The following is a 115343-nucleotide window of genomic DNA, read 5'->3' on the forward strand; positions in this document are numbered from 1 at the left end:
ACCGCATAAACCAATCCAAAGAATGCCCCTCCCAAATGGGCAGCATGTCCAATATTATCGTGAGCTCTTGGATTCAGCATCATATAAACAGAATATCCAAAGTACAAGGCTCCAAATAAGAATCCCGGCATAAACCAAATTTTAATTTCATTAGGAGCCAAGGCAACAGCCGCAAACAGAATCCCTGAAACTCCCCCACTTGCACCAATTGCTGAATAAAATGGGACATTCTTATATACATAAAGACAAAAAAGATTACCTAAAACAATAGATCCCAAATAAATAGCCAGAAATCCACCAACTCCGAATCCTATAAATGCAATTGATGAAAAAACATACAGAGTGTACATATTGAAAAGCAAGTGCATAAAATCTGCATGAAGGAATCCTGCGGACAACAGTCTTATATATTCCTTTTTTCTTTGTATAGCGCCAACTTCAAATTTATATTTCTGAAATAATTCGGGATTTTGAAATCCAATGTAACTTGTGACGCAAGTAATTACGATTATGATCAATAAAACGATGTTCATTCTTTTAAAAATTGATTGTATTTTTTAATTTTCTTCTTCCTCAAAAAGATTTCCGATAGTTCCGCCCTCATCATCCTGATCCGGATCAGGTTTTTCTTCGATTTCCGGTTCCTCTTCGACAACATCCAGTGGCTCAGGAATTGTAATATTGATGGATTTCACTTTATCTTTTGTCAACTGATTACCAATTGCTTTTATCCCTTTCACAGTTATAAATTCGTCCAGCTCAACCGTTTCGGGATCTTTTTGTTTGTCCTTGATTTTAGGGAAAACTATTTCCGCAATAGCTCCAGCTTCTGTTGTCACAAACTCGATGAAAGATTTCGGATTTTCGTTCGCAAAGAATGACTGGACATTTGGAGTGGCTTCTAAAAGAAAACGCTTTACAAAATACTTGTCCTTTTCGCCATCAAAATAGATACAGGTAATAGGTTGCTCGGGCTTCCATTTCTCCAGGATCAAATAATCATCATCAAAACGATTCATCAGATCAAAAGAAATCAACTTGGCTTCTCCCTGAGAGTTGATCGTAAGAATCTTATTATCACCTTTGAAATTCCCTAGTAGAGTTCCTCTTCCATCCGCATTCAAACGTCTTACCGAATCATCAAACCATATTTTTCTCGGAGCCAGAGTGGAAACGCCTTCTTCTTTAAGGTCAACTTTTTTGACCGCATATTTGGTCACAAGGTTTCCTTTCGAATCTCTACCTTTAATTGCCAGTTCTGAAAAATCGATATCGATCTTATTTTTTCTAACCCTTGCATTTGGTTTCAATAAAACAGAAACAACCTCTGCCTCACCATTTGGATTAGCTGAAAAATAAAGCATCTCCGAGTATTTTTTATCCGATGCTAATTTATAATCAGTATTTCTCGTAACGCCAGTCACAGAAAATCTTTTCATGTAGAAAGGACCTTCACGGCCTTCACGATAGATCATGTTATAAACCGTACGCTTATCATTCTTTTTCCAAACGGCAACGTGCTGTATGTTTTTTCCAATAAAAGTTTTTGCTTCCACTTTTACAACCTTCATGGTTCCGTCTTTTTGGAAAGTAATAATATCATCAATATCAGAGCAATCGAAAAGATATTCGTCTTTTTTAAGAGACGTTCCGATAAACCCTTCTTCCCTATTGACATAGAATTTCTCATTGGCGACAGCGACTTTGGAAGCATCAATTGTATCAAAAATTCTAAGCTCGGTTTTACGTTCTTTACCCTTTCCGTATTTTTTTTGGATATTGGTGTAATAATCTATTGCATAAGTAATAAGATTTGCTAAATGATGTTTCACTTGCTCGATCTTACCTTCCAAAGCCAGGATATTCTCTTTAAATTTATCCAGGTCAAAACGAGAAATCCTCTTGATTCTAATCTCAGTTAATTTAACAATATCCTCCTCTGTAACTGCCCTTAACAAATGTTTTGTGTGAGGTTTCAGACCTTCATCAATTGTTGTAATTACATCTTCCCAAGACTTGACTTCTTCGATATCATGATAGATCCTGTTCTCGATAAAAATTCTTTCCAATGAAGAAAAATGCCAACTTTCCTGCAATTCGTGAAGCTCGATTTCAAGTTCTTTTTTAAGTAGAGAAACCGTGTGGTCCGTATTATGTTTCAGAATATCAGAAACCGACAAGAACATCGGTTTGTCTCCAACAATCACGCAGGCATTTGGTGAAATTGGAACTTCACAATCCGTGAATGCATAAAGCGCATCAATGGTTTTATCGGGCGAAACATCCGGATGCAGATGAATATTGATCTCTACATTATCAGATGTGTTGTCCTCTATTTTCTTGATCTTGATCTTTCCTCTTTCGTTAGCCTTTAAAATACTATCGATAAGATCACTCGTATTTTTTGAAAAAGGAAGTTCAGTAATAGTAAGAGTATGCTTGTCTTTCTGTGAGATCCTTGCTCTCGCTCTTATTTTACCGCCTCTTTTCCCATCATTATAATTGGATATATCCAACATTCCTGCTGTAAGAAAATCAGGAAATATTTCAAATCTTTTCCCTTTAAGATAAAGAATAGAAGCATTGATCAGCTCATTGAAGTTATGAGGCATAATTTTGGTGGAAAGCCCGACACCAATCCCCTCAACACCTTGTGCCAAAAGTAATGGAAACTTTACAGGAAGATCGACCGGTTCATTATTTCTGCCATCATAAGATTTTGACCAAACGGTTGTTTTCGGATTGAAGACAATTTCCAAAGCCAGTGGCGTCAACCTGGCTTCGATATATCTTGCAGCAGCAGCAGAATCACCTGTATAGATATTTCCCCAGTTTCCCTGAGTATCGATCAGCAATTCTTTTTGCCCGATCTGAACCATCGCATCTGTAATAGAGGCATCTCCGTGTGGATGATATTTCATCGTATTACCTACGATATTGGCGACTTTGTTGTAACGACCATCTTCCAGCTCGCGCATAGAATGCATAATTCTACGCTGAACAGGCTTGAACCCATCAAAAATAGAAGGAATCGCTCTATCTAAAATTACATAAGATGCATAATCTAAAAACCAATCTTTATACAGACCCGAAACTTTTTTCAGGCTTTCTTCGTGATGTGTACTTTCTTCCATTAATCTTTTACCCTATTATCTTTTTGGCTGGTTTCCTGGTTGGCTTTCACCACTTTGTTCAAAGAAAACTTCAAATCCTTTATTTCTTTTCTACTTAGATAGGAAAGGTCATATTTTAATATGACTACATTACTTTTTTTGCTAGAAATATAAATATATAATTTTCTAAATATCAATAAATTGACAATATTGAACTTCAACAATTTATATTTCGGAAATTCATCTTTTGCGTTTTTTTTAGCTAATATGTATAGAATATGATTGTTTCTAAAATTAAGTGCCTCACCATCACTATCATATTCGAATATGGGCCTTCCCAACATATAAAGGAAAACAAATAACAAAAACGGCATCAACAATAGCACCCAAGCTTTATCCCCAAAAACATCGAACTTATTGATTTCCAAAATATAGGCAATAATTCCTAAAATAAAAATAATGCCGACAACTGAATATATAAAACTGTAGAATGGCGTTCTATTTCTGTTACTTAATCTCATTTGTATTTTTATGTGTTTTTTATTTTTTGTTGGTAAAGCTTTTAAACTTCCAATTCTCTGATTACTTCTTTTTTGTCAATATTCGTATCATCTTCAATTACAAGATTATCTAAAATGAACAATTGTCTGTCCGGTGTATTTTTTCCCATATAGAACTCCAACAACTGGTCAATCGTTTGGTCTTTTCCAACCACAACAGGTTCCAATCTGATATCTTTTCCTATAAAATGTTTGAACTCATCAGGAGAAATTTCACCTAATCCTTTGAATCGCGTGATTTCAGGATTTTTCCCAAGCTCATTCAAGGCCTTCAATCTTTCAGCATCGGAATAGCAATATCTTGTTTCTTTCTTATTTCTTACACGGAAAAGTGGCGTTTGCAAAATATACAAATGTCCATTCTTTATCAGATCAGGAAAAAACTGAAGGAAGAATGTAATCATCAACAACCTGATGTGCATCCCGTCTACATCGGCATCTGTAGCAATAATGACTTGATTATAACGCAGATCTTCAAGGCTTTCTTCGATATTAAGTGCAGCCTGCAAAAGATTGAATTCCTCATTCTCATAAACCACTTTTTTTGTCAATCCATAACAGTTGAGCGGTTTTCCCTTCAATGAAAAAACGGCTTGCGTTTCCACATCTCTGGATTTGGTGATAGAACCGGATGCAGAATCTCCCTCGGTTATGAAGATCATAGTTTCAGATTTTCTTGCCGCTTTTTGGTCATTATAATGATGCCTGCAATCTCTCAGTTTTTTATTATGAAGCGATACTTTTTTCGCTCTTTCTCTTGCTAGTTTTTGGATTCCGGAAAGCTCTTTTCTTTCTCTTTCTGAAATCAAAATCTTTTTCTGAATAGCTTCCGCAATTTCAGGATTTTTGTGGAGAAAATTATCCAGTTTACTTTTTAAGTAATTGATAACAAAAGTCTTGATCGTCTCCAGCTCTTTTCCATCCTTATCTTGCCCCATTGTTGTAGACCCCAACTTGGTCTTGGTCTGGGATTCGAAAACAGGATTACCAACATTGATGTAAACCGCACCAATAATAGCTTTTCTAATATCGGTGGCTTCAAAGTTTTTATTGAAAAATTCTCGGATAGTTTTCACATAAGCTTCTTTGAAAGCGTTAAGATGTGTCCCACCTTGCGAAGTATATTGTCCGTTAACAAAAGAAAAATACGTCTCAGACTGAGATTTGTCGGAATGCGTGATTGCCAATTCCATATCCTCGTCTTTTATATGAATGATCGGATAAACGATTTCGCCATCGATTTCTTCTTCCAGTAAGTCTTTTAAACCATTTTGAGATTCGAAAACTTCTCCGTTAAAATAGATTTTTAAACTTAGATTGAGATAAGTGTAATTACGAAGCATTTTTGCCACATACTCATTTCTGAATTTGAAATTGATAAAAATGCTGTCATCAGGAATAAAAGTAATTTCCGTCCCATTTCTTTCAGAAGTTTCGGTCTCATCGTGCAAAATATCCAATCTTCCCTCACGGAATTCGGCAATTCTCACTCTGCCTTCACGAACAGATTTCACTCTAAAATAAGTCGATAAAAAGTTAACTGCTTTTGTACCAACACCATTTAAACCGATTGATTTTTTGAAAGCGCCATCGTCATATTTCCCACCCGTATTCATTATGGAAACGACGTCCACAATTTTCCCCAAAGGAATTCCTCGACCGTAATCACGAACAGTTACAGTTCCGTCTTTGATTTTCACATCAATTCTTTTCCCGGCTTTCATCCTGAATTCGTCGATGGAATTATCCAGAACTTCCTTCAATAAAATATAGATCCCATCATCCACAGATGAACCGTCTCCCAATTTCCCGATATACATACCGGGCCGTAATCGTACGTGTTCTCTAGGTTCGAGCGTTCGTATGTTATCTTCGGAGTAATTCGGCTGTAAATCTTGTGACATAGTAAAAATCAGTAAACACACAAAAATAGGAAATTGAAGCCACAAATCCGAATTTTTTATTTTAAATATCTAAAGACTATTTTAATTATCATTTAGATTTTCACAAAAGAAAAAGATGACTTAAAAAGCCATCTTTTATTTTAATTTAAAACTTGATTTTAGAAAAACATTCCGCCGGAAACTTCAATCCTTTGTGCTGTAATCCACCTTGCTTCTTCCGTACAAAGGAAAGCCACAACACCTCCAATATCATCCGGCAAACCAGCTCTTCCCAATGCTGTATTTGAGGCAATCAAAGCATTCACATTTTTATCATCTCTAGTTCTTCCGCCACCAAAATCCGTTTCAATAGCACCTGGCGCAACCGCATTCACTTTTATGCCTCTTGCCCCCAATTCTTTTGCCATATATTTGCTCAACTGGTCAATCGCTGCTTTCATAGAACCATAAACCGATGAACCTGGCAACGCAAATCTTGCTAGCCCCGAAGATAAATTTACGATTCCGCCATTGTCATTAATGAAAGGTAAAAACTTCTGTGTCAGGAAAAACACACCTTTGAAGTGAATATCTACCATATCGTCCAATTGCTCTTCAGTAACTTGTGTAATAGGCTGGTATAAAGCTGTTCCGGCATTATTGATTAAGAAGTCAATATTTCTGCTTCCTATATTTTCCTCCAAATGGTCACCAACTGTTTTTACAAAAGCATCAAAACTTTTCACATCTTTTGTATTCAGCTGATAAGCAATTGCTTTTCTTCCCAAAGCCACAATTTCTGCAACAGTTTTATCCGCTTCTTCTTTGTTGGTATTATAAGTGATGATTACATCAAGTCCTTTTTCTGCAATTTTGATAGCTGCATTTTTTCCTAAACCACGGCTTCCGCCGGTTACTAATGCAATTTTCGTTCTTGTACTCATTTTTTTTACTTGTTTTTTGATGGGACAAAGTTCAGACAAATTGGTTCAAATCTTTTTGCTCGAATCAAACTAAAATTTGCAAAATTCAAATCAGGCACGAAATTCCAAAGGAGCCAACGACGTTTTCTTTTTGAAAAAATTAGAAAAATGCGCAATTTCCTCAAATCCTAAAGCATAAGAAATCTCAGAGACATTCCATTGCGTTTGTTTTAATAGAATTTTAGCTTCTTGAATGATTCTGTCCGCAATGATTTCTGTAGTTGTTTTTCCTGTATTTTCCTTAAGTTTTTTATTAAGATAATTAACGTGAATCGCCAATCTGTCTGCAAAATCTTTCGCTGTTTTCAACTGCAGTCTCTGTTCCGAAGTTTCAATCGGAAATTGCCTTTCCAACAACTCAACAAACAAAGAAACAACACGCATTGATGCATCATTGGAAGTGGAAAGTTTAGAAGCTGGTTGTAATTTTTGTCCGTAATGAATCAATTCCAAAACATAATTACGAATCAAATCATATTTGAAAATATAATCCGAATCTATTTCTTTTTTGATTTTTTTATAAAGCTGTTCTATCTCATCAGCCAACTCATCATCAATCTCAAAAATCGGAACATTGCCCGGTTGAAAAATCGGTAAATCTTCTAATATATTATGAGACTTATCTTTAATGAAAAAATCTTCAGTAAAAACACAAAAACTTCCTGCCTGACTTTCATCTTCCGGAATCCAATTGTAAGGAACTTTCGGAGTTGCAAAAAGAAGCGCATTGGTTTTGATCTCAATAGTTTTATCTGCATATTCCGCTCTATTTTTCCCTCTTATCAAGCTTATTTTATAATATTTCCTTCTGTTATAAGGCATTTCAAAACTAAGTCTTAACCTTTGGATTGTTTGAGCAATATCGAACACATTAAAATGTCCGATATCTTTCTGTAAACCTTTTGGCAAGATACTTTCTACATCTTTTCCCATTTTCTGGGCAATCTCCTGATAGAAATCCTCCAAAGAAGCATGAGCTATTTTTTCCATAAGCTTAATTTGTAAAATTCAAATTTAAGAATAAAAAAAGCTTTCAACAATGAAAGCTTTTTTCTTTTTTTGAATTAAAAATTACTGAATTAATATCTTTCCTTTCCAAGATTTACCCTGACTTGTTATTGTATAGAAAAGGATTTTGTTTTTGACCATATTTTTCAGATAAAAACTTTGTTTTCCTTTTGTATTGATTTCTTCTGATAATCGACCTGTAGCCTCGTAAAAGCTCACTTTGTAGTCTTGTGATGGATTTCCTAAAATTTTGAAATCTCGATTTTCTTTAGAATAATATAAGCTTAAGTTTTTCTCCGTAGAATTTTCTGAAGTTCCCAATACGACAAATTGACTGACACAAGATTTTCCCGAAGTATCTTCGAAACAATCGAGCCAAAAAGCACCTAATTCAAATGGTTGCTCCGCAGGTCTGGAAAACAAACCTGACTGCGAACCAATCCCTTCATAAATTTTATAATTAAAGCCTGTAATAAATGTTTTTACATTTTCTTTCCCAAATACAGAACCATATGAAATATTATCAATAGTCAATGGCCAGTTGTTGTATGAACCCAACCTCCAATTATCCTCAATAACATCTCCTATTTGTGCAGAAAAATCATATAACAACTTTTCCGTATTGGTATTAACATCTAAGAAATACACTTTTTTTGCAGCCGTATCTTCTCGCATTAAACATTCTAACACATCGGGATTATTCGTATTAGGAACATCTGTCCCAAAAGGACCATAAGGATTAATATAGTATAGATTAGAATAAATTTTCTTATAAACGACACCATCGATAGTTGTTTCACCATTTATAAAGATATAAGATGCTTTATATTGAGCATTACAAAAATCGCAATATCCCTCACGATAATAAACCCACCATTTATTTCCTTCTTTTAAAAGTGGTGTATAAGATTGCGAAAACACATTAAAGAATGTGAATAATAATAAAATTAATAGATTTTTTTTCATAGTTAATAGTTTTACAGTTATTATTCAGTAAATATAACACCTTTCATTAAAAATAAATATTAAATCAACATAAACTTTTTAACTAATAAAAAAACGCTCTCATTTCTGAAAGCGTTCTTAAAATTTATTTCTTGATTATTTTCTTGGAAATAATTTGCGAATCTGTATGGACATTCAGAATATATTGTCCAACAGGAAGCTTTCTGATATCCGTCTCAGAAGCTTGATTTTCAAGAACCATTTTTCCATTCATATCAAAAATCCTGATTTTTTGGATATTATCAACACCTTTTATTTTTATAAAATCTGATGTTGGATTTGGATAAACCTGAGCATCGATTTTATTAACATCAGAAACCGCTAATCCCGGAGTTTCCACAACCTCAATATCATCAATTGCAATAAAAGCAATATCTGTACAGTTGTAATGTCTAAAAACAACTTTGACATCTTGTCCTCCAAATGAAGTAATATTGATGTTGATATTTTTTGCAGTTTCTGTATATCCAGCATCCAAAGTTTCTTCAAAAACAGGCGTTTCATTACCTGTAAAAGTAGAATTGGCAGGAATTATGTAAACTGCATAATGCTCTTGATACAATTCTTCATCAAATGCGCCAACTTTGAATTTCAACCAAAGTAAATCTTGACTTGGCGGCAAAGTAATCGCTGGACTCGTTAAAGTATTATCAGGAGTGAAAGCTTCAAGAAACCAAGACCAGGAAGTTGCATACCAACCTGTAAAAGCAGGCATCTCATCATCATAAAATTCCCATTTTTGTTCATCACCATCTCTATCAACATTTTCCCAAGAGTTCCTTCCAGATTCTGTTTCAAAATCTTCTTTATAAATAACATGTTGTGAAAATCCCGCAAAACCTACTACTAACAAAGAAACAAAAAGTAATTTTCTAATCATAAATTCTATTTTTAATTCTTGCTAAAGTACAAATAAAAAACTCCCGATAATTCGGGAGTTTATATTTTATAATGATCAAAATCTACTTATACATTGAATCTGAAATGCATCACATCGCCATCCTTCACGATGTATTCTTTTCCTTCCACTCTCATTTTTCCAGCTTCTTTTACTTTGGCCTCTGAACCATAATTTACAAAATCATCGTAACCAATCACTTCCGCACGGATAAATCCTTTCTCAAAATCTGTATGGATCACTCCCGCAGCTTGTGGCGCAGTTGCACCTTGGTCGATTGTCCAAGCTCTAACTTCCTTAACACCAGCAGTGAAATAAGTTTGCAACTTCAACAGATCATAAGCTTTTCTGATCAATCGGTTGACACCCGGCTCTTCCAGACCAAGCTCATCCAGAAACATTTCTCTTTCTTCAAAAGTCTCTAGTTCATTGATATCAGCCTCGATTTGAGCGGCAAGAACAACAATTTCTGCGCCTTCACTTTTTGCCATTTCATCTATTTTAGCAATCCAGTCGTTTCCGTTTTTGATAGAATTTTCATCTACGTTACAAACATACAGAACCGGCTTATTTGTCAACAGTTGAACTTCACCAATAATTGATTTTGTAAAATCATCCGTTGGAAATTTTCTTGCGTTTTTCCCATCTTCAACAAATTTTTGAAGATTCTGTAAAGTTTCGTAGGTCAGAATATCTTCTTTCTTCCCAGATTTGATGAATTTTTTTGCCTTTTCAACAGCTTTTCCAATCGTTTCCAGATCCTTCAGCTGAAGTTCTATATCAATGATTTCTTTATCTCTAAGCGGATCAACAGAACCCTCTACGTGAACAATATTCCCGTTATCGAAACATCTCAAAACATGAATAATTGCTTCACACTCACGGATATTAGCAAGAAACTGATTCCCAAGACCTTCTCCTTTACTTGCTCCTTTAACAAGCCCAGCAATGTCTACGATCTCTACAACAGCAGGAAGAACCCTTTCCGGATTAACAATTTTTTCAAGCTCGAAAAGTCTTTTATCCGGAACAGAAACCGTTCCCAAATTGGGCTCGATCGTACAAAACGGATAGTTTGCAGATTGTGCTTTGGCATTGCTAAGACAATTAAAAAGAGTTGATTTCCCTACATTCGGAAGACCTACGATTCCACATTTCATAACGAAATTTTTATTTTTATTTATTAGTGCTATGTAACCATTCCGGTTTCATAATATAAAGTCAATATTTGAAGTTAATGTTTTGATGTTCACTTTAAACTTTGAACTTTCAGCGTGCAAATATACTATTTTTGAATTTGAATTTTCTACTTTTACAATCTTAATTAAAATGGGAAAATGAGCCGGAAAAAACGCGAATTCCAATCTTCGGAATTACTGAATTCTTTCGCAAGAATCTATGGTTTTGAAGATAAATTGAAAGCTTTCGAAATCAAGGATTTTTTGCAAAATTATCTTTCGGATACGCTTTTTTCTGAAATCGAAACTGTTAATCTAAAAGAAAAAGTTTTGGTTCTGAGAATCAAATCGCCTTTGCTTAAAAACGATTTCCGAATGAGGAAATCATTCTTTCTGAAAAAATTCCAGGAAGTTTTGAAAGACGAATCCCTGATCAATGACCTTCTGATCCTGTAGAAATATCCTGGATCATCTGCTTGCTTCTCTCATCAAGCAAAGACCTTAATGGAAAGAAAAACCTGAATGGATTTCTGATAAAATATCGAAAAATCTCTCCAAAAATTTCTCTTGCTTCACTCAACTCCACTTTTCTGGAACGGAATGCCAGTAACATCGATAATCCGAAACTTACAATAAAGTTAAAGAATCCAATAACAAAAACCGTTACAAACGAAATCCAAAACGTGTAAGATGTCACGACAAAATCTTTACCGTAAAGTCCTAAAGCAAAATTTCCCGCAGCAAACGTAATGTGACGAATATCGAGGTCCAAACCAAGGAAAAGCCCAATCGGAGCGGTTGCACCAAGAAAAACACCGAACCAGAAATTAGAGATAATCCCAGCCCAATTCTTGGAATAATAGACTGATAATCGTTTTGCAATCTTTTGCCCAAAGAAATAATTGATGAAAGGATTTTTAGCAATTCTCTTAGGAATCTGGAAAAAGACGGAATTATTACTGATATTTCCAGAAATCACACCAGAAATAAAGAGGAAAACTCCAGCAATAGAAGCATGCAAAATCGCTTTGGACTGAAATGGGTCTAAGTCATATAGCAATTTCGTCGATTTATCGAAAGCAAAATTCTGTTTGAAAAGTATTTCTAAACCATAAATAATAATCAAAGAAACTGGAAAAGACAACAGAACATTCCCAACAAATGCAATAAATTGCGATCTGAACAATTGGGAAACAACGTGAGCAAATTCCATATAAGTACTCCTGCTACTTCCTTCTGACAGAACTTTTGCCATTGTAGCGGCAGTCATTGCAGGTTGTTTTGTCGCCAAGGTAAAACGCATCAGATAGATCATTACAAATCCCATCGCATAATTCATAGAAAATAAAAATGCATGAGCAAAATCACTTGTATCAATATAGCTGTAAAGCATTTTCAAAACACAAAGCGCTCCAACGATCACACCTCCTCCAGATGCTTTCCAAAACATCTTCATATAAGATTTGACAGTGGAAGTAATGTAGTGCGTTCCCATTTCCGCCGTATGATTGGTAATAAGATGAGACATCAATCTTGTACTGTCAGAAACCAGATCCTGAAGATTGTTCTTATGTGATTTATACTTTAAAATATTAAAGACCAACTGCTTGGAATTGATCAGATAATCTTTTTCTTCATCGATTACGAAGAGCTTAATAATATCAGACATTCTTTGCAATTGCTGCCTGATTTTCAGCAATGATTGATTGGTTTTACTAGAAATCCCGTATTTTGAAGAGTTCTTGAAGGCAATATTCACAAATTCCAAGCATTGGTCGAGATAAACTTTTGTTTGTTTGTAAACCTCATCATTAGATGTAAATTTGAAGTCTGGATTTTCTTTGAAATCAGCATTCAGAATATCAAGTTCGTTTTGCAAAGCCAAAAATGGATTATCAAAATTCCTGTATTCCGGAGCCATTTTTACAACCTCTACATCTAATGCATTTCCAATAACCCGCCACGCCAGGATATTAAGAGAAAAGAGCATTTCATTTTTAACATGTTGGTTATTAATAAATTTATCAATTCTCAACAGCATGAAAAGCTCATCCATTTTATCTTCTGGTGAATTCTGGAAAAACTCAAGGTCTTTTTTAGGTGTCACCAAAACATTATCCACCAAATACCAAATTGTATTTTCGTTTTCAATCGGTGGAAGGATTTTATTAAGTATCCGTTTTTTGAACTCCGGATAAAAAGCATTTTCTGAAAGAATATCTGCTTCGGTAAGTGATAGATTGAATGGCTTTTCTCTGAAGATATTATGAATATAATAAATCAGATTTTCTTTTATCCTCTCATTATCTTTGAGATAAGCTGTAAAAACGCCTAAATCATCTTTCTTCAGGCTTGTAATGATCTCCGACAAGGGCTCCAGGGACAAAGTTTCATTCTGTTCAGAAAAATAGTTTTTCAGAATCGTGCTGAAGTTGTCTTTTTTGGTTAATCTAATCGCCATATCATTACAAAAGTAATCATTTCAGAACAATATTGTTCATCTGTCTTATAATCCAGCTATGCTTTTTTCTTAGATACGGCGTAGGATTTTTAGGATCATATTTTTTAGGATTTGGCAAAACTGCAGCGATCCATGCGGCCTCACTCTTTGTGAGGTCTTTTGCCGGTTTATTGTAATAATATTGAGAAGCTGCCTCTATTCCAAAGACTCCCTGTCCCATTTCTATAGAATTAAGATATCTTTCAAGAATAATATCCTTACCCCAAATTTTCTCTATAATAAATGTATAGATCACCTCCAGCCCTTTTCTGATCCAGCTTCTGCCTTGCCAAAGAAAAATATTTTTAGCAGTCTGCTGAGAGATCGTGCTGCCTCCTCTCACTACTTTACCTTTCTTATCGTTCTTCTTCATCGCCTTTTCGATAGCCTTATAATCAAAGCCATTGTGCGTGAAAAACAATTGGTCTTCTGAGGCGATCACCGCTTTTTTGATATTATTTCCCATGTCATCATAGGAAACATAATCACGTTGTAATTTCCCGTATTTTACCAGACCTCCAATCTGAGTAAACGTAATTGGTGGATTAAAGAATATCCCAAAAATAATGAAAAATATATTCGCCAGGATTACAAACAAAAACAGTTTCTTGATGAACTTCCACATTGTTAAAAGAAATTTTAAGCGAAATTAAAACAATTTTCTTGTCCTGTCAAAATCTACCAATCAACAAATTTTTGAATATTATTAAAAATTAATTAACAAATAATTATTCGAAAACAGGAAATAGAAATTTAGCTTTGTGACATAAAAAAACTCACAACCAAAACTGATCGTGAGCTTTCGTGAGCGCGAAAGGATTCGAACCTTTGACCGTCTGCTTAGAAGGCAGATGCTCTATCCAGCTGAGCTACGCACCCATTTGTAATTTTTAAAGAAATTACTAAAACTTGTCGGGGCGGCAGGATTCGAACCTGCGACCTCCTGGTCCCAAACCAGGCGCGATGACCGGACTACGCTACGCCCCGTAGATTTTTTTTGCGGAGGGTAAGGGATTCGAACCCTTGCGACCCTTTCGGGTCGACAGTTTAGCAAACTGCTCCATTAACCACTCTGGCAACCCTCCTTGCAATATTTTAAAGACCGCTTGTTCCTCAATTGCGAGTGCAAATATAGAACAGTTTTGTATATCTACCAAACTTTTTTTCTGTTTTTTTTTCATATTTTTGAATCATAAATACTTCGTAAAACACTTACAGATGCGTAATACACTATATCTCACAACCTTAGGAATGATAATTATTTCCTGCGGTTCTCAGCAAAAAAATTTAAAAAGTAAAACTCCAACTCTTCCGAATGTTCCAAAACCCTTCATCACAGAAAAAAAACCGGAGATAAAGGAAGATGAAGGAGAATATTATAAAGTCAACATCGCAGACATTACTAAGAATGACAATACTATAAGTTATGGTTCTATTGTAAGTGCCAATCCTGTTGGATATAAAGTCACAAAAAACTATTTCCCGTCTATTGGTCAAAATTTCAGACAGCGGTATTTGATTTTACATTATACGGTTCTGAATGATGAAAAATCCATAAGTACACTCACTCAACAATCTGTTAGCGCCCACTATTTGGTCAGCACGCTTCCTGATAAAGAAATCTATCAGATCGTGGATGAAAATAAAAGAGCCTATCACGCGGGAATCAGTTTTTGGAGAAAAGACCAGCAACTGAATGACACATCCATCGGAATTGAGATCGTCAATCTTGGTTATACGACAGATTCTCTAAATAATCGGGTGTTCTATCCTTATCCGGAAGAACAGTTCAGAAAAGTGGCCGCTTTAGCCAAAGATATTGTGACGAGATATAATATCCCGCCAACTAACATCTTAGCCCACTCTGACATTGCGCCAACAAGAAAACAAGATCCAGGCCCGCTTTTTCCCTGGAAAAGACTTTACGATGAATATCAAATCGGGATGTGGTATGACGAAACGGCGAAACAGACTTTCCTCAATCAAATATTAACAACCAACGATATTGCATTACAATACAATAATCCTGAATTTGTTTCCAAAATCCAACAGCAATTGGTTCAGTTTGGCTATGCTTTAACAGTAAATGGTGTTTGGGATAAACCAACGAAACAAACGATCGAGGCGTTTCAATTTCATTTTCGACCGAATAATTACAGTGGTATTATGGATGCCGAAACCTGGGCGACCTTGCAGGCTTTGGTCCAGAAATATCCGCAGAAGTAATTTTTGAAATATTTATTAATGAAAATTTTCCTTTACATTTCATTAATTACAATTAGTTGTTCAAACACAACTTCTGCTCAAAAGAATAACATCAAATATTTTGAAACAGTTAATTTTAAAAATTTAAAAGAGGAATATATTACTAAAACTGTCACAATTAATAAAGACAAAGTCAATATTGATTTAAATTTTGACAATAAAAACCCGTCAGAAAATGAGTTAAAGACCTTAAACAGTTTTTTTTCCAATTTGGAAAATATCATCCAACAGAACAAAAGTAGAATTGATAATGATTTTAAAAGTTCTGAAGAAAACACTGTTCGAGAATACATTTCTCATCATTTGAGTGAAATTCCTGAAAATGAATTGAATCAATTAATTGATAGGAATGACAAAATTAAAAGTGACGAGCAAAAATTATTTGAAAAAATAAAACTTAAACGAATTGGAATTTATCCCAAAGACAATATAAATTATGGCACTTTCGACTATACAATTGGAGAAACCTACACTCAGTATTTAATTGTAATAAAAATTAATGAAAAAGGAAAAATAATAGACGTTACAATAGAAAGCTGATTACAACAAAAAGCCTCGAAATTTAGTTCTTGAGGCTTTTTTATACTTAACAAAATCCTATTTACTCAACAACAAAGAAACCCATTCTTCTCTCTGTATCTTCTTTTCTAATTTCAAATTTTGCTCGGTGCAAACTTCCAGAATATCGTCCACATCAAAGAAACAAAGTCCGGATAGCAACAATTTTCCACCATCTTCCAAAACGGAAACGTAAGTCGGAATGTCAGAAATCAAAATATTTCGGTTGATGTTGGCTAAGATGATTTCGAATTTTTCTTTGCCGAGATTATCAGCAGTTCCCAGTTCGATGTCCAATTCTACATTGTTACGCTCTGCATTTTCTTTGGAGTTTTCTACAGACCATTCATCAATATCAATAGCAACAGTTCTTCCCGCACCTTTCTGCTTGGCGAAAATCGCTAAAACCGAAGTTCCGCAACCCATATCCAACACTTTTTTGTTCTCCAAATCCATATCCAACATCTGTTGAATCATCAAGTGTGTTGTTGGATGATGACCCGTTCCAAATGACATTTTTGGCTGAATCACAATCTCGTGCATTTGTGGATTTGGTTCGTGGAATTCTGCTCGGATAAGGACTTTATCTTCAACATTGATTGGCGAAAAATTCTTTTCCCACTCCTCGTTCCAGTTAATGTTTGGCATTTCCTCGTAGGTGTAAGAAATCTCCACTTCCTCATTTTGTAGAAGGTAGATATTTTTCAATTCTTCTTCTTTAAAAAGGTCTTTTTGGATATAACCCAAGATACCGTCATATTCTTCTGTGAAGCTGTCAAAACCGATTTCTATCAGTTCTGCCATCAATATTTCGTTCCAAGGTTGTAGAGGTTTTATTTTAAAATTGAATTCTAAGTAAGCTGCCATTGTATAATTTTTCGCAAATTTAATTGATTTAAAATCTATTTAAACTTATTTTGGGGAAATTAACCACATAGACACATAGTTTATCTAAAAATAAACAGACCAAGTAGTTTTTGTTGAAATTTTAATTCATCTTAATCTGATAAGTAAATCCAAGATGAAACCATCTTCCCGGCATTGGAACCAGATTGGTTTCTACATATTTCGCATTCGTCAGATTGTTGATGAGCACATAGAAATTCAAGTCTTTGTATCGGAAATTAAGTTGCTCATCCAAAGTATTATAACTACCGAGATTCACACGTTCCATATATCGGTAAATTAATTGATTGCTGAAAAACTTCAAAAACTTCACATCGATTTGACCCACGAATTGATGTCTCAGATTGGTCAAAGCATATCTGGAAAGCTCCGTATTTTTATATTGATTATCAAGATAAGTATAATTCAATCTGTAATTTAAAAAGTCAAATAATTGATGTTTAAATTCAGTTTCAAAACCTTTCAGATTGATTTTCCCAAAATTCTCTGCCGTCCAGATACTTTCCGGAGTTGGCTTCAGCCAGTCGATACCGTTGTTTGTATTTCGGATAAAACCACTTGCTTTCGCCAATATTTTCTGATTCTGGAAACGATAACCTATTTCCGAAGACACCGCAGATTCCGGAATCAAATTAGGATTTCCCTTTTCAGTCGGACTTACATAATACAAATCCGTAAAAGTCGGGATTCTGAAACCTTTGGAAATGGCTCCGAAAATTTTATGATTTGTATTAAAAATATAACCCACATCCACGCCAGGATAAAAGAAATTATCGCCAGAATAATTCGCCCAACTTGCGCCAGGATTCACTTCCAGTTTTTGATTGAAGAATCTGAATTGATGGTCAAAGAAGACCTGCGTCACATCTCTTTTTCGTTCTCCAAGATTGTTGCTGGACAAAAATTCCCTTCGGAAATCCACCCCAATATTAGTTGTTCCGAGCGATGATTCATAACTCGCATTGACTGTTCCGCCGACGTTATTTCCTATGTGCATATTTCTGTAACCAGCCGGATTTGAGCGTGTAAAAAGATACATATCCTGTCCTCTTCTCCAATAAACACTGGAATTAACCGACAATTGATTGAACTTTTGCTGATACTGCAAACTCACCACCGAAGCCTGAGTTTCTTCATATTGATTAATGGCTGAAGGCGATGCATAGAAACCATTCGCCCCAAATTTCTTCTCAGAAAAACCAGCCTGCAAACTCACACTTCCCTCGTTCAGTTTCAATTTATTCTGATAAAAGAAATTGCGAATATTATAATCGGTGTTGAATCTATAACCGTCCGAAGCACCATTGCTCAGCGTCAAAAGATTGGTAAATTTCTCCGAGCCAAAAGTTGCAGAAGCCGATAAATCATAAGTTTTGAAATCGCCACCTTGCGCTTTGATGGTTACCTTTTCGTCCGCAGAAGATTTGGTAACAATGTTAATGACACCCGAAAAAACATTCTGTCCATAGAGTTTTGCCGATGAACCTTTCATAATCTCAATCCGCTCCACCACTGAAATATCAAACGGAATATTGAACGTGTTATGACCCGTCTGGGAATCATTCATCCTGATGCCATTAATCAAAATCAAAACCTGCTCAAACGAACTTCCCCGAATGGAAATGTCGCTCTGCACCCCATTGGAACCTCGTCTTCTAATGTCCAATCCGGAATGAAACTGCAACAATTCATCGATGCTCGTTGCCGGACTATTCTCAATTTGCTGTTTGGTAATAACCGTCACATTTTCATTCACATCATTATAAGGAATCGATAAAAATCTACCTTGTAAATTGACCTCATCGATTTCATTTTCTTTATTCTGTGCAAAGCCGTTGCTTGACAAAACGACAGCTGACAAAGCCACAATTATTTTCTTCATAGTTTAATTTCCTTTCAGATAATCGGGCGCAAATATAGAGATTCACCTGAGTTAAGTTACTAAATTTATTAAGAAAATCTTAATAGTTTAAATCCAAAAACTTACCTGAAAACGATTAAATTTTGCGTAATTTTGTGGGTCTTATTTTTACTATGGCTACAACAACCGACATCGATATCAAGAAATTTCTTTTCGTTAAAAACGCACACCTTAACAACCTGAAAAACATAGATGTTCTGATTCCAAAGAACAAACTGATTGTTATCACAGGTGTCTCCGGAAGTGGTAAATCGTCTCTCGCTTTTGACACGATTTATGCCGAAGGACAAAGGCGTTATGTAGAAAGTTTGAGTTCCTATGCGCGTCAGTTTTTGGGTAAATTAGAAAAACCGAAAATCGATGATATCAAAGGTTTGGCACCATCGATTGCGATTCAGCAAAAAGTGATTTCGTCCAATCCACGTTCTACGGTCGGAACTTCTACAGAGATTTACGATTATATGAAATTGTTGTTCGCCAGAGTTGGAAGAACTTACTCGCCAGTTTCGGGAGAAGAAGTAAAAAAAGACAGCGTGACGGATGTGATTGATTTCATCAAAGCTTCCAAAAAAGATTCTACATTTTTACTTTTGACGCCTTTGACATTTGAAAAAGAAACATTTGCTGAATTGCTCAAAACCCTTAAAGTTTCAGGATTTACAAGATTGGAAGTGAATGGAAATCTTGCTGGAATCGAGGATTTGGAAAGTTTCGGATTCACGCCGGAAAAGGATATGACGATCAATCTCGTGATTGATAGATTCAGTTATGAGGAAGATGAGAATTTCCTGCAACGTTTGGCAGATTCTATCCAAATGGCTTTCTACGAAGGTCACGGCTACTGCTCGCTTAAAAATACAGACACAGGAAAAATCCGTGAATTTTCTAATAAATTTGAATTAGACGGCATTGTTTTCAACGAACCGAATGTTCATTATTTCAGCTTCAACAATCCTTACGGCGCTTGTCCGACTTGCGAAGGTTATGGAAAAGTGATTGGAATTGATGAAGATTTGGTAATTCCTAACAAAAACCTGTCCCTTCACGAGGATGCAGTTGCTTCCTGGAAAGGCGAAAGTATGAGTGAATGGAAAAAGGATTTTATCAAAAAAGCGAAGGACTTCCCTATTCATAAGCCTTATCATCAATTGACCAAAGAGCAGAAACAATATCTTTGGAAAGGCGATAAAACGAAAACATTCCCAAGCATTGATAATTTCTTCAAAATGCTGGAGGAAAATCTTTATAAAATCCAGTACAGAGTGATGCTTTCTCGTTACCGTGGAAAAACACTTTGCCACGAGTGCGAGGGTCTTAGATTACGAGAAGAAACAAGCTGGGTAAAAATTGACGGGCACAATATCCAATCGTTGATTGAATTGCCTTTAGACGAATTGCTTCCATTGATAAAAAGCTTAAAACTCAACGACCACGACAGAGAAATCGCCAAACGCCTGACTTACGAAATCGAAACAAGACTGGAGTTTTTAACGAAAGTTGGTTTGGGTTATTTGACTTTAAACAGAACCTCGAACACACTTTCCGGAGGAGAAAGTCAGAGAATCAATCTGGCGACAAGTTTAGGAAGTTCTTTGGTTGGTTCTATTTATATTTTGGATGAGCCAAGTATCGGTCTGCATTCCCGAGATACAGAAAATCTGATTGGTGTTTTGAAACAACTTCGTGATTTAGGAAATACAGTAATCGTTGTAGAACACGACGAAGATGTGATGCGAGAAGCCGATTACATCATCGACATTGGTCCGGAAGCTGGATATCTAGGTGGAGATTTGGTTTTCAGTGGTGATTATAAAGAGATGATGAAAGCGGATACTTTGACCGCAAAATACCTGAATGGCGAATTGGAAATCGAAGTTCCTGCAAAACGAAGAAAAACAAAAGAATTTATAGCAATAAAAGGCGCTCGTCAAAATAACCTGAAGAATGTAAACGTGAATGTTCCTTTGGAATGCCTTACCGTGATCACAGGTGTTTCCGGAAGTGGAAAATCGACATTGATGAAAGAAGTGATGACGAATGCGATTCAGATTCAGTTGGGAATGGGTGGAAAAAAAGCGGATTATGATTCGGTGGAATTTCCTTCAAGATTGATTCAGAATATCGAATTGATTGACCAAAACCCGATTGGAAAATCGTCCCGTTCAAACCCTGTAACTTACTTGAAAGCTTACGATGATATTCGTGACCTTTTTGCAAAACAAAAATCAGCAAAAGTTCAAGGCTTAAAACCAAAGCATTTTTCTTTCAACGTAGATGGCGGAAGATGTGACGAATGTAAAGGCGACGGTGTCATTACAGTTTCGATGCAGTTTATGGCAGACATCGAGCTGGAGTGCGAACATTGCCACGGAACACGTTTCAAAAAAGAAATCCTTGAAATCAAATACGACGAGAAAAATATTTCCGACATCCTTCATATGACGGTTGACGAAGCTTTGGAATTTTTCAAAGAAAACCACGAAGAAAAAATCGCAACCAAACTGAAACCTTTGCAAGATGTTGGTTTGGGCTATCTTCAGCTTGGTCAGTCCTCTTCTACTCTTTCTGGTGGAGAAGCTCAGAGAGTGAAATTGGCGTCTTTCCTTGTAAAAGGTGTGACGACGGATAAAACGCTATTTGTATTTGATGAACCATCAACTGGTTTGCATTTCCACGATATCAAGAAATTATTGAAATCGCTTCAGGCATTGATAGAATTAGGACATTCGGTGGTTGTGATTGAACATCAGCCTGATATTATCAAATGTGCCGACCATATCATCGACGTTGGTCCAAACGCAGGTAAATACGGTGGAGAGATTGTTTTCACCGGAACACCGGAAGATTTGATTAAAGAGAAAAAGTCTTTTACCGCGAAGTATATTGCGGAGAAATTAAAATAAAAAAGAGAGTCAAATGACTCTCTTTCTTTTATAAGTTATACAAAAACGGGCTTTTCCTAAAATAAGTTTCGTCATCAATCTGTGAAATCAAAAACTCAGACAAATCATTGGCGCTGATCTTTTCACCAATACAATCATACAAATTGGCTTCAGTTTCAAAACTTTCATCAGTCTGAATTATCACAGGTAATCTTACTAAGGTCCAACCCAGATTACTTTCTGTCAGAAGTTCATATTCTTTTTGTTTATCCAAAGTTGTTTCAGGATAATTCTGATACATCCATTCGGTTGCCATTTTCACTTTTTCATTCTTGTTGTCAAACAGCGTATTGACATTAAGACCTGTTATCACAATATATCTTTTGATTCCGTTAGAATTCATGGATTGAATGATATTCTTCGTTGAGTCAGAAAATATCGATTTTTCTCCTTTTGGCTGACCAATTGTACTGATCACAACATCGCAAGTTTTTATTAATTCGTTAATTGAATCATAATCTCTCGCATCGCCTTTTACAATTTCGATTAAAGGATTTTGGTTAGAAAAATTTTCAGGATTTCTTAATAGTAATTGGATTTGAAAACCTTTTTCAAGAAGTTTCTTTACAAGAAAACTACCCGCTTTTCCTGTTCCGCCAATCACGGCAATTTTATGTAGTTTCATTATGTTCTCTTTATATTATTGTTGGAAAATAGAATTTTTAAGAATCAATGAAAATCGATTCTTAATATCTCAAGCCTTCATAGAATCGAGCCTGATAAAACTTAATATTATAAAGAGATTGTAATGAAACAAAGATATCAAATTATTTTATATTCTCACAAAAAAGAGTCTAATCATGAGTTATCCACAAAAAAATGTGGATAAGTATGAAATTTTAACATTAAGTTTACATTTCGTATTGTTTTTCTTTCTAAATTTACAATAGAGATTTAGGAAATGAACACAAAATTTGCTTTTGACCCAATCGGAATTACTCAAATTAAATTTGATATAAAAATTTAAAGGATAGCATTGTCGGCTGTCCTTTTTTGTTGTTGTCTAACTAAAAAAATGAGATGTTTTATCTACTGAACCGGCTTCTAAAGAGTCGGTTCTTTTATTCTTAAAAATAAAAAAGACCACTTCTTTCGAAGCAGTCTTTCTTTTCATTTTCAGATTTTATTATTTAGCAGCATTCACATTGATACCAATTTCAATGTCTTTACTGATCATCCATTCAGCTGGGTCAGTTTCATCAGTCCCGAATTTGATTCCCCAATCTGCTCTGTTCACAGTAAATTTAGCTTCAACACTAGCTTTACCCTCAGCAACAGTTACTTTCGCAGGGAAAGAAACGTTAAGCGTTTTTCCTAATAATGTCAAGTTTCCGCTCACAGTTTTGTTAGCTCCAGCAACGGCATCTTTTGGAAGTTCTCCAGCCAAATCAGCCACAGAAGTAATTTTGAAATCAGAAGTTGGTTGTTTCTCAACATCAAAGAAGTCAGCATTTTTAAGGTGTGCTTCCAAATCAGCTGGTTTTTTATCAGCCTCAGTTACAGACGCAGGGTCAACTTTCAAAGTGGTCATATCAATTACGAAATCTCCAGAAGTTACCGCATCATTTTCAACAGTGATTTCTCCAGATTTCAAGTTAAGAGTTCCCCAACGTGGCGCAAAACCACCTTTGTGGAAGGCTTTCCAATCTACTTTTGATGTTGCCAAATCTACTTTGTACGCTTCACCTGTTTTTGCTGCAACTTCCTGTGCATCTTTTACTGTCTCTTTTTTGTCGTTACAAGCTGTAAACATCAAAGCAGCGCCTGCTAATGCTAATACTGTTAATTTTTTCATAGATAATATTTTAAATAATATTGTTTTTCTTGCAGCAAAAATAAGACCTTAAATCTTGACATCACCTTGATGTACATCAATAAAATCTATAGTTGTAATTATTTGACTTCGTCGAATCTTTAAATTTAGGCAGCTTTATTCGCCTTCCCACTCCCGATATTTTTTGCCAATGCTAAATTCCAGCACAAAAAAATGAGCTCCGTTCAAGTCGGGCTACATAAGATTCTATATTTAAAAAACGCTAAAATTTAACATAATAAATTTCAAAATAACACAACATCAAAATTAAACCATAAACGACTGATTATCAATATTAAAATATTTTATAAAAAATTCAATAATATCAAAATTAGGCATTAAATTTGTTTCTTAATTTTAACATAATTAACATTTTTTAACAATTTAAAAATCTTATTTCCAATGAAAAAAACTTTTGCTGAAAAATCAAATTATTTGGTTTTTCTTGGGACTGCTGCTTTAATCGTTAACGCAGTATTTTTTTTGAATTCCTGTAACAAAAAATCAGAGCAGGTGGTAGATTCAAAAACAAATTCAGAAAAAACCGTTCCCAAACCAGCAAAAGTGATTTCCACAAAACCAGAGATTTCCGACGACCCGAATAAACGTTATATCTATCTAACCTTTGACGATGGTCCAAATAACGGAACCGAAAACCTTCTGAAAATCATCAACAAATATCAGATTCCTGTAACATCTTTTATCGTAGGAAAACACGCTTATGATAGCAAAACGCAAGCAAAAAATCTGAAAGAATTAGAAAATCACGATTTGGTAGAATTAGCCAACCACAGCTATGCTCACGCAGAAAACAAATACTCTGAATTTTATAAAAATCCGGAAAAAGTAGTCCACGATTTTGACCGAGCCAAAGACAGTTTAAAATTCAAGAACAAATACGCCAGAACCCCTGGAAGAAATATCTGGAGAACTTCTGACATCGACAATACCGACATCAAAAGTTCTAAAATTGCAGCAGACGAATTGCAAAGAGCGGGTTATGTTTTGGTTGGCTGGGATTTGGAATGGAAACCTGACAACAAAATGAAACTGAAAGGTTCACATCAACAAATGGCAAAACGTGTGGACAGTATCTTTTTCAACGATTTGGAAAAAACTTCCCGCCATTTGGTTTTTCTGACACACGACCAATATCTTCAGGATGATGATTCGGTTAAGGAATTGGATTTGTTTATTTTCGGCTTGCAGAACAGCAATCGTTTTGAATTCAGAAAAATATCGGATTATCCTAAGATTAATGATATTTTGAAGTAAGAAAATCCTCTTTTTTTCATCTCGCTGATTTAGTCAATTTCGCAGACTCATTATAAAAAAGTCAGCTTAATCTGCCAAATCAGCGAGATTTTAGTTTCATTCAAATTCTTTGGAAACACCTAATCCAAACAAAGCAAAATCGTAAACCGCCGGGTCAACAGCATTATATTTCCTGAGAATGAAGTCCAATTCTTCAACTGCTTTCCAATCGTTTTGTTTTCTGGTAAGAATTCCTAGTTTTCTGGAAATATTTGCAGTATGAACATCCAGCGGAACAGAAAGAAACTTCGGATCAATCTTTTCCCAAATCCCGAAATCAACGCCTTTTTTATCTTTCCGAACCATCCAGCGCAAAAACATTATCAATCGTTTGGAAGCAGAATTTTTGTAAGGTGAACTCACGTGTTTTTGTCCACGATGGATTTCCGAAATAAAATGATTTCTGAAACGCTCGATAGAATGAGAGAAATTGCTTTCATTTTCATTGATTAGAAACACATCTTCCAGACTTTCAAACTGCTTATAAATTCGTCTGAAATTCTTTAGAAAAAAAATAAAATCTTCGTGGTTGAAAGTCCTGTGAATCACTTTTTGAGGAATTCTATCTAAATCAGAATCTGTAAAATTCATTACAAAATCATACGGTGAATTTTCCATCAATTCCATCATCTTATTTGCATCATTGATAATCGATTTTCTATTTCCCCAAGCGATACTTGCAGACAAAAATCCGGCAATTTCGACATCCTGCTTCAAAGAAAAACGATGCGGAATCTGAATCGGGTCATCGGTAATAAAATCCGGAGAATTGTAGAGTTCTGCTTTTTCATTCAGCAAATCGAAGATGTCTTTTTCTTTCAAATTCATTGTTCAAAAATACGAATTGTTTTTATCGCAAATCGAAGATTCGACGAAGTCAAATGCTCGATAGAATTAATTCTGGAAATAAAAAGTCGCAAAGTTCTCATATTGAAAACATTTGCGACTTAATAAATTAATGATTTAAAATCTAATATCCAGACTGTATCTAACTTCTATTTGTTTATCTTCCAATCACTTCTGTAATTGGTTTTCCGATGGCACCGCTTGGAAATTCGATGTGAAGTAATGCTGAGATTGTTGGTGCAATATCCGTCATATTATAATCGCCGTTGCTCTCGCCGTGCTTGATTCCCCAACCCATAAAAATCAATGGAATGTGAGAATCGTAGGAATTCCAGACGCTGTGAGTCGTTCCTTTTTTAGCATAAGTTGGCAACATCCCATCGTGCGAAATGATTTGAATATCACCACTTCTCTGCCAGTTGTAGCCATTGATAGCTCTTGATTTTATCGGCTCCGGAATAGCGGATGAAGCAATCTTTTTCAAATCTACGGCGTACAAAACTCTTGGGTCTTTGTTCAGATTATCGATGATTGTTGTTTTTATGGCTTCCTCATCCAAGTTTTTTTCTTTGATCAAATTTTGATTCAAATAGATCTGATAATTATCTATTCCGAGAATCAGTTTAGAATTAGCATATTTTTGCTCCAATTCTGCACCCAGATTTTTTTCCATTCCTTCATCAAAGAAACCGCCTAAGATCTTGTTGGCTTTTAAAAATCCTTCAGCATTCGCTCCACCGTGGTCAGCAGACAAGAAAACCAAATAATTATTCTTTCCTACTTTCTCATCCAACATTTTGAAAAATGTCGCCAAATCTCTGTCTAATCTGATGTAAGTATCCTCAACCTCGATGGAATTTGGCCCGTAAGAATGTCCAACATAATCCGTCGAAGCCAGGTTGATCGCCAGGAAATCGGTTTCAGTTCCTTTTCCTAAGGCATAATTATCCAAAGCCGCTTCTGCAAATTTCAGAGTCAAAGTATTTCCGAAAGGTGTCGTTCTGATAACGCCTTTTTGCTTTGAATAGTCAGATAATAGATTTTTGTAAGGAAAAACTGGCTCTTTTGCGCTCCCAACAGGCTTTTCCCATTCTACATTATCTGCCGTACTTTCTGTGTAATCTGCAATCGGCAAAGCTGTTTCCCAACCGTTGGCCAAGAGTTTTTCAGGAACTTTCTGGTCGTTGAAATCTTTTACCCATTTCGGCAACTCATTCATATAATAAGAACTTGTGATGAAATTCCCGGCAGAATCATCAAACCAAAAAGCGCCCGTTGGATTGTGACCTGCAGGCAAAATAGAAGCACGGTCTTTCAAAGAAACTCCAACGACCTTCGATATGAAATTACTTGCGATTCTCAATTGGTCCGTAACAGTTGTTGACCAAAGGTTTTTGGGAGAATGGCTCCCGTTCTTTTTGTTATCAGAACCTATAGGGTTCACGTTGTCATCTGTTGTACAATAGACATTTTTTCCGGTTTCTTTATCTGTCCAGTCGTTCCCGGCGATCCCATGAATGGAAGGAACCGAACCTGTGTAAATGGAAGTATGACCAATCGCAGTAACCGTCGGAATATAAGGAATATGAACATTGTTAAGAGAATAACCTTCTCCCAAAAGTCTCTGAAAACCGCCTTTCCCGAATTTTTTCTCAAAACGGTAAAGATAATCCCAACGCATTTGGTCAACCACCAATCCTACAACTAATTTTGGTCTTTCTCCTGAATTTAATTTTGTTTTCTGTGCATTTACATTTCCAAATGTAGCAACTGCTAAAACGAAAATCTGAATTTTCCTGAACATTGATTTACTTTTTATTGAAGCCAAATTTACGGCTTTCAAAAGTTTTAGGATGTGAAATTTCATTAAACTTATTTGAATATTTAACTCAAATAGAAAGGCCTTATTAATTTACCTTGATAAATTAATCAAATTACCTTGATGAATTGATAAAGTTATCTTGATGAATTAATATAATCATCCATGCAGTTGTAAAGTACCATTATAATAAACAAAAAGAACGAGCAATAGCCCGTTCCTTTCAATATAAAATTTAACAATTCTATTTTCCTCCGCCGGAGTTTTTCTCGACATCGGTTTTAGTATTTTCTTTTACTTTCTGGTTTCCGAAACGTTTAACAAAAGTGAGCGAGAATCCGTACCAATCCCATTTGTTATAATTTCGAATCATCCCAGTCGAGCTATAAGTTGTATTGTCTACACTTGGTCTTTTGAAGATGTTCATCAGCTGTAAGCTTGTTTCGATTTGAGAATTTGGAAAAATCTTGGTTACAGAGATGTTATGAAAAAAATTGTATTTATTCGCAACAGAGTTTCCGTAATTCTGATTATCAACACTGAACCAACCACTGATATTGATGTTCTTATTGAATAAATTGGTATAAGAAAGATTGGTAGAACCACCGATATAACTGATATAGTTATTTGCCTGGTCCAGCCCGTTTTTCCTGTTGAAATCACTGTTATCTATATAATACCAACCGACTCCGAAGTTGACATTCAGTTTATTTTTGAATAGATTCTGATTGGTGTTGGCAAAAAGATAAAACTTTTCAACTTTTCCCTTGAAATTATCCGACACAGAAATTGTTTTTCCGTCTTCCTCTACGAACTTGTTCCAGTAATCCTGGTCTGTAAACATATATCTGGCTGATAAAAAATACTTTTTGAATAAACCGAATTTCATTACGATTCTATCACTTGGATTAGGAAGCAAGTCCATATTTCCACGATAGTACATCCCATTATTTCCGGGCAAAACAAACGGATTGAATTCCGAATACCAAGGCCTCCAAAGGCTATGATTGTATGTCAGACTCAAATCATAATCTGGTGAAAAAGCATATTTCAGCAAAAGATTGGGCATAAAAGTTCCGTAAGAATCTTTTCTTTCATTAGCATTTTCCGTGATTTTGTAATCAATATGCTCATATCGCAAACCTACTCTTGTCTCAAGTTTTTCAAAAAATGTTTTGCTGTAAGTGAAATAAAGCGAGTTGATATTGTCTGTATATCGGAAATCACTCGTTGCATTATTAGCATTATTCAGAAAATCAAAATAATTGTTTGGAATAACATTATTATTAAAATCAACTTTGCCACCAACTTCCAGACTTCCTCCATTTTTTCCTAAAGGTGTTGTATAATCAACTTTTACGTAATAATTCCTGGTCTGAGTGTAAGAATCTATCCTATAAAAATTAGGTATCAAAGCTGTTTCATTGAAAATGGTATTTCCATTATCAGAATCATAATTGATTCCTAAGTTGACATCCAGAATTTTATTTTTCTCCTTGTCATAATACTTATAGAAGAGATTGCTACCAAGTGTTTTTGCAACCGAAGACCTTGTCATATCCTGAACAAAAGTATCCTGCAAAACATCATCTACATAGGTCGTACCGCCGGAATTGGAAGTAGAGTTTCTTTTGCCCTGATAATATTCCAGGACAAGCCCTACATTATTTTTATCATTGAGCTCAAATTCCGAAGTTGATGATACCGAAGGATTTTTATTTTTGAATATACTTTCCGCATTGATATTTTTGACTTTTTTATCTTCATATGTGGTAACTATTGAAGAGTTTTTTGTTATGAAAATATTGTCACCATAACTTCCGGCAAACGTCTGCGTGAAGTTCTTTTTATGATAATTCAGATTCAGACTTCCATATTGATTATTCTTCGTATTCTGAGTATTGGTAAGGGAAATACTTCCTTTCAGACCTTCGTCATCTCGTTTTTTCAGAACAATATTAATGACCGCTCCAGTAGCTTCATAACGTGAAGACGGACTTGTAATGACTTCAATCTTCATCAGGTTATCTGCAGGAATCGTCTTGAGATATTCTTTAAGTTCCTTTCCTGTAAAAACCGACTTTCTGTCATTGATATAAACTGTCACAGATTCTCCTTCAGCTCTCACATTATCATTGTTATCGATGCTGACCAAAGGTGTCATTCTAACAATATCCCAAGTCGTATTTCCTGCTAGAATAGAACTGTTTTCCACATTGAAAACTGTTCTGTCGGCTTTACTTTGAACAGTCGGTTTTTTTGCGATAACTGTTACTGCTTCTATTTCTTTGGATTTGAGAGTATCATTGGTTTGTGCGAGAGAAATTGTAATTGATAATAATCCCAGTAAGGATAAAACTTGCTTCATTGTTATAGTTTATTATAATGATAAGACAATACAAACAGGATAAATGTTACATCGAAAATCAATTAAATTTCTATTAATTCGAATTTTAATTAAATTTGAGGAAAACATAATCTTTAAAATGAATTCAAAAGTTGACGAACACATCAATCAGTCCAAACTGTGGAAAGATGAGATGAACGCATTGAGAACCATTATTCTGGATTGTCAATTGGAAGAGGATTTCAACCTTGTTATTCTTTTCAAGGAAAGAATATTGTGATTATCCAAGGTTTTAAAGACTATTTTGCACTTCTTTTTTTCAAAGGTGGAATTATGAAAGACCCTCAACATCTTCTTGTGAAAATGGGCGAAAATACTCAGGCAGGAAGACAGATGAGATTTGAAAACGTTCAGGATATTTTGGATAAAAAGTCAATTATCAAAGATTATATTTTTGAAGCTGTTGAAATCGAAGAACGTGGAGAAAAAATGGAAATCAAAAGAGAAGCCACACCAATTCCTAAAGAATTTCAAACCAAATTAGATGAAAATCCCGAATTAAAATCAGCTTTCGAATCTTTGACTCCGGGAAGACAACGGGCTTATCTCATTCATTTTTCAGCACCAAAACAAGCCAAAATCAGAGAATCCAGAATCGAAAAAGCAATCCAGAATATCCTTGACGGAAAAGGAATAAATGAGTAAATTTAACAATTATGAAAAATAAACCTCAGCTTTCAGCAGAACAACAGGAAGAATTAATCAAAATCTTGAAAACTCGTTTTGAAAAAAATCCAAAACGCCACGAAAATTTCCAATGGGAAGATGTTCAGAAAAAACTGGAATCAAATTCTGAAAAACTTTGGTCAATCAACGAAATGGAAAGAACTGAAGGCGAACCAGATGTTTTGGGTTATGATAATAGAACCAACGAATATATTTTCATTGATTGTTCCGCAGAAAGTCCCAAAGGCAGACGAAGTCTTTGCTACGACCGAGACGCGCTGAATTCCAGAAAAGAACATAAACCTGTCAATAGCGCTTTAGATTTGGCTAATGAAATGGGAATCGAAATTTTGGATGAAGAACAATATCGTGAATTGCAAACGCTTGGTAATTTTGATTTGAAGACATCGAGTTGGATAAAAACGCCAGACAATATCCGAAAACTAGGTGGCGCACTCTTCTGCGACAAACGTTACAATACAGTTTTTCTTTATCATAATGGTGCGGAATCTTACTATGCGGCGAGAGGGTTTCGTGGAATTTTGAAAATTTGATAATAAACTAGAGATGAAAACAAAATTTTTGATTCTTAATTTGATTGTATTAGTCTTAATTATTTTGGCTAATATTTTTCAGTTTTATTTCATCAATTACCCGATGAAATTTAATTTTGAATTTGCGATAGAAGATGCTAGTTGGATAATGTTGTTAATCATGATTTTAATTTTAGCCATTTTTTCGTTGGTTTTAGGATTTTTAAAAGTTAAGCAATTAGATTTTCAACGAATTTTTTTATGTTTCAATGTTTTGCTTTTAATTTTTATAATTTATTATTCCGCAGATGCTTTTATAAAGACAAAAAAAGAAATTTCAAAAAGAGAAAAGGAATATATTTCACAAGCTAAAGAGGACATTAAAAATGATAATGTTACTTTTGAATATTCGGGCGGATTAGAAATGATCTCAGATAATCAAAAAATCATAAACAAAACAGACAGTATCCAAAAAAAGTACGGCATCAATTATAAAAATCTAGGTTGCGTTATTGTTCCTAGTGAGGATGAAGCTCGCCAAAAATATTATGAAACTGTTAAACCATATTTAGAAAAAAGAAATGGGAAAAATTGGGAATCAAAAATGAATGCCGAAATTGAAAAAATGAGAAAAGAAAACATTGATCTTTAACTCAAAGTTTTAAACACAATCTTTAGGAACGAATGTCAAGAACAATTAATGAGTTCAACAGCATCGTCTCAATTATGGATAATGTCCCAATAACAAAAAACCACATCTTGCGATGTGGTTTGATTTTTTTAATCTTAGAAATTAAAACTTAAGATCACCATTCACCTCTCTTACAGCTTTTGCAGCTTCAGCAAATTTTGCTTTTTCTTCGTCAGTCAAAGAAATATCTACAATTTTCTCGACACCATTTTTCCCGATAATTGCAGGAACTCCAAGACAAATATCACTTTCTCCGTATTCTCCGTCTAACATCAAAGAGCAGGGAATCATTTTTTTCTGGTCACAAGCAATCGCCTGAACCATCACAGAAACCGCTGCGCCTGGTGCATACCAAGCAGAAGTTCCTAATAATTTGGTCAATGTTGCCCCGCCAACTTTAGTTTCCTCGATAACATAAGCCTTTTTTTCATCGCTTAAAAATTCTGAAACTGGAACTCCGTTTCTTGTAGCTTTACTGAATAATGGTAGCATTCCTGTGTCAGAGTGCGCAGCGATCACCATTCCGTCAACATCAGAGATTGGAGATTCCAATGCCTCAGCCAATCTGTATTTGAATCTTGCAGAATCCAACGCACCTCCCATTCCAATAATTCTTTCTTTTGGAAGGCCAGAAGTCTTATGAACCAAATAGGCCATTGTATCCATCGGATTAGAAACTACGATGATGATCACATTTGGAGAATTTTTAACAAGATTTGCGGTCACGTCTTTTACTATTCCTGCATTGATACCAATCAGTTCTTCCCTTGTCATCCCAGGCTTTCTAGGGATTCCGGAAGTAATGACCGCAACATGAGAACCTGCTGTTTTACTGTAATCTCCTGTTGTCCCGGTAATCTTTGTATCAAAACCATTAAGAGAAGCTGTCTGCATCAGATCCATTGCCTTACCTTCAGCAAAACCTTCCTTGATGTCCACTAAAACTACTTCAGATGCGAAATTTTTCATCGCAATATATTCAGCACAAGAAGCTCCAACAGCTCCAGCTCCTACCACAGTTACTTTCATAATATATTTATCAGTTAAAATTTATATTGTATTGTTTGTAAATATAATAAATCTTGCAAAATCCGAAAAAAAATTAAATCAAACATTTGTCATATTTGCAAATGACTCTTCTCTATTACCATATGATATAATTTATCCCTTAATCCTAAAACAAGGCCTAAAATGTGGTTGATATTTCGTAAATTTGCTTAGAAAAAAATTAAAAATATGTCAGAAAACAACATTAAATCTATTGCGGTTCTGACTTCCGGAGGCGATGCGCCTGGAATGAACGCCGCACTTAGAGCAGTTGTAAGAACAGCAAATCACTACAATATAGAGTGCTATGGGATCAGAGAAGGATACAATGGGCTTATTGCTGGTGATGTGATAAAAATGGGACCTCGTTCCGTGAAAAATATAATTAATCAAGGCGGAACCATTCTGAAGTCTGCCAGATCCAAAGAATTCATGACTCCGGAAGGGAGAAAAAAAGCTTTCGAGCAATGCCAGAAATTAGGTGTTGATGCTTTGGTGTGTATTGGTGGGGACGGAAGTTTTACCGGTGCAAAAGTCTTCAATGAAGAGTTCGGGATTAAAGTTATTGGTGTTCCGGGAACGATCGACAACGATATCTTCGGGACCGATAAGACCATTGGTTACGATACCGCTCTTAACACAGCAATGGACGCCATCGACAAGATCCGTGATACGGCAACTTCCCACAACCGTGTATTCTTTGTAGAAGTGATGGGAAGAGATGCTGGATTCATAGCCCTCAATAGTGGGATAGCAACGGGCGCTCTTGACATCTTGATCCCGGAAAGAAAAGACAGCCTTGATGATCTTTTCGACACTTTCACTACAGCAGAAAAAGTGGGCAAGTCATCCAGCATTGTTGTAGTGGCCGAAGGCGAAGAGCTGGGAAACATCTATGACCTTGCAAAAGCGACAAAGGAAAAGTTCCCTAATTACGATATCAGAGTAACTATTCTTGGACACATCCAAAGAGGCGGTTCTCCAAGTTGCGCTGACCGCGTTCTGGCAAGCCACTTAGGATATGGGGCTGTTATCGGTCTTATGGAAGGCAAGAACAAAGTGATGGTCGGGATGCAATCTAACAAGATCACTTATACTGCTATCGAAGAGGCTATCAAAAAACATAACGAAATAGACAAAGACCTGCTTCAGATCGCTGAGATCTTGGCAATGTAATTCTTAATAAAATAAATATCAAAACAAAACCTTAATTTTTTTAATATGTCAACAATTAAAGTAGGAATCAACGGATTCGGGAGAATCGGACGTTTAGTGTTCAGAGCAATGACTGAAAGATCAAACATCGAAGTTGTAGGTATCAATGACCTTATCGATGCTGAATACATGGCTTATATGCTAAAATACGACTCAGTTCACGGACCGTTCAAAGGAGAAGTATCAGTACAAGGAAACAACCTTGTTGTAAACGGAAAAACAATCCGTGTAACTGCTGAGAAAGACCCTAACAACCTAAAATGGAATGAAGTTGGTGCAGAATATATCGTAGAATCTACAGGTTTATTCCTTTCAAAAGATTCAGCACAAGCCCACATCAACGCTGGTGCTAAGAAAGTGATCCTTTCTGCGCCTTCAAAAGATGATACGCCAATGTTCGTGATGGGTGTAAACCACAAAGAACTGACTGACGATATCAAGATCTTCTCAAACGCATCTTGTACAACCAACTGTCTTGCGCCATTGGCAAAAGTGATCCACGATAACTTCGGTATCGCAGAAGGTCTTATGACAACTGTGCACGCAACTACTGCGACTCAGAAAACCGTGGACGGACCGTCTGCAAAAGACTGGAGAGGTGGTAGATCGGCTCTTAACAACATCATCCCTTCTTCTACAGGTGCTGCAAAAGCGGTAGGAAAAGTGATTCCTTCTCTTAACGGGAAACTGACCGGTATGTCTTTCAGAGTTCCAACTGCTGACGTTTCTGTAGTAGACTTGACTGTAAAATTAGACAAACCAACTTCTTATGAAGAAATCTGTGCTGCTATCAAAGCGGCATCTGAAGGTGAATTGAAAGGAATTCTTGGTTATACAGAAGATGCTGTAGTTTCTCAGGATTTCGTAAGCGATGCAAGAACTTCTATCTTCGATAAAGAAGCTGGAATTATGCTGAATCCAACTTTCGTTAAATTGGTATCCTGGTACGATAACGAGTGGGGTTATTCTAACAAATTGGCAGATATGCTTGTTCATTCAGCTTCTTTGTAATCTAGAGCTTTTTAATAAAATTAAAACCTTTCAATTTATGTTGAAAGGTTTTTTTTATATTTAAAAATGATAAAACTCACAACCGTTTTATGGAGCAATAGTTGTAACTTTATATGAGATGGAAAAATCAATTTTACATCCTAGATTTAAAGATTCACCTCATTTCAAAAATTTCTGGGAAAGAGGAAATGGAAAACAACTTATAGAGTTTTCCGATGCAAAAGTTAGCTTTAAAGATTTTGATAAATTCTCTCATTTCTTCTATGATGTTGATGAAATTGGAGATGGAGTTGTAAAAGAAGTTTACTTTACACAATCATTTCCCGAAGCTTCAAAACAAATTGAATCATATATCAGAAATGGTATTTCTGAAAACGATAAAATCCCTGAAAGTGTAAAAGTACTTTTCGGACAAACTCAATCAATTCCAGATTGGGTAGATTTTGATTTGATAAAATATGGTGCGGAACTTTGCATGCGTTGCAATGTAGATTCTTTGATTTCCTTAAGAGATTATTGTTTAATTGGCGGTTACGACTATGCTTATCTAAACAAACCATTGATCATAACAGAAGCTCTGAAAAAGGGCGCAGTAAAACGCCTGTCGGAAACACTGGATTTTTGGGTCAATGTTACAAGGGCAGACGCTCTTCAGATTCATAAAAAAGGTTATGAATTTGCTATCAAAACAAGATTGATACACTCCTACGCAAGACTTTCGATAAAGAAACATTACAAAAATTGGGATACAGAAAACTGGGGAGAACCTATCAATTCCTGGGATATTATGGCGACTTACATCGGTTTTAGTTTGGTATTTCTATTCAGTTTACACAAATTAGGTAATACATTTTCGGAGCAAGAGGAAAAAGGACTTTTTCACCTTTGGAAATATGTAGGTTATTTATTAGGAATTCCGGAAGATCTTTTACCTGATGACAAAAAACAAGCGACAGAATATTTCTATCATTGGACTTCTGTGCAACCGCCGTCTGATAAAGATTCTATCTTATTAGCTCATTCTCTATTGAATGAATCATTGGAAAATCCTATCCTCAAGTTTAATTTCCAAAGAAAAAATTTACGCTATCTGCACATCTGCTGTACTTGGTTTCTATTGGATGATGAAGTCTGCGAAAGACTGGAAATCCCAAAAGTAAAATACAAAAATCTATTTCCAAAGTCAAAGCAACTATTTAATAAGATCTATGAAAAAATAATAAGTAGAGACGCACGAATAAAAAAGGGAAATAAAGATCAAATGAAAGTACTGGAGGATTATCTAAACATAACAAAAAATTCAAATTTCTATTAAATCTAATTGGTAAATTAAAAACCTCCAATCAAAATAATATTGGAATTTGATTTTAAAATTCCGTATTTTTGAGAATAATTTTTTTGAAATAATGAGTACGAACGACGATAAGAAAAAAGCACTGCAACTGGTGCTTGAAAAACTAGATAAAACCTACGGAAAGGGAACTGTAATGACCTTAGGAGAGGATTCTGTAGACACTACCATAGAAGTTATCCCTTCCGGATCTTTGGGGATAGACCTTGCTTTGGGTGTTGGTGGATATCCAAGAGGAAGAATCATTGAGATCTATGGCCCTGAATCTTCCGGTAAAACAACACTTACACTCCACGCAATTGCTGAAGCACAAAAAGCAGGCGGTATCGCGGCTTTCATAGATGCTGAGCATGCATTTGACAGAAACTATGCCGCAAAATTAGGAATTGACCTGGAGAACCTGATTATCTCTCAGCCAGACAACGGAGAGCAAGCTTTGGAAATTGCGGACAATCTGATTAGATCAGGAGCTATTGACATTGTAGTAATTGACTCTGTTGCAGCATTGACACCAAAAGCTGAGATTGAAGGAGAAATGGGAGATTCCAAAATGGGACTTCATGCAAGATTGATGTCTCAGGCTTTAAGGAAACTTACAGCAACAATCAACAGAACAAAATGTACAGTGATTTTCATTAATCAGCTTCGTGAAAAGATCGGAGTAATGTTCGGTAATCCTGAAACTACAACTGGTGGAAATGCACTTAAATTCTATGCTTCCGTAAGAATCGACATTAGAAAGGCAAGTGCGCCTATCAAAAATGGCGATGAAGCTGTAGGAAGCCGTGTAAAAGTAAAAATTGTAAAAAACAAAGTTGCACCACCTTTCAAAATGGCAGAATTTGATATTATGTACGGAGAAGGTGTTTCTAAAGTTGGAGAAATCTTGGATACCGCTGTAGATATGGCTGTAGTTAAGAAAAGTGGTTCTTGGTTCAGCTATGAAGACACTAAACTGGGGCAAGGACGTGATGCCGTAAAAGAGGTACTAAGAGATAACCCGGAATTGGCAGAAGAAATCGAAGGCAAGATCAAAGAACTGATCAAACAAAAATAAAACAGTAGAAAAGGCGGTTAACTAACCGCCTTTTTTATTTGAAGAAATATGTTAATCCCAAACTTAATACCTGTTCTGATTTCTTCTTAGCAATACCTGCATAACCAATTTCTGAAGGACTATTCTTAAGATCTGGATATGTATTTGATAATCCTACGTCATATTTCAAAGCTATTTCTAACTGCCTTTTATAACTGTAACCAATACCAGCTCCTATCCCCAAATTAAATGAATTAGCTTTTCCATAGCTATCTTTTTCATATTGTGGTTTATTTGTATTTTTAACCGTCTGATTGATCAAGAAATTAAATCTTGGACCTATTAATCCAAAAAATTCAGATTCAGCCTCAGAAAAATAACCTTTGAAGTTGAGCGGTACACTTAAATAATTATTAGCATAGACCGCATCATAGCCAGGTCTTCCTTTAGCATCTTTGGACTTTCCTGATTCACCTGCTCCAAAATAAAGAGCTTCCGCCTGAATATAGAACTGTTCGTCGATACCAATCGGAACTTGTGCTGTTACACCTCCTAAAACAGAAAATCTAGCTCCTGAAGGATTATGGGCATTTCTTACTCTGGAATAAGTTCCTCCTGCAACAAGACCAAATTCAGTTGATCGAAAGTCTATTTGTGCTTGAGAAAACAATGATATTAATAAGAAAGACCCGAAAAGGATTTTTTTCATACTAGTGTTTTATAAATTTTTATGCTCCAAATTTAAATAAAAAAAATGAGAAGCCCAGATAGAGCTTCTCAAAATATATTTAAGAACGTATTCTTTTGTTTATTATGCTAAAACAGAAGCAACAGTTTTCCCAATCTCAGCAGGAGAATCTACCACGTGGATTCCGTTTTCTCTCATAATCGCCATTTTTGCCTGTGCAGTGTCATCATCTCCACCAACAATTGCTCCAGCGTGCCCCATAGTTCTACCTTTTGGTGCAGTTTGTCCAGCGATGAAACCTACAACTGGTTTTGTAGAACCACTCGCTTTGTACCATCTTGCAGCTTCCGCTTCTAAAGAACCTCCGATTTCTCCAATCATTACAACAGCTTCCGTCTCTGGGTCGTTGATAAACAATTCCAAAGCTTCTTTTGTAGTAGTTCCAATGATTGGATCTCCTCCAATTCCGATAGCTGTAGAAACTCCGAAACCAGCTTTCACTACTTGGTCAGCAGCTTCGTAAGTTAAAGTTCCAGATTTTGAAACGATACCCACTTTTCCTTTTTTGAAAACAAAACCTGGCATGATACCAATCTTAGCTTCGTCAGAAGTGATGATACCCGGACAGTTTGGACCAATCAAACGAACATCTCTATCTTGGATATAATCTTTTACTTTCACCATATCAGCAACAGGAATACCTTCTGTAATACAAACGATCACTTTGATACCAGCTTCAGCAGCTTCCATCACAGCATCTGCAGCAAATGCCGGCGGTACGAAGATAATACTCACATTAGCTCCCGCTTTTTCTACAGCTTCTGAAACTGAATTGAAAACCGGCTTACCAAGATGCTCTGTTCCTCCTTTTCCCGGAGTTACACCTCCAACAACGTTGGTTCCGTAATCGATCATCTGACCTGCGTGGAAAGTACCCTCGTTACCTGTAAATCCTTGTACGATAACTTTAGAATCTTTGTTTACTAATATTGACATTTTTTATTATAATTTATTGATTTTATAAACTTTTGTTATTCGCAAAAATAACGATAATAATTCAAAGATTTCTTGGAATTAGATATTTTTTGAAGTTTTAAAATATGATTTACTTCAGATTTTTGATTCTGACCTCTTTTCTGAGATAATCACGGAACTCTTCCGCAATGGGACCAAAATATGTTCCTTTTTTCAGATCTCTGTTAACACCAACCTTAGCTAGGAGAACTGTTCCTTTTTCAATTCTTATACCAGAAGCCATACCAACTTGTCCCCAAATGGTGACTTCATCTTCGATGATACAGCATCCTGCAATTCCGGTTTGGGAAGCTATCAGACATTTTTTACCAATAACTGTATCGTGACCAATCTGTATCTGATTATCAAGAATGCTTCCTTCACCAATGATTGTGGAAGCTGTCACACCTCTGTCAATCGTACACCCATTTCCAATTTCCACATTGTTTTCTATCACTACATTTCCCACAGAGATCAGCCTGTCGAAATTTCCGTTTAATTTCCTATAATAAAATGCGTCGCCGCCTAAAACTGTATTAGATTGAATAATGACATTATCACCAATGACTGTTCTATCACCAATAACAACATTAGGGAAAATATGGCAATTTTTTCCAATCTTCACATCATTTCCAATAACAGCCGATGGGTGAATAGTAGTTCCGTCTCCTACTTCCAAATCATGAAGTTCTTCTTTAAAATTTGAAATTCTTGTGAAGTGGGTATTGATTTTATTGAAATCCCTAAAAGGATCATCTGAGACTAAAAGGGCTTTCCCTTCCGGACAATCTACTTCTTTATCGATCAAGATGATCGTAGCTGCGGAATTAAGTGCTTTATCGTAATATTTCGGATGATTGACGAAAACGATATCTCCCGGACGCACCATATGAATCTCATTAGTTCCGAAAACCTGGAAATCGTCTGCACCAATATATTTTGCATTGATGATCTCAGCAATGGTTTTTAAATTTTGTGGCTGATTGAATGTCATAGTTATATGTTAAATTTTAGACATTGGATTTTGGGATTGCAACTCATTTATCTTTAAACTACGAATTGCATGCAGCCCGCCCTCCGTTCCCGCTTTTTCTTTTTTGACAAAAAAGAAAAAGCGGGAACGGAGGGCGGAAAAGCTGCCCAAATAAAAAATGGAAGTGTGAAGATCAACTCCAGACTTCCATTTTATATGTTTTGTTTTATTTTACTCTTTCAATATAAGAACCGTCTTCCGTACTGATCTTGATCTTATCGCCCGGCTCAATGAACAAAGGTACCATAACTCTTGCTCCGGTTTCTACGATCGCATTTTTCAAAGCATTGGTTGCCGTATTCCCTTTAACTCCCGGATCTGCTTCCACGACTTCTAAGTAAACCGATTGAGGAAGTTCTGCAGAAAGCGGGGTTTCATCCACTTCTTTCAAAATGATCGTCACTTCTTCACCGGCTTTCATCAGGTTTGAGTTCTCGATCATTTCCTTATTAAGATAAAGTTGGGAGAAATCTTCGTTATTCATGAAATGGAATCCGTTCTCATCATCATAAAGGTATTGGAATTTTCTTGTGATCACCTTCACTTCGTCGATTTTGTGGCCTGCGGAGAAAGTGTTATCGATAACTTTCCCATTGGTCACAGACTTTAATTTCGTTCTTACAAAAGCAGGTCCTTTTCCTGGTTTTACGTGAAGAAATTCAATCACTTTGTAAATGTCATTGCTATACTCTATACAAAGACCTTTTCTTATATCGTTGCTTGTTGCCATTAGTGGTTTATAAACTTTATTTTTATTTTAATTAATTATTCTTTGGAAGAACCATATCCTTTTACAATACCTCTCGGTGAGTTTTGGATAAAAGTGATGATCTCATCTCTCTCTACAGTTGGAAGCATTTCTTTTTCAATAAATTCGATAGCTTGAGTTGTATTCATTTTCATTTGGAAGATAGCTCTGTAAATTTTCTGGATCTCAAAGATCTTATCGTTGCTAAAACCTCTTCTTCTCAGTCCAACAGAATTGATACCTGCGTAGGAAATAGGTTCCCTTGCAACTTTCACATAAGGTGGAATGTCTTTTCTGATCAAAGAACCTCCCGAAACCATCACGTGTTTGCCAATTTTTCCAAATTGCTGAACTGCAGAAAGTCCACCCATTACAACAAAATCTCCAATCTCTACGTGACCTGCAATACCACATCCATTGGCAATGATCACATTATCACCAACAATACAGTCATGCGCAATGTGAGAAGTTGCCATGATCAGGCAATTGTTACCTACCTTTGTATAACCAAGAGCTTTGGTTCCTCGATTGATTGTGACACATTCCCTAAGTGTAGTTCCATCGCCGATAATCACCTGAGTATCTTCTCCATCAAACTTTAGATCCTGAGGAATTGCTCCAATAACTGTTCCTGGGAAAATTTTACAATTCTTACCAATCCTGACATTTTCCATTATAGTAACATTGGGACCAATCCAAGTATCAGCTCCGACGACTACATTTGCTCCAATAGTTGTAAATGGTTCGATGGTCACATTTTTGCCAATCTTGGCACGAGGATCTACTGCTGTAAGCTGGTGAATCATAAATTAAATTTTAGTTTTTGCTACTTGAGCCATCAGCTCTGCTTCCACGACTACACTATCTCCAACATAACCGTAACCTTGCATATGCACAATTCCTCTTCTGATAGGTTCAATCAACTCTATTTTGAAAATAACCTGATCTCCTGGAACTACTTTTTTCTTGAATTTCACATTATCCATCTTCACAAAATAAGTAGAATAATTTTCTGGATCTGGGACATTTGCCAATACCAATATACCACCAACTTGTGCCATTGCTTCAATCTGTAAAACACCAGGCATTACAGGTTCTTTTGGGAAATGCCCTACAAAGAAAGGCTCATTCATAGAAACATTTTTAAGTCCAACAACATGAGTATCGGATAATTCCAAAATCTTGTCTACCAACAAAAACGGAGGTCTGTGTGGCAATAATCTCATGATTCCATTGATATCGAAAACAGGCTCAGCCTTCAAATCAAAATCTGGAACATTTTTTCTTTTTTGCAATTTGTATTGTCTGTTTAGTTTCTTTGCGAATTGAGTATTCACAAAGTGTCCTGGTTTATTGGCAATAACTCTACCTTTGATTCTTACTCCAACTAAAGCCAAATCACCAATTACGTCTAGTAGCTTGTGACGTGCAGCCTCATTTGTATAATTAAGTGTCAGGTTATCAAGGATACCGTTTGGACGGATAGAAACTTCGTCTTTACCAAAAGCAACCTTAAGTTTTTCCAAAGTTTCAGGAGTCAGTTCTTTATCAACATAAACGATAGCATTACTAATGTCTCCGCCTTTGATAAGATTAGCATCCAAAAGTTGCTCTAATTCATGTAAAAAGCTGAAAGTTCTTGCTGAAGCAATTTCGTCTTTAAACTCAGACAAATTTTTCATACTGGCATTCTGAGTACCCAAAACCTTAGTTCCAAAATCTACCATTGTTGTAATCTCATAATCGTCAGCAGGAATCACAGTAAGCTCTGAACCTGTAGAAGGGTCGATGTAATTCATCACTTCTTTGATGACAAGATATTCTCTAGGAAGTTCTTGTTCATGAACACCAACTTTCTCTATCGCTTCTACAAAATATTTGGAAGATCCATCCAAGATTGGCGGTTCTGCACTATTCATTTCTAGAATTGCATTATCAACATCCATCCCAACCAAAGCAGCCAAAAGGTGTTCGCAAGTATGGATTTTAACACCCAATTTTTCAAGGGTAGTTCCTCTCTCCGTGGTGGTTACGTAATTAACATCAGCCTCTACCTGAGGATGACCTTCGAGGTCTGTTCTTACAAATACAAATCCGGTGTTTTCTTTTGCCGGCTTGATTGTCAAATTAACCTCTTTTCCTGTGTGAAGACCTATTCCAGATAACTGGATTTCTTCTTTGATTGTTTTTTGTTTATCGCTCATTGTATTAGTTTTGAGGAGGAAGAATGACTTCTTTGCCTGATACCTTTACTCTGATTTTTTATTTTCTAAATCGTTTATTCTCTTGACTATATCCGTAAAATTACGGAAATGAACATAGTTCCTTCTATAATCACTATAATTGATCGCAGGCGAACCATAAAGCGTTTCACCATCTTTTGCAGAAGAGTTAACCCCACTCTGAGCTTGGATCTTAACCTGATTTCCTATTTTGATATGGCCGACAATTCCTACTTGTCCACCGATCTGATTCCAATCTCCAATAATAGTTGAGCCGGCAATTCCTGCTTGCGAAGCAATCACATTATTCTGACCGATCTTCACATTGTGAGCAATCTGAATCAAATTATCAATCTTAGTTCCTTTACCGATAATCGTAGAGCCAATTGTCGCACGATCGATACTACAGTTGGAACCAATCTCTACATCGTCTTCTATGATAACATTTCCTAACTGAGGAATTTTCTTGAACCCTTCTGCAGTTGGCTGAAAACCAAATCCGTCTCCACCAACAACTGTATTAGAATGGATTACGCAATTATCACCTACAATACAGTGATCATATATCCTTGCGCCACTGTCAATTTTGCAATTTTTCCCGATCTTCACACCTTTTCCGATATAAACATGTGGAAAAATCTGTGTTCCATCTCCTATAGCAGCTTTTTCAGAAACATAAGTGAATGCGCCGATATAAACATCCTTGCCCACTTTTGCAGTCTCGTGGAAAAATGAACCGGCTTCTATTCCGGTTCTTCTGCCTTGCATCTCCTGATAAAGATTCATCAAGACCTGAAAAGACAGATAAGCATCTTCCACAGCAATGATCACAGGTTTATAATTTCTGTCTTCTAAAAGACTTTCAGAAACTATCAAAACTGCACATTCTGTTGTATCGATATGATTGGAAAAACGGCTCTGACCAACGAAAGACAAGTGTCCTTGTTCCCCATTCTCTATCGGTGAGACCCCTGTAATAACAGTCTTTCCGTCTCCGATTATTTTGCCGTTTATTAATTCTGCAATTTGTTCTGCGCTAAATTCCATAGTTTGCAAAGATAAATATTTTATTAATTATCTTTTAATTTTTTATAACGAATCAAGGTTACTTTTACTTTAGTTATATTATTTCCCGAGGAAAATAAATGATATATTTTTTCGTCGCATTCTCCATGCATCCAAATAATATCTGATTTTCAGATTCTTCTAACTTGATTGTCTGCCCTGTCTTATCCATCAAATAAATTGGCTGTTTCTCAGTATCATAAGGCAATAATGAACGCGAGATCTGCCCAACCAATTCTTCTCCATCTTCGATCTTAAAGTATTGGTTGACTTTTTCTACCTTTTGTTTCAAAAAATCTTCGGAAAATGGTTTTGACGAAATAATACTTTTCGGAAACTCTCTGTAAATAACCGTTCTGCAAAGCTTCGACAAGACAAAATCATCATTTTCCGTCCAAACTTTGATAGCCTGGAAAACATCCATATCATCCAGCATTGTGAATCTTCTGATATCTTCTTCCGTGGCTTCGTCAAATTTATTTTTAACTAAGAAATATTTCAAATTAGAAGGCGCTTCCAAATCCACATTTTGAGAAACCAAATATTTGGCTCTATTAAGAATCTGAACCAAAATATGCTCAGCCAAAGCCGCCGTTTTATGATAGTAAACCTGCCAATACATAAACATTCTGGCAGTCAGATAATTTTCTATAGAATAAATTCCTTTTGCGTCAATGACAAGTTTTTCATCACTTACATTCATCATTGAAATAATTCTTTCAACATTGACACTGCCTTCTGAAACGCCCGTGTAAAAACTGTCTCGTTTCAAATAATCCATTCTGTCAACATCCAATTGTGAAGAAATCAATTGATTGAAAAACGGTCTGCGATATTTCCCTTGAAACATTTCGATTGCCAGATTCAATTTCCCTTTGAACTCCTTATTCAATCGGTTCATCAACAAAATCGAAATTTTCTCATGATGCCAATCGTCCATCAGCATATTTTCCAAAGCGTGCGAAAACGGACCGTGACCAATATCGTGAAGCAAAATCGCCAACATTGCTGCCTTTTCTTCTTCTTTTGAAACTTTTACGCCTTTTAGCTTGAGAGTTTCCAAAGCTTTGAACATCAGATTCATTGCTCCAAGAGCATGATGAAATCTCGTATGTTTTGCGCCAGGAAATATGAGTGATAAAAGTCCGGTTTGGGAAATCCTTCTGAGTCTTTGGAAATAAGGATGTTCTATGATATCGAACAAAATCTCGTGAGGAATTTTGATAAAACCGTGAACCGGGTCGTTGATGATTTTCAGTTTGTTCTGCACAATCTATAAATGATGATTGATACAAAAATAGGGAAATTAAAATGGTTTTATGTAATAAATAATACAATGGAAAATAAATATTCATTTGTATATTATCCCAATAACTAAAGCCATAAAAGGAATGAAATCAATTTTTCACTTAACAATAACACTCTTGTTTTTAATAGCTTGTGAAAAAGCTCCAAATCCGTTAAATAATTCTAAAACTGAGGTAAAAGAAAAAACATTTGTTCCGGTTTATGGTCAAAAATATTTTAAATATGACCAAATTGATTTCTATCACATCGATTTTGAAGAAAGTAATATTATAGAATTAGATAAAAATAAAAACAACTCAAAACTTGATAAATTAAAAAACGATATAATCATTGGTAATTTTCCTCAAAACATTAATGAAACCGATTTCTTGAAATCAATGGATAAAATTGGTTATAACAAAAAAGAAATTCCAAAAAGTAAATTCTCTGAAATAGATAAAGTATTTATTGATAAAACTGTCGATGCAAGCTCTACTTGCGTTTGTATTGCTTTTTATAGAGACATTTTAGTATTTAAAAACAAAGGAAAAATAATCGGAATTGCTAAAATTTGTTTCAGCTGTCATCAACATATCATCATTGGAACAAAAATCAATGATGAAAATTTTGGACAAAATGGAGATTACAAAAAACTTGAAATTTTGTTAAATCAATAACTTTTAAACCAAAATCCTCAAACTTTTCGGGAGCACTTTGATTTTGATCGGCGATTTGATTTTCTTGAATTCTCCATCAATGTGCCAGGTTTTTGTATTGACTTTGAACTCGATCTCTGAAACCGGAAGATAGGTTACGTAATCATCGTCTTTCAAACGCTTTGTAAACATCCTGAAAGCAAAAAAAGGCGAATAGGTCAAGGGAAATTTCTTCACCAAAACCAAATCTACCAAACCATCACTTTTACTTGCCATCGGTGCAATATAAGCATTGTTCCCGAATTGGCGCGTGTTGGCGATATTCAGCATCAGATATTTGCCGTTGTATTGTTTGTAATTTTCTTCTAAGAATTTGATTTTAATTGGCTTGTAATTGAAAAAAGTCTTAATAGAAACCTTGATGTAATTTTTGAAACCTCGGCTTGTTTTTTCAAATTCCTTTACTACTTTCCCGTCAAATCCCGTTCCCGAGACATTAATGGAAAAATTATCATTGATCATAAACGTATCAATACTTCGGAATTTCTTCTGTTCTAATTTTTCTAAAAGAACCGAAATATTTTTGTTGAAATTGGTCTCATTAGAAAATCCATTTCCAGAACCTGCAGGAAAAACAGCGAGAATTTTTTGTGTATTAATTAGCTTTTGTGCCACAACAGAAATAGTTCCATCACCGCCAACAGCCACAAAAACATCCACATCATTCCAATGTTTTTCGATGAAATCATCTGTATCTTCCAAAGATTTGGAAACGATATAGAGCGGATTTTCAACTTTCTTAGAAAGTCTTTCCAAAAAAAGCTGATAGTTTTTCTTTGCAGAATAAGGATTGATGATGAAAGCAAACTTCATTTTCCAAAAATAAAAATACTCTGAGGATTTCAGAGTATTTTTTTAATTTATTTGTGAAGCTTCGAGAGCCTCAGCTGACATCGCTCCCATTAGAAATTCGCAAATTAATTGTCATCCTTATGCTCTCGGAGGATTTTAAAATTCTAAATTCTTTTATCATCCGCCTTCCAGTTTTTGATATTCTGTTTGATTTTTGATGATGACCAATCGTTTTGAGCAGTTTGATGCATCAATTCCATTAAATCTTCATCTTCTGCAAACCTCAATGCAAAAATCTGAGCGTCGGAAAATTGATAAGTGGAATTTTCCAATCTATTTCCAGTCAAAGCAAAATATCGGAATTTGAATTCATTAATAATCAACCTATCCTGAAGTCCCAAAGCATAATGTTGACGAAGCATCAATGACAAAACAATCATCAAAACTATAACTGCTGAAATTGCACTCCAAATCATCACAAGAGAACTGTTATGATTGATATTTTTGAAAACTTGAAACAAAGAAACTATCAGCAGAACCAATGAAACAGGATAGAAAATAAAATGATGCAAAGGATAATATTTTCTATGATTTTTCAAGTCTTGTGAACTCATTTTATTTCACATTAAATCGGTTTAAGAATTCTGGTTTCAACTGGTCTTTGATGTCTTTGAAGTTTAAAGTGATATAAACCACACCAGCAGCATAAGCCGTGATCTCATATTGATTGTAAACAAACGTGATCTTATTCTGGTCAAAATAGAAATTGTCATTCAGTTCGATTTTATCTACCAAAAGCATTTCTTTTTGCTCTTGTTCATCGAAATGATTTTTTAGAATCTTATCCCAACTCGCATCTGTTGGATTTTTAAAAATATCAGTTTGAGAAACCACTTTATTATTTTCCAAATCGAAAGTTTTATAATTTTCAAAATAATAACCGTGTGCTCCACCAGAATAACCACTTCCGGAATATTGTAAAGTCAGGACGTCATTCTGATGCGAAATCAATTTCATCCCGGATACTTCATCCCAAGTCTGTTTGAACTCAGGCAGATAATCATTCGAATCATCTATTTTCAAAGATTCTTTTTTCAATTTCTCAAGAACTTCGGTCAAAGATTTTTTAGAATAATCACTTGCGCTTATACCAGCAGGTTTATATATACTATCCAATACCGTTTTGTTGGTGATACTGGGGAATACCAAAGTTTGCTTTTCGAAGGATAAAGTCAAAGTTTTGGCGACCTGTAAGGAATCCTGAACTCTTACAGAATCTATAACGAATTCTTTTTTGGTTTCCGTACTGTCCGATCTCGAGGTTGAAGTTTGCTGAGTTTCCTTCTTATTGCAAGAGAAAAGCAGAATCCCGAAAGATAGAATTGTGATTAGGTTTTTCATAGGTTTATTTTTAAATGGTGATTATAAATACAATTCCTAATTTAACAAAAAACCTTCCAAAAGTTGGAAGGTTTGATTTTATAAAAATATTTTAAGCATCGATTCTTGCGTAAACCGCATTTTTCTCGATAAATTCTCTTCTCGGTGGAACTTCATCGCCCATCAACATAGAGAATGTAGAATCTGCTTCTACTGCGTTGTCAATCGTTACCTGCTTCAAGATTCTGTTTTCAGGATTTAGAGTCGTTTCCCAAAGCTGTTCAGGATTCATCTCTCCAAGACCTTTGTAACGCTGTACCTCTACTCCTTTTCCGTCCGGAGCCATTTCCAATGTAAATTGTTCACGTTCTTTTTCGTTGTAAGCGTAAACTTTTTTATTTCCTTTTTTCAATAAGTATAAAGGCGGTTGAGCGATATAAATATATCCGTTCTCAATCAGTTCTTTCATATATCTGAAGAAGAAAGTCAGAATCAAAGTCGAAATGTGAGAACCATCGATATCCGCATCGGTCATAATTACGATTTTGTGATATCTTAGTTTTGCTAAATTCAAAGCTTTAGAATCTTCTTCTGTTCCTACAGAAACACCAAGTGCCGTGTAGATATTCTTGATTTCCTCGTTGTCATAAACTTTATGAACCATAGATTTTTCCACGTTCAAAATCTTACCTCTCAAAGGCAGAATCGCTTGGAAATGACGGTCACGACCTTGCTTAGCTGTTCCACCTGCAGAATCTCCCTCCACCAAGAACAATTCTGATTCAGCTGGGTCTTTGGAAGAACAGTCGGACAATTTTCCTGGCAATCCGGAACCTCCCATTGGAGATTTTCTCTGAACCATTTCACGTGCTTTTTTAGCTGCCTGTCTAGCTTTCGCTGCCAAAACAACTTTCTGAACGATGATTTTAGCTTCAGCAGGATTTTCTTCCAAGAAATTGGTCAACATTTCTCCAACGATTTTATCCACCGCTCCGGAAACTTCTGAGTTACCCAACTTCGTTTTAGTCTGACCTTCGAACTGAGGTTCCATTACTTTAACTGAAATAACAGCCGTCAAACCTTCACGGAAATCATCTCCTGTAACTTCAACTTTTTCTTTTGCAGGAAGGCCTAACTCATCAGCATATTTCTTCAAAGTTCTTGTTAAAGCTCTTCTGAAACCTGCTAAGTGCGTTCCACCTTCGTGTGTGTTGATATTATTAACATATGAGTGAAGATTCTCGTTGAAAGAAGTGTTGTAACGCATCGCCACCTCAACCGGAATATCATCACGCTCGCCTTCCATAAAAATCACATGCTCCATGATAGACTCGCGGTTTCCATCGATATATTCAACAAACTCTTTCAAACCACCTTCTGAGTGGAAAACTTCTGTCCTAAAAGTTCCATCTTCCAATTTTTCTCTTTCGTCCGTCAACGTAATTGTAATTCCTCTATTAAGGTAAGACAACTCTCTAAGACGGTTCGCCAAAGTATCGTAGTTGTAAACTAATTCTGTAAAAATAGTATCGTCCGGCTGAAAAAACTGCTTGGTTCCTCTGTAATCGCTATTCCCGATTTCCTCAACTTCTGTCTGTGCCTTTCCTCTGGAATAGATTTGCTGATAGATATTCCCGTCTCTGTAAACGGTAGTTATCATTTGGTTTGAAAGCGCATTAACACAAGAAACCCCAACGCCGTGGAGACCTCCTGAAACTTTGTAAGAATCTTTATCGAACTTACCTCCGGCTCCAATTTTGGTCATTACAACCTCCAGCGCAGATTTCTGTTCTTTCTCATGAAAATCGACAGGAATACCACGACCGTTGTCCATAACCTCGACAGCGTTTCCTTCTTTTATCGCGACAGTGATCGTATCACAATATCCAGCCAAAGCCTCATCGATAGAGTTATCTACTACTTCATAAACCAAATGGTGGAGACCTCTGACTCCCACATCACCAATGTACATCGAAGGACGCATACGAACGTGCTCCATTCCTTCCAATGCCTGAATACTACTTGCTGTATATTGTTTTTGACTCATATTGTAAAAGATTCAAGACATAAGACCCAAGATTTCAAATAGTTAGCTTGAGAATTTTTCTTGTTATTTTTCTGTTAATTATTTTGTTAAAGCTTACAAATGTCGTTAAAAAAATCGAGATATGAAAGCCTTAAAATCAGTCAAAAATGATAAGTTTTTAACAGGGATGTTTGAGGATTTTGAATAAAAAAAATCGAACTACAAAAGCTCGATTTCCAAAATTTAATATTAATAAAAGTTTTAACTTTTCAAAAACTCATCCACTTTTTTTGCACAATCTCTTCCTTCTGCAATCGCCCAAACAACTAAGCTTTGACCTTTTCTAGCATCGCCACAAGAGAAATACTTAGTTTGGTTGGTTCGGAATTCTTTATTATTACCAATCAGATTTCCTTTTGGGTCAAGATTGATATCCAAAGCTTCCACCAAACCTTTCTGCTCCACGTGTGTGTAACCCAAAGCAATGAAAGCATAATCACATTCGATAACAAATTCTGAGTTCGGTTTTTCTGTGTAGAGATTCCATTTTCCGTCCGCATCTTTTGTCCATTCTGCTTCCACAAGACGAAGACCTTTAAGATTTCCGTTTTCATCCTTCACAAATTCTTTGGAATTAACAGACCATTTCCTTTCGCAACCTTCCTCGTGAGAAGATGTTATCTGCAAAGTCATTGGCATTGTTGGCCAAGGCATTGTTTCGTCTCGTTTTGTAGGCTGAATTGGTTTATAATAAATTTGATAAACGACTTCTGCACCTTGACGATTGGATGTTCCGATACAATCCGAACCAGTGTCTCCTCCTCCAATTACAACTACCTTTTTCCCTTTAACATTGAGTTCTTCTTCAGAAAAATCAATTCCGCTTACTTTTTTATTATTCTGAACCAGAAAATCCATTGCGTAATGAACGCCTTTTGCATCACGATTCGGGAGCATCAAATCTCGTGGAACCGTACTTCCCAAAGCCAAAACAACCGCATCAAAATTCCGGTTCAATTCCTCGACGGAATAATTAACACCAACATTGACATTGGTTTTAAATTCAATACCTTCTTGTTCCATCCAGTGAACCCGGCGTTCAACAATATTTTTATCTAATTTAAAATCGGGAATTCCAAACCTCAGCAAACCACCAATTTCAGAATCCTTTTCAAAAACCGTCACCTGATGACCAGCCTGATTCAATTGATAAGCCGAAGCCAGACCAGCAGGACCAGAACCAATAACCGCCACTTTTTTATCCGTCCTGAATTGAGGAACTTTTGGTTTTGCAAAACCTTGCTCAAAAGCTATTTCAATAATATTTTTTTCAATTTCCTCAATGGCAACGGGAAGATTATTAATCCCTAAAACGCAGGCTCCTTCGCAAGGCGCTGGGCAAATCCGGCCTGTGAACTCAGGGAAATTATTAGTTGAAGTTAAAATATGATAAGCCTTTTCCCATTGCTTTTTATAAACCGCATCATTGAACTCAGGAATAACATTTCCCAGCGGACAACCACTCTGACAAAACGGAACACCGCAATCCATACATCTTGCAGACTGCTCATTCAGCAACTTTTCAGAAGCTGGCTCATAAAATTCTTTATAATTCTTAAGCCTTTCCGAAACCGGAAATTTCGCAGGCAAATTTCTCTCATATATCAAAAAACCATCTGTCTTTCCCATTATTTCATTGCATTTATTTGATTCTCCATTACTCTTTTATATTCACGAGGATAGACTTTTACAAAGTGTTTCAGATTATTTTCAAAATCACTCAAAAGATATTCTGCCAAATAACTTCCCGTGATTTCAAAATGTTCTTGGATTAAATCCAGAACCAACTTAACATCTTTCTCTGTCAAATGTTCCAAATCTGCCATATCAGGATTGAAATTCTTTTCCAAATCTTTTCCAACATCCCAAACATAAGCGATTCCACCACTCATCCCCGCTCCGAAATTCCGACCAACCTCACCCAGAATCACAACTGTTCCACCTGTCATATATTCGCAACCGTGGTCACCAATTCCTTCCACAACAGCAGTCGCCCCAGAATTACGAACACAGAATCTTTCGCCCGCCATTCCGTTAATAAAAACCTTTCCGGAAGTTGCTCCGTACAAAGCCACATTTCCGATAATGCTATTTTCATTAGCTTTAATCACTGCTTCTTCATCCGGAAAAACAGCGATTTTTGCACCCGACAAACCTTTTCCAAAATAATCATTAGCATCACCTTCCAAAATCATCGTAATTCCTTTATTACAAAAAGCACCAAAACTTTGTCCAGCCGTTCCTTTGAAATTGAATTTCAACGAATCTTCCTGCATTCCATTCGAATGATAGATTTTCGTCAATTCGTGCGAGAGAATCGTTCCAACTGTTCTGTCTGTATTTTTAATCGAGAAAAAAGCTTCTACTTTTCCATTATTTTCTAAAGCCAATTTTGAAGCTTCCAACATTTTCCAAGACAAAGATTCACCCAAACCACTATCTTGTTCTTCCGCTTTTACAATTGGTAAATCAGTGTTCATTTTGTAAAGCAATCCGCTCAAATCAATATTTTGATGTTTCCAGAATTTGATTTCTTTTTTCTTTTCCAGACATTGAGATTGCCCAACCATTTCATCAATCGTTCTAAAACCAAGGCTTGCCATTATCTCACGAACTTCCATCGCTAAAAAGGTAAAATAACTCACCAAATGTTCCGGTTTCCCTGTGAATTTTTTTCGCAACTCTTCATTTTGAGTCGCAATCCCAACAGGGCAAGTATTAAGATGACATTTTCTCATCAGAATACAGCCTTCCACAATCAAGGCAGAAGTTGCAATTCCCCATTCTTCTGCTCCAAGCAAAGTTGCCATTATCAAATCACGTCCGGTCTTCATTTGCCCGTCAACCTGAACCGTCACTCTTTGTCTTAATTTATTTTTGATTAAAGTCTGATGCGTTTCTGCCAATCCCAATTCCCAAGGCAAACCTGTATGACGAACAGAACTCAAAGGCGAAGCGCCTGTTCCACCATCATAACCGGAAATCAAAATATGGTCAGCCTTCGCTTTCGCTACGCCGGAAGCAATTGTTCCAACTCCAGCTTTTGAAACCAGTTTAACCGAAATCCTTGCGTGTCGATTGGCATTTTTCAAGTCAAAAATTAACTGCGCCAAATCTTCTATGGAATAAATATCGTGATGCGGAGGCGGAGAAATCAAACCAACTCCCGGCGTAGAATGTCGGGTTTTTCCAATCCAAGAATCCACTTTTTCGCCAGACAATTGCCCGCCTTCTCCCGGTTTTGCACCTTGCGCCATTTTGATTTGAAGTTCTTCTGCCTCTGCCAAATATCTCGCCGTTACACCGAATCTACCCGAAGCAACCTGCTTGATAGACGAACGCAAGCTGTCGCCGTTTTCATTAATGATATATCTGTTTTCATCTTCACCACCTTCTCCTGTATTACTTTTCGCACCAATTCTATTCATTGCAATCGCTAACGTCGTATGAGCTTCCCAAGAAATTGAACCAAACGACATTGCTCCGGTCGCAAAACGTTTTAGGATATTTTCGATTGGTTCAACCTCTAATAACGGAATCGATTGACGGTCATTTTTGAACTCCAACAAACCTCTTAATAAAGAAGCATTTTCAGTTTGACGATTGACCGCACGGGAATATTTTTTGAACGTTTCGTAATTATCATTCCAAGTTGCCTGTTGCAAAAGATGAATGGATTGAGGATTGAATTGATGATATTCACTATCTTTTCTCCATTGATAAATTCCGCCAGAATCCAGAATTCCAAACGCTGAATCTTTCTCGAAAGCCTTATAATGTTTCGCTAAAGCTTCCTTCGCAATTTCATCAAAACCAATTCCGTTGATTCTGGAAATCGCTCCGGTAAAGCAGGTATTGACCAAAGGTTTATTGAGACCGATGATTTCGAAAATCTGCGCACCGTGATAGGATTGCAAAGTTGAAATTCCCATTTTTGAAAAAATCTTTAACAATCCATCGCCAACTGCTTTTTTATAATTGTATTTAAGCTGTTCTAAATCCGCATCCTGCTTGAATTCGCCATCATAAAACATTTGTCTGATACTCGCCAAAGCCAAATAAGGATTAATTGCAGTCGCTCCAAAACCAAGCAGACTTGCAAAATGATGAACTTCCCAAACATCGCCCGCCTCAACCACCAGACCAACTCTTCTGCGGACACCTTTTCTTATCAAATGATGATGAACAGCCGAGCAAGCCAGCAAAGACGGAATCGATGCGTGTTGAGAATCCAACGAACGGTCAGACAAAATAATCACTTCAAAACCATCTTCGACAGCATCTATCGCATAACGACAAATTCTATCCAAAGCTTTCTTCAAGCTTCCTTCTTTTTCGTCAGCTTTGAAATAAGTATAAATTGTTTTCGATTGGAATTTCCCTGTATCAACACTTCTCAATTTCTCCAATTGTTCGTTGTTGAGAATCGGAGTTTCGAGTTTTATGGAATGTGCGAAGTTTTTATCATCTTCTAAAAGATTTCCATTTCCGCCAATAATTGTAGTCAAGGACATTACCAATTTTTCACGAATCGGGTCGATTGGAGGATTAGTTACCTGCGCAAATAATTGCTTGAAATAAGAACTGAAATGCTGTGGCTTTTCACTTAAAACAGCCAAAGGTGCATCAAATCCCATCGAACCAATTGGCTCTTTGCCGTGAACAGCCATTTCTTTGATAACTTTATCCAAATCTTCTCTGGAATAACCAAACGCTTTCTGATATTTAAAAATATCTTCGAATTGAAGTTTATTAAATCTGATTTTCGGACTTGGCAATTCCTTCAGATTAATATTCATTTTATCCAGCCAATCACGATAAGGTTGTGATGTACAAATCTCTTTTTTCAGTTCATCATCGCTCACGATAACGCCCTTTTTCATATCAACCAAGAACATTTTCCCCGACTGAAGACGACCTCTTTTGATGACATTTTTTGGATTGACAGGTAAAGCTCCCGATTCTGAAGCCATAATCACCAAATCGTCAGAAGTCACACAATATCTCGAAGGTCGAAGTCCATTTCTGTCCAAAGTTGCACCAATCATTTCACCATCCGTAAAAGAAATTGAAGCAGGACCATCCCAAGGCTCCATCATACAAGCGTGGAATTCGTAGAAATCTTTTTTGTAATCTTCCATTTGTTTGTTGCCATCCCAAGCTTCGGGAATCAGCATCATCATTGTATGAGGCAACGAGCGACCTGAATGATAAAGCAACTCCACCATATTATCCAGATAAGAAGAATCGGATTGGTTAGGTTTTGTCAAAGGCAAAATCATATCCATTTCCTGAGGTGTGAAATTCGGATTTGAAAATGTTTTTTCAGAAGATTTCAGCCAATTGAGATTTCCTCCAATTGTATTGATTTCGCCATTATGCGCCAGAAATCGAAATGGTTGCGCTAAACTCCAAGTCGGAGATGTATTTGTCGCAAAACGGGAATGAATCATCCCAAACGCAGAACGTATTTTAGGATTTGTAAGGTCTTTGAAATAATTACGAATCTGAACACTCCTCAATTGTCCTTTGTAAATCAACTTCTTACAAGAAAACGAAGCGACATAAAAACCAATCGGGTCATTGTTCGTCACACTTGTAATCTGATGCGAAATATAATTACGGAAAACAAATAACTTTCGTTCAAAATCTTTATCCGTTTCCACATCAAAAGGACGTTCTACAAAAAGCATTTCCATCACCGGCTCTACACTTTTTGCCAAATCTCCCAAGTCAATATTACTTACAGGAACGGGACGATAACCCAAAATCTTGAGCCCGAGTTTATCCGCAGACTGTTCAATAATCTCTTTACATTCTTCTCGGATGAAATTATTTTGAGGAAAGAACAACATTCCGACTCCATAATAATCTGGTTCAGGTAAATCAAAACCGAAATTGAGCGCTTCATCGTACAACAGCTCGTGCGGAATCTGAATCTGCAAACCTGCGCCGTCGCCAGTATTACTTTCGTAACCAGTTGCGCCACGATGCTCCATATTTTCGAGCATCGTAATGGCATCGCTGACAATTTTGAAACTTTTGATTCCTTTTATATTAGCCACAAAGCCGACTCCACAGGAGTCGAATTCTGTTTCGGGTAAATAAAGTCCTTGATTTTCGGGAATGGATTTTTGGGAAATTTTCCTTGCTCTTTTCATCTACATCAATTTTGGATACTAACAAACTTAATGAAAAAAGAGTCAAAAACGATTTTAAATTACCGAATCAGCAATTATAAAAACCACAAATAAGATTTAAAACAAATAAAACATCTTTTATTTACCGATAATTTACATTAATTTAATATTGAATAATTATTCGTTAAAATTAAATTAATATTAAAAATACTTAAAATATTTATAATCAGATAATTAATTAAAATCAATATTTCACTTAGGTTCAAAAAAGACTGAAGTCAAATCTCATTTTTCTAAAAATCTATAACAAAGACGAAAAATCAATCAATAAAACAAAAACACCCCTAAAAAATTTAGGGGGTGTAATATTTTAAAATATAATTTCAAATTAAAATGACATTATATTTTCACACAATCATCTGTTTAAAACAATTTTTAACTAATTAGAAAATAAAATAGAAAAGCAAAATTTAATTTTAATAATTTAATAACAATAATTAAAATTATTTAAACAATTAATAAACTAAGTTAAATTTAAAATAGTTTTTGACAACAATTTAAAGAAAACCTTAAATCAATTTCATTAATAAAACCTCATCAATTTTCTCAACTTTCACCAAATTATTTTTAGTTAAAGTTTTAGAAGCCTTGTCCCATTTTTTACCTGAAAGCTGAGAACGATTTTTCACTTCATTCAGCTCCAATGCATCTTCTTGAGAATTAAGGATTTCAAGAATCACTTTTTCATCTTCTCCTAATTCAACCGTTGGTGCTTTTTTCTCAGGTCTCATTTGAGGGAAGAAAAGAACTTCCTGGATTGACGGGTTATTAGTTAAGAACATAATTAATCTGTCCATTCCTACCCCTAAGCCAGAAGTTGGAGGCATTCCATATTCTAGCGCTCTAAGGAAATCTTCATCAATAAATTGTCCAGCTTCATCGTCTCCTTTTTCAGATAACAATAATTGATGTTCAAAACGTTGTCTTTGGTCAATTGGGTCATTCAACTCCGAATAAGCATTTGCGATTTCTTTTCCGCAAACCATTAATTCGAAACGTTCTGTCAAACCTTCCTGACTTCTATGTTTTTTGGTCAAAGGCGACATCTCAACAGGATAATCTGTGATGAAAGTCGGCTGAATGAAGTTTCCTTCACACTTTTCCCCGAAAATCTCATCAATCAATTTTCCTTTACCCATCGTTTCATCTACCTCGATTCCGATAGATTTTGCGAAGTCGAATAGCTCCTGCTCAGATTTTCCAGTGATGTCAAAACCTGTATATTTTAAAATCGCTTCTGTCATAGAAACCCTTGGATAAGGTGCTTTCCAGTTGATTGTATGTTCCCCGAAAACAGATTCCGAAGTTCCGTTAACCGAAGTTGCACAGAATTCCAACAATTTCTCCGTGAAATCCATCATCCAATTGTAATCTTTGTAAGCTACATAGATTTCCATTGCCGTGAATTCCGGATTGTGAGTTCTGTCCATTCCTTCATTTCTGAAGTTTTTTGAGAATTCATACACTCCATCAAAACCACCAACAATCAATCTTTTCAGATATAATTCGTTAGCAATTCTAAGATATAAAGGAATATCTAAAGCGTTGTGATGCGTAATAAAAGGCCTCGCTGCCGCTCCACCAGGAATCGATTGCAAGATTGGAGTTTCAACTTCAAAATATCCAGCATCATTAAAGAAAGTCCTCATAGCACTGAACAATTTTGTTCTTTTTACGAAGATTTCTTTCACGTGAGGATTCACAACCAAATCTGCATAACGCTGTCTGTAACGTAATTCCGCATCTGTAAAACCATCAAAAATATTTCCTTCAGCATCTACTTTTGGAAGCGGAAGCGGACGAAGAGATTTTGTCAATAAAGTGAAATTCTTCACCATTACTGTCATCTCTCCAACTTGAGTTTTGAATAATTCACCTTCGATTCCGATGATGTCACCGATATCTAAAAGATGCTTGTAAACCTCGTTGTATAAAGTCTTGTCTTCACCAGTACAAATCTCGTCACGGTTAAAATAAACCTGAATTCTACCTTCGGAATCCTGTAATTCTGCAAAACTTGCCTTCCCCTGAATTCTTCTGGACATCAATCTTCCAGCAATCACCACCTTCTTCCCTTCTTCGAAATCCTGTTTTATAGATTTTGTGGAATCAGTGATTTTGTATTCAGCGGCTGGGAATGCATCGATTCCCAAATCGGTCAATTTCTGTAGTTTTTCGCGACGGATAATTTCCTGTTCTGATAATGACATTTTAATTCAATTTTTTGGAACTGCAAAAATAGTGATTTTTAAATGGTTGTGGAAGTTAAATTTTAATGGGTCTTTTAAACGCAAAGAGCGCAAAGTTTTTTGAAATTATTGAAAATATTTTGAGGTTCGCAAGGCACTTCGACAAGCTCAGTATAAACTTTAAACTCATCAAAGATTTTTTTACTGAATATTGTCATTCCGAAGGAATCTCAGCAGTTTAGATTCCTTCGGAATGACAATATTGGGTTTTTATTCAAACTGATGATTTGTACTGAAAGTCGCAGCCCGACTTGAGCGGAAATCCTTTTTTGCTGGTAATCAATTTCTATTGAATGTGAAATCGTCTTGCAAAAAAGATTGAGAGCGGAAGGCGGAAAAGCTGCCCAAACCTAATAAAGTGGTTCGACGTAGTCAAATAATTATCATCTTAAAACCAATCTTTCCTATCTTCTTTCGGAACAAACGTCCAAGCCAAAATCCTGCTGATTTTCTGACCTTGCGCCATATTAATGATTTTGAATTCGGGTACTTTGAGATTCTTAAGAAGTGTTATCAACTGATGCAAATTGTCTTTTTTGGAAACCAGACTTGTGAACCAGAGAACGTTTGAGGAAAATTCAACACTTTGATGAATCATTTTTTTGATGAATGCCATTTCTCCACCTTCACACCATAATTCGGATGAATTACCACTGAAATTGAGTTTTGGATTTTGAATTTTCTTTTTTCTGAGATTGTTATTTTTTCTTCGATTTCCCAGCATCGCATCTACTTCAGATTCGTGGAAAGGTGGATTGCACATCGAAAATGTGAATTTGTCTTCTTTTGAAATAATATTTTTGAAAATAAATTCTGATTCTGGTTGATGTTTCAAATGAATAACTGAGCACAAATTGGGATTTTGATTCAGAATATTTTGAGCATTTTCCAGAGAATTTGGATTGATATCTGTTCCCAACATTTCCCAGCCATAAGAATGATTAGCTATCAAAGGATAAACGAGATTAGCTCCTACTCCAATATCCAAACCTTTGACCGAAGTTTTGGTTGGAATTTTCCCATTGTCGCCCGCCAACAAGTCAGCTAAATAATGAACGTAATCCGCACGGCCAGGAATCGGTGGACAAAGATTGCCTTCCGGAATATCCCATTCTTTGACATTATAATATTTCAAAAGCAAAGCTTTATTAAGCAACCTAACCGCTTTCGGAATACTAAAATTAATCGTCAAAGTATCGTAATCATTTTTGAAAACATAATGTTTTAACTCTGGAACGACAGAAATTAACTCTTCAAAATCGTAAGAATTACGATGGAGATTTTTTGGATGAAGACTGGATTTTTCAGACATTATTTTTCCTTATTCAATTTTTCGATTCCGGCTTTCACATCAGGATGACTCATAAAAAGATTCCAGATTAAACCAGTTCTGTGATTTTCCATCATTACGGTCATTGGTGCTTGGTTCAGTCCCATAAAAATTGGAGAACACCAGTTATTATTCAAATCAAATGAATCTCGGAAACCATATTCTCCCCAAAGAAAATCGCCGTAATTGAGATAGAAGTTTTTCAAAACCGCCATAGATTCCGTTGGAGTATAAGGAAAAGAAGCAATCGCTCCGGTTGGCGTTAATTTCCCTGTATCTTCTCTTTCTACAGGCTCATCCGGATTGTAACCATTTGGTCCGTCAGAAGCTGTCAATCCCCAACCGTCTTTGCCATAACCTTTTTGTTTTTTCGGATTTTCCACACAATACAGATAATTGATTTTGGCAATATTCTGATTGTTTTTGAAATAGTTGGTATATCTGTCTGTCAATCCGTGAGGGTTGTAACCCATAAAGGAATAATGAGCGAAAAACAATGGTCCTCCTTTGTTGACGCCAACATCCAGTTTGATTCCGTAATAAGTATTTCCGTTGGTGTACATTGCACCTTCGTCAGACTTTCCCCAATCTTTACGATAATCCTGCGCTCGTTTTTCCCGACTCGCCCAACCTGAATAATACATACTCGCAGGAACAGAATGCGTTGGCGAAGCAATCGCCATCAGATAAGTAACCATCGTCTCGTTCCATCCAATCAAATTATGGTTAATCACCCAACCTTGGTCAGGCGACCAATGCCAATAAAGGTATTTACTATCCGGAGTTTGCTTAAACCAATCCCATTCTATTTCTTTCCAGAACTTGTCAATTTTTTGTCTGATATTTTTTTCTTCCGCATTGTCTTTGTTGAAATACTGATGTGCCGCCAACAATCCCTGAACGAAAAACGATGTTTCTACCAAATCCGCACCGTTATCTTTTGTACCGAAAAAAGGTTCGGTTTTTCCTGTTGTTCCATCTATGAAATGGGCAACTGCGCCGTGGTATTTGTCTGCTTTTTCTATGAAATTAACAATCTTGGTAAATCTATCGACCGCTTCTTTCCTTGAGATAAAACCTCTTTCTGTTCCTGCAATAAGAGCCATAATCCCGAAGCCTGAAGCACCTGTGGCAATCATATTCTGTCTTCCGTTGGTATTTTCTTTTGACAAACCACTTTCCGGTTCTGCTCCGTCCCAATAATAGTTGAAAGAAGCTTCCTGAACCATTGTCATCAATTCTTCATCTGACATATTTTTGGTTTCAGCGGAAACGATTTCGGATAATTTTGATTCGTTAAAAATCTTATCCAAGAAACTGATTTTATAGGAATATTTCTTTCCGGTTTCGTTAGTGAAATCTGCAAATCTGTCAATATAAGCATCTTGAATTCCTACAGGTTTGAAGTCTTTTCCGTTTTCGGAACGGTAGATTTTCACATATCTGATATTATTATCTGTGATTAGATTCCATTTCAAATCCACGTGTTTCATATAACCTTTGGCCAATGAAATTTTTGGAATGGATGAAATCGTTTTTTTGTCTTTTGAATCGATAAAAGCAATATCGTCTAACCAAATTTTATTATTTGAATCAGAATTTTCCGGTTGAGAGAAAACAATCGCTTTAACTGATTTTGGATTGTCTTTAACCGAAGCATCCAAACTTGAAATATCAATCAAAATATTTTCCCATTGATTCTTTTTTGCCAACTCAAATGTTATTGGTTTTGAAAAGCTTCCATCTGTTTTCTGAAGTTTTACAGTTGGTAGAATATTAGAATCATTTTTTTCAGATTTAATCCAAAAACTTAAGAAATTAGATTTAGTAAAGAAATCTTTTCCTCTTACATCTTCATATTCTATTGATGCTTCCCATTTTCCGTCTTTTGCATTTTTATAATCCAGCAAAAGAGAATTTCCAGGCGAGTGAAATTCATTTTTATCAACCAATAATTTATTATTCTGATTTTTCACAGAAGCTGAACCTGACGATTTTACATTTCCATAAAAGAAATTATCTTTCATCAAACTGTTCGTGAAAAAAGTATAATCGTATTGATGCTCCTGTGCACCCAACGATGCGGAAAGAAATAAAGCTGAATAGAATATAGACTTCATAGATTTTGTTTTTGAAAAGATAATCATTTTCTCCAAAAGAAGCAGAAACGAAAAAAGACAGTTCAAAACTGCCTTTCATTCATATTTCAAAAATGTTTATTTTATTTTGACGATAAAATATATTGCGCCATAAATTTCGCATTTTTTTTACTGAAGCCGTGCGCCGGCATTGGAACATCGCCCCAAACTCCGGAACTTCCTTTAAGGATTTTCTCTGCCAGCATTTCTACATTTTCCGGTGTATTCCCATATTTTTCTGCAACTTCTTTGTAAGATGGACCAATCATTTTTTCATCCAATTTGTGACAACCTAAACAATCTGAACCTTCAATTAAAGATTTCCCCTCTGCGATTGGGTCAGTTACAACTTTTGGTGCTGGTTCTGATTCGGAAGCAATTACATCTTTATTACCAGAATTTTCATTTTTGGAACAGGAAAATATTACCGCTAATACGGCTGTTAGAAATACTCTTTTCATATCGATTATTATATCACAAATTTATTAAATAAGGAATTAAGACTGATTTTAAATTAGTCCGAACAGGAATCATTATCTTTGCAGAATGGTAAAAATTGGCAACATAGAACTTCCTGACTTTCCGCTTTTGCTGGCACCGATGGAAGATGTAAGTGACCCACCGTTCAGAAAATTATGCAAGATGCACGGCGCAGACCTGATGTATTCGGAGTTTATTTCTTCGGAAGGATTGATTCGTGACGCTATCAAGAGCCGTAAAAAGCTTGATATTTTCGATTATGAAAGACCTGTCGGAATCCAGATTTTTGGTGGTGATGAAGAAGCAATGGCAATGTCAGCCAGAATTGTGGAGACTGTTGAACCAGATTTGGTGGATATTAATTTTGGATGTCCAGTTAAAAAAGTCGTTTGTAAAGGTGCAGGAGCTGGTGTTTTGAAAGATATTGATTTGATGGTCAGATTAACGAAAGCTGTCGTGAGTTCTACACATTTGCCAGTTACTGTAAAAACAAGATTAGGCTGGGACAATGAGTCTATTAATATTGATGAAGTTGCTGAAAGATTACAAGATGTTGGAATCAAAGCCTTAACCATCCACGCCAGAACGCGTGCCCAAATGTATAAAGGCGAAGCGGATTGGGAACATATCTCAAGAATTAAAAATAATCCCAATATCGAAATTCCGATTTTTGGAAACGGTGATGTTGATTCTCCGGAAAAAGCTTTGGAATATAAAAATAAATACAACTGCGACGGAATAATGATTGGTCGTGGTGCGATTGGTTACCCTTGGATTTTCAATGAAATCAAACATTTTTTTGAGACCGGAGAAATTCTTCCCGAACCAACTATTGCACAAAGATTGGAAGCTGTAAAAAATCACGCACTTTGGTCTGTAGAATGGAAAGGCGAACGCCCTGGAATCGTGGAAATGAGGCAGCATTACAGCAATTATTTCCGTGGAATTCCGCATTTTAAAGAGTTTAAGACTAAGTTTCTTCAGGCTTTGACGCTTGAGGAAATTGATGAAATCATCGAAGAGACGAAGCATTTTTATCAGGAAAATGTGATTTAATCAAATATAAAAAAATACACTAACCCTTTCAGAGTTTGAAATTGGCCAAGCCGAATCTTCGATTTCTGAAAGGGTTTTATTTTATAATAAAATCTAAATACTGATGAAAAAAGTTGATTGACTTACAAAACCAATAGCCCCGATAGAAACGGCATCCTTTTTTGTCATTGCGGTGAAAAGTTCTGAAGATTGCTTCACTTCGCTCGCAATGACAAAAAAGATATAGTGGATAGCGGGATTAAGCTCCTAATAATGATTTTGTAAAATACTTTTATTTAATTTTGTAACGTTTTGTTTCCAATATGAAACTAATCCTAAAGAAGAAAATAAAAATGAAAAAAATCTTACTGTTCGCTATATTAATCTCCGGAGTTTCGCAAGCTCAATTTTTCGAGGACGCAAAACCTACAAAAATAGACACGCTGAAAGGTTCTAATACAGAATTCAGAAACTTTTGGGATATCAAGAAATATGATATTGTCCTGGAACCGAACTTCGAAGCTAAAAGTATCAAAGGAAGTAATAAAATCAGTTTGACGATTGAGAAAGATGTTAAAAATCCGACGTTTCAAATCGATTTGCAGAAACCGATGAAAGCAGACAAAATCACGGCAAGTTTTCCTATTACCGATAAAAAAAATGACGGAGACTTTATTTTCCTTACAACGAAAAAGAATTTCAAAAAAGGAGAAAAATATACGATTGATATTGATTATTCCGGAAATCCCACAATTGCAAAACACGCCCCTTGGGACGGCGGCTGGATTTTCACTAAAGATAAAAACGGAAATCCGTGGATGACCGCTGCAGATGAAGGAATTGGCGCGAGCATTTGGCTTCCTGTAAAAGATATTTGGAGTGATGAGCCTGATAACGGCATCACTTTCAAAATCATCACGCCAAAAGATTTGGTTGGTGTAGGCAACGGAAAATTAATCAAAGAAGAAAATCTGGGCGATAAAAAGTCCTGGCTTTGGGAAGTGAAAAATCCGATTAACGATTATTCTATCATTCCGTCCATCGGGAAATATGTGAATTTCAAAGATACTTTTGACGGCGAAAAAGGAAAACTAAACTTGGATTATTGGGTTTTAGATTACAATCTTGATAAAGCTAAAAAACAATTTGAGCAAGTAAAACCAATGATGAAAGCCTTTGAACATTGGTTTGGACCTTATCCTTTTTATGAAGATTCTTACAAATTGGTAGAGTCTCCACATCTTGGAATGGAACATCAAAGCAATGTTGCTTACGGAAACAAATATCAAAATGGTTATCTCGGGAGAGACCTTTCCGGAACAGGAATTGGTCTGAAGTGGGACTACATCATCATCCATGAAACCGGACACGAATGGTTTGCGAACAACATCACGGCAAAAGACCAGGCAGATATGTGGATTCACGAGAGTTTTACAACCTATTCCGAAACTTTATTTGTGGATTATCTTTTTGGGAAAGCTGATGGCAACAAATATTTACAAGGTTTAAGAGGAAATATTCAGAATGACAAACCAATCATCGGAACATACGGCATCAGAAACGAAGGCAGTGGTGATATGTATCCAAAAGGTGCGAATATGATTCACACCATTCGTCAGGTGATTAATAATGATGAGAAATTCCGCCAAATTCTTAGAGGTTTGAATAAGGATTTTTATCATCAAACGGTAACTTCTGCACAAATTCAGAATTACTTTTCTGAAAAATCCGGCATTGATTTAAAATCGATTTTTGACCAGTATCTGACGACAATCAAAATCCCGACTTTGGAATATAAGCAAAATGGAAATCAGTTGACTTACAAATGGACGAATGTTGTTCCGAATTTGAAACTTCCAATCAGATTGGCTGATGGACAGGAATTGAAACCAACGGAACAAAATCAGACCACCACTTTGAAATCTGACAAACCAGTTGAATTTGACAAAAATTATTACATCAATGTGAAGTCTATTAATTAAGATTTCATTACATTTATTTAATCGAAAACCATTTCAAATCTATCTTTGAAATGGTTTTATATTTAACATCAATTATAAACTCAAAAACCTGTTATGAGAAATAAATTCATTCTTTGGGGAATCGTTGTATTAATCGTGACCTGGACCACGGCTTTGCTCATCAAAGCGCATTATTGGATTCCGATTTTCCTGACTTTCCTATATATTTTAGGCATCTACAATACTTATCAAACCAAACACGCGATTCTCAGGAACTTCCCTGTTCTTGGTTATTTCCGTTATATTTTTGAGGAAATTTCGCCGGAGATTCAACAATATTTCATTGAAAGAGAGACGGACGGAAAACCATTCCCGAGACATCAAAGGTCAGCTGTGTACAGAAGGTCAAAAAACCTGAGTGATACAGTACCATTCGGAACACAACTGGAAATCAATCATCACAAATATGAAGGCATTAAACATTCTATCTACGCCAAACATCCAAAAGAAGAACTGCCGAGAGTGACGATTGGAGGCAAAGATTGTAAGCAACCTTATAACGCATCACTTTTTAACATTTCTGCAATGAGTTTTGGTGCATTGAGTGACCGTGCTCAAATGGCTTTGAACCGAGGCGCAAAAAAAGGTAATTTCTATCACAACACAGGCGAAGGTGGCATTTCGCCGCATCATTTGGAAGGCGGCGACCTTTGCTGGCAGATTGGAACGGGTTATTTTGGATGCAGAAACGAAAACGGGAAATTTGACGCAGAATTGTTTACAAAATATTCGAATCTGGATAATGTAAAAATGGTTGAAATCAAATTGTCTCAAGGTGCAAAACCAGGCCACGGCGGCGTTTTACCAGCTGTAAAAAATACGCTGGAGATTGCCAAAATCCGACACGTCCCACCAGGCGTTACAATTCTTTCGCCACCATCGCATAGTGCATTTTCTGATGCGGAAGGCTTGTTGAGATTCGTGCAGCAATTGCGTGAACTTTCAGGCGGAAAACCAACAGGTTTCAAGCTTTGCATCGGTGACACCAAAGAGTTTGAAGACATCTGTGAACAGATGAATATCCTAAACATCTATCCAGATTTCATAACAATAGACGGTGCAGAAGGCGGAACGGGCGCTGCACCACCAGAGTTCTCAGATGGCGTTGGGATGCCACTGGAACCAGCTTTGATTTTCGTCAACAAAACTTTGATTAACTATGAATTGAGAGATAAATTGAGAATCATTGCCAGCGGAAAAGTTTTGACATCCCTGGATATCCTAAGAGCTGTCGCAATGGGTGCTGACCTTTGTAATAATGCCAGAGGTTTTATGTTTTCTCTAGGCTGTATCCAAGCGTTAAGATGCAACACCAATACTTGTCCTACCGGTGTTGCTACACAAGACAAAATGTTAATTAAAGGACTTGACACCAATGATAAAACCGAACGTGTTTACCAGTTCCATAAAAATACCTTGCACACCTGCAATGAGCTGATTGCCGCTGCCGGAAGAGAATCTTACGACCAAGTTGATGCCTCTATGTTTATGCGAGGTGACGAGTTCGAACACCTGTCTGACACTTATTTTCCTGATATTTTGGAGAATGTTAGGAAACGATAATAACAAAAAACGTCTGAGATTTTTCAGACGTTTTTATTTTTAATTTATTCAATTATTCCCACTCGATGGTTGCAGGTGGTTTTGAACTGATGTCATAAGCCACTCTGTTGATGCCGCGAACTTCATTGATGATTCTGCCGGAAACCGTGTCTAAAAACTCGTAAGGCAATCTGCTCCAAGTTGCGGTCATAAAATCAATTGTGTTGGCAGAACGAACTACTGCTGTGTATTCATAGGTTCTTTCGTCTCCCATTACGCCTACAGATTTCACTGGAAGAAGAACAACGAATGCCTGAGACACTTTCTCATATAAATCATTCTTGTATAATTCTTCGATAAAGATATCATCTGCTTCCTGTAAAATTCTCACTTTCTCTGCATCTACTTCGCCCAAAACTCTGATTCCTAAGCCTGGGCCAGGAAACGGATGCCTGTAAACTAACTCGTGCGGAATTCCCAATTCCTCTCCTACTTTTCTAACTTCGTCTTTGAACAATTCTCTCAAAGGCTCCAGTAATTCGAATTCCATTTCTTCAGGAAGCCCTCCAACATTGTGATGAGATTTGATAACTGCTGAAGGTCCTTTAACAGACTGAGATTCGATGACGTCCGGATAAATTGTTCCTTGTGCTAGGAATTTTGCACCTTCGATTTGTTTTGATTCTTCATCAAAAACGTGAACAAACTCGTTACCTATGATTTTACGCTTCTCTTCTGGGTCGCCGATTCCTGCTAATTTGGATAAGAATCTTTCGGAAGCATCGACCATTTTGATGTTCATATGGAAATGTTTGCCGTAATTTTCCATTACTTTTCTGCCTTCGTTTTTTCTCAAAAGTCCGGTATCTACGAAGATACAGTTCAATTGGTCGCCAATAGCTTTATGAATCAAAACTGCCGCAACCGAAGAATCTACCCCGCCGGAAAGCCCAAGAATCACTTTTTGGTCGCCCACTTTTTCTTTGATTTCCGCAACAGTTTTCTCGATATAATTGGTCAGTTTCCAGTTTTTATCGGCTTTACAAATTCCGAAAACGAAGTTCTCAATCATCTTCCCACCTTCCTCGGAATGAGAAACTTCCGGATGAAATTGTACTGCATAAATCTTTTTTTCAGGGTTTGAAATTGAAGCGATAACACCAGATTTTGCATTGAGTTCGAAACCTTCCGGCAATTCTGCAACCTCATCAAAATGGCTCATCCAAACGATGGAGTTTTGATAAACACCTTTCAGCAATTCGTTTTCTTTTACTATTTCCAGATGTGCTTTTCCGTATTCACCTTTTTCGCCTTTGGCAACTTTTCCGCCTAAAAGATGTGCGGTCAATTGCATTCCATAGCAGATTCCTAGAACCGGAATTCCTTGTTCATACAATTCTTTTTCTACAAGGTGCGCGTTTTCCGCGTTCACAGAACTTGGTCCGCCGGAAAGGATGATCCCTTTTGGTTTTTTTTCCAAGATTTCTACTAATGGTGTGTTGAATGGTACTATTTCCGAATAGACTTCAATTTCACGAATTCTTCTTCCAATCAATTGGTTGTACTGTGAACCGAAGTCTAAAATGATAATTCCGTTTTGCATATAATGTTGTAATATTTTTTAAAATTGTGCGTAAATAAAGGTTCTTTTAAATGGATAAAAAACCGGCGAACCTGGGAGTGCTTTCCTCAATTCTTCTTTATAATCTTGTTTGTATTGTTCCTTCAAATCTTCCGGAAGTTTTTCTACAAATGGAATCATCGCTGTTCCTGAAGCCCAATCGAAAACCGCGTCTGCATCTTTCATAATGTGCGGATAGACTTTTTCGAAGACATTGATTTTTTTGCCTTCGGTGTCTGACAAAATCTTGGCGTAATCTTCTATATTAAGAACCGAATATTCTCTTTTCCAACCATTGAAATGTTTCTGATAAACTTCGTGTTCTGCAACGACAGACAATAACTGATGAACTATAAAATTATGATTCGATGGAACCTGAACTGCCAATTGTCCTTCCGGATTTAGTTTTGAAATTAATTTTGGAAACAATTCCTGATGATTATTGCACCATTGCAGAGATGCGTTGGCAACAATCAAATCAAATTTTTCATTTAACTCTACTTGCTCTTCAACGCTTCTTTTAAAGAATTGTAATCTTTTGGTTGCATATTGTTCTGCTTTCTGAAGCATTTCTGCAGAAGAATCGATGCCGATGATTTGGGAATTGGGAATAAAATCCAAAAGTCCCGAAGTCAATTCTCCTGTCCCGCAACCTAAATCGATAACCGACATATTAGATTCAATTTCTACCAATTTTATCAAATCAAAATAAGGCGCTGAACGCTCTTTCTTGAACTGGTCGTATATTTCCGGATTCCAAGGCATCTTGATAGTTATAAGTTATGAGTTATAAGTTGAACACTTCGACAGGCTCAGTGTGACAAATCTAATACTAAACGATTATTTTTTAGCGATGTCAGGCTGAGGCTCTCGAAGCCTTTATATTAATTTAAATTCCTTATTCAATTTCCGAATCGCTAACTAGCCCTGATTGCAACGGCATCCTTTTTTGTTTTTTTGGATTTCTCAATTCATTTGGGATGACAGCTTGTCTAAAAAAACAAAAAAGATATAGTGGAAAGCGGGAAATAGCTTCTAAAAAAAAGAGACATTGGTCGCCCAACATCTCTCGTTATTTTAAAATTTCGCAATATCGTCTCGGAAAAATCCGTAGTCAAAGTCCACAATATTAGCGTCTTCGTAAACTTTCTTGCGAGCTTCCTCGAACGAGTCGCCTAGAGCAACAAGATTCAGAACTCGACCGCCTGTGGAAACCACTCGACCGCCTCTGTAATCTGCTCCGGCGTAAAGCAATGTGCTGTTCTTCACTTTTTCAGCTCCTGTTATTTCGTAGCCTGTCTCATGATTTTGAGGATAACCTCCCGAACAAACCACCAAACAAACTGCTTTTTTGTTTTTGAATCTCAGTTCCAATTCTTTTCCGTGAAGACAGTCCTCTATAACATCCACCAAATTGTTCTCCAACAAAGGCAAAAGAACCTGAGTTTCCGGGTCGCCCAATCTCATATTGTACTCCAACAGATAAGCGCCTTTTTCTGTCACCATTAATCCGAAGAAAATAAATCCTTTGAAACTAAGGCCTTCTGTTTTAAGACCTTGAACTGTTGGATTCATAATATTATTAACGAAATCCTGGAAATGCTCGTCTTTGAATTCCGGACTTGGCGCAGCAGAACCCATTCCGCCAGTATTCAACCCTTTATCTCCGTTTCCTACTTTTTTGTAATCTTTTGCAGGAATGAAAGGGAAAATCTTGTCTCCGTTGGAAACTGCAATGATTGAAGCTTCGAAACCTTGTAAAAACTCTTCTATAATGACCTGAATCCCAGCATCTCCGAAGATTCTTTTAATCATAAAGTCGTGAATCGTTCCTTCTGCTTCTTCCAGATCTTCAGCAATCACAACACCTTTTCCGCCAGCCAAACCGCTAGCTTTGATAACAATAGGGAATTTCTGATTTTGAAGATACTCTTTAGCATCCGCATAAGAATCAAATGTTACAGACTCGGCTGTTTTGATGCCGTAAGTTTTCATAAATTTCTTAGAAAACGCTTTGCTGCCTTCCAAAGAAGCCGCTTTTTTTGTAGGACCAAAAACTTTAAGGTCAACTTTTTTGAACTCATCCACGATTCCTTCTACAAGAGGTGCTTCCGGACCCACAATGGTCAAATCCACTTTGTTCTTGATTGCAAAATCTCTAAGTACGATGATATCTGTCTCGTTTATGTTTTCTCCTAATTTTTCGGTAGTGGCGTTTCCAGGCGCGAAAAACATTTTTGTAATTCTGCTGTCCTCGCTAAGCTTGGTTGCTAGAGCCGAAGCACGACCGCCGTTTCCTACAATAAGTAATCTCATATTATGTTTTCAGTTTAACTTTTTAAAGTGCCAAATTTAAGTTTTTTTGAGGACAAATCTTGTACCGAGTCCGATGTATTTTTCTTAAAAATTTATTAAAAATTAATACTGTGGTAACTGCATAGGAACTTCCATTAATAATATTTCTGAATTTTCTTCCGCTTCCAATACAAAACTTTCTGCATCCCAAATCCCGAAACCGTCTTTGTCATTAAGGATTTGGTCACCAATTTTTGCTTTTCCTTTGATAACAAAAATATAAACTCCGTTTCCTTCTTTTTTGATTTTGTATTCCTTTGAAAAACCTTTATCAAATCTAGCCAAACTGAACCAAGCATCCTGATGAATCCAAACGCCAGCATCATCCTGATTTGGTGAAAGAATCTGCTGAAAATCATTTTTTACTGAGTTTTCTTCGATACTGATTTGGTCGTATCTCGGTGTAACATCAGTTTTGTTTGGAATCACCCAGATTTGTAAGAATTTGACAGGTTGTTCGGTGGCATTTTCCTCGCTGTGCATAATTCCGGTTCCTGCAGACATCACCTGGATATCGCCTTTTTTGATGATTCCGGAATTGCCCATATTGTCGCCATGTCTCAATTCGCCCTCTAATGGAATCGAAATAATTTCCATATCTCGGTGCGGATGTCTTCCGAATCCCATCCCACCTTCTACATAATCGTCGTTCAAGACTCTAAGAACACCGAAATGTGTTTTTTCCGGATTGTGATAATTAGCAAAACTAAAAGAATGATGACTTTTCAACCAACCATGATTGGCATAACCTCTGCTGTCGGATTTGTGATATATTGTTTTCATCTTAAATTGATTTTAATGTTAGGCTTTTTTTCTATCACAAATTTCCAGCTTTCAAAATCGTTATACATTGATGTACGATAAGAACGAAAAACTCTGTAAATGACAGAGTTTATATTTTTTTTGAGTTATTAACGCAAAGGCACAAAGTATTTAATTAGACAGTATTTATTTTAAGGCGCAAAGATTTTAACTTTGTTAAATTTTTTCTTAAACAAGCATGTTCAGAATATCTGGATTATCATTAAGATAAGATTCAAAATAACCGAGGTTTTGCATTCTCTGTTTTAAACCATTGAAATCAGAAATATTGGAAAGCTCAATTCCGACAATTGCCAAAGCTGTTTCTCGTGAGTTTTTCTTGGTATATTCGAAGTGTGTGATGTCATCATTTTCGCCTAAAACGTTGAGAACAAAATCTTTCAAAGAACCGGGACGTTGTGGAAATTTCACCATAAAATAATGCTTCAAACCATTGTAAAGCAAAGCTCTTTCCTTGATTTCCTCCATTCTCGTAATGTCGTTATTACTACCGCTTACAATACAAACTACGTTTTTACCTTTTATCTGATTTCGATATTGTTCCAAAGCCGAAATCGACAAAGCTCCAGCTGGCTCCAAGACAATTGCATCTTTATTATATAACTGAAGAATCGTATCACAAATCTTCCCTTCATCTACAGGAATACAATCTGCAAGCGTATTTCTGCATATCTCAAAAGTCAAATCTCCTACTCTTTTCACAGCTGCACCGTCAACAAAACCGTCAATTTCCAATAATTCTGTATTGAGATTATTATCGATAGAAGTTCTCATAGAAGGCGCACCTTTTGGTTCAACGCCGATTAACTGAGTTTCTTTTGATAACTCTTTAAAAACTGTAGAAATTCCGGAAGCTAAACCGCCACCACCAATCGGAATGAAAACAAAATCAATATTTTCTTTTTGTTGTTCTAATATTTCCAATGCCAAAGTTGCTTGTCCTTCGATAATCTGAACATCATCAAAAGGATGAATAAACGCTGCTCCCGAAGTTTTCGCAAATTCCAAAGCTGCATTTTTTGAAGCATCGAAAGTATCTCCGACTAATTTAATTTCAGCGAAGTTTCCGCCGAACATTTCAACCTGTTCCAGCTTTTGTTTTGGAGTAGTCACGGGCATAAAAATCGTTCCTTTGATTTGGAGTTGTTTACACGATAAAGCCACTCCCTGAGCGTGATTTCCTGCGCTGGCACAGACTATTCCTTGAGAAACTTTGCCTTCGTTAAAAAGAGTTTTGATTTTATTGTAGGCGCCTCTCAATTTGTATGACCTCACTGGTTGCAAATCTTCTCTTTTCAGGAAAATATTCGCTGCAAATTTTTCTGACAAGCGTGCATTATATTGTAAAGGTGTGTAATTCACAACATTTTCTATACTTTTCCGGGCTTCTTTTACCGCTTCCAGGGTTGGAAATGTCAGTGTTTCGTTCATCTTCATTTATATTACAGATTCTTTGATTTGCTTTTAATTATTTAATTTTCTTAATTAAAATAAACTTGTTTATTCTAAGTTTTTGAAACATTAAGAAGTTTAGATTTATCCTTTTATTTTCGAAATTTTGCTTTTAAGAAATTGATAGTTAATTTAAGAATATTAAGTTCTTAATGCCTTAATGTTTTAATAATTCAAATGAACTATTAATTTTCACTTTTCCATTTTCCAGAACGAATTTATGGCTGAGTTTTTTGGGTAATTGAGATTCAAAATGTCCTACGTAAATCAAAGATTGTCCCTGACTTGCCAAATCATCAATTACCTGATTAAAATACTGTGTCTGTTCATTATCCATTCCCTGACAAGGTTCATCCAGAATCAGTAGTTTTGGCTTTTTAATCAGTGTTCTTGCGAGTAAGGCCAAACGTTGTTTCCCAAGCGGTAAAGTATTTAACTTCTTGTTTTTATCATCTTTCAAATCGAAGAAATGCAGCATCTGCTCCAACTGTTTTTGCTGGTCAAAACTCAGTTTCTGAAACAACGACATCGAATCAAAAAAGCCGGAAGCAATAGTTTGTCCTACATTTGCATTCATATCAAAATACCAATGTAACTCGGGTGAAATCATTCCGATTTTTTCTTTGATGTCCCAGATACTTTCGCCGCTTCCCCGCTTTTGCCCGAAAAGATAAATCTCATTGGCATAAGCCTGCGGATGGTCGCCATTCAATAAACTTAATAATGTTGATTTTCCAGAACCATTATGACCTTGTAACAGCCATTGTTCTCCGGAATTGACTTCCCAATCGATATTTTTAAGGACTTGTTTTTTGCCGTAAGAAATATTGATATTTTCTAGCTTGATGAGACTTTCATGTTCGTTTTCCTGATTATTTTGCAAGAAAAAAAGTAGCGATTTTGGAATTCTTTCTTCGCTTTTTGAAAAGTCTTTTGGAGAATTTCTATGAACTAATTTTCCATTTTCTATTTCTACAAAATATTGAACACTTGTTGGATATTCGTCATCATTATTAATTAAAATCAAAGTGACATTTTCTTGAATTAAATCATCAAAAGCTTGATTCAAAAACTGTCTCGATTTGACATCCAAACCTGTGTAAGGTTGGTCGATAATCAGAACCTGTGGTTTTAGCCAAAGTGCTTTCAGTAATTGTAATTTTTTGTGTTCTCCACTCGACAATTCTATTAATTGCTGATTTTTAAAATTTTCAAATCCGAAAGGTTCTAAATAGGATTCTAAAATTTCAAAATCCAGATTTTCTTCTTTCCCGAAATGATTGAGTTCTGCAAAAACAGTTAATGTATCATTTTTAGCCTGTTGATTATAACGTTGCTGATAATAAAAATTGCGGTCGCCTTCCAGATTACTGAACTGAAACCAATTGGAAACGTACAGAACTCTCTTTGGTAACTTTGAGTTTTCATCAAAATTGACCTCAACTTTCCCTCCAAAATTTTTGATTTCTCCGGAAATGATTTTGGCTAAGGTTGTTTTTCCGCTTCCGCTTAATCCGCCGAGCATCCAGCATTCTCCGGAAGATATTTTCCAATCGAAATCTTTCAAGATTGGTTTATTATACTGGAAGTTTAGGTTTGAAATTTGAACGATTGGGGTTGACATTTTTATTTTTTGAATCAATTTTTAAACGCAAAGGACGCAAAGGTTTTTTATAATCTTATTGAAAATATTTTAAAGTTCGCAAAGGCGCTTCGCTCAGCAAAGAATAAACATTCAATTTGTCATTCCGTAGGAATCTCAGCAAAGAATTTAATGTAAATCGTCTAGATCCTTACGGAATGACAAATATGATGCTAATGCTGGATTTTTATTTTTATGACAAACCCCATAGCCCCGATTGCAGCGGCATCCTTTTGTGATGAGGAACGAAGAGCAAAAGATATAGTGGAAAGCGGGATTAGCTCCTAATTTTAAACTGTTTTAATCGATTTCATCGCCGTCATTGCCTGACGCAATTTTCTGCCGACAATTTCTACAGGGTGATTTCTCAAAATATCGTTTACGTGAACCAATTGAGCGTTGTCAACTGAGGCTTTTTTGCCTTCGTTAAAGTCTTTTCCAACCAAATCTGTATCCACCGATTTCATAAAATCTGATAACAAAGGCTTACAAGCCTGGTCAAAAAGATAGCATCCATATTCTGCGGTATCGGAAATCACACGATTCATCTCGAACAGTTTTTTTCTGGCGATAGTGTTGGCAATCAAAGGGGTTTCGTGAAGTGACTCGTAATAAGCAGATTCTGGTTTGATTCCAGCCTCAACCATTGTTTCGAAAGCCAACTCAACGCCCGCTCTGATGAACGCCGACATCAAAAGATAATTGTCAAAATATTCCTGTTCATCGATTTTCACATCGCCTGCAGGTGTTTTTTCGAAAGCGGTTTCTCCTGTTTCTGCTCTCCATTTCAATAAGTTTGAATCGCCATTTGCCCAGTCTTCCATCATTGTTTTGGAAAATTCTCCCGAAATAATATCGTCCTGATGTTTCTGGAAAAGCGGACGCATAATGTCTTTCAGTTCTTCTGACAATTCAAAGGCTTTTAGTTTCGCAGGGTTAGAAAGCCTGTCCAGCATTCCACTCACACCGCCGTGTTTCAAGGCTTCTGTAATTACCTCAACGCCGTATTGAACCAGTTTGGAAGCGTAACCTGCATCAACACCTTTCTCCACCATTTTGTCAAACGAAAGAATAGAACCCGTTTGCAAAAGTCCGCACAAAATGGTTTGCTCACCCATTAAATCTGACTTCACTTCGGCAACGAAAGAGGATTTCAAAACACCGGCTTTGTGACCGCCAGTTCCTACGCAATAAGCTTTTGCTTCTGCCCAACCCTTTCCTTGAGGGTCATTTTCTGGGTGAACAGCAATCAAAGTCGGAACACCAAAACCACGCAGATATTCGGCACGAACTTCGGAGCCAGGACATTTTGGAGCCACCATAATTACGGTCAAATCTTTACGAATCTGCATCCCTTCTTCCACGATATTGAAACCGTGTGAATAGGACAACGTCGCACCTTGTTTCATCAAAGGTTGAACCGCATTAATCACGGAAGTATGTTGTTTGTCCGGAGTCAAATTAATTACCAAATCCGCAGTGGGAATCAGTTCTTCATAAGTGCCGACTTTGAAATTATTTTCGGTTGCGTTTTTCCACGAATCTCTTTTTTGGTCGATTGCTTCCTGACGTAATGCGTAAGACACATCCAGTCCGCTGTCTCTAAGATTCAGACCTTGATTGAGGCCTTGAGCTCCGCAACCAACCACTACGATTTTCTTTCCTTTCAACGCAGAAACGCCATCAGAAAACTCTGAACTGTCCATAAATTCTGCCTGTCCTAACTGATGTAACTGGTCTCTGAGTGATAAGGTATTGAAATAATTTGCCATTATATTATAATTGATAAATGATTATTGATAATTGATTTTATTTTAATTTTGAACACAAAGCGCACGAAGATTTTTAACAATTGAATGTTTTTAAGTTCACAAAGGCGCTTACGCTCAATAAAGTTTGATTGTTTGGTTACATTGTGAAAACGTCGTCTCTTTTGTCAAGATATTCGTTTTCAATAAGCTCAGGTGAAGGTTCTCTTTTTTCGAATTCAAGGACTTTTTCGTGGATTCCTGCGCTGTTTTTGATGATAGCGATTCTTGCGCCTCGGACAAATTCGATAAGTCCGTATTTGTTAAGTTCCTCAGTCAATCGGTCGATTTCTTCACGATGTCCTGCGGTTTCAAAAACAATATAATCTTGACGAATCACAACCGTAGAGGCGCCATACTGACGAAGCAACCGTTCTACATAAACTTTTTCTGTCACAACATTTGCGGGAACTTTATAAAGTGCCTGTTCCTGCCAGACAATCTCATCATCGGTATTGAAATAGGCTTTCAGAACATCAATTTGTTTTTCCAGCTGGCGGCAGAGTTTTCTGACAACTTCTTCGGTTTCATTAATGAGAATTGTGAATCTGTGAATGCCTTCGACCTCGGAAGGAGAAGTATTCAAACTCTCGATATTGATTTTTCTTCGTGAAAAAATCCCTGAAATCCTGCCGATTAATCCAACCGAATTTTCTGTGTATAGTGTGATGGTAAATTCTTGTTTTTCCATTGTTTTGTTTTTCAAAATTCCCGTTATTGGAATGATATTGAACCCTTTGGGTTCGGTGGATGTTAATTTTTTATTCCATAGGTTGCACCTACGGCTATTCATATTAAACCCTTCGGGTTTTGATAGGATTTTCATCCTATCCTTTATTAAGTCGTCCTTTCAGGACTTTGTTGAAAATTTATTTTAAACGAATTTCTGAAACCGAAGTTCCCTGAGCTACCATTGGAAAAACGTTATTTTCTTTTCCTACCATTACTTCCAAAAGATAAGCACCATCGTGATTTAGCATTGTTTTCAAAGCTGTTTTAAGGTCTTTTCTTTCGGAGATTTTTTGTCCGTCGATATAATAACCTTTTGCAACGGCTACGAAATCCGGGCTCGTGATATTTACAAAAGAGTAACGTCTGTCGTGGAACAGCTGTTGCCATTGTCTAACCATTCCAAGAAATTCGTTATTGAGAATCAGAATTTTAACTTTAGCTCCGAACTGCATAATCGTTCCCAATTCCTGCAACGTCATCTGGAATCCGCCATCGCCAATGATTGCAACCACTGTTTTTTCCGGTGCACCATACCAAGCTCCGATTGCAGCCGGCAAACCAAATCCCATTGTACCTAATCCGCCTGATGTTACGCTAGATTTAGAGTTATTGAAATTAGCATATCGACAAGCAACCATTTGATGCTGACCAACATCGGTTGTGATGATTGCATCGCCATTTGTCAGCTCATTAAGAACTTTGATGACTTCACCCATTGTCATTACATCGGTTGTGGGATTCAGTTCATTTTGAATGACCTCTTTGATTTCTTCTTTTTCCAACTCACGGAATTTCCCCAACCATTCTGAATGGTCATTGTCTTTGAGAAGCGTTGTCAACATCGGTAAAGTCTTTTTACAATTTCCCCAAACAGGAACGGTTGTTTTCACATTTTTATCAATTTCGGCCGGGTCTATATCAAGATGAATGATTTTTGCCTGTTTTGCATATTTGTCCAAACGGCCTGTAACCCTGTCATCGAAACGCATTCCTACTGCAATGAGAACATCACATTCGTTGGTCATAACATTTGGTGCATAATTTCCGTGCATACCTAACATTCCAACGTGTAGTTTGTGATTGGTCGGCAATGCGCTCAATCCCATAACCGTCGCAGCTGCGGGAAGATTAATCTTTTCAATAAAAGCTTTGAATTCCTCTTCGGCTTTTCCTAAAATCACACCTTGTCCAAAAAGAACAAATGGCTTTTTTGCCTGATTAATGAGTTCTGCAGCCTTCTCAATATATTCATTTCTGATTTCTGGTTCAGGACGATAACTTCTGATATGATTACACTTTTTATATCCTAAATATTCAAAAAGTTGTAACTGAGCATTTTTGGTAATATCAATCAAAACCGGACCTGGACGACCTGTACTTGCGATATGAAAAGCTTTAGCAATGGCTTCGGGAATTTCTGTTGCATCAGTTACCTGATAATTCCATTTGGTAACCGGCGTTGTAATATTGATAACATCTGTTTCCTGAAAAGCATCTGTCCCTAAAAGCGAAGCAAAAACCTGACCTGTAATGCAGACAATCGGATTGCTGTCTATCATCGCATCTGCCAAACCTGTCACCAAATTGGTTGCACCAGGACCACTAGTTGCAAATACAGCTCCGGTTTTCCCTGAAGTTCTTGCAAATCCCTGCGCAGCGTGAATCGCTCCTTGCTCGTGGCGAACCAAAATGTGTTTCAGTTTTTCGGAATAGTCGTACAACGTATCATAAATCGGCATAATTGCGCCACCAGGATAACCGAAAATCGTGTCGACATTTTCTTGTAACAGAGCTTCTAAAACGGCTTTTGAACCGGAGATTTCTATCGCTTTTGGCTGTTCTAATCCTATGTTTTCTACTTGTGAAATGGTATTATTCATTTTTAATATTTTTCATTTACTCCATAAGTTACACCTACGGTTATTCAAATTGAACCCTTTAGGTTCTTTGTTGGGATTGTATTTTATTTTATTCGTTATCGGTTACAAGTCGGTTACACAACCTTGCGACGCATCTGCTACAGACTTAGCATATTTGTATAACACACCGCTTTTTACTTTATATTCAGGTTGAATGAAACCGGCTTTTCTACTGGCAATTTCTTCGTCTGATAACAGTGCGTTGATGGTATTTTTTTCTGCATCCAATTCAATTACATCGCCATCTTTAATCAAACCAATCAATCCTCCGGAAAAAGCTTCAGGTGTGATATGACCAACTACGAAACCGTGCGTTCCTCCGGAAAATCTTCCGTCTGTAATTAATGCCACATTTTTCCCTAAGCCTGAACCCATCAAAGCAGAAGTGGGTTTCAGCATTTCCGGCATTCCGGGTGCTCCTTTTGGACCTTCGTTTTTGATTACCACGACATTTCCTTCCTGTATTTTTTTATCCTCAATTCCTTTGATGAATTCTTTTTCTCCGTCAAAAACGATTGCTGTTCCTTTGAAATAAGCACCTTCCTTTCCTGTAATCTTCGCAACAGAGCCTTTCTCGGCAAGATTTCCGTACATAATTCTGATGTGTCCGGTTTCTTTGATTGGATTTTTGATATCGTGAATGATATTTTGCTGTCTGTCGATAATAGAAGTCACGTGTTCCAGATTTTCTGCAATGGTTTTTCCTGTCACTGTTAAACAATCTCCGTGAAGCAAGCCTAAATCCAATAAATATTTCATCACAGCCGGAACTCCACCTACTTTGTGAAGATCTTCCATCAGATATTTTCCACTTGGTTTAAGGTCGGCTAAAAATGGTGTTTCATCACTGATTTTTTGGAAATCATCCAAAGTCAAATTGTATCCGATAGATTTTGCAATCGCTATAAAATGGAGAACCGCATTGGTACTTCCACCCAGAATCATAATCAGCCTTAAAGCATTTTCGAAAGCCTTTGGTGTCATTATATCGGATGGTTTGATGTCTTTCTCCAAAAGGATTTTAACGTAATGACCAGCAAACTGACATTCTTCTTTTTTTTCTTTGCTTAATGCCGGATAAGAGGACGAATAAGGCAAACTCATCCCGAGTGCTTCGATTGCGGAAGCCATTGTATTGGCGGTATACATTCCGCCACAGGCTCCTGCACTCGGACAGGAATTTTGAATCACGCCCTGAAAATCTTCTTCAGAAATTTTGCCCGCGATTTTGTTTCCCAACGCTTCAAAAGCTGAAACGATGTTTAAATCTTCACCTTTGTAATGTCCCGGTGCAATACTTCCGCCATAAACCATTATCGAAGGTCTATCTAATCTTGCCATCGCTATCAAGGAACCCGGCATATTTTTGTCGCAACCTGGAACCGTAATTAATCCGTCGTAATATTGCCCTGCACAAACGGCTTCGATAGAATCTGCAATGATGTCACGGCTTACAAGCGAATAACGCATTCCGTCGGTTCCATTGGTCATTCCGTCACTGATTCCTATTGTGTGGAACATTAATCCAACCAGATTTTGTTCTTTAACACCTTTTTTTACAATCTCAGCCAAATCATTTAAGTGCATATTGCAAGTGTTGCCATCATAACCCATACTTGCAATTCCGATCTGTGCTTTGTCGAAATCTTCTTTTTGAAAACCAATCCCGTAAAACATTGCCTGAGTTGCAGGCTGAGTCGGGTCTTTTGTAAGCGTTTTGGAATATTTGTTCAGTTCTACGTTACACATATTGAAAGTCGGATTTTAAATAAGAATAATCTTCTTCTAATACCAAATGACGATAAGCTGTCTGAATTTTTGCTGATAAACTGTCTTCCCAATTCAGTTTGAAAGGAACGTTATCAAGAGAATCCAAGGCTACAATTTCTGCCGCTGTTCCGCAGAAAAATCCTGTATCTGCACCTTTCATCTCTTCTGGTTTGAAGAACTTTTCCTCATAAGGAATTCCTAATTGATTGCAGATTTCAAAAACTGTCGCTCTGGTAATTCCGGGAAGAATACTTCCTTTTGCCGGAGTAAATAACTTTCCATCTTTCTCGAAGAAGATATTGGCACCTGAACTTTCAGCTACATTGCCTTCTGCATCTAGAACCAATGCTTCATCAAAACCTTTATCCTTAGCTTCCTGACAAGCCAAAATGGAGTTTACATAATGACCGCTCACTTTTGCTTCCACTTTGAAAGCTTTGGGGTTTGGACGTTCAAATGACGACGTCATAATTCTCATTTTGTTTGCCATATAACCATTATCCCAATTCCAAACTTCGATCACTAGATAACTTTTTTGTCCTTTTGACAAAGCCATATTCGGCGAACAAATCACTAATGGACGAATGTAAGCATTGCTCAGATTATTCAGTTCCAAAAGTTGGTAGGTTATTTCAACCATTTCTTCGGTAGAATAATCGAAAGGCATCATCATTGTTTCTGCAGATTTACGAAGTCTGTCGTAATGTTCCTCTGCTTTGAAAATTTTGGTTCCATTGGCTGTTTTATAAGATTTAATTCCTTCGAAAACGGCATATCCGTAATGCAACGATTGACCGTACAAGTCGGTCTTGGCTTCTTTTGCTTTCACATATTCCCCATCAAAGAAGAGAACACTGTCGTCATTGTAATACATTTTGTATCGGTTTTTATATTTTATTAAATGTTTTGTTTTAAAATAAAAAACCATTCTCGTGATGAGAATGGTCTGTTATATTTCAATTTCAAAAATTATCACAAGCCATCACTCACCACCGGAATCCGATAATGACAGAAATGACAATAATAATTATTGAGTTATTCATTTTCTTGTTTTGAACGGTACAAATGTATAAACTAATTTCAATAAATATTGATAGTTTCACAAAAAATTCATTTCAATAGTATCAAAAACATACAAAACATTGATTTTTATACGATATTCATCAAAACAGAAAACAGTCATAAGATCTTGATTCTCAATTTATGATAGCTTAGAAAATTACGATGTCTAAAATTTTACTGAGAATATAAGGTTTTGATGCTTAATTTTAATTTTTGACCTAATTCTTTCCAATAAAAACGAAAATCCACCGATTGGCGGATTTAATATTAAATTCTTTTAAATTAAAAATGAACCTGCTGGATTTCTTCTTCGATTTCTTTTGGCGTTTCATCTTCTGATTTAATAAAGACTATAGTAATTATAGCGCCTAAAAGCATACAAATACCACCCACTGTAACGTAGTCTATTGCATAATCTCTAAAAATTTTATTGACAATCGTTCCTCCAAAGAAACCATTAATAATTTGAGGAATTACTATAAAGAAATTGAAAATTCCCATATAAACGCCCATTTTTCTGGAAGGAATCGAATCGATTAACATCGCATAAGGCATTGCTAAAATACTTGCCCAGGCAAACCCTAATCCAACCATCGAAAATTTCAAATAAGAAACATCCTTAATAAAAAACATCGAAATCAATCCTAATCCACCGCAAAAAAGTGCTAATGCGTGAGTCTGTTTTTTTCCTATCTGTTTTGCTATTGGTGTCAGAAGAAAGGCAAATGGAATTGCCCATAAATTATAATATCCAAATAATTCACTTGTTAAATCTGCTGCTTGATTAAATTGTAATGAACTTCCATCTTTAGGGGACAATCCAAAATGATGTGTTGCGATTGCACTTGTTGTAAAAACCCACATTGTGAACAATGCAAACCAAGAAAAGAACTGAACAATTCCCAATCGTTTCATCTGAGCAGGAATATTGCCAAAATCTTTGAAAATATCAGAAAATTTCGATTTTTCTTCCACAAGTTCTTTACCGTCAGTAAATTCTGCAAATTCTTTCGGAGAATATTCCTTAGTTGTGAAAATGGTATAAAGAATAGTTAATAACAAAAATCCAGCGCCAATATAAAATGAATAAATTACATTATCAGCTACATATCCTTCAGGAGCAACATTTGAAATTCCTATTTCGGTAAGCCATTTAGGAAGATTTGAACCAACTACAGCTCCAATTCCAATTAAAATCGTTTGGACGGAAAAACCTAGAGTTCCCTGATGTTTTGGTAACATATCGCCTACCAGAGCACGAAAAGGTTCCATAGCCACATTAATAGATGCATCCATCATTGCTAGGAAAATCACAGCAAGTAATAATACATTTGCAGCCATCATTGATGTAACAGAAGCAGCATTCGGAAGTAAAACCAATCCAATAGCACACAAAACTGCACCAATCAAAAAATAAGGTTTTCTTCTTCCCAACGGACTCCAAGTATTATCTCCCATATGTCCGATAATTGGCTGAACAATTAATCCTGTAACAGGCGCGACTAGCCAAAAAAGGGAAAGATGATGTACATCTGCACCTAAATTTTGTAAAATTCGGCTGGCATTACCATTTTGCAGGCCAAATGCCATTTGGATTCCCAAAAATCCCATACTCATATTGATAATCTGAGCGATGGAAAGATTAGGTTTAATTTTTTTAGTCATTTATTTTTAAGGTATTTATATATTATTTTAATTTCTGAATCAAAACATCTTCGATTGGTGTTTTAATTTTGGTCACTTCATCAACCACTTCATTGGGAACTGTTACCGAAAGAACGTATTGTTTCACTTTCCATTTTCCACTGATTTTTTCCAGAACACCTGAACCTCTGCAGATTTTCATCTGTGTATCCAAAATCTCATCAAACCAAGCATAATTTCCATCTTTGCTGAAATAGATATTTCGTTTTAAGGACTTGAAATTCCACGTTGTTTTCTTATCGAAAAATGGTTTTGCCCAATCTTTGAATTCTTGCTTGTTCCAAACTTCTGTTGCATCTGTCCCGATAAAAGTTGATTCTTCTGCAAAGCAATCAAAATACTTATCAAAATCTGCGTTAGCTGCAAATATGTTGAAATCATCCAATAATTTGTTAATATTCTTTTTCTGAACATTCTCGTAAAAGCCCTTCTTCTGTGCAGAAATAGGAATCGAAAATATCAAAAAAGATAGTATGAAAATGGAAATTATTTTTTTCATTTCAAGTTTATTTTTGAGTTTCTATTATTTTTCTGATTAATACAATCTGACCCAGGTGATAATAGCTATGTTCTATCATTCCGTCAAGATTCCTGATGTACGTTCCATATTTTTCGTCAACAAAATCATTATTGAGTTTTTCTTCCGGCAACATTTCTATCAGTTTTACGAATTCTTCAGAATCTTTCCAGAAATCATCAAGAAAATTCTCCCATTGCTCCTGAGATTTTACGGGTGGAAAATCGAAACTGAATTTATCTTTTATATCCAAATCTCCACCAAGCAATACGTTTTTAATTCCTTTGATATAATAATGAATATGCTGTGCAAGAACAGCAATCGTATTAAGATTCTGAAACTTAGCCGTAGCCAATTTATAATCCAAATTTTCCAGCTGATCTTTGAAATTTGTATTTGCAATCCAAGTTCCATTTAGGATAACTTCCCGAAAACGATTTGCTAATTGCAATTGATTTTTCATAGTCAAAATATCATTAAACGAATGTAAAAATTTGTTCGGAAACTCAATTACATTTTCTTGTTTTGAATTCAATTATTTTAATTCTAAAATTAATGAAGATTTTGCAGGAACAGACAAATTTGTTTTTAAATCAAAATCTTTGTCAGAAATGATGTCTTTTCCTTTTGTAAAATTCTTCAGACCTTCAGAAAAACGCTTCAAATCTAAGTTTTGAGTTTCCTTATTGTTATTGATAACCACCATTACTCTTTTGCTATCCGTATATCTGAAATAAACATAAACGTTGTTGTTCGGGATGTAATGCAAGGTTTTTCCTGTATGAACCGCTTCGTTCGTTTTTCTCCAATTTAGAAGTTTTTTGGTAAAATCAAAATAGTCGTTTTGAGAAGCTGTTCTTCCTGATTTTGTGAATGCATTATTCGCATCGCCAGCCCAGCCTCCAGGGAAATCTTTTCGGATTTCGCCGTCGCCACCGTTGTTTTTGTCGCCAGCCATTCCGATTTCGGAACCGTAATACAATTGTGGAATTCCACGAATGGTCAAAATCAAGCTCATTGCTAATTTGTAATCCTCGACTTTCGGAAAAATTTGATTAAATCTATTCGTGTCGTGATTCTCAGCAAAAACCAACAGATTATTGATATTCGGATAAAGAAAATCATTCGCCAGATTGTCGTAAACTCTCTGCATCCCGGAATCCCAGCCGGAATCCTCACGGAAAACCTGACCCAGAGCATCGTGAAGGGTAAAATCCATCACAGAAGGCAGATAAGAATTATAACCTTCTATCGCAGCGATTTTGGAATCTTTTTGCCAATAAGACATCTGCGCCTGGTCGTGCATCCAGACTTCACCTACAATATTGAATTTTGGATATTCGTCCGTGATTTTTTTGGTCCAATCTGCAATTCCTTTTTTGTCATTGTAAGAATACGTATCGACGCGGAAACCGTCCAGACCGGCATATTCTATCCACCAGATGGCGTTCTGCGCCATATAAGTCACAACCATCGGATTAGATTGATTCATATCCGGCATTGTGGTATCAAACCAACCGTCCATACATGCTGCTTCGTCAACTTTCGCTGCATTGCTATCGAATTGCGTTGTCATCCTGTAATTACTTCTTTGGAAACCATTTTCTTGTCCGTTCCAGTAATGAATCCAATCTTTTGAAGGCAAATCTTTGATAATCCAGCTTTTTGAACCCCAATGATTGGTCACATAATCCATCACGAGTTTCATTTTTCTTTTGTGAAGTTCATCAGCGAGGTTTTTGTAATCTTCATTGGTTCCGTAACGTGGGTCGATTTTGTAATAATCACTTTGCGCATAACCGTGGTAAGAGTAAGACGGTTCATTATCCTCTAACAAAGGTGTATTCCAAAGTGTTGTAACACCTAATTCTTGCAAATAATCCAAATTTTTGACAATTCCCGCAATGTCTCCACCGTGACGTCCACCAGTTTTGCTTCTGTCCGATTTTTCAGCCGTGTCTGGCGTGTTGTCATTTTTCGGATTTCCGTTGGCGAAACGGTCCGGCATTATCAGATACATCACATCAGAAGACGTGTAAGAATCTCTGTTCTCCGAATTTTGTTGTCTTTGCTTGAATTCGTAATCGATGGTTTTAACGGTTTTGTTTCCGTTTTTGAAATTCAGTTTTGCTTTTTGTGGCTGAACGCCGTTTGTGTCGATGGTTACGAAAAGGTAATTTGGATTTTCGACTTTTTTGACTTGTTTGATTTTTATCCCGGTCGAAAATTCCGGTTGAAGATTTTGGATATCTTTTCCGTAAACTAATAGTTGTAGTTCAGGATTTTTCATTCCGCTCCACCAGAATGCCGGTTCCACTTTCTGAACTTGAGAATAGAAAATAGAAGAAAATACGATGGAAGAAATGGTTAATATTTTTTTCATAAGGTTTAATTTTTTAAGGTCTATATTTTAAGAAAGGTCTTTATAAAATTTAAGGATAATGAATTGCATTATCTAATTCTATAGGATTATAATACTTTTTAATTCTTTTTTGCTGTATAAGTGTCACTTCTTTTATATTTTCCGGAGTTACAATAGTACCGTCATCTAAAGCCAGTTTATTTTCAGATGTAACTTCTATTGTTCCATTTTTCGCATAAGCTAAAGGGTCTTGATAGAAATTGAGTTTAAATTTTTTATACTTAGACTCATCTAGAAACAAAGACCTAGGAAATATATTTTTAAAAAAATCTATGGATTTGGTTTCGGAATAATTTTTAGAATTAACCAACTTAAAAGAATAATTATGACGTTCATCCTCTAAAATGACAATAAGTCCAGGCAGTCCGTGAAATTTTTGAGGACCTTCTGAAAAAGGGATTTCTTTTGCAAACCAAGCCGTCCATTTTCTTCCGCCCCAATGACTGACTGCTTTTTGAATTTCCAGATTATCTAATTTCTTTTTCTCATTAGTAAGTGTCCAAATTTGTGCAGGCTCCGAAGTTCTTTTAATTACATCCCAACCGATAAACTCGTAATCTTCGAAAAATTTAGTCCCTTTTTTATGAAGGACAATATTATTCATATTTGGAACCGGAAATCCGCTATTGCTATTGGCTTTCATAATAGAATCTGATTCAAAAAAAGTTCTATCATAAAACAGTGTTTCCTTGGGATTAATATCCAAATGGTAATATTCCTTAGTAATCTCACTCTCTGTAGAATCTTTTTTATAATTCACTTCATAGATGAAACGATGTGTCTGAGAAAATCCTAAAATGAAAATAAAAAAAGTAAGGAGTGTCATTATTTTATTCATATAATCACTTTTAAAATGAATTATTAATTTCAAATATTTGTCAATATCAAACTACCTCAACATCTTCTCTTTAGCAATTTTATTTGCCAACCAACTTACGTAGAATAATTGAAAACTGTGGTAAATCATTACCGGTAACAGAAACAAAACTTTCTGGTCATCCGGAATTCCTAAAACCAATAGGAACAAACTACCATGAACTAAGGATTTCTTTGAACCGCAGAAGGTCGTTGTGATGACATCTTTCGGTTTGAAATTCAGTTTTTCTGCTATGAATTTCAGGATGTAATAGGTTGCAAAAAACAAAAAGACAACACTAAAAGCCAAAGCAATAAACACAAGATCTGGAACTGCCACGAAAATATTATCGATGAAAGCGTGAGAGAAACTTTCGTAAACAATGAGCAAAATAATCAGTCTGTCAAATTCTGAAATAATATTCGCATATTTTGTGACCCATTTTTTGAAGATTGGGTTCAATATTAATCCCAAGATAATTGGCAATAATACTTTGATTAATAATTGCTGAATAATCTCGGATTGATTGTCAGATTCCCCATTAGTTGCGAGGAAGAAACTCATCAAAAGCGGAGTCATTACAATCCCGATAATTCCGGAAATGGATGCGTTGAAAATGGCTGAAGTGACATTTCCTTTGGCTATCGAAACCATTACCACAGATGATGAAACTGTGGAAGGCAAACTCGCTAAAAAGAATACCGAAAGCCAGATATTTTCATAGTGTGTGTCTTTTACAAAAGGATAAAACATCAACGCCAACAAAGGAAAAACAATGAATGTTCCCGACTGAATCAACAAATGCAGTTTCCATTTGGAGACATCTTTCACAACTTCTTTGAGATTGAGCTTCAGTCCATACAACAGAAAAATTCCCGCAATTCCCCAATCTATAAATCCCGACAGATTAAAATAGTGATTGTATGACTCGTGGAAAGGAATGACTTTCGCCAAGATGACCATTCCTATCAATAAGAACAGAAATGTATTTTGTTTGTTGAAAATCTTGGAAATCCAATTCATTCTTTGGAATATTGAGAAATTAAGGAAAACTTTGTCAAAGCCTCAAACTCTGACAAAGTTTTGATTGATGTAGAAACCCATAGCCCCGATTGCAGTGGAAATCCTTTTTTGCGTGGGCTTCGAGAACCTCAGCCTGACAAAACGTGTTGCAAAAAAGATTGACTTCGTCGAACCACTCTGTTAGGTTTGCAACGGAAAGCGGGATTAAGCTCCTGAAAATTTAACCACCCTCTTCCGAACAAGTTCGGAATCCACCCCTTCGAGGAAGGAAAATTTTTATTTTACAGGCTTCACAGAGATTGCGTAACCCCCACTTCTTACTAGATGAACCGGCAATTTTGTTTTGCTGTCAACTGTCTTTTTGTAGATATGGTAACTCTGTGGATTGTTGATGTAATCTGCATCTTTTCCGTCTTCGTAGATTGTCGCTTCGTACTTTCTGCCTTTGTCCAGGAAAGAGAAATCGACTGTGAAATCTCGCGCGTTTTCATCTGTAATTCCACCTACGAACCAATTGTCAGTTCCTTTAGCTTTTCTTGCTGTATGAATGTAATCTCCAGGTTCTGCGGAAAGAATTTTTGTATCATCCCAATCTGCAGCCACATCCTTGATAAACTGGAAAGCGTCCATATGTCTGGCATAATTTTCCGGTAAATCTGCAGCCATCTGAAGCGGCTGATACATCACCACATAAAGTGCCAACTGCTTAGCCAGCGTGGTTTTCACGAAACGCTTATCGCCTGGGAAGTAATAGTCCAATTTGGTTTGGAAAATACCCGGCGTGTAGTCCATTGGTCCACCCATCCATCTTGTAAATGGCAAAATCGTCTGATGGTCAGGATTATTTCCTGCAAATGCTTCGAACTCAGTTCCTCTTGCAGCTTCAGCCGCAATCCAGTTCGGATAGGTTCTGCTTTCTCCACTTGGACGTACAGACTCGTGCGAGTTGACCATAATTTTATGTTCAGCAGCCTTTTCTATGATTCTGTGGTAATGGTTAATGGTCCACTGGCTGTAATGATGCTCACCTCTTGGAATGATGTTTCCAACATATCCGGTCTTCACGGCATCGTAGCCGTAATCATTCATCAGCTTGAATGCCTTGTCCGCCCATCTTTCATAGTTGGCAGCTGAGCCAGAAGTCTCGTGGTGCATAATCAGTTTGATGCCTTTGGAATGGGCATAGTCGTTCAGCATTTTGATGTCAAAATCTGGATAAGGTGTGATGAAATCAAAAACAAATTCCTTGGAATGTCCGAACCAATCTTCCCAACCAACGTTCCAGCCTTCAATCAAGAGCCCCTGGAAACCGTTGGCAGCGGCAAAGTCGATATATTCCTTCACTTTGGTGTTGTTGGCTGCGTGTTTTCCGTTAGGAGTCAGTTTGGAAAAATCCGTTTTCCCAATGTGAACATTGTCCGCAGTAGAATAAGCCCATTGTGATTTTCCGATAATCATTTCCCACCAAACGCCCATATATTTTGTAGGGTGAATCCACGATGTATCTTTGTATTGTGTTGGTTCATTCAGGTTGAACAGCATTTTGGAATCCAAAACTTCTTCTGCTTTCGGAGACACGATAATGGTTCTCCAAGGTGTTGTCTGTGGAGTCTGCATATAGCCTTTTGCACCCTGAGCATCCGGTGTGAGATGCGTCTTGAATTTGAAATTTGTGGCGTCCAATTCCAGATTTGCCGCAGGATAATTGAGAACGGCAGCTTCCGCAATATTAACATAAAGCGGGCTTGCGCCTTCTTTTTTCATCATCAATGGCATCTGAACTCCATTTTTTACGAGATTCTGCGAAGCATTTCCCTCGTAGGAAGTCGGCCATTTTGCCGGAATTTCGGATAACTTTGTCGTTTGAGTAACGTACTCTTCCGTATCATAATCCGCTGCCAGCCACCACGCTTTCATATCTGTAGGTAGGTCAATTTCTGAATCTTCTTCTTTAATGATGAAATAGTTAAGGTTTTTCTGCTGTGGAAATTCGTATCTGAAACCTAATCCATCGTTGAATAACCTGAACTTGATAACAATATTTCTGTCATTTTCTTTTTGATTAAGGGTAACGGCAAGTTCGTTATAATTATTGATGTAATTTTTCTTTTCTCCCAGAACAGGCTGCCAGGTTTCGTTTTTGGAGTCCCTCTTCTCGCCTGTTTTCTCGAATCCGTAATTCAGGTTTCGCCCTTCATTATTTTTATTCTCGATTTCGGAAGCAAACTGAATGTCACCGTCTTTCAATAATCTCAATCCCAATTTGGAATCTTCTACAACTATACCTCCATTATATTTTAAATTATAAAAAGGAACGCCATTTTTTAGCTGGAAATTCATTTCGAATTTTCCGTCCGGCGATTTTAGACTTTGGGCATTGAGCCCTGTAAACATCAATGAGAACAATACTGCTCCAATGCTGATCTTTTTCATTTTCCTAAGGTTTATATATTGGTTACAATATAAAAAAAGTGTTGCGAAACCGCAACACTTTTCTCTATTTTAATAAAATCTATACGGGTTCAATCTTATACTTTCCCGTTTTGATATTAACAGTAATTTTATAGTAAGTATTACCACCTGAAAACTTGATATTGCTGTTATCATCTTTAGGGCCTAAGTAGCCACTGTTACCATCATTATTTTTATTAATGTTACCCCACTCTAAACTACCCCAAGATTTCTGGCCTATAAATTTGAATTCCGAATTATCCGGTAATTGTACATAAGTCTCAAAAACTCCGTTACCCAAAGGTGTAAACTCAGTTGAATTAGCAGGAGTCCAGTCATTAATAGATCCTACAATATAAAGATTTGGAATATCCCAAGAAGTTATATTGGATGGAGTGACTGTAAGAGACTTAACTCCAAAATCAGCATCGATCACAACTTTATAAATGCCGGCAGTTCCTGTAAACTTCATATTTTCATGATCACCAAACTCAACATTGGAAGATACTGTTTTGAAATATCTGTTACCTGCATCAGTTCTTGGGTCATCAATACTATAATTAATTCCAGTCCAACTTTGCTGACCTAAAAATCTAAATTGATCCGGTTGCAGATAAGTATAAACCTCAGAAATATTATCATGTTTGTACAATTTAATTGCATCACCAGGAGTCCAGCCAATTGCACTTGCGCCACCAACCAAGAAGAAGTCTGGATAATCTACTTGATATGGAGTAAGCTTGGCTGTTACTACTGCAGATTTCAGTTCGATTCCAGGTGTAGAGAAATTGGTTTTTGCTGTAATTCTAAAATCTAATTCTGTTTCTACATTCACAGTTGCTCCTGCAGTTAAAGCAGCTGTATTTAAATCTTTATTGCTAATTGCAAAAGATTTTACGCTTGTTACCTCTCCTAAAGTGGAAAAAGTAGTTGCTCCTTTCTTAGCAATTTCTACCGTATAAACCACACTCACATTAGAACCATACGAAGAATAATCATTCCAAGTAATTGTAGTTGCTATTGCAGATTGATTTGCTGAATTAAGTGTAATTGTGCTTCCGTTTGCTGGAGCAGTAATTATTGGCCCATTTGTGGGATAGACTTTAACCGCAAAACTTATTACATTGGAAGCATCGGAACCTTTTACAATTCTTATGTAGACTAATTGAGAGGTATAAGGCGAAAAACCTAATTGTAATAATTTGGTATTTAAAATTCCAATTGTACTCGTAAGGCTATTTTCGGTAGACATTCCCAACTCTGTCTTATCCGTAAAATCTGCTGTTGTAGACAATTCAGCTTTATACTCTCCGCTTCCTATAGACTCCCAAACTAAGGTAAAAGGATTATTTTTCATTGTTTCATACAGTACGTTTTCTGCGCCACCTAAAGAAGTATCATTTAACTTAAAACTAGCCTCTTTAGTTGTCCAATCTACGTCCTCGTGTGTACATCCAGTAAATACAACCGAAATAATCAAGGACATTATAAGTAATTTTAATATATGTTTCATAAAATTTTAATAATTAAAGATTATTTTACAGGTATAATTGAATATGCACCTGTGAAATCATTGAAATAAACACTATAATTCCACTCGTCTGTTATTGGGATATTAGCACCGCCAATAGTTGCCGTACCAAAAAACTCAGTGTCGGATCCCCAACTTACGTCCCAAGCATTGTTTGCTCTAAACTTAATTTCACCTGAAGAGATATTCAGAGTCTTTATCCAAACATGCGGGTCAAAACTAGATTTAGCAAACTGTATATCAGTATTCCAATCATTGCCATTTCCAATTATAGAGACATTATTATATGTCGTTGTTGGATCAGACAACTTTGTTAATGTATATGAAAGTGTTGCTGTATTAATTTCGAGCTTATAATATCCGTCTGCAGCAATAGATATATTACCAGAACCTCCACTAGTGTCTAAATTACCAGAAGCAGAACCTAATCCATATTGCAAATCCCATGAACCTTTTACTTGAATCATCTTAAACCCTCCAGTTTTAAAGAAGCCTGTATAACTATATTTTGTTTTATCACCAGCTGTTTTAAGTAATGGGTATAGATTATCGTTACTCGCAGAATTATCCCATCCCGCCGCAGTTGCATCTCCAATTAAATATAAATCTATATAATCGTATGTCGGACTTGCCTGATATGGCGTGATAGTTAGTTTGGATACATTTGAAGTTTGCAAAAGCAATTTATCCCCAAGATATGATTTTACTCTAAAATACATATTTTGAGCATCATATGGTACTAATCCAATTTTCTTCGCAGATTCATTTAATTCTTTTGCAGTAAATGTTACATATCTTATAGATTGAGCCAAAGATGTAAGCACATAAGGTGTTTCAAATGTTTGTGTTGCACTTATCTCGACATCATATTTTATTTCTGTTGGCGCACTATATCCAGCAGATTCCCAGCTAATAGTTAATGCAGGATTTGTTGGAAAATTAGAATCTAAGACCAGTGTCTGTGTTGATAAATCTGCAACAATTGGTGTAGATACTGCTTCTTCTATTACTTTATCTCCATTATCACAGGATACGAGTCCAAAGGCTAATATACTTGATATAATTATTTTATTGAATATATGTTTTTTCATTTTTGTATAATTTAGTACCCAGGATTTTGTTTTAAATTAGAATTCATAATCACCTGATTATAAGGGATTGGCATTAGGTTAACAGTAGCCGGCAATGAGTTTCCATTAGCCGAACCTTTCCAGTTCCAAGGATATTCACCCCCAGCTAATCTATTGAACCTAATCAAATCTTGTCTTCTATGACCTTCCCAATACAATTCTCTTCCTCTTTCTTCGATAATAAATTTCTCAGTAATATCGGATCCAGAAATATCTGATAGCCCAGCTCTTTTTCTTAAAGGATTAACGTAGGTATTAGCAGCCGTGTTTTTATCGGCAGCGCCATATAATGCACATTCCGCATACATCAAATAAGCATCTGATAATCTAAACATTGGAAAATCAGTATCAACAAAGTTAGACCCACTTCCTCCAGCAATGTAAGACCCATCTTTTCTAATATTTGTAAACTTGGTTACTCTATAACCTTGTCTATCTACAGATAAATCGGAAATAAACTCTATGAGACCATCTCTTTTGTCAAACATTGCTCTTTTATCACTTGTATTAAACAAACCGATAAACTCTCTAGTAGTTTTATTTCCTCCCCATTGTCCAGATGTTCCCAAATAAAATGCTGGTTGCAAATCTATTCCATCTGTTTTACCAATTCCTGCTGCATTAATAACATAGGACATGTTACCATAAGACTGTGCATTATTAGGATCTGAAACTATTGGGAATATAATTTCGGTTGAAGTTTGATTGTCTCCTTTGAAAGTGTCTGCATAATTTGTATCAATTTTATAACCAGCATTAAGAACGTTTTCTTCTAAAGCTTTTTTACAATCAGCATATCTTGTAGTACCTGTATAGACACCAGCATTAAGATATAGCTTGGCTAACAACATTCCAGCAGCAGCTTTATCAGCTCTTCCATAAATACTTTTTGCTGGTCTTAGTTGAGGGATTATATCAATTAATTCACTTTCGATATAATTAAAAACTTCTTGTCTTGTTCTAACCTTTGGAGCTGTTGTTCCTGGCAAATCTGTTTCATCAATAAAAGGAACATTACCGAAATTATCAATTGCATGAAAATAAAGTAGTGCTCTCAAAAATCTAGCTTCTGCTCTAAAATAGTGAACTTCTGCTTTTTGTGTATCATTTAATCCTCTACTATTAATTTTTTCTTCTGTTGATTCTCTAACAAATTCATTTGTTTTAGAAATTGCTGTAAAGATTCTGTAGAAAAAGTTATCTATAACTTTATTAGAAGAATTCAAATTTGTCGCTGATAAATCTATCATACCATCATCACCTTCCCAGCTATTTTTTGCTTCATCCGTTGGCAGTTCTTGAGCACTCCACCACACTCTGAAATAATTTGATGACCCTCCGTCAAAACCATCTAAATCTGAGGAGTCTGTCACTTCACCATTTGGACCGCCTTGTCCAGCAATGCTGAGTTGAGCATATAATTTTGCATTTAGTCCAACATAGGTTACATAAGGGTCATTTGCAAATTGATTTTCAACCGTAACTCTTCCATCTTCAGGAACTTGGTCCAAATCATTGAGACAAGACATAGAGAATAGAGAAAATCCTCCAATAAAAATTATTCTATATATTGATTTTTTCATTTTATTATATTTTTTGATTTAAAAATCTACATTAACACCAAATGTAAATACTCTTGATCTAGGATAAAGATTCCAATCCACACCTAATTTACTTCTATCTGTACCTACTTCCGGATCTAGTCCAGAATACTTAGTAATTGTGAAAACATTTTGAACTGAGCCGTAAAATCTAAATCTAGTTTTAGTGTTTAAAAAATTATCAAATACATAACCTGCTGTTATATTATCCAATTTAACAAAAGATGCATTTTCTAAATACAGATCAGAAATAAATTGAAAACTTCCTGGAGCGTTTACAAATCCTGTATTATTATAATTGGTAACTGTATTATTCACAGCACCAAAACCATCAGAATCAATATACTTTAAAGTGGAATATCTTGCATTAATATTATTGAACGCATAGTTACCCACACTTGCTCTCCAAACTGTTCTAAGGTCAAAATTGCCAACTTGCAAGAAAGTATTCCAACCAAATGTAACATCTGGAATACCAGACTTTCCTGTAAGATATCTATCGTCCGGTGTAATTTTCCCGTCGCCGTTCATATCAACAAAAACACCTTCTAAAGGTCTTCCATTGGTATCATAAGCTTGTTTGTAAAGATAAAATTCAAAAGGCATACGATCAACACTCATTGCTTGTACATTTGGATTTTGCGTCAATCCACTTAAGCCTCCAAAACTTGTCGCATCAATACTTCCATCAACATTAACTTTGGTAGTTTTCATATCTACCCAACCCATATTCATCCCTATATCAAACTTGGTTCTGCTTTTATTAACAATCTTGAAATTAAGATCGAGATCTATCCCTTGACTTTTTATCTCTGCAAAATTCCCATTGATTTTACTATTATAGTTAGCTCCAGCAGGTAGAAATGCATAATATAATAAATCTTGGATATCTTTTCTCCAGTAATCTATAGACCCTGAAATTCTTTTAACAATACCAAAATCTAATCCCATATTATATTGAGCCGTTTTCTCCCATTTCAATTGGCTATTATAAGCATTAGGATTAATTGTACTTACAAAAATCGGGGCTTGATTAATACCATTTGCATATACCACAAAATTAGCCAATGAGCTATTTACAGTATTATAATATGCGAGTGTTGGATACCAGTTATTACCCAAATCTTGGTTTCCAGTAATCCCCCAACCTAAACGTAATTTCATATCACTAAAGAAGTTATTGTCTTTCAGCCAATCTTCCTTTTTCATTTGCCATGCAAAAGCAGCTGATGGAGATGTCGCCCAACGATATTCACTATTATTAAATCTAGAAGAAGCTTCGTGACGAACCGTAAGTGTCAACAAATATTTATCTACAAAAGAGATATTACCTCTACCAAAAAATGAAATCAAAACACCTTTGTCTCTATAATAGCTATAAGAATATTGTGATGGATCATACAGATATTTTGATGAGTCACCTGCATTTCTAAAGCTTTGATAAGAATACCCACCTGTAAAACCTAAATCTGATATAATTCCTGAATTAAAATCACTTTTACTATATTTAAGATATAAATCCAAAGATTGGTTATTTCTAACCTGATTACTAATATCTGCATAAGGAATCTGAGCACCTGTACTGGTATTCATAGCCGTCAAATAAGCTTGGTTATCATTTGTAGTTTCAGATTCAACATATTCTAAACCTAAATTGGCAACCGCACTTAAACCTTTCAGAAAAGGAAATTTATATTCAAATTCTGATGATCCAAGAAATTGTTTTACATCTGCAATATTTCTTTTCCCCTCTAAAGTTGCAACTGGATTCCCCAAACCCACATTTTGAGGTGTACTTACATAAGTATTTCCTCCAACAGGATATTCTTGTAACCATTGGACATAGCCTCCATAATTTTGATAAAGAGGAAGATCAGATGTCACGGGTTTTGTAGGATCCATTGCTATTGCCTGACCTACTGCTCCTGTATCAGCATATCTATATTTTGTTTTTGTACCTTTTGCATTAATAGTGACCAGCAAATTATCATTTAATAATTTAGGTGTTAAATTAATACTTGCATTCATCCTTTCAAAATTGGATGTTTTCAAAATCCCATCATTATTATTATAACCAATGGATAAGCGCATAGGTAATTTACCTTTAAAAGCATTACCTCTTGCGCTAAAGTCTTGCGCAGTTCCCCAAGCTTTTTGATAAATTTCCTTCTGCCAATCTGTATCATAAAGAACTTGATTACCTGAAGCATCTTTTATTCCTAATAAATCATATTTTCCAGGTAATTGATTTTTAACTATATCCGTAAGTTGTGAGGCTGAAAAAACATCATAAGTATTCATTGTTGTATTCAGTTGAACATTTCCAGAATAATTATACTTCCATTTACCTTGGTTACCACTTTTAGTTTTAACGATAATCACACCAGCAGAAGCTCTAACACCATATATAGCAGTGGCGGAAGCATCTTTTAAGACTGAGATAGACTCAATATCATTAGGATTTACCAAATTTAATGGATTGCCAACTCCACCCGTACTTTCTCGGGTAATAGCAACTCCATCAATAACGTAAAGGGGATCAGTATTCCCAGAAATAGAAGAAATACCTCTAATTGTAACGCTTGCACCACCACCAGGAGCTCCATCATTACTAATTGTAACACCAGCAGCTTTTCCTTGCAGTAATTGTTGCGTGCTAACTATAGCCCCTTTATTAAAATCTTTATCAGTAAGCGCAGTTACAGAGCCCGTCAAATCAGACTTCTTCTTTGCACCATAACCAATCAACACAACCTGTTCGATCTCGGTTTCTTTTTTCACCGAATCATTTTGTTGTGCATGTAGCATTGATCCAAGCAATAAAAATGCAGGAGCAATTTTTAATACATTATAGTTTCTCACAAAAAATAAATTTTTAAGGTTTATATTATTTTCTAAATTGTTCAGAATTACTCTTAATCGAGTTTTCTAATTTATAAAAAAAACAATATTCTGTTAAAATATTTTTAAAATCTGTTAATATAGTACAACATTTTAACATAAATTTCTCCCTTAAAAAACATAATAAATTGATTTTCAAATATTTAACCAACAGCTATATTTATTAACAAATAACAGTTTTTACCAATTTTCATTATTCTAAACCTTCTTTTTCTTCTTCTAAATTAACCAATATTAATCCTATATTAATCAAAAATGAAACAATTTGTAATTTTAGAATATTTTAAATCATAGAAAATACCAATAAATTCGTGACTTTAATAAAATTTAAAAAATTAAATTAAAATTATTTTAAAATTAAATTAATAAACCAAAAACAGCAAAATAATAAATCTCAATCAATCACAGAATGAACGAACATAGGATATAGAAAGGTACTAAGTAGACAATTGAAAAAATATACACTTAAAAATAGATTTTAATCTTTCGTGAAATCAAAGTATAAGTTGCAACTCTATATTTATAACTCTTATATTTCAAAATGAAAATCGTATTTTTGCGATTCAAATTTTTATTAAAAAATGTCAAACAGAAAGATGATTACGGCGGCTTTGCCTTACGCAAACGGACCGGTTCATATTGGGCATTTGGCGGGAGTTTACATTCCTGCAGATGTTTATGCTAGATTCCAAAGAAGGTCAGGAAAAGATGTTGCGTTTATCTGCGGAAGCGATGAGCATGGGATTCCTATTACCATAAGAGCTAAAAAAGAAGGCGTTACACCACAGGATATCGTTGACAAATACCACGAAATCATCAAAAAATCGTTCTCAGATCTGGGAATTTCTTTTGATGAGTATTCAAGAACGACCTCGGCGAATCACCGTGAAACAAGTCAGGATTTCTTTAAAGTTCTTTATGAAAAAGGAAAGTTTACGGAAGAAATGTCTGAGCAATATTTTGATGAACAGGCAGGAGAATTCTTAGCTGACAGATACATCGTTGGAACTTGCCCGAATTGCGGCAACGAAAATGCGTACGGAGACCAATGTGAAAGATGTGGTTCTACCCTCTCGCCATCAGAATTGATCAATCCAAAATCAATGTTGAGTGGAAACGTTCCGATTTTAAAAGAAACAAAAAACTGGTATTTACCTTTAAATGAATATGAAGATTTCCTAAACGAATGGATCATCGAAGGTCATAAAGACGACTGGAAACCGAACGTTTACGGACAGGTAAAATCTTGGTTAAACGACGGCTTGAAGCCTCGTGCAATGACCAGAGATTTGAATTGGGGCGTTCCTGTTCCACTTCCGAATGCTGAAGGAAAAGTACTTTACGTTTGGTTTGATGCGCCTATTGGTTATATTTCTTTTACCAAAGAATGGGCTGCAAAAAACGGAAAAGACTGGAAAGATTATTGGCAAAGTGAAGGAAGTGATTTAGTTCATTTCATAGGAAAGGATAATATTGTGTTCCATTGTATTATTTTCCCTGCAATGATGAAAGCTCACGGCGATTTTATTATGCCGAAAAATGTTCCCGCTTTTGAATTTTTGAATCTTGAAAACGATAAAATTTCGACATCAAGAAACTGGGCAGTCTGGGCACACGAATATGTGGAAGACTTCCCGGGACAACAAGATGTTTTGCGTTACGCATTGCTTTCTTCTGCTCCTGAAACAAAGGATAACAACTTTACTTGGAAAGATTTTCAGACAAAAAACAATTCAGAATTAGTTGGGATTTTTGGAAATTTCATCAACAGAGTTGCTGTATTGATTCATAAGTATTATGACGGAGTTGTTCCTCAAGGTGATGTCAACGCTCCTGAATTAGCTGAAATCAATAAATCGGCGAAAGAAATTTCAGGTTTCTTGGAAAACTATGAATTCAGAAATTCTTTAACCGCATTAATGAATTTAGCACGTTTCGGAAATCAATATCTTCAAACGGAAGAACCTTGGAAAACCATCAAGGACAACCCCGAAAAAGCAGCGACTTCCTTATTCGTCGGGGCACAAATTGCCGTGGCTTTGGCACAGTTGTGTGAACCATTTATGCCTTTCAGTTCTGAAAAATTACTGAATATGTTTAATGTTCAAAAATCCGACTGGAATGATGTTGAAACGAAATCAGTTTTAATTGAAACAGGTCATCAAATCAACGAGTCTTCTCTTCTTTTCTCAAAAATCGAAGATGATGTTATCGAAGCTCAAATCCAAAAATTGGAAGACACCAAACAAAACAATAAAAAAACAAATCCTAACGCCAATCCTATGAAAGACCAGATACAATTTGATGATTTTGCTAAGATCGATTTGAGAACTGCAACTATTCTTGAAGCTGAAAAAGTAGAAAAAGCAGACAAACTTCTGAAATTCATTGTCGATACCGGTGTTGATGTTAGAACTGTGGTTTCTGGTGTTGCTGAGAGTTTTTCTCCAGAAGAATTAATTGGAAAGCAAGTGATGATTTTATTGAATCTTGCACCAAGAAAAATCCGTGGAATTGAATCGCAGGGAATGTTTTTGTTAACTACAAAACCAGACGGAAAATTATCTTTTGTAACGCCTGATGAAACTGTGGAAAACGGAATTGAGATTGGATAATATTTAATTTCAAATATACAAATGAGCATTTTCTAGTGCTCATTTTTCTTACACAATGGTTAATAGAAACGTTTTAAAAAAGCTCTCTGACAGTGAGCTTGAAAAATATCTGAAAGAAGACAGCCGCTTTGTTCCCGAAGCTGTTCAAATAGCTTTTGAAATTTTGATAGAAAGAGGCAGAGATTTTTCCGATGAAGAAAAGGAAAACATTCAAAAATTAATTAATAAAAAAGAAAACGAAGAATTAGAACGTTTGCGAGAAGAAAAAGAATTAAAAAAAGACCACATCACAGAAGATGCGAATGCAATTCGTCTTTATTCTAGAGGAATAATTTTATTTTTTGGAGTCTTCTTTGGGTTTGTTTCTGGCGCAATTTTGTTAGGACTAAATTTTTTCAAACTAAAAAAATACAAAGAAGGCATCTTGGTTATCTTATTGGGATTTATTTATTCGATAATTCAATATTTCGGAGTTTCTTTAATGTATAAAATGAAAAGTGCACACGAAATGACCAGCTACAGAAAAAGCCCTGAATTACTTTTCATAATTTTCGGAGTTCTAGTTTTATATTTCATTTGGATAGAGGTTATTAAAAAATTACCCTATCGTTCAGAATCTCTATTAATTCCCATTTTGTTGGGATTACTAATGTCATTTTTAATTTACACCAACTTTAACAATTGGTTTTCTTCCTACTTTTTAATCAATCTCGCCAGATAAGAATCTTCATCCTGCAAAACTTTCTCAATTTTAAAACCATTATGTTCTGCAGCATTTTTAAAAGTATTGAAATCGAGATATAACCATTTTATCGGTTCTTCCGACTCGTCTTTGTAATGAACAATGTAATCTAATTCCCCATAATATCCATCGGCAGGAATGTAATAACCGCCATCTTCATCCTCATCAAACATATACAGAATATCGGTACTATCAATCAGAATCTGACCTTTTGGATTGAGTAATGAATTAAGTTTTTGAAGATAAATATCAATGACATTCAGACTTTGGAAAATGCCGGTTCCATTCATCAGTAAAAGAATCGTATCGAAAGTTTCGTCTGAAAAATGAAGCATATTTTCTGCGACCGCATTCTTCACACCTCTCAGTTTACAAACCTCGATCGATTTTGGAGAAATATCCAATGCTGTAACTTCAAGACCTCTATCATTCTGAAGATAAATTGAATGTGAACCAGCTCCTGATCCAATATCCAAAACTTTTCCGTTGGCCAATTTCAAAGCTTTTTGTTCGATTTTGTTCATCTCGTCAAAATCTCGAAAGAGATAATCTACAGGAAGTTCATCCAGTTCAGAAATCGAAGTTTCGGTTTGCAGATCTTTTGGATCATCATTATGATAAAAATCCCAGATAGCACGTCCCATTAAGTCTTTCATAGCGGTAATTGTGGATGCAAAGATAAAATTTTTGAGACAATACTTTTTTACAAAAGAGATTCTACATTAGCAACATACTTGCTTTAAATCAAACAATCCTCTGGAAGTCACAAACAACTTTGTTTCAAACAAACGGAGGACAACGACAATTACATAAAAGATCGTTTCTGATCAAATACGTTTAATTTTGATTTAAATATTACGGTCATTCGTTTTTTCTATTTACTCACGGTTCAGATTTTGCTAATAATGCCTAAATTGTATCTCCAATTTGAAAATCAATCTATGACAGATAAAAATAAAAACTTCCAGACGGGATTCACGTTCAGCAAGCATATTCCGGAAGAGGTTTCGCATTTTGACAGGGTATTTGGCATTTTCAAAGACTTGCTTATCCACACTTCCGGAGATCTGGACGAGGCTTTTGAATGGCTGGACATGTTGGATAAAGAATACGACATCTTCAATGAAGAATATGGTCTGGACGACTTCATCGAAGACCTTAAAAAACGAGGTTACATCAAGGAAGAGATCAAACCGGAAGATGGTAATTCAGGAACCGGTGAAGGCAAAAATATCCTGACAGCAAAACTGGAAGCAGCTTTACGAGATTACGCCCTCGACCAGATTTTTGGAAAGTTGAGAAAAAGTGGTGTTGGGAATCACAGAACTAACAAAAGCGGAGTCGGTGACGAGAAAGATGGCGAAAGCCGAAGTTTCCAATTTGGCGATGACCTTGCAACGGTCAATCTAACGGAAAGTATCAAGAATGCACAAATCAACAATGGCATTTCAGATTTAAGATTAACGGAAAACGACCTCATCGTAGAAGAAACCAAACACAAAGCGCAGATGAGCACGGTTTTGATGATCGACATCAGCCACTCGATGATTTTATATGGTGAAGACCGGATCACGCCAGCCAAAAAAGTAGCGATGGCTTTGGTAGAACTCATCAAAAGAAAATATCCAAAAGATTCCATTGACATTATTGTTTTCGGGAATGATGCGTGGCCAATCCAAATTAAAGATTTGCCTTATTTGCAGGTCGGACCGTATCATACCAATACTGTTGCAGGACTGGAATTAGCGATGGATATCCTCCGAAGAAAAAGAAATACAAACAAACAAATCTTTATGATTACCGACGGGAAACCAAGCTGTCTGAAGCTTCCAACCGGCGAATACTATATGAACAGCGTCGGTCTTGATGAAAAAATAGTCTCCGAATGTCTCAACAGAGCAGCACAAGCGAGAAAACTGAAAATCCCAATCACCACTTTTATGATTGCGCAAGACCCGTATTTGAGACAATTTGTGAAAGCCTTCACGGCTCAGAATAAAGGCAAAGCTTTCCTAACCGGACTTTCAGGGTTGGGACAAATGATATTTGAAGATTACGAAAAAAATAGAATTAAAAGGATTTAACAAAAATCAAAATATTTTCTCGCTGATTTTACAAATTGTACAGATTTATTCAAGCTAAATAATTTGCCTAATTAGCTAAATCCGCGAGAGTTAAAAACATTATTAATTAGTTAAAAAATGAAGAACGATACGACATTCAAAGAATTAAAACAATCAGACTATAGCCATAAAACTGTTAATCAGGAAATTCAATCTAACCTGATTGCAAAAATCAAAGCTAAAGAACCAGTTTTTGAAGGACTTTGGGGTTACGAAGACACCGTGATCCCGCAATTGAAAAAAGCAATTTTGGCTGGACATCACATCAATCTTTTAGGATTACGCGGACAGGCAAAAACCAGAATTGCCAGAAGTATGGTCAATCTCTTGGACGAATATATGCCGATAGTGAAAGGTTCGGAAATCAATGATAGTCCGTTTCAGCCGATATCAAAATTCGCAAGAGATTTGATTACTGAGTTAGGAGATGAAACACCAATTTCTTGGGTTCATCGTTCAGAAAGATTCTTTGAAAAATTGGCAACACCAGATGTGAATGTTGCAGATCTGATCGGAGATATTGATCCTATCAAAGCAGCAACTTTGAAATTGCCTTATTCCGACGAACGTGTTTTACATTACGGAATGATTCCAAGAGCGAACCGTTCAATTTTTGTTCTGAATGAATTGCCTGATTTACAGGCTAGAATTCAGGTTTCTTTGTTTAATATTTTGCAGGAAGGCGATGTTCAAATTCGTGGCTTTCAGTTGAGAATGCCTTTGGATATTCAATTTGTGTTTACAGCGAATCCGGAAGATTATACCAACAGAGGAAGTATTGTAACGCCGTTGAAAGACAGAATCGGTTCTCAGATTTTTACACATTACCCGAAAACTGTGGCGTTGGCGAGACAAATCACCGAACAGGAAGCTTTGATTTCTGACGATGACAAAGCCAAAATCCAGGTACCTGATCTGGCCAGAAATCTTTTGGAAGAAGTCGCATTTGCTGCCAGAGAAAGTGAATATGTTGATTCGAAAAGCGGTGTGAGTGCGAGGTTAACCATCAGCGCGATGGAAAACCTGATTGCTGCCGCAAAATTGAGATTATTAGAATCTAATTCCGATAAAACACAAGTTCGTCTGTTGGATTTTATGTCAATTATTCCATCCATTACAGGTAAGATAGAATTGGTTTATGAAGGCGAACAGGAAGGTGCTGATTACGTTGCAAAAATCCTGATTGATGACGCGATCATGGTGCAGTTTGAAAGTCTTTTCCCGAGAATTTCCAAATTGGAAAAAGAAGGCTTGAAAACACCTTACACCGACATCATCCAATGGTTCAACAATAATCATCTTGAACTGAACTACGCTGATTCTGACGAGGAATTTTACAAGAAATTGAATATCATAAAACCTTTGACAACTTTGATTGAGGAAAACGTTCCCGAATTAGATGACAACGATAAAAACTTCTGCAAAGAGTTAGTTCTTTGGGCCTTGACAATCAGCAAAAAACTAGATAAGTCGGAGAATGCTTCTGCTTTCAGTTTTGAATCTACTGGAATTGGTCAGTTTTTTAGAAGTTAAGTTTTACGATAAATTTCAAAATAAAAAAACCTCAGAGAATTTTCTCTGAGGTTTTTATTTATAGCCCCGATAGCAGCGGCATCCTTTTTTGAGCGAGGCGGCAAAGCGTAGCGGAGCCGACCGAGCGGTAAAAAGATATAGCGGATAGCGGGATTAGGCTCCTAAAAATATTTAAAACTGTCCGCCGCCAAGTGCTCTGTAAAATTCGGTAACCGCTTGAAGTTGTTGAAGTTTATCATTTACTCCGGCTAATTTTGCTGCTAACAATGATTGTTCAGAAGTCAAAACATTCACATAGTTGGTGTTGGAAGAGTAGGTCAATAATTCTTTGTTGAACTCAACTGCTTTTTCCAAAGATTGGATTTGAAGCTGTCTTGTGGTCTCCTTTTCTTTTGCTTTCTGATATGATAACAATGAGTTAGAAACTTCAGAACCTGCTGTCAATAAAGTTTTTTCGAACGTATAATAAGCTTGCATCTTTCTGGCTTCCATTATTCTAACCTGTGCTTTTCTGTTGCCCATTTGGAAAATATTTTGCGTCACCGTTCCTCCAAGCGTATAGAATAGAGAATTGGTAAAGAAGCTTTCTAAAGTTCTGGATGATAAGCCCAAAGTTCCCGTTATGCTAATCGTTGGGTAAACCTGTGCCATTGCCATATTTTTGTTCTCGAAAGCCTGACGGAAAGTCAATTCGGCCGACTGAACATCAGGACGGTTTTTTAGTAATGAAGCTGGAACGCCAGTTTTTAAATCCGTATAAATGACTTGAGAATCGATAGAATTTCTATCAATAGGTTGAGGGTTATCGTTCATCAAAATATTTAATGAATTCTCAGTTTGCTGGATTTGCAGCTCCAGATCCGGAACCGATAATTGAGCAGAATAAAGATTGGCTTTGCTTTGTTCCACATCAGCACCTGTAAGATAAGCGGCTTCCATCAAAGCTTCCACAGTTTCCACATCCTTTTGCCTAAGCTCGATGGTCTGTTTTGTGATCTCAAGTTGCTTATCCAGAGAAATCAATTGATAATAAAGATTTGCAGCCTGCGCAACCAGCTGTGTCTGAACAGCACGTTTTGCCGCATCAGTTTGAAGAAATCCTGCATAAGCTGAGTTTTTAAGCGCTTTGATTCTTCCCCAGACATCAATTTCCCAACCAGTCGAGATTCCTAATCTGTACACCAGCAAATCGGGCATCACAAAATTCCCACCTTGCGCCGCCGCACTATTTTTGGTTTCAGTAACAGATGCAACACCGTCCAGACTTGGAAGGTTCTGCAATTTGGATTGTTTGAAAACAGCACTAGCTTCCTGGATTCTCGCTACCGCTACTTTCAAATCCAGATTATTCTGAATGGTTTTATTGATGATATTCTGAAGCTTGGCATCTGTGAAAATTTGATTCCATGCAACGTTGGCTATAGAAGTACTGTCGTTATTGGTTTTCTGGCGAAAAAGATTATCCTGCCTGCCCTGTTCTATCTGTGGATTCTGATAGGTGTCGGTTACTTTACAAGAGTAAAAGAAACCAGCGATACCAGCCAATAGAACTAAATTTATGATTTTAATTTTCATCTTTAACTTTAATTTAGGTTATTCGCTAAGTTCTCCTTCATATTTGTCTGATACTTTTTTGCTGCTCACTTTTTCCTGTAGGAACATAAATACAGCGAACAGAATCGGGATAAAAAAGACTCCGAAAACAGTCCCGAACAGCATCCCGCCAATCGCTCCAATTCCAATGGATTGATTACCTACAGCTCCGGCTCCGGTTGAAATTGCCAACGGAATCAATCCGAAAATGAACGCAAATGACGTCATCAAAATCGGACGAATCCTCTGCTTCGCACCACTAATTGCTGCGTGGCCAATGGTGTAACCTTTCTTTCTGGCATCGAGAGCAAATTCTACAATCAGAATCGCATTTTTCGCCAGAAGACCAATTAACATAATCAAAGAAATCTGTGTGTAGATATTGTTGGAACCTCCAATCCACGCGCTGAACATCATCGCACCCGCCAAACCGACCGGAAGTGATAACATTACGGCAAATGGCAGCAAATAACTCTCATATTGTGCAGCCAAAAGAAAATAAACGAATACACAACAAAGCGCAAATATAAGTGCTGTCTGACTTCCCGCACTAACCTCTTCTCTCGTCAATCCCGAATATTCAAAACCATAACCTTGTGGAAGCGTTTGAGATGCAACTTCCTGCACTGCATTCAAAGCATCACCAGATGAGAATCCAGGATTAGGCGTTCCGTTGATAGAAATCGCTGTAAATAGGTTGAAACGTCCGATTGCCTGAGGTCCATAAACACGCTTAGCGGTGATGAACCTGCTCAGCGGCGCCATTTCTCCATTAGCATTTCTTACCTGAATCATATTAAAACTTTCCACACTCTCCCTAGCTTCATAAGGCGCCTGGTAAATCACACGGTATTGTTTTCCAAATAAGTTGATATTGGACGAATAAACGCCACCATAATAGCCCTGCATCGTATTCAGAATATCGGACACCGAGAAACCGGCAGCTTTTGCAGCAGGAATATCAATGTCAATCATATATTGAGGATAATTCGGGTTGAAAGAAGTGAATGTTTTCTGAATCTCCGGACGCTGGTTCATCTTGTCGATAAAATCCGTCGTCACTTTGTTGAGGTCTGCCACACTTCCACCTTTCTGGTCCTGAATCTGCAATTCAAAACCAGCCGCGTTACCAAAACCTTGCAAAGTCGGTCTTCCGAAAAAGGTCATTTTAGCATCTTTGATTCCGGCTGTTTCTTTATACATCTTCGCCACAAAGGACTGCAAATCTTCACCTTTCTTGGTCCTGTCTTTCCAATCCTTCAGCTTAACAATAAGCATCCCGTTATTAGAACCGTTTCCACTAATCATTCCCCTTCCGGAAACTTTGAAAACGTGGAGCACTTCAGGCTGTTTCTCAACAATTTTTTCAACTTTTGCTAGAACTTCCTTGGTTCTGTTCTCGTTAGAACCAATCGGAAGCGAAATATCCATAAAGATTCCTCCCATATCTTCACTTGGGACGAAAGATTTTGGCGTCGTATTCATCAGCCAGACAAATAATCCTGTAAAGGCTACCAACCCTGCAAAAGCCAGCCATTTCTTTCGTAATAAAAATAAGACACCTCTTGAATATCGTTTTACAAAAGCATCAAAAATAATATTGAAATTGGTGAAAAATCTTTGTATAAAATTCTTTTGTTTTTCTTCGTGAGAATGAGGCTTGAGGAAAATCGCACACAATGCAGGACTCAATGTCAATGCATTGACAGCGGACAGTACAATCGAGATTGCCAATGTCAATCCAAATTGTTTATAGAAAACACCGGCAGAACCGGTAATGAAACTCACCGGAATAAAAACCGCTGCCATTACCAAAGTGATACTGATAATCGCCCCGCTGATTTCATCCATTGCATTGACAGATGCCCGAAGCGGCGATTTCTCGCCTTGTTCCAACTTACTGTGGACGGCTTCCACCACCACAATCGCATCATCCACTACAATTCCTACCGCCAGAATCAATGCAAAAAGCGTCAGTAGATTAATCGTAAATCCGAATATGCTCAGAAAGAAAAACGTACCGACAATCGCTACCGGAACCGAAATTGCCGGAATCAAAGTCGAACGCCAATCCTGTAAGAACAAAAATACAACAATAAATACGAGGATAAAAGCTTCAAATAAAGTATGAATTACCTTTTCGATAGATGCGTCCAAAAAGTCATTGGCGTTGACCAACGCTACATATTTTACACCTTTTGGAAATGATTCCTGTGCCTTATCCAAAACAGCAATCGACTGGTTGATTACATCCTGGGCATTGGAACCCGCAGTCTGCGCAACAGCCATACCAATAGCAGGATGTCCGTCTGTGACACTACTTCCAGTATAATCCTGCGCACCAAGCTCGACCTTTGCGACATCTTTCAGTCTTAGAATCTGACCATTTTCCGTAGCCTTGATGACAATATTATCAAATTCAGGAATCTCAGTTAATCTTCCTTTATATTTCAATGTATAACGGAACGCCTGATTACTTTCGTCACCTAAACTTCCCGGCGCTGCCTCGATATTTTGTTCCGCTAAAACGGCTCTGATATCAGAAGGAACCAGACCGTAAGAAGCCATTTTGTTCGGGTCCAGCCAGATTCTCATCGAGTAATCTTTGGTACCGAAAACCATTACATCTCCAACGCCTGTTACTCTTTTAATCTGAGGAATGATATTGATATTCGCATAGTTTTGCAGGAATGTCATATCAAATTCCGGATTCTCACTATAAAGCGAGAAAATCAAAACATTGGAACTTTGTCTTTTGGTGGTTGTAACCCCGGCTTGTGTAACTTCAGCAGGTAATAATGGTGTTGCTCTGGAAACTCTGTTTTGGACATTGACCGCAGCAATATCCGGGTTAACGCCCTGTTTGAAATAAACCGTTACCGAGCCCGAACCGTCGTTGGTTGCAGTAGATGTCATATATGTCATCCCCTCTACCCCGTTAATCTGCTCTTCCAGCGGAACAATAACGCTTTTGAGAATCACATCAGCGTTGGCTCCCTGGTAACTTGCGCTCACCACTACCGTAGGCGGCGCAATATCCGGATATTGTGAAATCGGTAATGTCACGATTCCCAATACACCGAGAATCACGATGATAATGGAAATAACCGTGGATAATACCGGTCGTTCTATAAATTTTTTAAACATAACTTTTTCAGACTAAAGAAAAGAGAAAAAGGTAAAAGACTTTCTGTTCTCACTTCTTGACATTAATATAATGATTGGGAAATTATTTTTTGTTGATGACGTTTTGCAACGTTGTTTCTTTCGGAACAACTTCAGCATCGTCTTTCAAGAGCCCTACGCCTTCTACCACCACTTTGTCACCTTGTTTAAGACCAGAGGTCACTGCATAAGTCAATCCTTCCGGAAGCTCTTCAACTTTGATTTCCGTAGCTTTCACTTTGTTATTATTTCCAATAATGTAAGTGAAAACCTTGCCTTGCAATTCATAGGTTGCAGATTGTGGAATCACGATGACATTTTCCAAATTGTTAGGCAGCTGGACAGTTGCACTGTATCCACTTCTTAAAATACCTTTCGGATTGGCAAAGGTTGCTCTCATCGAAAACGACCCGGTATTAGGGTCTACCAAACCACTGATAGATTCTATTTTTCCTTTTTCTTCATACTTACTGCCGTCTGATAAAATCAAATCAACCAAAGGCGAATTATTTATTTTTTCCTGAATTGTTGCGCCTGTTGCGTGCTTGAAAAATTCCAATTGCTGCTTTTCATTAATTGAAAAATAAGCAAATATTTTTGAAATATTAGAAACTGTTGTCAATGGTTGTGCAGTAGCGCTGCTGATATAACTGCCAGCTTTGAAGGGAAGCGTCCCAATGACACCACTTACAGGGCTGAATAATTTGGTATACCCTTGATTAACTTGTGCATTGGTCAATTGTGCCTGAGTCTCGGCCAAAGCCGCTTTTGCAGATTTAAGTGCCAATTCGGCCGCCTGAAGTTCGTAAGCAGAAATAATTTTTTTGTCAACCAAAGGTTTGGTTTTAGTGACCTGCATCTGAGCCGTTGCCACTTGCGCCCTGGCACTATTCACAGTCGCTTGCGCAGCTAAAACGGATTGCTCGTATTGAGGATTTCTTATAAGGAACAAAAGCTGTCCTTTACTTACCTGACTACCTTCATCTATGTAAATTTTTTCTACGAAGCCGTCAATCTTCGGTCGAATCTCAACATTTTGTATGCCCTCTAATCTTGCAGGATATTGAGTAAGATTTTCAGCAGGACCACTTTTCGCAACGATATATTGATATGGCTGAGGTGGCAGTTCTTTTTTGTCATCTTTGTTTTCTGTTTTGGAACAAGAAGCCAATAGACCTAAAACAACAAAAAAGCTAAGAGTGATATTCCTCATAAATACTATTTTTTAGATATGTTTTTCAAACAAACGTTCAAATTTATTGATTATCTACAAATTAGACGTTATGTAAATAATAATAAAATCTATCAAAGATAATTAACAAAAACTATTATTATTGAAAACCAAAGAATTAAAAAATAATTTTAAAGAATATTTAACACAATTTTATCAAACAAATGTTTGAAACAATTATAAAAGACTAATGTTTTCTTACAACAGGAAGAATCTCATTTTTATTAAGACCAAATCTTTTGATATCACCCTCGGAGAATTTTTGAGAGTAAAAATTGATATCAGCTTCAAAACCGACACTTTTCAAGCGGTCAAAATAATCCATTCCGTACCAGCGAACGTGGTCGTATTGTCCAAAATGTTTCTGACGTTCTTTCGGGTCTGTGATTGAGAAATCTTCGTAAGTTTTTTCGAGAGAATTTTTCATTGGAACCTGCAGAATTCCCCAACCTCCCGATTCCATCACACGATAAAGCTCGGCCATTGCTTTTATGTCATCCACGATATGTTCCAGAACGTGGTTGCAGATGATGACATCAAAACTGTTGTCCTCGAAAGGTAAATCCAGGATATCCGCTTTCACATCCACAATTGGTGAAAACAAATCGGCAGAAGTGTAATCCAGATTCTTCATCTTTTTGAATTTTCTTAGAAACTCCTGCTCTGGCGCAATATGAAGAACTTTTAATTGGTCTGTAAAAAAATTGGTCTCATTCTGAAGATAAAGCCACATTTGACGGTGTCTTTCCAAAGATAAAGTTCCGGGCGACAAAGCATTTGCGCGCTGTTTTCCGTAGCCATAGGGCAGAAATTTGCGATAAGATTTCCCGTCAATTGGGTCAGTGAAATTATTTCCTTTGAAAAACAGAACAATCAACGGACGCAAAAAAATACTTAGGTTGATAAGCATCGGCCTTGGAATCGCGTTCAGCAGAAATTTGGCAATTTTTTTCAAAATCGGAAATTGGATATAACTTTATTAAAACTCAACCTGGAAAGCTTTTTCCTCATCAGATTTAATACCAAGAGCTTCGTAAATGTAGTCGTAAGTTGAAAGTAAAACTGGTTTTCCATTGTAAACACAAACATCGTGTTCAAAATGCGCAGAAGGTTGATTGTCCAAAGTCGTCACAGTCCAGCCATCATTGTGGAATTTCACTTTTTCTGTGCCAAGATTAATCATTGGTTCGATTGCAAGGCAAATTCCGTCTTTTAGGACTTTTCCGCTTCCAGGTTTTCCATAATTCGGAACTTGTGGATCTTCATGCATTTTTCTACCAACACCGTGCCCAACCAATTCGCGGACAACACCATAACCTTCTTTTTCACAATGTTTTTGAATTGCGTGGGAAATATCGCCAACACGCTTTCCTCTTACACATTGCTCGATGCCTTTGTACAAAGATTCTTTGGTCACTCTCAATAGCTTTTTGACCTCATCGGAAACTTCTCCAACTTCAAAAGTGTAAGCGTGGTCACCAACAAATCCATTCCAGAACACGCCGCAATCTACCGAAAGAATTGTTCCTTCTTCAATTGGTGTTGCATTTGGAATTCCGTGAACGACTTGCTCATTTGGAGAAATACAAAGTGATGCTGGAAATCCGCCATAACCCAGAAATGCGGGTTCAGCCCCGTGATCTTTGATAAAATCGTACGCCAATTTATCAAGATGAAGCGTCGTAACGCCCGGCTTGATTTCTTTCGCCAACATTCCTAAAGTCTGGGATACCAATCTTGCACTTTGCTTCATCAGACGAAGCTCCTCTATATTTTTGAGTTGAATCATTTATAATTGTATTGATGTATGATGTAAAATGTACAATGTATTCATTGTGACACTTTGTACTTTTTACATTTTACTTTTTTTAAAAAAAACTTACCAAAAAAGCCCTTTTTTCTTTTCTTTTTTCATTTTGGAGTAAGCGTGAACTTCGCCACCTGCCACTTGAAACTCGATTTTTTCGTTGATGATTTGATAAATCTCTCCCCAGCCTGGGAATCCGCCAAGATTTCTATCATCAATGAAAAGGTCGGCATCCAATTTTCTTGACTGAGTTTCTGAATCGAAAACTTCACCTTCAAAACTGGAGTTGACCGCATAAAATTCTAATCCGTTTTTTCTGCAGAATTCCACTGCGTCTTCCAGAGATTTCCCGTGACGATAAGTCCAAAGAATCAATCTGTAGCCTTCTCCCTGTAATTTTTTTAAAGTATCAAAAGCAAAAACCTTTGCCTTTCCTATTCCCGGATAAGCATCATCTACGATGGTCCCGTCAAAATCGATAGCTAATTTTTTATTACTTTTTATCATCTGGTTTTGATTGAGTTTATCAAAAATATGTGCAAATATACGAAATATTAGAATCAGAAAATACCTATCATACTATCTCTTTTTACTTCAATATTTATTGGCATCTTTTGCAAATTATTTTTTGATATCATGTAATTTTGAAAGATTACATGATTATCATATTTGCATCAACAAAAAATCCTATTCATCAGATTATTAATCATTTGAATAGGATTTAATTAAACTTAAAAAATGATGATATCTCTACTTTTTAATAACTTTAATTGTTTGCGTTTGCCCGTTTTTCAAAGTAATTTTTCCGATATAGATCCCTGTATTCAAATCGGAAACATCCGCTTTATTGTTTTTGAACTCAACATCCTTTACTAATTGTCCTGCAACATTAAAAATTGAAATTCTGCTAACTTCATTTTCAGAAACAATAGTCAACTCATCTTTTACAGGATTTGGATAAAATCTGAAATTATTTTTATTAAAATCACTTACAGCCAAAGAAGATTTTGAGAATCCTATTGCATCAAAAACGAAATTATATCCTTCATTAGATTCCCAAGTTTCTCCATCATCGTAAGAAGTATAAGAATCACTCCCAATTCCTGAATGAGAAGTTGCTTCCCAACGAAGATAATCTGTGAACAAAACAGGAGTTGCTCTTACTTCAATAAAATATTTGCCTGAAGATAATTCAACCGCCTGAGGTAATTCAAAATCCAGATCCACAGCAACTACATCCAAAGGATAACCTGGAACCGGCCAATAACCAAAATAATTTTCTGTTTTTGGACCAATATTTTCGAAAGAATAAAGAACCTCTCCAGGCGCATCATCAACAGAAGCTCTGATATTGATGGTCGCATTCTTGATATTTCCCAATTGCAGTGTTGAGATTTTAAAATTTGTAAGCGTAAACTTGGTATTATCCGGAACAATGATATCATCTGCTAAAGACCTTCCCGGCATACTGCCGCCTGTCTCATGATTGTTTCCAGCATTCCCTTGGCTTGATGGTGTTCCGTAGTCAGGTTGAGTTTCTCCAGTTGCTGAACAAATGCCCGAAACTTGGAAAACATGGTCATAATAAGCGAAACCGCCAAACCAATCTTCGGAATCAAATTTTGAAAAATCGAATCTTCCCAATTTGGTTGTTTCTTGCTTATTGATTTCCCAGCTTGCAGGTGTGGAATCACCAGGTTTTCCTTGTACAGAGAGATAA

Annotated in this window: 88 protein-coding genes and 3 tRNA genes (2 of these 91 cut by a window edge); 21 read left to right on the forward strand and 70 right to left on the reverse strand. The window is 36.3% G+C overall.

Annotated elements, in window-relative coordinates:
• From RTX21_RS12885 to ychF, 9 genes are all read right to left on the reverse strand, one after another.
• A protein-coding gene (locus RTX21_RS12885) for a rhomboid family intramembrane serine protease (protein ID WP_312768291.1) crosses the window boundary here: on the reverse strand, nucleotides 1–533 show its 5' portion. It extends 106 nt beyond the left edge of the window; 533 of the gene's 639 nt are visible here — the first part of the coding sequence; the start codon lies at nucleotides 531–533; the stop codon falls past the left edge of the window.
• A 24-nt stretch (nucleotides 534–557) separates the two neighbouring features.
• Nucleotides 558–3134, reverse strand: coding sequence for a DNA gyrase/topoisomerase IV subunit A (locus tag RTX21_RS12890; protein ID WP_312768293.1), 2577 nt, complete (start codon nucleotides 3132–3134; stop codon nucleotides 558–560).
• Nucleotides 3134–3634 (reverse strand): hypothetical protein, encoded by a 501-nt coding sequence (locus RTX21_RS12895; RefSeq protein ID WP_312768295.1) that lies wholly within the window; start codon nucleotides 3632–3634, stop codon nucleotides 3134–3136. The genes RTX21_RS12890 and RTX21_RS12895 overlap by 1 nt, the downstream gene beginning before the upstream one ends.
• 41 nt (nucleotides 3635–3675) lie before the next feature.
• The gene (locus RTX21_RS12900) at nucleotides 3676–5577 is read right to left on the reverse strand and encodes a DNA topoisomerase IV subunit B (protein WP_312768296.1); all 1902 of its coding nucleotides are present in this window, start codon (nucleotides 5575–5577) and stop codon (nucleotides 3676–3678) included.
• A 158-nt stretch (nucleotides 5578–5735) separates the two neighbouring features.
• On the reverse strand, nucleotides 5736–6500 hold the full coding sequence (locus tag RTX21_RS12905) for an SDR family oxidoreductase (RefSeq protein ID WP_312768297.1): 765 nt from the start codon (nucleotides 6498–6500) through the stop codon (nucleotides 5736–5738).
• 90 nt (nucleotides 6501–6590) lie between these two features.
• Nucleotides 6591–7529, reverse strand: a complete 939-nt coding sequence (locus RTX21_RS12910) for a helix-turn-helix transcriptional regulator (RefSeq protein ID WP_312768299.1) — start codon at nucleotides 7527–7529, stop codon at nucleotides 6591–6593.
• Between the two features lie 81 nt (nucleotides 7530–7610).
• Nucleotides 7611–8513 carry a hypothetical protein gene (locus RTX21_RS12915; protein WP_312768301.1) on the reverse strand — a complete coding sequence of 301 codons (903 nt, stop codon included), beginning with the start codon at nucleotides 8511–8513 and terminating at the stop codon, nucleotides 7611–7613.
• 124 nt (nucleotides 8514–8637) lie between these two features.
• Nucleotides 8638–9432, reverse strand: a complete 795-nt coding sequence (locus RTX21_RS12920) for a T9SS-dependent choice-of-anchor J family protein (protein ID WP_312768303.1) — start codon at nucleotides 9430–9432, stop codon at nucleotides 8638–8640.
• A gap of 86 nt (nucleotides 9433–9518) precedes the next feature.
• Nucleotides 9519–10610 (reverse strand): redox-regulated ATPase YchF, encoded by a 1092-nt coding sequence (ychF, locus tag RTX21_RS12925; protein WP_312768305.1) that lies wholly within the window; start codon nucleotides 10608–10610, stop codon nucleotides 9519–9521.
• A 177-nt stretch (nucleotides 10611–10787) separates the two neighbouring features.
• On the opposite strand from ychF, the gene RTX21_RS12930 reads away from it, so the two are divergent.
• Nucleotides 10788–11084: a hypothetical protein gene (locus tag RTX21_RS12930; protein WP_312768307.1), complete on the forward strand. Its 297-nt coding sequence runs from the start codon at nucleotides 10788–10790 to the stop codon at nucleotides 11082–11084.
• Here RTX21_RS12930 and RTX21_RS12935 read toward each other — a convergent pair.
• The 5 genes from RTX21_RS12935 to RTX21_RS12955 form a co-directional block, all read right to left on the reverse strand.
• Nucleotides 11062–13089, reverse strand: coding sequence for a recombinase (locus RTX21_RS12935; protein ID WP_312768308.1), 2028 nt, complete (start codon nucleotides 13087–13089; stop codon nucleotides 11062–11064). The two genes, RTX21_RS12930 and RTX21_RS12935, sit on opposite strands and share 23 nt — an antisense overlap.
• 16 nt (nucleotides 13090–13105) lie before the next feature.
• On the reverse strand, nucleotides 13106–13753 hold the full coding sequence (mtgA, locus tag RTX21_RS12940) for a monofunctional biosynthetic peptidoglycan transglycosylase (protein ID WP_312768309.1): 648 nt from the start codon (nucleotides 13751–13753) through the stop codon (nucleotides 13106–13108).
• Nucleotides 13754–13933: 180 nt separating this feature from the next.
• A tRNA-Arg gene (locus RTX21_RS12945) sits at nucleotides 13934–14007 on the reverse strand.
• 33 nt (nucleotides 14008–14040) lie between these two features.
• A tRNA-Pro gene (locus tag RTX21_RS12950) sits at nucleotides 14041–14115 on the reverse strand.
• A gap of 13 nt (nucleotides 14116–14128) precedes the next feature.
• Nucleotides 14129–14213 (reverse strand) — tRNA-Ser (locus RTX21_RS12955).
• A gap of 133 nt (nucleotides 14214–14346) precedes the next feature.
• Between RTX21_RS12955 and RTX21_RS12960 the strand changes: the two genes are divergently transcribed.
• Entirely contained in the window at nucleotides 14347–15354 is a 1008-nt protein-coding gene (locus RTX21_RS12960; RefSeq protein WP_312768311.1) for an N-acetylmuramoyl-L-alanine amidase, read from the forward strand.
• Nucleotides 15355–15372: 18 nt separating this feature from the next.
• Nucleotides 15373–15933: a DUF2004 domain-containing protein gene (locus RTX21_RS12965; protein ID WP_312768314.1), complete on the forward strand. Its 561-nt coding sequence runs from the start codon at nucleotides 15373–15375 to the stop codon at nucleotides 15931–15933.
• 57 nt (nucleotides 15934–15990) lie between these two features.
• On the opposite strand, the gene prmA is transcribed toward RTX21_RS12965, so the two are convergent.
• Complete coding sequence (prmA, locus tag RTX21_RS12970) at nucleotides 15991–16818, reverse strand: 50S ribosomal protein L11 methyltransferase (RefSeq protein ID WP_312768316.1); 828 nt, start codon at nucleotides 16816–16818, stop codon at nucleotides 15991–15993.
• Between the two features lie 121 nt (nucleotides 16819–16939).
• Nucleotides 16940–18739 carry a TonB-dependent receptor domain-containing protein gene (locus RTX21_RS12975; RefSeq protein ID WP_312768319.1) on the reverse strand — a complete coding sequence of 600 codons (1800 nt, stop codon included), beginning with the start codon at nucleotides 18737–18739 and terminating at the stop codon, nucleotides 16940–16942.
• Between the two features lie 152 nt (nucleotides 18740–18891).
• On the opposite strand from RTX21_RS12975, the gene uvrA reads away from it, so the two are divergent.
• On the forward strand, nucleotides 18892–21681 hold the full coding sequence (gene uvrA / locus RTX21_RS12980; RefSeq protein WP_312768321.1) for an excinuclease ABC subunit UvrA: 2790 nt from the start codon (nucleotides 18892–18894) through the stop codon (nucleotides 21679–21681).
• A gap of 28 nt (nucleotides 21682–21709) precedes the next feature.
• Here uvrA and RTX21_RS12985 read toward each other — a convergent pair whose 3' ends face one another.
• Both RTX21_RS12985 and RTX21_RS12990 read right to left on the reverse strand, forming a co-directional pair.
• A complete protein-coding gene (locus RTX21_RS12985; RefSeq protein WP_312768322.1) occupies nucleotides 21710–22345 on the reverse strand; it encodes an NAD(P)H-binding protein in 636 nt (211 codons plus the stop codon).
• A gap of 501 nt (nucleotides 22346–22846) precedes the next feature.
• The gene (locus tag RTX21_RS12990; RefSeq protein WP_312768324.1) at nucleotides 22847–23515 is read right to left on the reverse strand and encodes a YceI family protein; all 669 of its coding nucleotides are present in this window, start codon (nucleotides 23513–23515) and stop codon (nucleotides 22847–22849) included.
• A 420-nt stretch (nucleotides 23516–23935) separates the two neighbouring features.
• Here RTX21_RS12990 and RTX21_RS12995 point away from each other — a divergent pair, with 420 nt between their 5' ends.
• Nucleotides 23936–24808 (forward strand): polysaccharide deacetylase family protein, encoded by an 873-nt coding sequence (locus RTX21_RS12995; protein ID WP_312768325.1) that lies wholly within the window; start codon nucleotides 23936–23938, stop codon nucleotides 24806–24808.
• Between the two features lie 96 nt (nucleotides 24809–24904).
• Here RTX21_RS12995 and RTX21_RS13000 read toward each other — a convergent pair whose 3' ends face one another.
• From RTX21_RS13000 to RTX21_RS13010, 3 genes are all read right to left on the reverse strand, one after another.
• Nucleotides 24905–25675 (reverse strand): TIGR02757 family protein, encoded by a 771-nt coding sequence (locus RTX21_RS13000; RefSeq protein ID WP_409414981.1) that lies wholly within the window; start codon nucleotides 25673–25675, stop codon nucleotides 24905–24907.
• Between the two features lie 175 nt (nucleotides 25676–25850).
• Nucleotides 25851–27497: an alkaline phosphatase PafA gene (gene pafA, locus RTX21_RS13005; protein WP_312768326.1), complete on the reverse strand. Its 1647-nt coding sequence runs from the start codon at nucleotides 27495–27497 to the stop codon at nucleotides 25851–25853.
• Between the two features lie 259 nt (nucleotides 27498–27756).
• Entirely contained in the window at nucleotides 27757–29880 is a 2124-nt protein-coding gene (locus tag RTX21_RS13010; RefSeq protein ID WP_312768327.1) for a TonB-dependent receptor domain-containing protein, read from the reverse strand.
• Between the two features lie 118 nt (nucleotides 29881–29998).
• Between RTX21_RS13010 and RTX21_RS13015 the strand changes: the two genes are divergently transcribed.
• From RTX21_RS13015 to RTX21_RS13030, 4 genes are read left to right on the forward strand one after another with little or no spacing between them, the layout of a single operon-like run.
• Nucleotides 29999–30139 carry a hypothetical protein gene (locus tag RTX21_RS13015; protein WP_312768329.1) on the forward strand — a complete coding sequence of 47 codons (141 nt, stop codon included), beginning with the start codon at nucleotides 29999–30001 and terminating at the stop codon, nucleotides 30137–30139.
• Nucleotides 30136–30564 carry a YdeI/OmpD-associated family protein gene (locus tag RTX21_RS13020; protein ID WP_312768332.1) on the forward strand — a complete coding sequence of 143 codons (429 nt, stop codon included), beginning with the start codon at nucleotides 30136–30138 and terminating at the stop codon, nucleotides 30562–30564. Before RTX21_RS13015 ends, RTX21_RS13020 begins: the two co-directional genes overlap by 4 nt.
• A gap of 11 nt (nucleotides 30565–30575) precedes the next feature.
• Nucleotides 30576–31139: a DUF4256 domain-containing protein gene (locus RTX21_RS13025; RefSeq protein ID WP_312768334.1), complete on the forward strand. Its 564-nt coding sequence runs from the start codon at nucleotides 30576–30578 to the stop codon at nucleotides 31137–31139.
• A gap of 13 nt (nucleotides 31140–31152) precedes the next feature.
• Nucleotides 31153–31770, forward strand: coding sequence for a hypothetical protein (locus tag RTX21_RS13030; protein ID WP_312768335.1), 618 nt, complete (start codon nucleotides 31153–31155; stop codon nucleotides 31768–31770).
• 141 nt (nucleotides 31771–31911) lie between these two features.
• On the opposite strand, the gene RTX21_RS13035 is transcribed toward RTX21_RS13030, so the two are convergent.
• Complete coding sequence (locus RTX21_RS13035; protein WP_312768337.1) at nucleotides 31912–32838, reverse strand: malate dehydrogenase; 927 nt, start codon at nucleotides 32836–32838, stop codon at nucleotides 31912–31914.
• A gap of 207 nt (nucleotides 32839–33045) precedes the next feature.
• Here RTX21_RS13035 and pfkA point away from each other — a divergent pair, with 207 nt between their 5' ends.
• The 4 genes from pfkA (at nucleotide 33046) to recA (ending at nucleotide 37490) form a co-directional block, all read left to right on the forward strand.
• Nucleotides 33046–34032, forward strand: a complete 987-nt coding sequence (pfkA, locus tag RTX21_RS13040) for a 6-phosphofructokinase (RefSeq protein ID WP_312768339.1) — start codon at nucleotides 33046–33048, stop codon at nucleotides 34030–34032.
• Nucleotides 34033–34077: 45 nt separating this feature from the next.
• Nucleotides 34078–35082 (forward strand): type I glyceraldehyde-3-phosphate dehydrogenase, encoded by a 1005-nt coding sequence (gene gap / locus RTX21_RS13045; protein ID WP_027384962.1) that lies wholly within the window; start codon nucleotides 34078–34080, stop codon nucleotides 35080–35082.
• Between the two features lie 118 nt (nucleotides 35083–35200).
• Nucleotides 35201–36397: an oxygenase MpaB family protein gene (locus RTX21_RS13050; RefSeq protein WP_312768341.1), complete on the forward strand. Its 1197-nt coding sequence runs from the start codon at nucleotides 35201–35203 to the stop codon at nucleotides 36395–36397.
• A gap of 91 nt (nucleotides 36398–36488) precedes the next feature.
• Complete coding sequence (gene recA, locus RTX21_RS13055; protein ID WP_312768342.1) at nucleotides 36489–37490, forward strand: recombinase RecA; 1002 nt, start codon at nucleotides 36489–36491, stop codon at nucleotides 37488–37490.
• Between the two features lie 34 nt (nucleotides 37491–37524).
• On the opposite strand, the gene RTX21_RS13060 is transcribed toward recA, so the two are convergent.
• The 8 genes from RTX21_RS13060 to RTX21_RS13095 all read right to left on the reverse strand — a co-directional run bounded on the left by RTX21_RS13060 (nucleotide 37525) and on the right by RTX21_RS13095 (nucleotide 45509).
• Complete coding sequence (locus tag RTX21_RS13060) at nucleotides 37525–38178, reverse strand: porin family protein (RefSeq protein WP_312768344.1); 654 nt, start codon at nucleotides 38176–38178, stop codon at nucleotides 37525–37527.
• Nucleotides 38179–38280: 102 nt separating this feature from the next.
• The gene (sucD, locus tag RTX21_RS13065; RefSeq protein ID WP_312768345.1) at nucleotides 38281–39153 is read right to left on the reverse strand and encodes a succinate--CoA ligase subunit alpha; all 873 of its coding nucleotides are present in this window, start codon (nucleotides 39151–39153) and stop codon (nucleotides 38281–38283) included.
• A gap of 109 nt (nucleotides 39154–39262) precedes the next feature.
• Nucleotides 39263–40165 carry an LpxD N-terminal domain-containing protein gene (locus RTX21_RS13070; protein ID WP_312768346.1) on the reverse strand — a complete coding sequence of 301 codons (903 nt, stop codon included), beginning with the start codon at nucleotides 40163–40165 and terminating at the stop codon, nucleotides 39263–39265.
• A 205-nt stretch (nucleotides 40166–40370) separates the two neighbouring features.
• Nucleotides 40371–40934, reverse strand: coding sequence for an elongation factor P (gene efp / locus RTX21_RS13075; protein ID WP_312768348.1), 564 nt, complete (start codon nucleotides 40932–40934; stop codon nucleotides 40371–40373).
• Nucleotides 40935–40969: 35 nt separating this feature from the next.
• Nucleotides 40970–41758, reverse strand: coding sequence for an acyl-ACP--UDP-N-acetylglucosamine O-acyltransferase (gene lpxA / locus RTX21_RS13080; protein WP_312768350.1), 789 nt, complete (start codon nucleotides 41756–41758; stop codon nucleotides 40970–40972).
• Nucleotides 41759–41761: 3 nt separating this feature from the next.
• Nucleotides 41762–43156, reverse strand: a complete 1395-nt coding sequence (locus RTX21_RS13085; protein WP_312768352.1) for a bifunctional UDP-3-O-[3-hydroxymyristoyl] N-acetylglucosamine deacetylase/3-hydroxyacyl-ACP dehydratase — start codon at nucleotides 43154–43156, stop codon at nucleotides 41762–41764.
• A 45-nt stretch (nucleotides 43157–43201) separates the two neighbouring features.
• Entirely contained in the window at nucleotides 43202–44221 is a 1020-nt protein-coding gene (lpxD, locus tag RTX21_RS13090) for a UDP-3-O-(3-hydroxymyristoyl)glucosamine N-acyltransferase (RefSeq protein ID WP_312768354.1), read from the reverse strand.
• 73 nt (nucleotides 44222–44294) lie between these two features.
• A complete protein-coding gene (locus RTX21_RS13095; protein WP_312768356.1) occupies nucleotides 44295–45509 on the reverse strand; it encodes an HD domain-containing protein in 1215 nt (404 codons plus the stop codon).
• Between the two features lie 121 nt (nucleotides 45510–45630).
• Here RTX21_RS13095 and RTX21_RS13100 point away from each other — a divergent pair, with 121 nt between their 5' ends.
• Nucleotides 45631–46203 carry a hypothetical protein gene (locus tag RTX21_RS13100; protein WP_312768358.1) on the forward strand — a complete coding sequence of 191 codons (573 nt, stop codon included), beginning with the start codon at nucleotides 45631–45633 and terminating at the stop codon, nucleotides 46201–46203.
• A 3-nt stretch (nucleotides 46204–46206) separates the two neighbouring features.
• Here the strand turns inward: RTX21_RS13100 and RTX21_RS13105 are convergent, their stop codons facing one another.
• The 10 genes from RTX21_RS13105 to RTX21_RS13150 all read right to left on the reverse strand — a co-directional run bounded on the left by RTX21_RS13105 (nucleotide 46207) and on the right by RTX21_RS13150 (nucleotide 62878).
• The gene (locus tag RTX21_RS13105) at nucleotides 46207–47055 is read right to left on the reverse strand and encodes a diacylglycerol/lipid kinase family protein (protein ID WP_312768360.1); all 849 of its coding nucleotides are present in this window, start codon (nucleotides 47053–47055) and stop codon (nucleotides 46207–46209) included.
• A gap of 143 nt (nucleotides 47056–47198) precedes the next feature.
• Nucleotides 47199–47648, reverse strand: coding sequence for a DUF6526 family protein (locus RTX21_RS13110; RefSeq protein ID WP_312768362.1), 450 nt, complete (start codon nucleotides 47646–47648; stop codon nucleotides 47199–47201).
• Between the two features lies 1 nt (nucleotide 47649).
• Entirely contained in the window at nucleotides 47650–48435 is a 786-nt protein-coding gene (locus tag RTX21_RS13115; RefSeq protein WP_312768364.1) for an RsiV family protein, read from the reverse strand.
• A 91-nt stretch (nucleotides 48436–48526) separates the two neighbouring features.
• On the reverse strand, nucleotides 48527–50461 hold the full coding sequence (gene gyrB / locus RTX21_RS13120; protein WP_312768365.1) for a DNA topoisomerase (ATP-hydrolyzing) subunit B: 1935 nt from the start codon (nucleotides 50459–50461) through the stop codon (nucleotides 48527–48529).
• 240 nt (nucleotides 50462–50701) lie between these two features.
• Complete coding sequence (locus RTX21_RS13125; RefSeq protein WP_312768366.1) at nucleotides 50702–52129, reverse strand: glutamate synthase subunit beta; 1428 nt, start codon at nucleotides 52127–52129, stop codon at nucleotides 50702–50704.
• Complete coding sequence (gene gltB, locus RTX21_RS13130; RefSeq protein WP_312768367.1) at nucleotides 52129–56661, reverse strand: glutamate synthase large subunit; 4533 nt, start codon at nucleotides 56659–56661, stop codon at nucleotides 52129–52131. Before gltB ends, RTX21_RS13125 begins: the two co-directional genes overlap by 1 nt.
• Before the next feature lie 548 nt (nucleotides 56662–57209).
• Nucleotides 57210–58910 (reverse strand): lysine--tRNA ligase, encoded by a 1701-nt coding sequence (gene lysS / locus RTX21_RS13135; protein ID WP_312768369.1) that lies wholly within the window; start codon nucleotides 58908–58910, stop codon nucleotides 57210–57212.
• A gap of 427 nt (nucleotides 58911–59337) precedes the next feature.
• On the reverse strand, nucleotides 59338–60261 hold the full coding sequence (gene rlmF / locus RTX21_RS13140; RefSeq protein WP_312768372.1) for a 23S rRNA (adenine(1618)-N(6))-methyltransferase RlmF: 924 nt from the start codon (nucleotides 60259–60261) through the stop codon (nucleotides 59338–59340).
• Nucleotides 60261–62399, reverse strand: a complete 2139-nt coding sequence (locus RTX21_RS13145; protein ID WP_312768374.1) for a glucoamylase family protein — start codon at nucleotides 62397–62399, stop codon at nucleotides 60261–60263. Before RTX21_RS13145 ends, rlmF begins: the two co-directional genes overlap by 1 nt.
• Nucleotides 62400–62500: 101 nt before the next feature.
• Complete coding sequence (locus RTX21_RS13150) at nucleotides 62501–62878, reverse strand: c-type cytochrome (RefSeq protein ID WP_312768375.1); 378 nt, start codon at nucleotides 62876–62878, stop codon at nucleotides 62501–62503.
• Nucleotides 62879–62963: 85 nt separating this feature from the next.
• On the opposite strand from RTX21_RS13150, the gene dusB reads away from it, so the two are divergent.
• From dusB to RTX21_RS13165, 3 genes are all read left to right on the forward strand, one after another.
• On the forward strand, nucleotides 62964–63953 hold the full coding sequence (dusB, locus tag RTX21_RS13155; RefSeq protein ID WP_312768376.1) for a tRNA dihydrouridine synthase DusB: 990 nt from the start codon (nucleotides 62964–62966) through the stop codon (nucleotides 63951–63953).
• Between the two features lie 332 nt (nucleotides 63954–64285).
• Complete coding sequence (locus RTX21_RS13160; RefSeq protein ID WP_312768377.1) at nucleotides 64286–65914, forward strand: M1 family metallopeptidase; 1629 nt, start codon at nucleotides 64286–64288, stop codon at nucleotides 65912–65914.
• A 93-nt stretch (nucleotides 65915–66007) separates the two neighbouring features.
• Nucleotides 66008–67516: an FMN-binding glutamate synthase family protein gene (locus RTX21_RS13165; RefSeq protein WP_312768378.1), complete on the forward strand. Its 1509-nt coding sequence runs from the start codon at nucleotides 66008–66010 to the stop codon at nucleotides 67514–67516.
• A 52-nt stretch (nucleotides 67517–67568) separates the two neighbouring features.
• On the opposite strand, the gene guaA is transcribed toward RTX21_RS13165, so the two are convergent.
• The 22 genes from guaA to RTX21_RS13275 all read right to left on the reverse strand — a co-directional run bounded on the left by guaA (nucleotide 67569) and on the right by RTX21_RS13275 (nucleotide 98775).
• Nucleotides 67569–69098 (reverse strand): glutamine-hydrolyzing GMP synthase, encoded by a 1530-nt coding sequence (gene guaA / locus RTX21_RS13170; protein ID WP_312768380.1) that lies wholly within the window; start codon nucleotides 69096–69098, stop codon nucleotides 67569–67571.
• An 18-nt stretch (nucleotides 69099–69116) separates the two neighbouring features.
• A complete protein-coding gene (locus RTX21_RS13175; RefSeq protein ID WP_312768382.1) occupies nucleotides 69117–69881 on the reverse strand; it encodes a methyltransferase domain-containing protein in 765 nt (254 codons plus the stop codon).
• Between the two features lie 312 nt (nucleotides 69882–70193).
• Nucleotides 70194–71432, reverse strand: a complete 1239-nt coding sequence (gene purD, locus RTX21_RS13180) for a phosphoribosylamine--glycine ligase (RefSeq protein ID WP_312768384.1) — start codon at nucleotides 71430–71432, stop codon at nucleotides 70194–70196.
• A gap of 102 nt (nucleotides 71433–71534) precedes the next feature.
• Nucleotides 71535–72254, reverse strand: coding sequence for a pirin family protein (locus RTX21_RS13185; RefSeq protein ID WP_312768387.1), 720 nt, complete (start codon nucleotides 72252–72254; stop codon nucleotides 71535–71537).
• Nucleotides 72255–72461: 207 nt separating this feature from the next.
• On the reverse strand, nucleotides 72462–73730 hold the full coding sequence (ilvA, locus tag RTX21_RS13190; RefSeq protein ID WP_312768390.1) for a threonine ammonia-lyase IlvA: 1269 nt from the start codon (nucleotides 73728–73730) through the stop codon (nucleotides 72462–72464).
• 172 nt (nucleotides 73731–73902) lie between these two features.
• Nucleotides 73903–75369: an ATP-binding cassette domain-containing protein gene (locus tag RTX21_RS13195; RefSeq protein WP_312768393.1), complete on the reverse strand. Its 1467-nt coding sequence runs from the start codon at nucleotides 75367–75369 to the stop codon at nucleotides 73903–73905.
• A 308-nt stretch (nucleotides 75370–75677) separates the two neighbouring features.
• On the reverse strand, nucleotides 75678–77159 hold the full coding sequence (ilvC, locus tag RTX21_RS13200; RefSeq protein WP_312768396.1) for a ketol-acid reductoisomerase: 1482 nt from the start codon (nucleotides 77157–77159) through the stop codon (nucleotides 75678–75680).
• A 136-nt stretch (nucleotides 77160–77295) separates the two neighbouring features.
• Nucleotides 77296–77886, reverse strand: coding sequence for an acetolactate synthase small subunit (gene ilvN, locus RTX21_RS13205; RefSeq protein ID WP_312768399.1), 591 nt, complete (start codon nucleotides 77884–77886; stop codon nucleotides 77296–77298).
• Nucleotides 77887–78064: 178 nt separating this feature from the next.
• Entirely contained in the window at nucleotides 78065–79807 is a 1743-nt protein-coding gene (gene ilvB / locus RTX21_RS13210) for a biosynthetic-type acetolactate synthase large subunit (protein WP_312768400.1), read from the reverse strand.
• 102 nt (nucleotides 79808–79909) lie between these two features.
• The gene (gene ilvD / locus RTX21_RS13215; RefSeq protein WP_312768403.1) at nucleotides 79910–81595 is read right to left on the reverse strand and encodes a dihydroxy-acid dehydratase; all 1686 of its coding nucleotides are present in this window, start codon (nucleotides 81593–81595) and stop codon (nucleotides 79910–79912) included.
• The gene (locus RTX21_RS13220; RefSeq protein ID WP_312768406.1) at nucleotides 81588–82490 is read right to left on the reverse strand and encodes a branched-chain amino acid transaminase; all 903 of its coding nucleotides are present in this window, start codon (nucleotides 82488–82490) and stop codon (nucleotides 81588–81590) included. Before RTX21_RS13220 ends, ilvD begins: the two co-directional genes overlap by 8 nt.
• A 470-nt stretch (nucleotides 82491–82960) precedes the next feature.
• Nucleotides 82961–84343, reverse strand: coding sequence for an MFS transporter (locus tag RTX21_RS13225; protein ID WP_312768408.1), 1383 nt, complete (start codon nucleotides 84341–84343; stop codon nucleotides 82961–82963).
• Between the two features lie 22 nt (nucleotides 84344–84365).
• Nucleotides 84366–84881, reverse strand: a complete 516-nt coding sequence (locus tag RTX21_RS13230) for a nuclear transport factor 2 family protein (RefSeq protein ID WP_312768411.1) — start codon at nucleotides 84879–84881, stop codon at nucleotides 84366–84368.
• Nucleotides 84882–84888: 7 nt separating this feature from the next.
• Nucleotides 84889–85362 (reverse strand): DUF1572 domain-containing protein, encoded by a 474-nt coding sequence (locus RTX21_RS13235; RefSeq protein ID WP_312768414.1) that lies wholly within the window; start codon nucleotides 85360–85362, stop codon nucleotides 84889–84891.
• Nucleotides 85363–85434: 72 nt separating this feature from the next.
• Nucleotides 85435–87282 carry a glycoside hydrolase family 13 protein gene (locus RTX21_RS13240; RefSeq protein ID WP_312768417.1) on the reverse strand — a complete coding sequence of 616 codons (1848 nt, stop codon included), beginning with the start codon at nucleotides 87280–87282 and terminating at the stop codon, nucleotides 85435–85437.
• 49 nt (nucleotides 87283–87331) lie between these two features.
• Nucleotides 87332–88159, reverse strand: coding sequence for a GLPGLI family protein (locus tag RTX21_RS13245; protein WP_312768419.1), 828 nt, complete (start codon nucleotides 88157–88159; stop codon nucleotides 87332–87334).
• Nucleotides 88160–88210: 51 nt separating this feature from the next.
• On the reverse strand, nucleotides 88211–89200 hold the full coding sequence (locus tag RTX21_RS13250; protein ID WP_312768422.1) for a bile acid:sodium symporter: 990 nt from the start codon (nucleotides 89198–89200) through the stop codon (nucleotides 88211–88213).
• Between the two features lie 276 nt (nucleotides 89201–89476).
• Entirely contained in the window at nucleotides 89477–91633 is a 2157-nt protein-coding gene (locus tag RTX21_RS13255) for a glycoside hydrolase family 97 protein (protein ID WP_312768425.1), read from the reverse strand.
• A 79-nt stretch (nucleotides 91634–91712) separates the two neighbouring features.
• Nucleotides 91713–93164, reverse strand: a complete 1452-nt coding sequence (locus tag RTX21_RS13260; protein ID WP_312768427.1) for a SusE domain-containing protein — start codon at nucleotides 93162–93164, stop codon at nucleotides 91713–91715.
• 20 nt (nucleotides 93165–93184) lie between these two features.
• Nucleotides 93185–94273, reverse strand: coding sequence for a SusE domain-containing protein (locus RTX21_RS13265; protein WP_312768428.1), 1089 nt, complete (start codon nucleotides 94271–94273; stop codon nucleotides 93185–93187).
• An 11-nt stretch (nucleotides 94274–94284) separates the two neighbouring features.
• The gene (locus RTX21_RS13270) at nucleotides 94285–95895 is read right to left on the reverse strand and encodes a RagB/SusD family nutrient uptake outer membrane protein (protein ID WP_312768429.1); all 1611 of its coding nucleotides are present in this window, start codon (nucleotides 95893–95895) and stop codon (nucleotides 94285–94287) included.
• Nucleotides 95896–95913: 18 nt separating this feature from the next.
• Nucleotides 95914–98775, reverse strand: a complete 2862-nt coding sequence (locus tag RTX21_RS13275; protein WP_312768432.1) for a SusC/RagA family TonB-linked outer membrane protein — start codon at nucleotides 98773–98775, stop codon at nucleotides 95914–95916.
• A gap of 620 nt (nucleotides 98776–99395) precedes the next feature.
• Here RTX21_RS13275 and metG point away from each other — a divergent pair.
• Together metG and RTX21_RS13285 are read left to right on the forward strand one after the other, a co-directional pair.
• Nucleotides 99396–101429, forward strand: a complete 2034-nt coding sequence (metG, locus tag RTX21_RS13280) for a methionine--tRNA ligase (RefSeq protein WP_312768434.1) — start codon at nucleotides 99396–99398, stop codon at nucleotides 101427–101429.
• Between the two features lie 55 nt (nucleotides 101430–101484).
• A complete protein-coding gene (locus tag RTX21_RS13285) occupies nucleotides 101485–102150 on the forward strand; it encodes a hypothetical protein (RefSeq protein WP_312768435.1) in 666 nt (221 codons plus the stop codon).
• Here the strand turns inward: RTX21_RS13285 and RTX21_RS13290 are convergent.
• Nucleotides 102123–102827, reverse strand: coding sequence for a class I SAM-dependent methyltransferase (locus RTX21_RS13290; RefSeq protein ID WP_312768437.1), 705 nt, complete (start codon nucleotides 102825–102827; stop codon nucleotides 102123–102125). The genes RTX21_RS13285 and RTX21_RS13290 overlap by 28 nt on opposite strands.
• Before the next feature lie 285 nt (nucleotides 102828–103112).
• Here RTX21_RS13290 and RTX21_RS13295 point away from each other — a divergent pair, with 285 nt between their 5' ends.
• Together RTX21_RS13295 and RTX21_RS13300 are read left to right on the forward strand one after the other, a co-directional pair.
• Complete coding sequence (locus RTX21_RS13295; RefSeq protein ID WP_312768439.1) at nucleotides 103113–104255, forward strand: VWA domain-containing protein; 1143 nt, start codon at nucleotides 103113–103115, stop codon at nucleotides 104253–104255.
• Between the two features lie 117 nt (nucleotides 104256–104372).
• The gene (locus RTX21_RS13300; protein ID WP_312768440.1) at nucleotides 104373–105827 is read left to right on the forward strand and encodes a sigma 54-interacting transcriptional regulator; all 1455 of its coding nucleotides are present in this window, start codon (nucleotides 104373–104375) and stop codon (nucleotides 105825–105827) included.
• A gap of 171 nt (nucleotides 105828–105998) precedes the next feature.
• Here RTX21_RS13300 and RTX21_RS13305 read toward each other — a convergent pair whose 3' ends face one another.
• From RTX21_RS13305 to RTX21_RS13335, 7 genes are all read right to left on the reverse strand, one after another.
• The gene (locus RTX21_RS13305; RefSeq protein WP_312768443.1) at nucleotides 105999–107402 is read right to left on the reverse strand and encodes a TolC family protein; all 1404 of its coding nucleotides are present in this window, start codon (nucleotides 107400–107402) and stop codon (nucleotides 105999–106001) included.
• An 18-nt stretch (nucleotides 107403–107420) separates the two neighbouring features.
• Nucleotides 107421–110567 carry an efflux RND transporter permease subunit gene (locus RTX21_RS13310; RefSeq protein WP_312768445.1) on the reverse strand — a complete coding sequence of 1049 codons (3147 nt, stop codon included), beginning with the start codon at nucleotides 110565–110567 and terminating at the stop codon, nucleotides 107421–107423.
• An 82-nt stretch (nucleotides 110568–110649) separates the two neighbouring features.
• Entirely contained in the window at nucleotides 110650–111798 is a 1149-nt protein-coding gene (locus tag RTX21_RS13315) for an efflux RND transporter periplasmic adaptor subunit (RefSeq protein WP_312768447.1), read from the reverse strand.
• Nucleotides 111799–112003: 205 nt separating this feature from the next.
• The gene (locus RTX21_RS13320; protein ID WP_312768449.1) at nucleotides 112004–112771 is read right to left on the reverse strand and encodes a class I SAM-dependent methyltransferase; all 768 of its coding nucleotides are present in this window, start codon (nucleotides 112769–112771) and stop codon (nucleotides 112004–112006) included.
• Between the two features lie 24 nt (nucleotides 112772–112795).
• Nucleotides 112796–113605 (reverse strand): type I methionyl aminopeptidase, encoded by an 810-nt coding sequence (gene map / locus RTX21_RS13325; protein WP_312768450.1) that lies wholly within the window; start codon nucleotides 113603–113605, stop codon nucleotides 112796–112798.
• 90 nt (nucleotides 113606–113695) lie between these two features.
• Nucleotides 113696–114127 (reverse strand): BT0820 family HAD-type phosphatase, encoded by a 432-nt coding sequence (locus tag RTX21_RS13330; RefSeq protein ID WP_312768486.1) that lies wholly within the window; start codon nucleotides 114125–114127, stop codon nucleotides 113696–113698.
• A gap of 246 nt (nucleotides 114128–114373) precedes the next feature.
• Nucleotides 114374–115343: the 3' portion of a T9SS type A sorting domain-containing protein gene (locus RTX21_RS13335; RefSeq protein WP_312768451.1), read on the reverse strand. 398 nt of this gene lie beyond the right edge of the window; 970 of the gene's 1368 nt are visible here — the last part of the coding sequence; the start codon falls outside the window, past its right edge — the gene reads right to left on this strand; it ends in the stop codon at nucleotides 114374–114376.

Origin of the sequence: Epilithonimonas sp., assembly GCF_032054305.1 — a bacterium.
GTDB lineage: Bacteria > Bacteroidota > Bacteroidia > Flavobacteriales > Weeksellaceae > Epilithonimonas.

Coding starts and splice junctions, on each gene's coding strand:
- RTX21_RS12890 (WP_312768293.1), bottom strand. CDS start 3,134: ATGGAAGAAAGTACACATCACGAAGAAAGCCTGAAAAAAGTTTCGGGT.
- RTX21_RS12895 (WP_312768295.1), bottom strand. CDS start 3,634: ATGAGATTAAGTAACAGAAATAGAACGCCATTCTACAGTTTTATATAT.
- RTX21_RS12900 (WP_312768296.1), bottom strand. CDS start 5,577: ATGTCACAAGATTTACAGCCGAATTACTCCGAAGATAACATACGAACG.
- RTX21_RS12905 (WP_312768297.1), bottom strand. CDS start 6,500: ATGAGTACAAGAACGAAAATTGCATTAGTAACCGGCGGAAGCCGTGGT.
- RTX21_RS12910 (WP_312768299.1), bottom strand. CDS start 7,529: ATGGAAAAAATAGCTCATGCTTCTTTGGAGGATTTCTATCAGGAGATT.
- RTX21_RS12915 (WP_312768301.1), bottom strand. CDS start 8,513: ATGAAAAAAAATCTATTAATTTTATTATTATTCACATTCTTTAATGTG.
- RTX21_RS12920 (WP_312768303.1), bottom strand. CDS start 9,432: ATGATTAGAAAATTACTTTTTGTTTCTTTGTTAGTAGTAGGTTTTGCG.
- ychF (WP_312768305.1), bottom strand. CDS start 10,610: ATGAAATGTGGAATCGTAGGTCTTCCGAATGTAGGGAAATCAACTCTT.
- RTX21_RS12930 (WP_312768307.1), top strand. CDS start 10,788: ATGAGCCGGAAAAAACGCGAATTCCAATCTTCGGAATTACTGAATTCT.
- RTX21_RS12935 (WP_312768308.1), bottom strand. CDS start 13,089: ATGGCGATTAGATTAACCAAAAAAGACAACTTCAGCACGATTCTGAAA.
- mtgA (WP_312768309.1), bottom strand. CDS start 13,753: ATGTGGAAGTTCATCAAGAAACTGTTTTTGTTTGTAATCCTGGCGAAT.
- RTX21_RS12960 (WP_312768311.1), top strand. CDS start 14,347: ATGCGTAATACACTATATCTCACAACCTTAGGAATGATAATTATTTCC.
- RTX21_RS12965 (WP_312768314.1), top strand. CDS start 15,373: ATGAAAATTTTCCTTTACATTTCATTAATTACAATTAGTTGTTCAAAC.
- prmA (WP_312768316.1), bottom strand. CDS start 16,818: ATGGCAGCTTACTTAGAATTCAATTTTAAAATAAAACCTCTACAACCT.
- RTX21_RS12975 (WP_312768319.1), bottom strand. CDS start 18,739: ATGAAGAAAATAATTGTGGCTTTGTCAGCTGTCGTTTTGTCAAGCAAC.
- uvrA (WP_312768321.1), top strand. CDS start 18,892: ATGGCTACAACAACCGACATCGATATCAAGAAATTTCTTTTCGTTAAA.
- RTX21_RS12985 (WP_312768322.1), bottom strand. CDS start 22,345: ATGAAACTACATAAAATTGCCGTGATTGGCGGAACAGGAAAAGCGGGT.
- RTX21_RS12990 (WP_312768324.1), bottom strand. CDS start 23,515: ATGAAAAAATTAACAGTATTAGCATTAGCAGGCGCTGCTTTGATGTTT.
- RTX21_RS12995 (WP_312768325.1), top strand. CDS start 23,936: ATGAAAAAAACTTTTGCTGAAAAATCAAATTATTTGGTTTTTCTTGGG.
- RTX21_RS13000 (WP_409414981.1), bottom strand. CDS start 25,675: ATGAATTTGAAAGAAAAAGACATCTTCGATTTGCTGAATGAAAAAGCA.
- pafA (WP_312768326.1), bottom strand. CDS start 27,497: ATGTTCAGGAAAATTCAGATTTTCGTTTTAGCAGTTGCTACATTTGGA.
- RTX21_RS13010 (WP_312768327.1), bottom strand. CDS start 29,880: ATGAAGCAAGTTTTATCCTTACTGGGATTATTATCAATTACAATTTCT.
- RTX21_RS13015 (WP_312768329.1), top strand. CDS start 29,999: ATGAATTCAAAAGTTGACGAACACATCAATCAGTCCAAACTGTGGAAA.
- RTX21_RS13025 (WP_312768334.1), top strand. CDS start 30,576: ATGAAAAATAAACCTCAGCTTTCAGCAGAACAACAGGAAGAATTAATC.
- RTX21_RS13030 (WP_312768335.1), top strand. CDS start 31,153: ATGAAAACAAAATTTTTGATTCTTAATTTGATTGTATTAGTCTTAATT.
- RTX21_RS13035 (WP_312768337.1), bottom strand. CDS start 32,838: ATGAAAGTAACTGTGGTAGGAGCTGGAGCTGTTGGAGCTTCTTGTGCT.
- pfkA (WP_312768339.1), top strand. CDS start 33,046: ATGTCAGAAAACAACATTAAATCTATTGCGGTTCTGACTTCCGGAGGC.
- gap (WP_027384962.1), top strand. CDS start 34,078: ATGTCAACAATTAAAGTAGGAATCAACGGATTCGGGAGAATCGGACGT.
- RTX21_RS13050 (WP_312768341.1), top strand. CDS start 35,201: ATGGAAAAATCAATTTTACATCCTAGATTTAAAGATTCACCTCATTTC.
- recA (WP_312768342.1), top strand. CDS start 36,489: ATGAGTACGAACGACGATAAGAAAAAAGCACTGCAACTGGTGCTTGAA.
- RTX21_RS13060 (WP_312768344.1), bottom strand. CDS start 38,178: ATGAAAAAAATCCTTTTCGGGTCTTTCTTATTAATATCATTGTTTTCT.
- sucD (WP_312768345.1), bottom strand. CDS start 39,153: ATGTCAATATTAGTAAACAAAGATTCTAAAGTTATCGTACAAGGATTT.
- RTX21_RS13070 (WP_312768346.1), bottom strand. CDS start 40,165: ATGACATTCAATCAGCCACAAAATTTAAAAACCATTGCTGAGATCATC.
- efp (WP_312768348.1), bottom strand. CDS start 40,934: ATGGCAACAAGCAACGATATAAGAAAAGGTCTTTGTATAGAGTATAGC.
- lpxA (WP_312768350.1), bottom strand. CDS start 41,758: ATGATTCACCAGCTTACAGCAGTAGATCCTCGTGCCAAGATTGGCAAA.
- RTX21_RS13085 (WP_312768352.1), bottom strand. CDS start 43,156: ATGAGCGATAAACAAAAAACAATCAAAGAAGAAATCCAGTTATCTGGA.
- lpxD (WP_312768354.1), bottom strand. CDS start 44,221: ATGGAATTTAGCGCAGAACAAATTGCAGAATTAATAAACGGCAAAATA.
- RTX21_RS13100 (WP_312768358.1), top strand. CDS start 45,631: ATGAAATCAATTTTTCACTTAACAATAACACTCTTGTTTTTAATAGCT.
- RTX21_RS13105 (WP_312768360.1), bottom strand. CDS start 47,055: ATGAAGTTTGCTTTCATCATCAATCCTTATTCTGCAAAGAAAAACTAT.
- RTX21_RS13110 (WP_312768362.1), bottom strand. CDS start 47,648: ATGAGTTCACAAGACTTGAAAAATCATAGAAAATATTATCCTTTGCAT.
- RTX21_RS13115 (WP_312768364.1), bottom strand. CDS start 48,435: ATGAAAAACCTAATCACAATTCTATCTTTCGGGATTCTGCTTTTCTCT.
- gyrB (WP_312768365.1), bottom strand. CDS start 50,461: ATGAGTCAAAAACAATATACAGCAAGTAGTATTCAGGCATTGGAAGGA.
- RTX21_RS13125 (WP_312768366.1), bottom strand. CDS start 52,129: ATGGGAAAGACAGATGGTTTTTTGATATATGAGAGAAATTTGCCTGCG.
- gltB (WP_312768367.1), bottom strand. CDS start 56,661: ATGAAAAGAGCAAGGAAAATTTCCCAAAAATCCATTCCCGAAAATCAA.
- lysS (WP_312768369.1), bottom strand. CDS start 58,910: ATGTCATTATCAGAACAGGAAATTATCCGTCGCGAAAAACTACAGAAA.
- rlmF (WP_312768372.1), bottom strand. CDS start 60,261: ATGTCTGAAAAATCCAGTCTTCATCCAAAAAATCTCCATCGTAATTCT.
- RTX21_RS13145 (WP_312768374.1), bottom strand. CDS start 62,399: ATGAAGTCTATATTCTATTCAGCTTTATTTCTTTCCGCATCGTTGGGT.
- RTX21_RS13150 (WP_312768375.1), bottom strand. CDS start 62,878: ATGAAAAGAGTATTTCTAACAGCCGTATTAGCGGTAATATTTTCCTGT.
- dusB (WP_312768376.1), top strand. CDS start 62,964: ATGGTAAAAATTGGCAACATAGAACTTCCTGACTTTCCGCTTTTGCTG.
- RTX21_RS13160 (WP_312768377.1), top strand. CDS start 64,286: ATGAAAAAAATCTTACTGTTCGCTATATTAATCTCCGGAGTTTCGCAA.
- RTX21_RS13165 (WP_312768378.1), top strand. CDS start 66,008: ATGAGAAATAAATTCATTCTTTGGGGAATCGTTGTATTAATCGTGACC.
- guaA (WP_312768380.1), bottom strand. CDS start 69,098: ATGCAAAACGGAATTATCATTTTAGACTTCGGTTCACAGTACAACCAA.
- RTX21_RS13175 (WP_312768382.1), bottom strand. CDS start 69,881: ATGCCTTGGAATCCGGAAATATACGACCAGTTCAAGAAAGAGCGTTCA.
- purD (WP_312768384.1), bottom strand. CDS start 71,432: ATGAGATTACTTATTGTAGGAAACGGCGGTCGTGCTTCGGCTCTAGCA.
- RTX21_RS13185 (WP_312768387.1), bottom strand. CDS start 72,254: ATGAAAACAATATATCACAAATCCGACAGCAGAGGTTATGCCAATCAT.
- ilvA (WP_312768390.1), bottom strand. CDS start 73,730: ATGAAGATGAACGAAACACTGACATTTCCAACCCTGGAAGCGGTAAAA.
- RTX21_RS13195 (WP_312768393.1), bottom strand. CDS start 75,369: ATGTCAACCCCAATCGTTCAAATTTCAAACCTAAACTTCCAGTATAAT.
- ilvC (WP_312768396.1), bottom strand. CDS start 77,159: ATGGCAAATTATTTCAATACCTTATCACTCAGAGACCAGTTACATCAG.
- ilvN (WP_312768399.1), bottom strand. CDS start 77,886: ATGGAAAAACAAGAATTTACCATCACACTATACACAGAAAATTCGGTT.
- ilvB (WP_312768400.1), bottom strand. CDS start 79,807: ATGAATAATACCATTTCACAAGTAGAAAACATAGGATTAGAACAGCCA.
- ilvD (WP_312768403.1), bottom strand. CDS start 81,595: ATGTGTAACGTAGAACTGAACAAATATTCCAAAACGCTTACAAAAGAC.
- RTX21_RS13220 (WP_312768406.1), bottom strand. CDS start 82,490: ATGTATTACAATGACGACAGTGTTCTCTTCTTTGATGGGGAATATGTG.
- RTX21_RS13225 (WP_312768408.1), bottom strand. CDS start 84,343: ATGACTAAAAAAATTAAACCTAATCTTTCCATCGCTCAGATTATCAAT.
- RTX21_RS13230 (WP_312768411.1), bottom strand. CDS start 84,881: ATGAAAAAAATAATTTCCATTTTCATACTATCTTTTTTGATATTTTCG.
- RTX21_RS13235 (WP_312768414.1), bottom strand. CDS start 85,362: ATGAAAAATCAATTGCAATTAGCAAATCGTTTTCGGGAAGTTATCCTA.
- RTX21_RS13240 (WP_312768417.1), bottom strand. CDS start 87,282: ATGAAAAAAATATTAACCATTTCTTCCATCGTATTTTCTTCTATTTTC.
- RTX21_RS13245 (WP_312768419.1), bottom strand. CDS start 88,159: ATGAATAAAATAATGACACTCCTTACTTTTTTTATTTTCATTTTAGGA.
- RTX21_RS13250 (WP_312768422.1), bottom strand. CDS start 89,200: ATGAATTGGATTTCCAAGATTTTCAACAAACAAAATACATTTCTGTTC.
- RTX21_RS13255 (WP_312768425.1), bottom strand. CDS start 91,633: ATGAAAAAGATCAGCATTGGAGCAGTATTGTTCTCATTGATGTTTACA.
- RTX21_RS13260 (WP_312768427.1), bottom strand. CDS start 93,164: ATGAAACATATATTAAAATTACTTATAATGTCCTTGATTATTTCGGTT.
- RTX21_RS13265 (WP_312768428.1), bottom strand. CDS start 94,273: ATGAAAAAACATATATTCAATAAAATAATTATATCAAGTATATTAGCC.
- RTX21_RS13270 (WP_312768429.1), bottom strand. CDS start 95,895: ATGAAAAAATCAATATATAGAATAATTTTTATTGGAGGATTTTCTCTA.
- metG (WP_312768434.1), top strand. CDS start 99,396: ATGTCAAACAGAAAGATGATTACGGCGGCTTTGCCTTACGCAAACGGA.
- RTX21_RS13285 (WP_312768435.1), top strand. CDS start 101,485: ATGGTTAATAGAAACGTTTTAAAAAAGCTCTCTGACAGTGAGCTTGAA.
- RTX21_RS13290 (WP_312768437.1), bottom strand. CDS start 102,827: ATGAAAGACTTAATGGGACGTGCTATCTGGGATTTTTATCATAATGAT.
- RTX21_RS13295 (WP_312768439.1), top strand. CDS start 103,113: ATGACAGATAAAAATAAAAACTTCCAGACGGGATTCACGTTCAGCAAG.
- RTX21_RS13300 (WP_312768440.1), top strand. CDS start 104,373: ATGAAGAACGATACGACATTCAAAGAATTAAAACAATCAGACTATAGC.
- RTX21_RS13305 (WP_312768443.1), bottom strand. CDS start 107,402: ATGAAAATTAAAATCATAAATTTAGTTCTATTGGCTGGTATCGCTGGT.
- RTX21_RS13310 (WP_312768445.1), bottom strand. CDS start 110,567: ATGTTTAAAAAATTTATAGAACGACCGGTATTATCCACGGTTATTTCC.
- RTX21_RS13315 (WP_312768447.1), bottom strand. CDS start 111,798: ATGAGGAATATCACTCTTAGCTTTTTTGTTGTTTTAGGTCTATTGGCT.
- map (WP_312768450.1), bottom strand. CDS start 113,605: ATGATTCAACTCAAAAATATAGAGGAGCTTCGTCTGATGAAGCAAAGT.